We start from the raw sequence: 115,343 nt of genomic DNA, 5'->3' as shown, positions 1-115,343 counted from the left end.
TCAGATAGACCAGAATTTATGTCAACTTACAAAGATGTTTGATTAAAAGTTATTTGAGAAAAAGACACAAGAAGAATTATTGGAGCACAAGTTGCATCAGTAAATAACCATACTGAAGTAATGTATATGTTTGCTTTAGGTATTCAAAAAGGATTAACAATTGATGAATTACCATTAGTTGATATCTTCTTCTTGCCTCACTTTAACAAACCATACAACTTTATTACATTAGCTAGTTTAGAAGTATTAGGTTTAAATTACTTTAAAAAATAATAAAAAAATGGATTAAATCCATTTTTTTATTTTAATGTAACAATTTTTTGTTTGACTCCATCTCTGATAATATTTTCTCAACAGCCGAATCAATATCGTTATCATAAAAAATAACACTGTATTCATTTTGTGTAGTAGATTCTGTATATGTATACATATATTTTTCTATACTCATTTTATTCACATCACCATTTATTCTAGCGTTTGAAAGAGCTGCTTTTAAAGCCGCTTCTTGTGAACCGTAATAAATGTAATTATTTGATCCAGGACTTTTAACTTTATATACCATATATCTACCATCACTAATAATTGAATCATAAGATTTTTTCATTTCTCAATTTCATGTTTCAACTTCTTTTTTGTGTGTCATTTTAGACTCTACAATAATGTTATTTTGCAATAACCTTATAGCTTCTTCTTCTGAACTTCCACTCTCAATTGCTTTACCAAATACATCATATGCAATATATTTCTTTTTAAGACTTAGATTAGCATTTGAAAATTGTTTTTCTCTTGCCTCTTCATATGTATTTGCAAGTAATTTTCCATCTGGACTTGACACATCAGGATTTTCACTATATGAGTATTTCAAAACTGTATTAAACTTTCCTTGAAGAGCTAGAAAACTGTCCAACTGTTCTTTTGTAGCATAAAAATCTGGTCTTAGCTGGTACATTTCTTCTCCATTAATAATTGTAGGTTTGTTTAAAAGTTCTCTTTTTACAATTTGTCAATCATAGTAACTTTTAATTAATGAATATGATGTTCCTTTTGCATAATTAATATCATATAGCAAATCTTTGTAAACTGATTGATCAATATTTTTGATAAACTCTTCTTTTAGAATATCTTCATATTTAATAAGTTTATTTTGCTCATTGCCAAAATTAGTAATATTTTTTTGAAAGTATTCTTCAAATCAAGTATTATAAATAATTGACTTGTCTTCTCTTGTTGATTCTTCAATTGAGTATCTGTTTTTCAAACCCCCTATATATTCTACTAATTGATTTTTATCTTCATTATAATATGTATTTATTTTAGAAACAGTCTTGTCTGTATAAATATAATTATCAAAACTTGGATGATATTTCCCAAATCCACCACTTCATTTTGGTACAAGTTTTATTTCTGCTAGAACTATTTTTTTTGAAACAGGGTGAATTAATTGAAATTTTCTAGACCAATAATATCTTCCAATACCAGGTGAACCTTCACTTGATTCAGATCATTTACTTCTATTTTTAAAATCATCAACCATAGATTTTTCTGACTCATATTTATTTGCAAAAACAATTTGTGGTCTTGAAGATGAATTATAAATAATTTGTTTTTCTCCCGGATAAGTAATTCTTAATTCATTAGTTTTTTTTATTTCAAATAAAAGAGAGTTTTCATATTCCATATCAGAAATATTATAATAATATGAATCAAAGAAATTTGATTTTAATTCTCTTTGCATTTTTTTGTATAGAATGTCTTTATCTCCATATTCAACAATAGGTTCTAAAAGATTTTTTCCTTCTAAACTTTTTGTCTTATTCACAAAAAAACCTTCTTCAAATGTGCTTAATAGATTATTAATATCTTTTATATTAAATGCATTATAGTATTTGTTATTATGCACATAGTAAAGAGATTTGTTAATTTTCATTTTATCTTTTTGATTTATTTTTGCCTCTTCTGGACTATCATATCAAGTTTCTTCATCGTAGCTGTACTTTTGTTTTACCAGTCCAGCATGAGTATATGTATCCAAAGCATCTTTACTCGTTTTGGAAATATTTCCAAAAGCATCTCTATATACAGTTATAAATTTATCCATGTCAATATCATATATTTTAGATTCATCTAAAGTCATGTGCTCATAGTCTTTTATAATTTTGCTTGGATTAGAAGAAGTGAGTTCGCTTTGAACAATTGAATTGGAAAGTATATACTCGTTTAGAGATTCTTGACTTGTGAAAATTTTATCATCATATTCACTATAAACTTGATTGCCCAAGAATAATTTATTTTCTTCAATATCTTTTTTTAAAAATTCAATAAGTTCTTGTTTTTCATTTATGGAATTTAAATTTATAATTGGTGCTATAGATATACTAGAGAAACTAGTTATAGCTGACGCTATTAAAATATGTTTTAACATATCATTGCTCCCCTCCATTTTTTATGAATTCTTCTTCTGTTATTATCTCTATTTGTTTATCTACTCATTGTTCTAATTGTTTTTCATTTATAAATTCAATACCTTTATATGTATAAGTTTTTTCTTCTCTATTATATGAATAAACTTCATAATTAACTTTTTTATCAAGATAGTTCATTGCTTCTAAATGTGATCTAAAATATTTTACTTGACCATAGAAGTTCATTTCATATATTTCAAAATCATAACCATTATTTTCTTTTAAACTTTCATAGTGGCTTGTTTGAATTAAATCTGTATCTATGATTTTTTTAGATTCAATATATTGATTTGCTTTTATATATTCTTGAATTTCTTCTTTAGTATTTTTAACAATTTTGTTATTGTACATTGAGTAAGTATAAACTTCTTGATAATTTGATCAATGATCAACTTTATTTTTTAATTGTTGAATCGCCATTTCTTTATTATCATATGCTCCGCCAAAGCCATCAAGATAGTATTCTTTTCCGCTATCTTCATAGTATTGTTTAAATAGCCTTTGAACATATTGCTCTTTTTCTTTGGCAAGTTCTTGCTCATATTCATATGAGCTAATACATTTTTCATTATCTTTTTCTTGTTCTTCTTTTGTTCCACAAATTTTAGGTAAATTTAATATATAACTATTATCTTTACTTAAAACAGATGTAAATAATTCTTTTGTTTTTAAAAATTTTTCTGGTTTTTTGTAAATTTCATATTTTAAATCTTCAATTGCTAGATTTTTATCTTTATAAAATTTACCATTAAATTCATACAACTCTTTTAATTCTTTACCATCTTTTTTTGGAGAAAAGTAACTTAAAGGACTTTCATTTAAAGTGTAAATATTTTGATCTTGAACTTTTTTTCCAAAAGAAATATTTAATAATGGTACTTTAAAAGTTGGTTCAAAATAATATAATGATTGATTACTATCTAGTTTTGCTTCATAAGTTTTTAATGAAATAAAACTAAACATTTTTCCTATATTCCAAACAGAAGATATTAATTGTCCAATAACTAAAGGGCTAGCTTTAGCTTTTAATTCTTCTAAATTTAAACCCAACGCTTCAATGACCTCATCATTGTGTTGAACAAGAGTTTCTGAGACTATCCTATGATTTTCTTGTGAAACTGATGAAAAATGTTCATCAGTTTTGTTTGAACTTTTTTGCATAACATTAATATTGTTTTTAACTTTACTTATGTTTCCAGAAATTGACCCAATTACATCAACAACATTGTCTATCCCTTTTAATATTTTTTCACTAATATCTCGAAGAATTTTTTTACTTCCCCCATCATTGAAAAAAGCACTCGTGTTTAAAAATAAACTATATATATCATCAAAAGAAATACTTGGGTCTAATAAAATATCTGCTCCAGATCCATTTTCTTGAATATCTAACATATTATTCATGAAATCTTTTTGAGAGTTTAAGATTTCAACTATTATTTCTTTTAAAACATGTTCTAATTCAATTGAGTTTAATTCAAGAATATCGTAAATTTTAGATAAGTCTAAAAATCTTTTAAATGAAATTAGTAATCTATAAAAATCACTTAATTCAGAATCTTTAATATCACTTAAACCATATGATAAATCTTCTGCTAAATTATTAGATAATAGATCATAAAATTCATCTTTAAAGTCTTTAAGTAGGTTTTCATTTAAATTTAATTTTTCAAATATTTTTTTCAGATAGCTAATCATGTCGTAGTCAGTCATACTTGGTTCTTCAATTGATGAAATTAATGCATAATTAGTTATTCCAGCAAAAACCCAACCAGCTAAAGGTAACATAAATAAGTTTAAATCATATGACTTTATTGATTGAAATTTAGCTAATGAATTTATAGATTGATTACTTTCAAAATATTTGGGTCCTACAAAATATCCTAAATTAGTTTTAGTTTTTTGAGTTACTCAATATGAAGATCTATCTCCATTTAATACAGGCTCAATGTTTTTATCTATTATCTCTCGATCTAAATCATTCATTGATAATAAGAACTCTTCGTAGTTTAAATTAGAAAAGTCTTTCCCTTTATATTCAAACCCCTTAACAGTATTATCTCTTAGTCAAGAGGTTATTTGTTCTTTTGTTTGACACATTCCTCCTTGTTCATAACAAATAGTTTTTAATTCACTTTCTTCTAATTGTTTTAATTTTACATTTAAGTAATATTCTCTGGCGCTGTAAACATTGTCAAAAAGTTGACCATCAATTTTGTAATTTAGAGAATAATTATTTAAATAAGTACTTGCAGCTTCTTGTTTTGATAAAAAAGCTGATCCGTTAAATCCTTTATAGACATTTTTTATTTTTTCTTTATTATTTGTTTTTACTAGTGATGATAATTCTCCAGAAGTATTTATTAAATAATCTTTTGGATTTCGATTGGTATTAATATTTTTAATCTTAAACTTATTTTCAATATATACATCTAATTCATTTTTAGTGTTAAATACTTTATCATCAAATATATATTTATCACTTTCAAATGAATAGTTATTGTTAATTGATCTGGTATATGAATATTTATATACCTCATCTTTGGAGTTGAAATATTTATTATCAAATTTATAGTAAATATTTGGTTCCAAAGAAGAATCAATTAACAATGGTATAGATATTGATAAGGATAATGAAATTGCCAGACCAACAATAGAGGAAATTATTAAACATTTCTTTAGTTTTTTATTTTTCCTTTTTAACATTAATCTATCAACAAAATCTAATAAGTTGTTTTTGTTTCTTTTTTTCATTAATACACCTCCTAACTTAAAAATAACAAAGAAATAGAAGAATATCAGAAATTTTTCCAAAAAATATTATATTTTTTGGAAAAAAAATATTTTTTACACTATTGCAATATAAAATAAACTTGATATTAAAGGAGAATAATATATGAAAAAAATAATTTTTAGTTTATCAAGTATTGCTTTCACTATCTTACCAACAAGCCAAATAATAAGCTGTCAAAACAAACCAACTCCAGACGAAGATTACTTCATTCCAAAACTGAATGATCAGCCAAAATCAGTAGAAGAAATTGAAATACTTGCTTGTGAAGCCTATGACAAAAATAGAACATACTTAGAAATAAATTATGAAAAATGAGATGCATACATAAACTCAATACCCAACTGAAATCAACTTTCTCAAGAAGAAAAAAATCAACATAATGTTTCATTTAATTTAAACTCAATAGAGTCTCAAAAGCGAAACATATTTCAATTTTGAGTAAATACATACAAATATAAGATTTACCAATTTAACCCAGAATATGATAAGACATTAACAACACCTAATGGAAATAAACTAAATATAAAAGCTGAGAATAGGAATTTATATGACTATAGTTTAAAATTGGCATTAGAAAAAAAATATACAACAAAAGAGACAAAAGATCACATACAAAAAATATATAACTGAGGAATACAAGAAAACCCAAACACAACAAGCAAGAAAGAGAAATAAAGCTTACATGAAAAAAAATAATTTTTAGTTTATCAACTCTTGTATTTACTATCTTGCCCACAAGCCAAATAATAAGCTGTCAAAACAAACCAACTCCAGACGAAGATTACTTCATTCCAAAACTGAATGATCAGCCAAAATCAATAGAAGAAATAGAAATACTTGCTTGTGAAGCCTATGACAAAAATCAAAGATACTTAGAAATAAGCACAAATAAGTGAGATGAATACAAAAACTCAATACCCAACTGAAATCAGCTCCCACAAGAAGAGAGAGATAAACATAATGTATCTTTTAGTTTAAACTCAATAGAATCTCAAAAGCAGGACATATTTTATTTTTGATTAGATACATACAAATATAAGATTTATCAATTCAATCCAGAATATACTAAGACACTAACAACACCTAATGGATATAAATTAAATATAAAAGCGGGGAATAGGAATTTATATGACTATAGTTTAAAATTGGCATTAGAAAATCAATTTACAATAAAAGAGACAAAAGATCACATACAAAAAATATATAACTGAGGAATGCAAGAAAACCCAAACACAACAAGCAAGAAAGAGAAATAAAGCATATATGAAAAAAATAATTTTTAGTTTATCAACTCTTATATTTACTATCTTACCGGCAAGTCAAATAATAAGTTGTCAAAACAAGCCAGAACCTGACGAAGATTACTTCATTCCAAATTTGAAAGAGCAGCCAAAATCAATAGAAGAAATTGAAATACTTGCTTGTGAAGCCTATGACAAAAATAGGACTTACACAGAAATTAGTACAAACAAATGAGATGAATATAAAAACTCAATACCCAACTGAAACCAACTTTCTCAAAAAGAGAGAGATAAACATAATGTCTCATTTAATTTAAACTCAATGGAATCTCAAAAGCAGTACATATTTTATTTTTGAGTAAATACATATGAATATAAGATTTACCAATTTAACCCAGAATATGATAAGACATTAACAACACCTAATGGAAATAAACTAAATATAAGTGCTCAGAATAACCATTCATATGATAGGGTTTTAAAGTTGTACCTAGAAGATCAATTTATAACAAAAGAGACAAAAGATCATATACAAAAAATATATAACTGAGGAATGCAAGAAAACCCAAACACAACAAGCAAGAAAGAGAAATAAAGCATATATGAAAAAAATAATTTTTAGTTTATCAACTCTTATATTTACTATCTTACCGGCAAGTCAAATAATAAGTTGTCAAAACAAGCCAACTCCAGATAAAGATTACTTCATTCCAAATTTGAAAGAGCAGCCAAAATCAATAGAAGAAATTGAGGTACTTACTTGTGAAGCCTATGACAAAAATCAAAGATACTTAGAAATAAGCGATAAAGAATGAGAAGAATACAAAAACTCAATACCTAACTGAAATCAACTTTCTCAAGAAGAAAAAAATCAACATAATGTTTCCTTTAATTTAAAATCAATAGAATCTCAAAAGCAAGATATATTTCAATTTTGAGTAAATACATATAAATATAAGATTTACCAATTCAATACAGAATATGATAAGAGATTTATAACACCTAATGGTAATAAATTAAATATAAAAGCTGAGAATAGTAATTTATATGGATATAGTTTAAAATTGGCGTTAGAAAGCAAATATACAACAAAAAAGACAAAAGATCATATACAAAAAATATATAACTGAGGAATACAAGAAAACCCAAACACAAAAAATTAATAAATAAAAAGAACTTAAATTACTTTAAGTTCTTTTTATTTTAATCCTGTAACAATTCCATTTTCTAAATCAATATCTTTAGAGTTTGGTTCTTTATTTAATCCAGGCATACTCATAACATTGTTTGTATATGCAAGAATAAATTTTGCTCCAGAGTTTACATTTATGTCTTTTATTATCATTTCATAACCATCTTGTTTTAAGTCATTTCCATCTATTGAGTTTGAAGACTTAACCATGCAAATTGGTAAGTTTGAATATTTACTATTTTTTATTTGATCAATTTTAGTTTGTGCTTTTTCACTTATTTTAAAGTCATTTAAGTAATAGAAGTTTTTAACTACTTTTTCTATTTTGTTTTCAATTGTTTCGTTTGAATCAATTAGTTTTTTAAAGTCTTGTTTTTTGTCACATAACTCAGCTACTTTTGAAGCTAATTTGTCAGCTCCCTTTGCACCCTTTGTATATGCTTCATTCATTTCTCAAATATAGTTATTTTCATCTAATCAATTTTTCAATTTGTTTAATTGATCTTCATCATCACCTTCAATGAAGTTAATTGCAACAACTAAATTTAAATTATATTGAGTTACATGTTTTAAGTGTTTTTCTAAATGATCAAAATTATTATTAAAGTCTTTATGTAAATTTAAAGCCCTTAGAGTAACAACCATTACTGTACAATCTGGAATTAAATCGTTGTCTTGGTTAACTACGTTTATGTATTTTTCAAATCCTAAATCACTTCCAAAACCAGATTCAACTATACAATAATCTCCTAAGCTTAATCCTAAATTTGTTGAAATAATTGAATTTGTTCCTGTTGCTATGTTTGCAAAAGGACCACAGTGTACTAAAGTTGGTGTGTCATACTTTGTTACAACCAAGTTTGGTTTAATTGCATTTTTCAAAATAGCCATTAATGATCCTGTGATATTTAATTCTTTTAAATAAACTTCTTTTCCTTGAGTGTTGTATGCAACAAGTGATTCGTCTAATCTGTTTCTTAAATCATCTAAACTTTTTGAAAGACTTAAAATTGTCATCATATTACTTGCGGCTGTTATTGTAAATTCTTCTGTTCTTGATATTTTTGAACTTATTTTAATTTCTGCTTTTCTTAAAGCTCTATCATTTAAGTCCAAACATCTTTTTCAAACAACATTATTTGGAGCAATTTTTAAATCAGTATTTCAATAAATTTCTGAATCAATTTGAGCAGATATTAAGTTATTTGCCGTTGTTATTGCATGAATATCTCCTGTAAAGTGTAAGTTAATTTCATCCATAGGAATGACTTCACTTTCTCCACCACCAGTTGCAGTACCTTTTCTCCCAAAAACTGGTCCTAAACTTGGTTCTCTTAAAGCTAAAATAGCTTTTTTACCAATATAGTTCAAACCATCAGCAAGACCAATTGCAGTTGTTGTTTTTCCCTCTCCCGCTGGAGTTGGATTAATTGAAGTCATTAAAATTAATTTTCCCTTTTTATTATTAATATATTTTTCATAGTTTATTTTTGCTATGTTTTTTCCGTAAAACTCATAATCATTTTCATTAATTTTTAGCATATCTAATGCTTTTAATATTTTTTCCATTATAATCACCTTTAGAATATCTTTTCTAGGGAGAATTTAATCATGAACAAAATTATTGATGGAAAACAATATGCTCAAGAACTAAATACTAACCTCAAAAATAGTATAGAGCAATTAGAGGGAAAAAGAAAACCAAAGTTAGTTATTGTGCAAGTTGGGGATAATCTCGCAAGCAATAAGTATATTAAAAACAAACTAAATGCTTGTTCTAAAGTTGGAATAATTGGTGAGTTAAAGAAGTTTGACCAAGATATAAACAAAGAAGAATTAAAAAAAGAAATCTCAGCTTTAACAAATGACTCAAATATTGATGGGATAATTGTTCAATTACCATTACCAAATTCAATTAATGAAAAAGAAATAATAGATTTAATTCCAGCAAACAAAGATGCTGATGGGTTTAATCCACAAACAATTGGGAATGTGATGTTAAACAATTCTAATATATATCCTGCAACACCTTTTGGAATTGTAAAATTATTGGATTGAAAAGAAATTAATTTAGTTGGAGCAAATGTTGTAATAGTTGGAAGAAGCAATATTGTAGGAAAACCTTTGGCAAATATGCTAATAAATAGATCTGCAACAGTTACTGTATGTAATACTAAAACAAGAAATCTAAAAGATATCTGCAAAAACGCGGATATCTTAATAAGTGCAGCTGGTTCAGCAAATTTAATAACAAAAGAATTTGTAAATAAAGAAATGACAATAATAGATGTTGGTGCAAACTTTGTTGAAGGAAAATATTGTGGAGATGTTGACTTTGAAAATGTTAAAGATGAAGTTAAATATATTACCCCAGTTCCTGGAGGTGTTGGTCCAATGACAATAGCTTGTTTATTACAAAACACATTTACTTTATATAAAGAAAAAGAGAACATTTAGTTCTCTTTTTATTTTATTTTAAAATTGAAATTTCCATCTTTGTCATCAAAAATAACTCCATCGCCATTTATTGAAATTCTATTATTATAGATTTGAATTTCCGCTTCAGAGTGTGGTTGTTCAAAATAATCACAATCTTTGTAGCGATCAGTTATTTTTATAACCCTTTGATTTTTGCTTCCAATTAATCTTCTCTTTACATCCAAAAGTTTCATAATAAAAGGTCCATCAATTAATATATCAATGTTTTCTAAGATTTCTTTGTGTTCTTCTAACATTTGTTCATAAATATAACCAGTAAAACATATTACTGTTAAATTATTTTTTTGACATCAAATTACAAGTTCTTTTAATCCATCTGGTTGTAAAAATGGTTCTCCACCAATTAAAGTTACTCCTTCGATATCAAAAAGTTCTTTAGCTTCCAATATCTTTTCGTAAATATATTCATTTGGCATAAACATTTTCTTTTCTAAAGAAAGTAGTTCTTGATTAGAACAACCATTACATCCAATATTACATCCTTGAAATCAAATAACAAATCTTGTTCCAGGTCCTTCAATTTCACTGTTCATCAAGAACTTACCAATATTTAGGTTAGCCATTTATTGTAAAGTTTATTTTTCCTTCTCCAGATGAAGTTAATATTTTTGTACCTGGTTTTATATTTTGTAAGTTTTCAAAAATAAATTCTGAAAGTGGATCTACCAAGTTAGTTTCAAGTGAGTTAAGAACGTCACGTCCCCCTCGTCTTTCGTCTGCATTTTTTAACATTATTGAAATTAAGTTTTGATCATTTAAGTCAATATGTAATTCAGCTTTATATTTTTCATATATAGCAATTTGAATTGGTTTAACTTTTTGACGAATAATTTTTGATTTTAAACTTAAATCTTTAATAAAGTTAAATGGAACGATATTATTTCCAAATCTACCCAAAAGTTCTGGTCTGTTTAATTCATTTGTAAAGTGTTCTTGAACTTTTTTAATAAATTCTGCATGAACATCTTCTGTACTTTGATTTGGATTAACATCCGCTGCACCAATGTTTGAAGTGAAAATTATAAATGATTCACTGAAACTTACAGTTTGTCCTGTATTGTCTGTTAATCTACCATCTTCTAAAATTTGTAGGAATTTATCAAATATTTTTGGACTTGCTTTTTCAATTTCATCAAAAAGAATTACTGAAAATGGTTTTTCTTTTACTGAATTTGTAAGTTGTCCACCACCTTCAAATCCAACATAGCCTGGAGGAGCTCCAATTAATTTTTGATCAGCATTGTCTTGTCCATACTCAGACATATCAAATCTAATTAAATTTGCTTCATCATTAAATAAGAAAGTAGTAATTGCTTTTGCTAATTCTGTTTTACCAGTTCCTGTTGGCCCAACAAAGAATAAAGTACCCTTTGGTTTACTTCTTTTTGAAGAATAAGTTATTCCTGTCAATCCTGTATAAGCTTTATAAATAACTTTGGCAACTTTCTCAACAGCTTCATCTTGCCCTATTACTTTTGATGATAGTTCATCTTTTATTGTTAACATTTTTTCGTAGCTTAGCTCTTCTCATGGAGAAGTTTTCTCTCCATAGTTATATATGTTAAACATTTTAGAAAAAGTAATTGGTGTTTCAAAATTACAACTGAATTTTGCAAAGTGAGATAATTCTTTTAAAGTTCAACCTTCAGTTGCATCTACTATATTGTCAAATTCAGTTGCAATATCTGTAACTTGTATTCTTGATTTAATAGTTGATAAAAATTCTTTTCTTTCTTCTCTACTTGGTTTAGGTAAAGTAGAAATAATAATTTCAGGATTATCTAAGTATAAACTTGGAGGCAATTGATTTATTTTCTTTGTTAAGAAAATAATACAGCTTGTAAGTTCATCAATTTTTGCAATTGAAAAATCAGATTCTTTTAAAGTTTTAGAAAACTCAGTTAAAACAGATCTATCATCAACATCTAAACCTTGGTCGCCGAAAACAAAGTTTGTATAATCAGCTACGAAACCGATTTTTCTATCATCTTCTCTATTTATGTTTTTATTTAAAATAGCAAAAAAGTCTATTGGTTTTTTTAGTTTTAATTCATCTTTTTTTTCTGGTTTATCATTATTTGACCCACCAAAAAGTTCATCAAATTCACTTGCAGCTGATTCACCTTGTCCTTGATCTGCTGAAGTTAAAATTAAATTAGATATTTTTTTACCTTTAAGTCCTGAATTTTGGTCAAAAATAAATTTATCTGAGTATTTTTTTTGTTCAAAAATATTCATAATTATTTCATGAATATTTATGTACTTACCTTCAAATTCATAAATATCATCTATATTACCTTCAATAATGATTGCTTTTTTTATTCCAATTAAATTTTTTAACTGACTTAATTCTCTTTTTACACTCATATTTCCACCTACTTACTTGAGTTTGAATTGTTATTTTTATTTTTAAACACTTGTTTATTTTTTGCTATATATTTTGGTTCTCTGTATTGTTTATTGAACTCATCACTTGAATGAAGATTGAATTCTTTAAGTTTTTTAAGAAATGCTTGTGCATCTGCATCATGTTCATGTCCTTCAAAACCTTCTCAATTATAAATAAAACTTCCATCTAATCTTACAGCAAAGTCAGCTGTTTCACCAGTTGGCTTTTCTCCGTGAATTAGTATCATGTTTTTCTCTTCAAGCTTTCTTATATTGTCTTCATTTACAATATATCCAACTTCTCTTATAGAATTAACTATTTTTACAACATTGTCTTTTCTAACCGCTTCTTGTTCGGCGATTTTTGAAGATTTTGAAAAATAATTTTTAATATCTTCTTGAAAGTTTTTTGTTTCTTTGATTCCCATAAAGTTTTGAGCTTCTTGTCTTATTGACTCTACCAAATCTCTATCTTCTTTATAAAGATCAATTGAACTTGAAACAATTTCTTTAGCAATAATATCGTTTGAAGCTTTATAGTTTTTTAATTCTTCTAAAACAAAATCATATATTTCATTACTTTTTTTATTAATTAATATATGTTGTTTTTCTTCGAACATTTTTTTTATGTATAGTTTATCTTCTTCATTTTCATACTTTGTAATTAAAGAATCTTTTAAATTACTTAAGTCTTCAAATAAATTTTTGTCTAATGCTTTTAAAATATTTTCTTGCTCTTTTATAAGTACATCTTTTTTAAAACTAAATACTTGAGCTTTAAAATCTGCTATAACTTCTCTTTTTCTTTCAGCATATCTTTGTATTTCATGATATGTTTCAATAGCAACATGTGTATCAGAAGAAATTTCTCTTTCATATGTGTTTTGTGCAAGATCTTCTTGTTCTTTTGTTAATCTATTAAGTAATTCTTCAATTTGTTTTTTATAAAAACCAGAATTATCTATTTGCTCACAGTGACCAATTAGTTCTTTTATATACTTAATTAAAGCATCAATATCTTTTTTTATAAAACCAAATTGTTTCTCACAATTGACCAATATTTCTTCTGCTGTCATACTCATGATTATTTACCTCCAAAAATTGTGCTATATTTAGCAAGGTCACTTTGCGTGTACTCGCGTTTCTTACCAAAAATTATATTAAGAGCTTTTTTATAAGCTTTTTCATTATTTTTCAATATTCTATCAACTGCCTCTGAGTTTTTTTCCACATTTTTAACTCATATTAATTTTAACTCAATTGGCATATTATATATTTTTTTATCTACTAATTCGTTTAACATATCTTCTATTTTATTTATATATCCACCTGCAAGTATTTGAATTTTGTATTCAATCATATCATCGGTTATAGTAGAAAATTGTTCACTTTTATATTTATAATAAGTCTTATAAAAATCAATTAAAGAATCTGAAATATTCATTAAGTACTCATCAAAGTTATGAATGTCCAATGAGTTTGTAACTAATTCAATTATTGAGTTTAAAAGTTGGTCATAGTTTGACTCTACAAATTCATAGTTAGACATATATAACTCTTTTGTTATTTTTCCAATTATGTTTAGTGTATTTGCATTTTGTACCCAAACATCTGAAGAATATTTATTTTCATCAAACATTTCTGATCTATTATTGTTTTTAAAATAACTAGTTAATACATTTAAAGAATTTCTAACATTGAACTTTCACCCATCAATTGAGTTTTTTCTTAAGTAGTCATTGATTCTATAAATGTTTTCTATATTACTTTGAATATCAACTTGGTTAAATATACTTAATATATTTTTTGTATCTGTGAATTTATAGTTTTTAATTATTTCAAACAATTCATCATCAGTTCTCTCCTTAGAAATATTAATGATTAAATTTTTGGCAACTTTTTCTAAAATTAAGAAAAGTTTTCTATCTTCAACTTCTGATAGATATTTTTTCATTGACACATAATTGTCACCGCTATCTGTTGTTTTTGCTAAATAATTTTCAAGAGATTTTGAAACATTTTTTTCTAATCCTATTCTCTCTAAGATTAAGTATATGTTCATTGCTTTTTCATAATCTTCATTTAATAAAGATTCTTCAAAATGTGTCATTAAACCTTCAAGATTAGAACTAAATAGCTCCACTAAATTTAAAGATTGAGCTCTATTTTTATATGCATATAGAACAGGTATGTTTAAATTTATAGTTTCTATTAATTTATTTGCAACTAAAAACCCATTAGCTGTATTAGTTGAATCTAAATATATAAATGAATTTTCTTGAAGAACTTGACTTTCAACATAACCAACATAAAATATTAATTTCCCATCAACAACATCCATAATTTTGTTATTTCTTTTAGAGTTATAGAAAATTATCATTTCAATATTTTTTGTTAAGTCTTTACTTTTGATTATTTCATTATCTGATTCAACATGCTGATCATTTATTAAAATCAAATTATAGTTTGTTTTAACATTTAAGTTTGACATTAAATCAGGAGAAGAAATAAAGTTTTGAATATTTGCAACAGAGTTTTCTGGTCTAAATATTTTCTTCAACTTTTCTTCATATTTTAGTGAAACACTTTTCAATATTTCTGCACCAACATTTGGATTACTTCTTAAATAATCTTCAAAATATTTATTTTCAGTTTTTATTTTAAATGTACCGTTATCAAATACTTCGATTCATGACTCAATTGCTGCTGTATCATTTTTTGTATACTCCACAAACTTTGAAACTTCATTTATTGATTCATTACCTTCAACTAATATATCTTTTAAGAAAGAGTCATCTCCAAAAATATCTGCTTTACTTTTCATAAATTCATTTGCTTTTGAAAATAATAGATCTTTATTATCAAAATATAAGTTGTTATAAGGAACACTAAGTCTGTGACTAAATTTTAAATCACTTACCCTTTTAGATCAGTTTGATTCTTTTAGAATTTCACTAGTTTGAGTGATGGGATCTAAATAATATTTAACATCTTGAAATTTATTGTCATGAGATATTGTGTATGTTCCAGATTTAAATTCTTGTTTTATTTTAGAATCTATATAAAAATTATCGATTGATGTTTTCATATTTAAAGCACCAATACCGGCTCTTACTTTGTTTATTTCTATTACTTTAAAATTTATTAATTCTCTAAGAGCTCTTTCAAATAGTGCCTGATTATTTATTTCAAAATCTTCTCTTAAAATATCTTCAAGATTTTTTGTTTTATTTGGATGTTCAATGATTATTAATAAAATCAAAAATTCCATAAACGTAGGTTTCCTGATTTCTGAATATTTAATTTTTAAAGGTAAACATACTTTGTCATATAAAATTTCAATTTTATTAAATATCATTTCCTAATCCTCCAATACTTCATTTGGTTGTAATAGACAACCTTCAAAATCAAGTTTTGCAATTATATCAGCATAAACTTGATGACTATTAGAAACACTTGGATCTTCAACTGTAGGAATTTTTACAGTTATATCATTAACAGCTCTTTGTGCTCCAATGATAACCAATAATTCTCTTGCTCTTGAAAATGCCACATTTATTCTTTCATATTTTTTCAAAAAATCTCTTCCTGATTTTGTAGATAATTTTTCTGGGTTTCTAACCATATTTACAATTACATAATCAGCTTCTTTTCCTTGGAAGTCATCTACTGTATTTATAACAATATCTATATTTTTATATTTATTAGTTTTGATTTCTCTTTTTAATTTATTAACATGTAGTCCGTAAAAACTAATTACTGCAACAGAGGGTTTCATTTTAGTTTTCTTTTCTTCGACTGCTTTATTAATTTTTTCTAACATGTTTTTTGTAAGATCAATTTCTAAATCATTAAATAAACTTGTTGAAAAATCTTCACTTTGTTCATAATTAATTTCATTTTTTAAATTGTTTGTTGAGTCAATTCAATACACAGAACTTCTTGAATCAACGATATCTTTGCCAAAATGATTTGTTATCTTTAAATCATGTCTTTTTTGTTCACTCACTTGTGGTTCTACTTTTAAATTACCATCATAGAATTTATTTACAACATCCATTATTTGTTCGTGACTTCTGTATTGTGTTTTTAATATTGTAGTTATTGATTTGTTTCTTGCACTTATTAATTTTTTAAATGCAGAGTCATCCAATAGTTCGTACATTAAATTGTAATCATAATCTTTGTTGAAATATTTATTAACATCTTCAACATCATTTGGTTGTAGTTTCAAAATTGGAGGTAACTGTCTGTAATCACCCACCAATATTAATGCTTTACCATAAATTAATGGCATAAGTATTTCCAAAATAGTTGCTTTTGAAGCTTCATCAATTATAACAACATCAACATCCATGTTTCTTAAATTTAATTCTTCTAATCCTAACTTTGTTGCAAAGTTATCTTTATTAAATCTAAATAAGTTAGTTGAAGTTAAAGTCATTGAATAAACATTAACTAAGTTATCTAATATAGATTGAATATATCTTTGACTGTCTTTGAACATTTGTCCTGAAAAATCTTTTGAAGCAAGTTCTTCATCAAAATTATCTGTTATTTTATAATTCTCATTTAAGTATTTAATTATTTCTTTATATATTTCAGAAAAGTTTTCTTTTCTCTCTTTGCTCTCTTTTAATTTATTTTCCAATTTTAAAAGTTCTTGCTTAATTTGTTCCTCTAAGTCAACATCGGTTAGTCCTAAATTTAAACTGAACTTTTGATTTACAGTTTTTATTAAGTCTCTTAATTCTTTTGTGCTTGATCCAGCGTTTTCGCTTAAGTTATTTTTAGTAACTGTAAGTTCATTTTTTTCAATTTCTAATTTATTTAAATCTAATTCAGAAGAAGAATATAAAGAATCATTCTGAAGTTTTAATTCAATTTCTACTTTTAAACTTTTCAAGTTCAATTCAAAGACTTCAAATATTTTATTAAGTTCATTTACTTTTGCGTCTGTTCTTAGCAACTGCTCTAAACCAGAAATTCTACTTTCTTCTTTTTCAGCTAAATCAAAGTCTGCATTTTTTCTAAACTTGATAACATTTAATCTTGAATTTTTTATTTCTATAAATGTTTCATTTTTAAAATAAACTTCATTGGCAACTTCTTTTATCAAAGAGTAAATGTTTGAAAAATCTTTTGGATCAAAATTTAAATTCATATATATAAAATTATTTAATTCATACTCTGTAGAGTTTTTATATGATTCTAAAATATTTTCACCAACACTAATTGTTGCATCAAAATCTTTTTCCACTAATGCATTGATAAGGTTATCAATATTTATCAACTCTTCTTTTAATTGGTTTTTGTTTTTAATTTTTTCTAAACTGTTTTCTTTAATAGATGTAATTTGTTCATTTAATTCATTTATTTTTTCTTGAATAGTTCTTATTTGAGTATTGCTTTGATGAAAACTTTTGTTAGCATTAATTAATTTTTCAAGATCATTTTTATAAGAAAAGAATTCTTTTATTGAGTTCTCATCACTGTTCATATCATCAAAAGCTTTCTTACCAATTGCTTTGTAATAATTGTAAAGAACTCTATCAGGAGAATAATTATTTGCTGATTGGTTTTTAATATTTAAATGATTTGTTAGTCTTACTTTGTTTAAGTTTGGATCAATAGGTAATCTATCCACTACGTTTTTTATAGCTTCATGGTTTTGACTTGAAAGCAGTACTTTTCTATTTAACTTAGAAAGTTGATTTATTATTTCCGATATAACTTGTGTCTTTCCAGTTCCTGGAGGACCTTGTAAAATAAAAATATCTTTTGTATTAACAGCTTTTCTAACTGCATCTTTTTGTTCTTCATTTAAATTAAATTTGAAATCATTATCATCTATTTCAATATCATTTGAAACTTCAGAAAGTTCAACAAGTCTTGTGTTAAATAAATAATTTACAAGATATGGATTTTTAGTATTTCCATCTGAAATTTTTTTAATAACTTGTTTTGAACGTTCAATAAGAACATCTTCACCAATTCCTGTATATGCAATATATCCCGAACTTAAATAATCTAAATTATTTTTGACAGCAAAAAGATCTTTGTCAAAATCTTGTTCTATTTCAAAACTCATTTTAATTATTTGTCACTCTTCCATTTCTCTAGGATTATTTTTTATTAAAGTTTCGAATTCATTTCTTTCTCCTAAAAAAATAGTTTTTGGATTTTTAAGTCAGTAATTTGAGAAACTTATTGATTCGGTTGATGTCCCCAACATTGTTGAAACTGGTAAAATATTTTGTGCTTCATTTGTTTTTTCGAAGTCAAAGTCAAAAATTTCATGAATGTTTTTAATTAGTTCATGAGTTGTTGTAATGTTTTTGTTTTTCTTAATAGGTACTAAAGAAAGATCTTTTGATTTTTTTATTTTATTAGCTTTTTCAATATCGTCAACTAACAAGTCAAGAATAACTACATTAGTAATTTCATATGGTATATCTTTTCCTCTTAATATTGTTTCTGCATTTAGAAGTAAATATTTAAAACTTTTTGATTTAAGATCTTTTATCTCATATTCAAAATATTCATTTTTAAAATAAATTTTATCTAACTTTATAACTTTTTCAACTTCTGCTCCTAAATATGGCAGAGATTTTTTTCTTTCAAGTTTAAGTAAGTCTTCACTAAATTCTAAATAATTTAGTCATTTCTCTTTCTCTTCTTCAAAAGTAGAAAGTAACTTACCTATTTCAGAAATATTTGATGAGTTTAAAATGTTTCTTCTAATTAATTCATCATCTTTTATTTGACCTTGATTTCTTATTATTAAAATTTGAGACTCTTGTATAATAGTTTCGAATTCTTGTGCGACAGGTTTTAATCTTGTCATAAAAATAGAGCTAATTGTTAAAGCTGCGTTTTTAGTATCAATATTTACATAAAATCCCAAGTAAGTTCCTTCTGGTAATAATGACTGGTTTTTAGAATCTAATTCAATTCTTATTATTCCATTATAGGCAGTTTTTGTTTTATCCTTTTTAGATAATTGTCTTGTTTTGTCATCTAAAAGACAAATGAAAGACTTTTTAGCCATAGAGTTTCTTAAAAAATTTTGAAAGTCTAGACAAGAAGTAACTCCCTTAATATCTAACTGTTCTATTATTTGATCTAAAGTTGAGGGGTTTTCCTTAAATTGTACATTTTGTAGAAATGAAAAGTCTAAAACTATCTCTTTAACACCATTATTTTCAATAATATTTGACATAATTTTTACCCCTATCTACTTACACTCTTATTATTATAGCATTTTTAGTAAATTAAAAAATATCAACCATTTGGTTGATATTTCAAAGTATTATTTAACAACGATATTGACAATTTTATCTGGAACAGCTATTTCTTTAACTATATCTTTTCCATTTATTTGTTCTTTCACATTGTCCAATTCTTTTGCTAACTTGATCAATTCTTCTTTATCAGTTCCTTTATCAACTTCAAAAGTTCCTCTTAATTTTCCATTAATTTGAACCGCTATTGTAACTGTTGATAAAGATAATTTAGATTCATCATGAGTTGGTCACACTTGTAAGCAAACACTTCCGTTGTTTCCTGTTTTTACCCACAACTCTTCAGCTAAGTGAGGCGCATATATAGATAACATTTTTATAAAGTTTAATATATATTCTTTATAAACTGGCTTTTCTTCTTTGTAAACCGCATTAACAAACATCATTAATTGAGAAACTGCTGTGTTAAATTTGCAATCTTCAATCATTTGAGTAACTTTTTTAACTACATCATTATAAACAAAGTCTAAGTTACCATTATTTTCATCTGTTAATTGAGTATTTTCAATCATTCTATAAACTCTATCAAGTCATTTTCTAGCCCCATCAAGTCCTTTATAACTTCAAGGAAGAGATGCTTCTAGTGGACCCATAAATACTTCATATAATCTTAAAGTATCTGCTCCATGTGATTCAATGATTTCATCAGGATTAATTACATTACCTTTTGACTTACTCATTTTTTCACCGTTATCAGCTAAAATCATACCTTGGTTGATTAGTTTTTTAAACGGTTCTTTAGTTGGAACTACACCCAAGTCAAATAATACTTGATGTCAGAATCTTGCATATAATAAGTGAAGAACAGCATGTTCTTGTCCACCAATATAAAGATCAACTGGTAATCATTTTTTAAATAATTCCATAGCTTCATCTGATTGAATGTCTACAAGTTCATTTGGACTTGTTGTTAAAATGTATGCTAAGTAATATCAACAACTTCCTGCTCATTGTGGCATTGTGTTTGTTTCTCTTTTTGCTTTTTGACCATTGTATTCAACATTAACTCATTCAGTTAAATTTGCTAAAGGTGATTCACCAGTACCTGAAGGTTTAATGTAGTCAGTTTTTGGCAATTCTAAAGGTAAATCTTTTTCATCTACCAAAGCAATCTGTCCGTCTTCTAAGAATAGAACCGGGAAAGGTTCTCCATAAAATCTTTGTCTAGAAAATAGTCAATCTCTTAGTTTGTAGTTAATTTGTCTTTTTGCTTTATTTTCTTTTTCTAATTTTTCTACAACAAGTTTAATTGCTTCAACTCTATTAAGACCATTTAAAAAGTCCGAATTAATTAAAGGAGACTCTCCTACAAATGCTTTTGTTTGATCGTTTGTTTCTAAAACATACTTAAGTTTTAAATTATATTTTGTTGCAAATTTTCAATCACGCTCATCGTGAGCAGGAACAGCCATTACAGCTCCTGTTGCATAATCATTTAAAACATAGTCAGCAACTCAAACAGGTATTTCCTCTTTTGTAATTGGATTTATTACATAACTCCCTGTAAAGATTCCTGTTTTTTCTTTTGAATCATCTTGTCTTTCAACATCTGTTTTTGTTTTTGTTATAGATATATATTCTTCAACTTGTTTTTTATTTTCTTGAGTTGTTAACTTTAAAACTAAGTCATTTTCTGGTGCTAAAACAATATAAGAAACTCCAAATATAGTATCTGCTCTTGTAGTAAATACATCAATTTTTTCTTCACTATCTTTTACATCAAAATTTATTATTACTCCTTCAGATTTACCAATTCAGTTTTTTTGTAATTCTTTAACTGAACTTGGTCAGTCCAAATCATCAAGACCTTCAAGTAATCTATCAGCATATTTAGTAATTTTTAAAACTCATTGTTTCATTGGTTTTTTAACAACTTCAAAACCACCAACTTCAGAAACCATTTTTCCATTTTCTAGAATAACTTCTTCGTTTGCAAGAACAGTTCCTAAACCTTCACATCAATTAACGTTAGCTTCTCTAATTTCTGCCAATCCTTTTTTGTAAAGTTGTTGGAATATTCATTGTGTAATTTTATAGTAATTTGGATCGCTTGTATTAACTTCTTTATTATAGTCATAACTAAATCCTAATTTTTTTAATTGATTTCTAAAAGTAATAATATTTTTAGCTGTAAATTCTCTTGGATCATTTCCAGTTTTCAAAGCGTATTGCTCTGCAGGAAGTCCAAAAGCATCTCATCCAATTGGGTGTAGTACATCATATTGTTGCATTCTTCTCATTCTTGCAAAAACATCAGTCGCAGTATACCCTTTAGGGTGTCCTACGTGAAGTCCAGCACCACTTGGATAAGGAAACATATCTAAAATATATGCTTTCTTTTCTTTGTCGCTTGTAGTTTTATATGTATTATTTTCTTCTCAAAATTTTTGTCATTTTTTCTCAATTGCTTTATGTGAAAATTCCATGTTATTACCTCTTTTATCAACCTTATTATTTTACATTAATTATTAATTTGTGTTAATCATTTAATGTTAGATTAAAAAAGTTTAAACCTAGGTTTAAACTTTCTATAATCATTCTTTAAATATTTTAATGTACAACATTTTTACAGCTTGAGCCAAGCACATGTAAGCTACAACAAATCCTAAAGCAATTGGTAGGAATATTCAATCTGGTCTACCCATTTTCATTCCACCACTTATTGCAGGAATACTCATAAATCCATATGGCACAATTATAGCCATTGAACAAACGAAGATTGTTGAAACAGTTACTTGTCATGAACCATTAGATTGTATAAATGGTATTTTTTCAGTTCTATACATTTGCATAACAGCAGTTTGTGTCATTAAACCAACAACAAATCAACTACCATTAAATTGTGCTAAACTTGTAGGATCTTGAGCACCTGCCCCTGATCCAATTCCAGGATTTACAACATGATATCCATATATCAGCACCAAGAAAGTTGCAATATCGAATATTGAACTTATAGGACCATTAATAACTGTAAACCAGACTATATTTTTAGTTCTAAGTGGTCTTGGTTTATCTGTAAACTTGCTGTCAACTTTATCAAAAATAAATGCAAACATCACTATATCATAAAGTAAATTTTGAGTAAGTAAATGTAATGGTTGCATTGGTTCTGCTGTTGTTAAGAACAATGCAACAAGAACACTTAATACATTTCCAAAGTTAGAAGCAATTGTAACTTTAATATATTTTAAAATATTTGCTAAAGAAACTCTTCCTTCATGAACTGCATTACTTATTGGTAACAATGATTCTTCCATTAAAATAATATCTGCTGCTTCTTTTGCAATATTTGAAGCTTCATCAAATGAAATAGCTACATCAGATTCTCTTAAAACTGGAGCATCATTTATTCCATCACCCATAAATCCAACAACATGTCCTTGTTCTTTTAAAGTTCTAATTATTGTTGATTTGTGGATTGGACTTAATTTAACAAAAACATTTCCTCTTCTTACAGCTTTGTGTAATTGTTCTTCACTCATAGATTCAATCTCTTTACCTGTGTAAAGTTTTTCAATTTTAAAATCAACTTTAGAACAAATAGCTCTTGTTATAACTTCGTTATCTCCTGTTAAAACTTTAGTTGCTATTCCTTTTTGAGCTAATTCTTTAATAATTTTTTTTGAAGTTTTTTTTGGTTCATCAAAGAATGTTGCAAATCCATAGAATACTAAATCTTCTTCAATATCTTCGTCTTCTAATTGGTTGTGAGCTATACCAATAACTCTAAAACCATCATTATTATATTCATCTGATTTTTTAATAATTTTATCAATGTGTTCTTGAGTAAGTTTTACAATGTCACCATTTATATAAATACGGTTACATACTTTTAAAACTTCTTCAATAGCACCTTTTGTAAAAATTTCTTTTTCTCCGTTTTTAGATAAAATAACTGACAATATTTTTCTTTGGAAATCAAAAGGAACTTCTCACTCTTTTGTATATTCATCAATTTTTGGTGAATTAATAGTTTTACTTAACAAAACAGCTTGATCAATTGGATTTTGGAAACCAGATTGAAAGTAACTGTTTAGATATAAAATGTGTTCTATCATTTCGGTTTTTTGACTTTTGATATCAAAAACATGATCTAATTTTATTTCACCACTTGTTATTGTTCCTGTTTTATCAGTACATAAAATATCGATTGCTCCCATATTCTGTACGGCATTTAAATTTTTAACAATAACATTTTCTTTTTTAATTTTTGAATATCCTCTTGAAAGGTTTGCAGTAACTATTACTGGTAGCATTTCTGGAGTTAATCCAACTGCTATTGATATTGAAAACATAGCAGCTGAGAATCATCTTTCATCAATCTCTGCTGGTCTTAGACCGAATACTAAAAATACTATTGGTGTTACTGCTAACATAAATGAAATTAGCAACATTGTAATTTTTCAAACACCTTTTTCAAAAGAATTTTTTGTTCTTCTTTCTGTAACTTTGTCGTTAATTGCAGAAAAGTAAGTTTTTTGACCAGTTTGGATTACAACACAAAGAGCTGAACCAGAAACCACTTCTGTACCCATATAACAGATATTTTCATACTCTAAGTAACTTTCTCTAGAGTTTGTAATTTTCTTTTGAACAGGAAATGATTCTCCTGTTAAAGAAGATTGATTTAAATATAAGTTATTTGATCAAATAACTTTAACATCAGCTGGTATTAAATCTCCATTAGAAACATAAATTAAATCTCCAGGAACTAATTCTGAATTTTCAATTTGTTCATGTTCTTTAATCAATTTAATTGAATTTGCATTATCGATGTCTTTAATTTTAAAGTCTACATCTCTAATTGCTTTTGTCATATGTTTATTTTCATATGTCATTTTTTTAATAACATTAAATGATCTAATTTCTTGAACAAAGTATATTGTTCCACTAATTAAGATCATTGCTAAAACAAGTAAAGCACCAACTAAATCAGACGCACTACCTTCTTCTTCCCTACCAACTGCGTATTGATAAAAACTGAATGTATCTATTACTATCAGTATTAAGTTAAATGGAGAGAAAAATGACTTAACAAAAGATAAAAAGTAATTAAACTTTTTCTCTTTAAGTGAGTTATCTCCATATTTTTCTTTTTGATTTTCTACATCTTGCTCTGTTAGACCAAAATTTGAAACACCTAGTTTTTTAAGTGTTTGTGCTTGATCTAATTTAACAAATTCTGCTATTTGATTATTATAATTATTATTTAACTTTTTTTTATTAGTTTTCATAACATCGTTCTCCTTATTTATGAAAGCTAATCTAAAACCTATTTTGACAATACAAAAATAAGTGGTAAATTAGCAATACTTCTTACCGTATTATTTATTAATATTTCTAACTGCTCGACGGAAGGAATACTCATATTTACCACCTCTTTCTAAACCTTTTTAATTATACCTACAAAACATAAAAAAAACACCCCTTGAGGTGCCTTAATTTTCTTTAATGGTCGGAATAAGTGGACTTGAACCACCGACCTCACCCTTATCAGGGGTGCGCTCTAACCAGCTGAGCTATACTCCGTAAAACAATATTAATTATAAGATATTAACTTTTAAAATTCAATAAAAATTAACTTTTTTTCTACATTTTCAATAAAAAAACGTCAATCAATGACGCCTCATTTTCCTAATGGTGGTTTTGGACGGAGTTGAACCGCCGACACATTGAGCTTCAATCAATTGCTCTACCAACTGAGCTACAAAACCGATAATGGCGACCCCAACGGGACTCGAACCCGTGATCTCCTCCGTGACAGGGAGGCGCGATAACCAACTTCGCTATGGGGCCAAATGGTTGCGGGGGCAGGACTTGAACCTACGGCCTTCGGGTTATGAGCCCGACGAGCTACCAACTGCTCCACCCCGCGATAAAAATGGCGGAAGATGAGGGATTCGAACCCCCGCTCGGGTTTCCCCGACTCTCGGTTTTCAAGACCGACCCCTTCAGCCAGGCTTGGGTAATCTTCCGTATTTTGTTTGTGCCCCCTCATGATCATAATAGAGTCATCATGATGGTGGACCTTATTGGACTCGAACCAATGACCATCCGGTTATGAGCCGGATGCTCTAACCAACTGAGCTAAAGGTCCAAAATATAAAACAATAAAATATATGGTAGCGGGGAAGAGACTTGAACTCTTGACCTCCCGGGTATGAGCCGAGCGCTCTAACCAGCTGAGCTACCCCGCCATATATGGTGGACCCGAACGGGATCGAACCGTCGACCCCCTGCGTGCAAGGCAGGTGCTCTCCCAGCTGAGCTACGGGCCCATATATAAAAAAATATTAAATTAATGGTCGGGAAGACAGGATTCGAACCTGCGACCCTTCGGTCCCAAACCGAATGCTCTACCAAGCTGAGCCACTTCCCGAAGTATATGAATATTTAATAATATTCATGATTGCTCTCAATAATGGCGCGCCCTAAGGGACTCGAACCCCTAACCTTTTGATCCGTAGTCAAACGATCTATCCAATTGATCTAAGGGCGCATTTTTGTGTGAAAACAACCAAAAATATTATATTACATTTTGTTCTTTTTTTATCAACTTTATACAAAATTGACAATATTTATTATAGCAAATTAAAAATCAATATGTGTCTTTTTTAGAAAATAAATAAAAAAAGAGTAAATATTACTCTTTTTTGGCTTCATTTTGGAGGTACCAGTCGGAGTCGAACCGACGATCAGGGAGTTGCAGTCCCATGCCTTAGCCTCTTGGCTATGGTACCATTACCTAAATGATTATACTAAAAAAATATAAAAACTAATAGTTTAATACTAAATATGTAAGTAAAAAATAAAAAAACCCTTTGTGGGTTTTTTAAAATTCTCCTGGGTATAATTTTTTATTTTCCAAGATTCTCTCTAAACTTTTCATTTTAGTTTCACTTGTAGCTGCAATCCCATAAATCACTTGCACTTTACAACCATCTTCTAGAAGATAATCTGAAGTACTTGTTAGTTTTAGGTCATATAACTCATTTGTATTTTTAAGTGTTCCACAAAGAGCAAAAAAAGCTTCACCTCTTAATTTTAATACAGGATAAGAGATATATTTCTTTTCTACCATTTCAATCAATTTATCCAAATTACCTTTAACTTTAATTTTTTTATATTGTGTAACAAATATTTCTTTGCTACTTAAATATTTACCTATAGGATAAGAACTGTCAATTATTTCTTTGGCTCTTTTTTCTATTGCAGGAAAATCTTCAACAGTAATATATTTATTAGATTTAAAGTACAGATTAAACTCACTTTTTGAGTTATCTCCATCTTGAACAATTTGATCTAAATCAGGATATAGATCCACCATTGCCAATATTGTCACCAACTTTGCAGTATAGTTAACAATTTGATAATACATATCATGTCTTTCTGTAACAAACTCGATTTTGCAATCTTTATTTATTATAGTAAAACAAGAAACCATATAGTTTGAGTTAATATATGCACCCACACACCTATTGTTTAGAGAAGGAGATATATCCATAGCTATATCTAGTACTGTTTTTGGTTCATCATAAACCAGTACACTTCCATCCAATAATGTGAGTTTCACATTCCATTCTCCTTTTAATTTAACAAGTAAATTCTAATATATTACTTTATAAAAGGATTTTTAAGTTTTAGTGTTTTGTTGAAATTATTTTATTAAATTTATCAACTAAGTAGTTGTCAATTTTTTCATCAAAGTTGAATGCAAAACCATTTTTAGAAGGTTCAAATCATTCTTTTCATTCATCACCTTTTTTTTGCGCATAGTCAATTACTTCTTTAAACCCTGTTGGCATACCAGTTTCATCAACTAAAGCTTTTTGTGATTCTATTTCGTAAATGAAATTTATAAAGTCATAAGTTGCATTCATATGTCTATTGGTACTTGAGATAACTAAATTATCACTTCAAAGGTTTGTAGATTCATTTGTGTTTTCTTTATCACCAATAATTACTTTTTGACTCATTTTTGCTCCAGGAACACCTGAAATAACATCGAATTTGAAGTTATTGATATTTTGATTTTGTTCGTCTCTTTTTAGAGAATCTTCCTCTACTTCGCTTTCGTAGTCATCTTGCATTGCATAAATTAAGTCACCATTATACATTACAGCGATATCAAAATCTCTATCGTGCACTTTGTCTATTAATTGGTCTCCATATAAACCTACATTTCTTCCACTTACAAGTTTTTCTATTTCTTTTGAAACTTCATCGACTTGCTTTTGTTTTGAAACTTCTTTGCCATCTATTTTCAACTCATCTTTAGCTTCAACAGTTCCATAAAGTTTCTGGAATCCATACATAAATACATTTTTGGGATCCTCATTCAACGCCAAATTAAATCCTTCATTTGCAGCTTCTCACAAAATATTTCAAGAAAGATTTTCATTATTAACTTTATAAGGCATGTTTAGGTTATCTTTATTTTCTTCTTTTGAAATAATTTTTTTGTCTTGTAAGAATTTTTTTAACTTTTCGTTATATTCAAACTTGCCAGTATTTTCATTAAATTTAGCAAGATTGAAAACAATTCTTACATCTCCTCAGAATCAAGGAATTGAATAATCTAATAAGTTAGAATCTTTTTGTTCTGCATCTTTGAACTTGTAATCTCCGTGAAGTTTTTCTAGACTCTCGTTATAATTTAATAGTTCCTTAGCTTCTAAAGTGCTTTCCGGAAGTTCATCGCATTTTTGATCCATATGTACACCTTTAGGTGTATTTATATTTTCAACTCTACATCAGTCAATTCTTTGTAGAGCTCCTTCGGTTGCAAGTTTTTGAACCATATAGTCACTTGGAACCATCAAATCATAATTAAAAGTATATGTTTTATTGTAAAGTGATTCATTTGAGTCATATTGTTGATAATTAACTTTGTATCCAGTTTCTTTTTCAAATTCAGTAATTAATTCTGGATCAATATAACTTCCTCAATTCCCAATAACTAAATCATAAATATTGTTCATTACATAAGCAGTAGTTAGCAATGAAAATGAACCTAAAAGAGCAGTTCCCATTGTTAATTGTTTTCAGTTTCTTTTAATTCATCTATTTGATTTTGGAACATAATCTTCTGTTAAAACATCAGGGAAGTACTTATCTTTTTTCTTTTTAACTTCATCATTTATTTTTTGTAATTGATTTTCTTTTGTAGTTAGTTTTTTTTCTAAATTATTTTTAGCTTCTTGTAATTTACTTTCTCTTAAAGAAGTTAGTTCTTTAATTTTTTGAGCATCTTCAGCTGAGTTTTTATCTAAATTTTTAATTTGTAAATCAATTGATTCTACTAAAGAAATTTTTCTAAATACTTTTTGTTCAATATCTTTTAATTGTTGATATTTTGCTTCACTTTTTTCTAAATTTTCTTTTCTCATTTCAGCTAGTTTTTCAATAGTAATTCTTAATTTATATTGATTTCTACCCTCTAAAAGACAATCTCTTTTGAAAGAAAGTGTTTTAATTTTTTTGTTATATCAAGAAATAATTTTTGAACTTGGGTTTTCTAAACTTTCTAGTTCAGATTTTAAATCTAAAACTTGTTGACCAATTTCCATTGATCTTTCTTTGTCAATTTCATTTCTTTCATTAATTCATTCAATTTCTTTTTCGTATTTATTTATTTTTCTTTCTAACTTTAATAAAACTTGTTCAAATTTTCTTGCTTTTTTCTCACTACTCATAGTTTTCATTTTGTTTTCAATTTGAGTTTTCTTAAGGTTTAATTTTTGAAAAATAGTAAAATATCTTTTTTCCAGTTTAATTTCAGAAGAGATTAATTCTTTTTTTCATTCTAGCTTACTAATTTTTTTATTATTGTTTTTATTATTTAAAATTTTTATTTGGAATTTTAAAAGTTTATATTGAGCTAAAAGTTTTAAGTTTTTAGTTCTATCTACTTTTGTTCCTGTAGATAAACATTTTTCTAAATACTTAATTTCATTTTCTAGTTTACTGATAACTTTTATTTTATAAGTACCTTTTTTGATTTGTACTTTTATATCTTTTGATCTTTGAATTGAAAATTGCACAATATTTCAAATCAAAATAACAAATACAATAAAGGCAACCAAAAGAGTTCCAAAAGCATTAATATATGGTTGCATTCTTTTTGCAGTATATATGAAAGTAGAAACGTTAGTTTGCCCCCCACCTGTAAAGTAAGAGATAATAAAGTCATCAAAACTCATTGCAAAACATATTGCAGCTGCAGTTACTATACAAGGAGTTAGTATTGGTAGAATAACTTTATAAAAAGTTTGTCTTTGATTTCCACCAAGATCTTTAGATGCTTCAAGAACATTTTTATCTATTCTGTTCATGAAAGGTAAAACAGTAATTATTACATATGGCACGTTAAATGAAACGTGAGCAGCAATTAAAGTTACTATTCCAAATTTAACTCCAGCTAAAACAAACAATAACATAAGTCCTACTGCTGTAATTACATCAGCATTAACTAAAGGAATGTTTGCAATTCTGACTCAGTTCCTTGCAGCTTTTGGTCTAATTTTTGTTAAACCCACAACTGCCATCATACCTATGATTAAAGAAAGTATTGTTGAAACCATAGCAACAAATAAAGAAACAGTTATTGACTTCATAAATGGTGAGTTATTAATTAGTTTTGAATATCATTCAAAACTAAATCCACTTCATGAACTTGTACTATTTCCAGCATTGAATGAAAAAGCTATCATCACCGCTACTGGAACATAGATAAAGAGCATCATTATTAAGAAGTAACTTGATTTGAAGAATTTTTTCATTTTTTTGACGCTCCTTTCACTTCGAATTTATTTGAAATTCATTTCATAATTCCCATTATTGCAAATAAAATTAAAGCTAAAACAATAGCAATAGTTGCACCAAAAGTAAAGTCAGTACCTCTAAAGAAGTAATTTTCAATAATGGTTGTTATTAAGTTAATTTTTCCATCACCCATATATCTAACAATCAACAATGAAGTTGCTGCTTGTATTAAAACTAAAGTAAATCCAGCAAAAACACCTGGAAGTGATTGTCTAAATGTAGTGTGTCAAAATGCTTTTGATTTACTTGCTTTTAAATCTAAAGCTGCTAAATAATAATTTTTATCTTGATTTTCAATTGCATTATATATTGGTGAAATTGCAAATGGTAAAAACATATATACCATACCTATAATAACTGCAATTGGTGTTCCAAGAGCTGTTGGTGAAACCAACAAGAATAAACTTCTTAATCCTAAAATTTTTAAGATCATACTTATTCAAATTGGAAGAGTAACTAAAACTCAAACATTTTTAGCTAACATTTTATTTTTTAATTGTGCCATTATTAAAGCTATTGGGTATGCAAAAACCACACAAATAATACTTGCAACAAAAGCATACAAAATAGACAGCATTAACACAAAAAGTATTGATCCTGATGTTAGTAATTTTATAAAGTTAGAAAAGTCTAATTTGAATTTAATACTATTTCCAGTTGCTTCAATAATAGAAAATATTATGATTCCTAACAGTGGAAGCACAACTAAAAATCCCATCACAACCATAAATGGTAATAAAATAGGTCAAACTTTTCCTTTAAGTCCTTTTACAATTTTAAATTCAGCAACTTTATCTTTAAATTTGATCTTTGGTATTTCTATTTCTATTTCTGATCCTTCAGATTCAATGTTTTCTATATCATCTAATTCTTTTTCTACTTCAACATTATTTTGTTGTTCAATAATGTCTTTTTCGTTATTTAGATTATTCATCGATCTCTTTTCACATTACATGTAAATCTTCTGGATTTCATTTAATAGAAACTTCTTTGTCAAAGTCATGATATTCAGTTGTGTGAACTGTATAAGTTCTGTTTTCTGTTTTAATTGTAATTTCATAGTGTACCCCTTTGAAAATTATATTTTCAACAACACCGTTAAAGAACCCTTTGTTAGGTCCTGAAATTTGTAAATCTTCTGGTCTTAAAACAATATCAATGTTTGTTTCATTTTCACCAAAACCTTTATCTGTACAGTCGAATTCTTTCCCATCAAATTTAACTTTAAGATCTTTTACAAATTCACCATCACCAATAACATTTGAAACTCCAATGAAGTTTGCAACTCATCTATTTTCTGGTTCATTGTAAATTTCTTCTGGTGAACCAATTTGTTGAATTTGTCCATCATTCATTACAACTATTCTGTCACTTAAAGTTAAAGCTTCTTCTTGATCGTGAGTCACTAAAATAAAAGTAATTCCAATTTCTTCTTGAAGTTCTTTTAGTTCGTCTTGCATTCTTTTTCTTAGTTGAACGTCAAGAGCTGACATTGGTTCATCTAAAAGTAAAATTTTTGGTTTCAAAATAAGAGCTCTTGCAATAGCCACACGTTGTTTTTGACCACCACTAAGTTCGTGAACTCTTTTATTTTCCATTCCTTCTAGTGAAAATTTCTTAATATATTGCATTACTTCTTTTGTGATTAAGTCTTCTTTCATTTTTTTAATTCTTAATCCATAAGCAATGTTGTCGTAAACATCGTAATGAGGGAAAAGTGCATAGTTTTGAAAAATAGTGTTTATTTGTCTTTTATTACTTGGAATTGGAGTTAAATCTTTTCCTTCAAATAGTAAATCACCAGAGTCTTGTTTTTCTCTTCCTCCAACGATATTTAAAGTAGTGGTTTTTCCGCAACCTGAAGGCCCTAATAGAGTTATAAACTCACCTTCTTTAATATTAAAACTAACACCTTTTAAAACAACTTTTCCATCATAACTTTTAGTAAGATTTCTAATCTCTAAAATATTATTGTTGTTCATAATATGTTCTCCTTTAAAAAATATTAAATTTTTAACGCGTAATTTTATTAAAATTGATTACGCAATCAGGAGGAGCATTTCGGTCTCTAAAACTTTTTCAAATCATTCAACACGAGTAATTACTACGTTAAATCATTCTGAAATTAAATACTGATTTATATTTATTACGTTTTGTAATTTCATAGTAATTCTCCTTTTGTTTTTTCATAAAATAATTATATATTTTTTTATTTTGTTTTATCAAAAATATAAAATAAAAAAAAGCACTACTTAGTGCTTTTCAATAATTCTTTTCTTATATAGTAACCAACTCCGTGTTGCTTATTACTTTTAGTTGAAGAGTTAGCTATTTCTTTTAATTCTCTTTTAGAATTTCCCATAGCAATTCCGTGTCCAACTCACTTAATAGCTCTCATGTCATTGTCTCCATCTCCAAAGAACATTATATCTTTAGGGTCAATTCCATAATCTTTTGCTACATTTTGAAGAGCAAATAACTTATCAACACCTTTTGGATTAACTTCGATATTTGATGAATGAGGAACATAACTTCATGAAAACATTTCATATTGTTTTGGTTTTAAGTCCTCTTTAATTTTAGCAATACCTTTTTTGTTACCATAAATTATTATTTTGTATGAAGTATCTTTTACTTCATCTCTGTTATATTTAATTAATTTTCTTCCAGAAACTTTTTTAAGAACATATGTGAATAAGTTTTTTTTAACAACATAAGATACATTTGGATCTTTTGCATAACTAAATGTACTTAATTTATATTCTTTTGCTTTATCATAAATTGTTTTAAAGTCTTCTAATTCAAATAAATGTTCTTCAATTAACTTAGGTGTTGCAGTTCCTTCATATTTATAAGTAGCTCCACCATTAAGGGTAATAACATATTCGTGAGCCAAATCAATTCCAATTGCTTTTGCAACTTTCATAGCTCTTGTTATGTTTCTTCCAGTTGCAATACAAATTTTAACACCGCGTTCACGAGCTTCATTAATTGCTTTTATATTTGTTTTTGATACTAAATTCTTCTTTTTAACTAATGTCCCGTCAACATCAAGTGCTATTAATTTAACCAATTTTTTATACCCCCTATTTTACAAATTGTTTTAAAATGTCTTTTGACATGAACCCACTGTTTTGTTTAACAACTTCTCCATTTTTAAACATTATTAAAGTTGGAATAGACATAACATTATATCTTTGTGCTATTTCTGTTAATTTATCTGTATCAACTTTAATAAAGTTAACATCTTTTTCTTCGTTTGAAGTTAGGTCGAAGATAGGTGCTAACATTTTACAAGGACCACATCATTCTGCAAAGAAATCAACAACTGTTGCTTCTTTTGCAATTTCTTGATCAAATTCTTCTACTGTATTAATTACTTTTACTGCCATTTTTTTGTTCTCCTTTAAAGTATATTTTTTTCTATGAAATCAGCAACACCATTTTCATCATTACTTTTAGTAACAAATGTTGCTTTTTCCTTTAGTTCTTTCAAACCATTTTCAACTGCCACAAAGTTTTCAACTTGTGCAGCTAACTCGAAATCGTTAAAACTGTCTCCAAATCCAAAAGTTGTTGTATTTGATTCATCTAATCCTAGATAATTTAAGACCTCTTTAACTACAGACCCTTTATGAATCCCTTTGATGGCCAATTCATAAACCCTATCTGTATATTTAATTATATCAAGTTCATTGCTTATACCTGAAAAATCTTTGTAAAATTCTTCAACACTTTCTTGACTTGGATTTTTTTCAAGAATTATAGTTATATGATTAATTTTTTTAGTTATTTCTTCAAAATTTTCAATAACTTTATAATCAGTTCCCATTATATCGCTTCAATATCTTGAGTTTTCACCTTCACCATAAACATAATATATGTCATCTCCAATAAAGTGGACTTTGTATTTCCCAATTTTACCAAAAGTTGTTTCAAATACTTCTCTCAACTTTTCTTCACTAATGTATTCTTTTTTAATTCATTTATTTTCTTTAAAGTCATATATGTGAGTTCCATTGTTAGCAGCAGCAAGCCCATTTAATTTATCTAAACCAAGATAAATTGATTGTTGTTCAAATGTATCCATTGTACATCTTGCTGTAACTGGTATGAAATAATAATTTTTTTCATACACTTTTTTAACTATGTCTTTTGTATACTCACTAAATTTATGATCACTAGCTAATGCAGTTCCATCTAAATCTGAAAAAATAAGAACATTTTCTTTTAATTTCATATTTTCACCTCATTTTACTAATAATGATTATAAAGTAAATAGCTATTTTTATGAAATCTATTAAAAAAATGATTCTAATTTACAGAATCATTTTGGTTTTCTTTTTGTTTTTTTGCAAGAACCGCTGCTAGTTTACAAATAGAATTGTAATTGAAAGCTGTTGCAGTTATGGTTATGTATACTGCTATTGTAAATAAAATTGAAACAACACCTCTAGCATCAATTGATAATTTTACTTTGTTATTATTAATAATTTTTGCAGCTTGTCCAATTTCAACAAAGTAGTCAATGAATATAACCGATACAAAAGTTAGTATCATTATTGTAAATAAACCTTTTAAAGCAGAAAGTAAACTTACATAATTGTAGCTTATTTTTAAGTTCACAGAAATTAGATCAATAACAAGAATTAAAGACATAAACACTAAAGATACAACAGCAAATCCATATCAATAATTTGCTCTAAAACCAGATTGTGACATAGTTCAAATTTTCATTAACGGTAGAACATGAGATGAAATATCACCAAATTTTACTCCTAAACCAATAACGCTAAACACCAACACTAATAAAAGAAAAGCAATCACATCTAATACAAATATTTTTTTCATTATTTTAACCCCTTAACATATATATTTTAGAGTTATTTTTTTAAAAAATAAATATTACTTTTTCTTTTTTTTATTACCTCTAAATATAGTAGCTATTCCTAAGTTGTCATGATTAGGTAGAAGTAGGTTAAGAGAAACTCCTAAAAAGGTTGCCAGGAATAATCCTGTTATATGAAATGAACCCATTATAATATCACTTTTCATAATTGACATACCCACACCCACACCAAGAATTACAGAAATAACTATTAAGTTTTTTGCATTAGTTAAATCTATTTTTGAATCAATCATAATTTTAATCCCATTGGAAGCTATCATACCAAACAACATTAAACTTATTCCTCCCATTACTGGAGAAGGAATCATTCTTATTATTTGATTTATTGGCGCAATGAAACTCATTGCGATAGCAAATATAGCAGCAAGTCCAGTCACTCAAACACTAGCAACTTTAGTTAAACCAACAACACTTGTATTTTCTGCATATGTTGCATTTGCAGGACCCCCTATAAGACCTGCCAAACTCATGGCAACTCCATCAGCAATTAAAGTTCTACTAATTCCAGGATTTTTAATAAAATCTCTTCCTGTCATATTTCCAATATTTATATGATCACCAAGGTGTTCAACCATTGTTACCATAGATATTGGAACAATGGCTACAAGTGCAGGTCCAATAGTTTTTGGATCAACATTTCAAACTTTTTTAAAGCTTGGGTGTCACTCTCATTGGTTTGTATTTGTTATATATTCTGTGTGAATTATTTGATAACCAGTTTTTGTTAAACTAAAGTGTAATATCAAAGATATTACATAACCTACAGTCAAAGCCATAAGAATTGGTATGACCTTTAAAAAACTTTTAGCCTTAAGCATGCAAATGGCTGCAACAAGAAATGTGATAACACCAATTATTATTGCCAGTCATTGTGGATAATTACCTCAAGCATTATCTTGGGGATTTTGAGCTGCTGCAAAACCTATGTTTTGTAAAGCACTTGGTACAGCACTTAAACCAATAGTTATTATTATTGGTCCAACAACTATTGGTGAAAATGCTTTTTTAATTCATTTAACACCTGTTCAATGAATAATAAAACCCATTAAAATATAAACTAACCCCACGGCAAATACTGCTATAAAAATTGAATTACCTCAATCTTTTCAACCCGTTCCCAAAACAGTCATATAAGCAAAGCTGCTACCTAAATAAATAGGAACTTTTGCCATAGTTAAGGCTATGTAGATTAATGTTCCAAAACCAGAACAAAACAATGCCATTGAGATATTTATAACCTCATCATTTGCAGTTTGATTTATAACCATCGGAACCAAAACGGTTGCCCCAAACATCGCAAAGACATGTTGGATAGACAATATAGTTCACTGTCCAAAATTTTTAGGTCTTTGATTTGGTTGTAAAATCAAATCTATTTTTTTATTTTCTTCCATAATACTCTCCTTTTCTTATAATGAATTTTTACAAAAAAAATCAACCAATAAAATGGTTGATTAATTAAATATAAAATAATTCAGAAAAATGAAAAGATAGAGAAGTTAAAGACTCTTGTACTTTTAATTTGTGCTTTGTAATAACCAAAATAAGAGTTCTCATAATTTCTCCAACTTTCCTTAAAAAAGAATATATAGAGTTTAAGTTTTAATTGCAATTGAAATATTCAATAAAAAAAAAAAAAAAAAAAAAAATCACTTTCGTGATTAAGCTTCTTTATGGTCCGGAATAAGGGACTTGAACCCCCACGTGTTACCACGCCAGATCCTAAGTCTGGTGCGTCTGCCAATTCCGCCAATTCCGGATGAATGGTGTCCCGTATAAGACTTGAACTTATGACCCACTGGTTAAAAGCCAGTTGCTCTACCGACTGAGCTAACGAGACGTTAAAATTAACAAATTTATAATAACATTTTTTTGATTTTATTAAAATACTTATCTTTAAAAAATTATAAGTATTCTCTTGTAGTTTTTAAATGAATTGACCCAACAGTTATCAATAATATACCAAGTATTATGTTTATACTTCCAAAAATTCATGTGAATGAAATTAAAGTACACATTAAAAGAACTCCTAAAGTTATCAAAATAATTGATCCAACAAAAGCTGATTTAACAGTATTTTTAATTATAAATATTAGCCCAACAAGACCAATACAAATTAAAAATACTACACATATAGTTATTATTATGTAAGCCAATTCATCTAATGTATTTTCAGGATGAATTTTGCTATATATTGGTTTTACAAAAGCAATTACAAAAACTTGATTTAGTAAAGCAATCGCTAATGAAATATAAGCAATTAAAGATAGATTTTTTTTCATCTTATTTCTCCTTAATTATATAATACATAGATTTAGCAATAAAAAAACAACCATTTATGGTTGGTAATTTCTTGCGTGGTGCTGATGATAGGACTTGAACCTACAACCTACTGATTACAAGTCAGTTGCTCTGCCAATTGAGCCACATCAGCAAAAAAAATGGTGGAGTGTGACGGGCTCGAACCGCCGACCGCCTGCTTGTAAGGCAGGAGCTCTCCCAACTGAGCTAACACTCCAAAAATAAAAATAAAAATAATGGTAGCCTGTACGGGGTTCGAACCCGTGTGTGCACGGATGAAAACCGTGTGTGTTGACCGCTTCACCAACAGGCCATTAAAATGGCGGCTTTTGCAGGACTCGAACCTGCGACAAACCGGTTAACAGCCGGTTGCTCTACCAACTGAGCTAAAAAGCCATAGATAGATTTCTACCTATTCATAATAGCATATTAACAATATCAAAATCAATATTTTTTTATAAAAAAAATAAAAAAACTTACTAAAAGTAAGTTTTTTTTGACTATTCAATAAGTCCTGCTTGGTATAGTTTTTTGAAATGTCCTTCTTGAGTTTTTAGTTCATTGAATTTACCTCTTTGAACTATTCCTTTACCATTTCCACCTAAAACTATTATTTCATCAGCATTTTTAATTGTACTTAATCTATGAGCAATAGTAACTGTTGTTCTACCTTTCATAAGTATGTCTAATTTTGCTTGAATTTCTTTTTCAACAATATTGTCTAAAGCACTTGTTGCTTCATCTAATATTAAAACTTTTGGGTTTTTTAAGAACATTCTGGCAATAATCAATCTTTGCTTTTGACCACCACTTAATAGGAATCCACGTTCTCCTAGTATAGTTTCGTATTGGTCTGGTCAAGTCATTACAAGTTCATGAAGTTCTGCTTTTTTACATGCTTCAATAACTTCTTCGTTTGTAGCTTCAAACGATCCATATCTAACATTTTCAAAAACATCTCCATAAAGAATTTGTGGATCTTGTTCAACATAACCAACATGACTTAAATAACTTGATAATTTAACATCTTTTAAATTTGTATTTCCATTTATTATTATTTGTCCTTTTGAAGGGTCATAGAATCTTAAAAGTAGTTTTGCTATAGTTGATTTACCACTTCCAGTTTCTCCAACAAAGGCATATGATTTTCCTTCTTCAAATTTAAAGTCAAATTTTGGAAGAATTACTTTTCCTGGTTTTTCTGGATATGAGAATTCTACTCCTTTGAATAAAATATCTCCTTTAATTTCTTTTACAATCTCTCCATCTCAATAGTGAGAATTCATAATTGATTCTGCTTTAATAGTGTCATCCACTCTTTGTGCAGCGACAGAAGCTTGTGCTAAACCAAATAATGCAGCCATAACATTAAATAAAGGTCCTATCATAAGTCCTTGAGCTAAGTTATATGCTGTAAATCTTTGAGTAATAAACTCACCTTCTGGTCCTTGTTCTCCATATATAAGCATTGTTGCAATAACAGTTGCAAATTGAAGAACAAACATTCCACCTCACATTGTAGTTAACATTATAGCTTGTCTTGTACCTACTTTTTTTGATTTATTGTAAAAGTCTTTGTGAACTTCTTTAAATCTTTCTGTTTCGTAATTTTCAGTTCCAGAAGATTTAATTAATCTAACTGTAGCAATCCTATCAGTTACATTACCATTTATCTCTGTTATACTTTCTCTTACTTTAATAACTTTGTTTCTAGTTGCATAGAAACTAACCATCATTAAAGACATTATTATTACAAAAGTTATTACAGTTACTGTTGCAAGTTCTCAACTTAATATATACATAAGAATTGCAGCTCCAATTATTTCGAAAAATGATAATCCAAATTGTAGAGGAACTTGCACAGCTTGATCTCCTACAATTTGTGTATCAGAAACAATTTTAGTTAAAATTTCTCCAATTTTTTTATCTGAGTAATAAGAAATATCTTGTCTAACTAGATTTTCAAGAGCTCTATTTCTTAAACTTATTTCTATTTTACGACCCATTATGTATGCAAGGTAATCATAAATAAATGATAGTATGCAATATAAAATAACAATTCCTATTGCTACGTAAATTAGCAATATATAATCATCTGTTCAAATATCTGTTATTATATTTTTTACATTTCCAACAGGTTTATCTTTATTTGTTATAATAGCTGTCATTTGGAATGTTAAAATCGGTAAAGATAAATGAAGAACAACAAATAATAAACATAAAACTAACATAGTTAAAGAAAGTTTTCATTCTTTAACAAAATAATAAACAAGAGTTTTAAAAAACTTACCCTTGCCTACTTCAAAATCAATATTTTCCATTTTTTGATCCTTTCATTTTTGTCCCAATGAAATTATATCTACTTAAAAGAAAAAGTACTAAAATAGTGCTTTTTCTTTTTATATTAATTTCAATAAGAGTTTATAAGTACCATAAATACAAACTGTTGGCAATAATGAGTTAACAAAGAATATAAGTGCAAGTCACCATTGCATTCCAACTGTTGTAAAGTCGAAAAACTTATTAATTTCCTTAACTGGTATTAAAGTTAATGTTGTTATAACAAATGCTACCAACATTAAAATTAATAATCATTTATTTGGTCTATACTTATCTGTTTCTTTATTATTTCTTGTTGTTTTTATAGGCAAGAAGAAATTATTATAAAGAATTGAATAGAATATTGGAGAAAACATTATAGCCATATAGACTCCTGTTTTTCCAAATTTATCTGCCATTTCTGAACCAGATCCAAATATTCAAACAGCAATTTCATAATTTAAAACTGCAAATAGAGTGTTAAATAATGTTGTAATAATTATTTGACATCTAATACCCTTTAGTAAACTCTCTTTTTTATGTGTAGGTGGAGGGTTTTTCATCACTCCACGTCTTTCTTTTTGCATTCCGATAGGAACAGCTACGATAGTTTCAATAATAAAGATGTGGAATAAAATGTTAACTGAGTTCAATGCAATATCTTGATTTATTGCCAATATTAATAATAATGTTAATATTTGACTCAAGTTTGCCGCTATCAAGAATGATATTGAATATTTAATTTTTTCATAAACATTTCTTCCAGAGTTAACCCCAGAGATGATACTTTTAAAATTATCATCTGCTAAAATAACGTCACTCACACCTTTTGCAACTTCAGTACCTGTTATACCCATAGAAATACCAACATCAGCTTTAACTAAACTTGGAGAATCGTTTACACCATCTCCTGTCATAGCAACAATGTTGCTATCTTCTTGGAGTAAATCAACAATTAAAGCTTTGTGTTCTGGATTAACCCTTGCAAAAACATTAGTTCTTTGTAATCTTTCTTTCAATTGCTCTCTAGAAAGTTCATTGATATCTTGACCTGTAAGAACACCATCAAAGTTTTCATCTGCAATACCTAATCTTGTTGCGATTTCAAATGCAGTTATTTTATGATCTCCTGTAATCATGATTACACGTATTCCACCAGATTTAGCTTCTTCAATAGAGGCCTTAACTTCTTCTCTTGGTGGGTCAATTATTGCCACACAACCTAAGAAAGTTAAACCACTTTCATATTTTTGTTTCTCATCTGTAATATCTTTTTGAGAGAAACCAAGTACTCTTAAACCTCTTTTTGCAAAAGAATAAAGTTGATCATTTATGATTTTTTTATCTTCATCAGTTAATTTAGTTACTTTACCATTAACTAATTTGTTTGTACAAATATCTAATAAATAATCTACAGCACCTTTTACATAAACCATTTTTCTTCCATTAACATCGTTTACACTTGTCATAAGTTTTCTCTTTGAATCAAATGGAATTTCGTCAATTCTTTCATGAGTTCTTCTCATTAATTTGTAATCTATATCAAATTTCTTTACAAATTCAATTGTAGCTATTTCTGTTGCACTTCCAATTTTTTCTTTTTCTACCATTGCATCACTACATAAAGTTATACAATTTATTAAATCTAAGTGTTTTTCTTTTTCGAAATTATTGAAGTCATCTTCTTTAAAATCTAAAAAGATTTTGTCTACAGTCATTTTGTTTTGTGTTAAAGTTCCTGTTTTATCAGAACAAATAACATTTACATTACCTAAAGTTTCAATTGATTTTGGGTTTTTAATTATTACATTTTTTCTTGCCATTTTTTTTGTAGCAACCATTAAACAAATTTTTACAATAATTGTTAAAGATTCAGGTATTAATGATATTGCAGATGATACAGCTATTAATAATAAATTTTTTAGATCTGCTTTACCGGCTTGAATTTCATTTAACTGGTCTCTTAACAATCATGAAGTCAAGAATAATATTGCACCTAATATTATTGAAGTAAGACCAATAATTGTTGTCAATTTTGTAACTTTTCTCTCTAAAGGAGTTTTTTCTGGTTTATGTCCAGTAATTTTTGTAGCTATTTTTCCTATTTCTGAATCTTTACCAGTTCCAAAAATAACACCCATCATTTTTCCTTCAAGAACCAAAGTTGACATAAATGCTATATTTTTTTGATCACCTAGCATTAAATTTTTTTCTTTTATACTCTCAGATATTTTTTTAACTGGTTCGTTTTCACCAGTTAAAGCTGATTCATCAATTTTCAGTAATTGATTATCAATTATTCTTGTATCTGCTGGTACAAATCCTCCAGAGTTTACAAATATTATGTCTCCAGGTACCAACTCTTCAATATCAATTTCTATTTTTTTAGAATCTCTTAAAACTATAGCTGTTTGCTTTGTTTCATTTAAGTGAGCAACTTGATTTAAAGATTTAACTTCCTGAATTGTAGCTATTATAGAGTTCGTAAGAACTATAACAACTATTATTACCAAACCTGTTATATCAACTGTTTCTATTTTTCCAGAAATACCTGAAACTAAACCAGAAACTAAACCAGATAGAATCATTATTAAACTTAAAGGGTCTAAAAAACTCTTTAAAAATATTTTAAATCAATTTGGTTTTTTACTTTTTGGTAAGTTATTTCTTCCATATTTTTCAAGTCTTAATTTAGCTTCTTTACTAGTAAGACCTTTTTCTGGATTTACTTCTAATATATTACATATTTTTTTATTTGAAAGTTTATACCATTCTTCGTTCAAAGACGGAGTTTGGGAGTCTGTTAGTTCTTTCTTGTTGTCATTTACGATCATATTTTAACACCTCAAAAGATTTGAAAATCTTAACCAATTTATCTTACTACTTTAAATATATAAGTCAAACTACATTAAATTTAAGGCGCACCAAAATCCCTTATCCACTGGTTATAAATAAAAATAGAAGAATTTTAAAATTCTTCTATCCTATTGTGATTTCTTCTTCTAAATAACTGTAGTTTTGTTTGTTTTTAGGTTTAACAAATGCTAATAAAGTATTTGAAATTCCCAATTGTCCAATAAACATTGTTATAACAAGCATTATTTTACTTAAAACCCCTAATTGCATTATTTGCTCATTTGGGAATGGTTGGAAACCAACCGTACCAAAAGCAGAACAAACATACATAATTAGTTTTATTATGGTTGCATCAGTGTGATCAGTGTTATCTGTTCCAAACAACATTTTATTACTATCCAAATAGACAACAAATATACTTGAAACAACAATAAAGAACGAGATAAATACTACTGCAAAAGCTCTTTTTACGGTTTCGTCTGGTATTTTTCTTTTAAATGCTTCAACTGATTTTTTATTTCTCATAATAGAAAATACAGCCAAAATACATATTGCAAATGTTGTGGTTCTTATACCTCCAGCAGTTGAAGATGGGGCAGCCCCAATAAACATTCAGATAGATAGAATAAACTTACTTCCCGCAGTAAAGTTATTAACATCAACTGTTGCAAAACCAGCATTTCTAGTTGAAGAAACGTTAAATATTAAATCCATCATTCAAACATGTGTTGGTTTTCAACCATCACTTACTCATTCTTGATTTGTAGACAGCATTCCACCTTCACATATTTTATTGGTTCCTAAATAATGACCATTTAAAAGTATTTTACTGTTTTCAACTGTTAATCACTCTGTTAAGAAAACAAGTATTGGTCCTAGAGCAAATAAAGTTACATATGTAATAAAGTTGATTTTTGTGAAAAGTGAAAATTTAACTGTCTTCCCTTGTCTTCTTGCTTTAATTTTCTTTTTAATATCATGGTATGTTGGATATCCAAGACCTCCAATTACTCACTGACATAAAAATGTTATTTGAATTAAATAACCTGTTGAACCCGGTTTATTATATGGTACTAGTGAATTTCCACTGATTATGTCAAAACCAGCATTATTTGTAGCACTTATTGAGTGAAAAATAGATGCTCAAAGTGATTTTCCAAAGTCATTGTAAGGACTTGAAACAGAACCTTCTGCAAAAGAAGGATCTAAAGAAATTGGGGTAAAATAGAATCCGAAGAATAAAACAATTGATCCTACAATTTCCAATACAATTAAAAATACAAAGGCGTCTTTAATCATTTCAACTGTGTTTGATAAACTGTTATTACCTCTTTCTGATGAAGCAATATTTTGATCATCTAAAGATACTTTTCTTCCTATCATAACTAGCAATGATATTTTTATTGTAAGTATTCCAATACCACCAATTTGACACATTATTATTATGAAAAGTTGACCCATGAATGAATAACCCGTGTTTGTTTGAATCATAGTTATTCCAGTATCTGAAATAGCACTTGAAGCTGTAAACATTCCAGTTATAAAATTTCAGTGGTTTTTTGGATCCAATACAACACCAGGTATGGAAAGTAAAAATCCACCTATTATTATTGCAAGTAAGTAAGCAAAAATTATTCTTCCGCTAACCCTTGAAAAAGGTCATCAATTTTTTAATTTATAAAAGAACTTCTCATTTTCTTTTTTAGGTTCTTTCTTTTTAGATTTATTATTAAGTTCTTTATCTTCATTTAAAGAATTTTTCATGAAAAATTACCTCTTTCAAATCTACATTAAATTATACATTAAACCTTAAAAGAGTTGTATAATTTAAAGAGTTAGAAAGTTGGTGCTTTTATGGCTAGAAAGAAAAGTTTTGCTATATTTGGTGCAAATTACTTTGGATTATCAGTTGCACAAACACTAGATGAAAAGAAACAATTAATTAAAATTTTTGACTATGATGAAGAAAAGTTAAACTTACACATTAACCAATTTGAGACAGTTGAGGGTGTTGTTTTAGATGCAACAAATAAAAATGCTCTAGAAAAAAACGGAATAAACCAATATGATGGTGTTATTGTTTGTTTTGGTGGAAATATGGAATCAAGTATTTTGACTGTATTAAATCTTCTTGATTTAGGGGTTGAAAATATAATTGTTAAAGCAAGAGACGAAAGACACAAAAGAATATTATTAGCTCTTGGTTTAGAAGAAGATAAAGTAATAATTCCTGACGTAATAACAGGAAAAATGGTTGCTACAAAATCATTATTTGATATTGAAAGTGAAGTTCAGTCAATCGATAACGAGTATGTATTTACAAGCATTACAGTTAACGAAGAAGAAATAATTGATAAATCAATTTTTGATGCTGGATTAAGCTCAAATAAAGACTTTAATATAATTCAAATAAAAAGAAGTGGTAAGACAATACTTCCAGACGAATATACTGTTTTAAAAGAAGGAGATATTCTTGGAGTATATGCAAAAAACAATATTGTAAATGATCTAGTTTTAAAAATTAGAGGTGAACAAGAAATTGAAGAATAAAAAATAACCTTAATTTAAGGTTATTTTTTATATATTTTCTTTAATCATTTCAATTATAACTTTTGTACCAACTGAAGGATTTACATTACCTCCAGTATCTTTCATAAGTTGTCCCATTAAAGTTTTTTCAACTCTTTCAGGTCTTTGTTCATATTGATCTTTTATCAGATTAATATTTTGCTCTATTATTGGAACTAATATTTCTCTAATTTCGCTTTCATCTGAAATTAGTTTCAGATTATTTTCATCAGCAATTGTTTTGACATCCTTATCACTTTCAAATGCTATTGGTAAAATTGTCTTAACATGTTTTGATGATATTACCCCTTGGTCTAAAAGATTCAAAATTTCATTTATATCTTTTGGAGTTAATTTTGATTGAGATAATTCTATTCCATCTTTATTTAAAAGAGCTTTAATGTCTGTGATTAAATAGTTTGCTACTTTTTTTGGATCAGAACCTAAATCTATACACTCTTCAAAAAACTTTACTAAAGATAAATCTGAAAGAATGTAGTTTGTATCATCTAAAGATAGTTGAAAATTATCAACATACTTAGTTCTTTTTTCAGTAGCTAATTCAGGAGAAGTTTTTAAAACCTCTTCTATTCATTTTTCATCTAACTTAATTGGAAAAATATTAGGTTCTCTGAAGTATTTGTAATCAATTGCATTATCTTTTTTTCTCATCAATACTGTTTCTTGAATTGATTCATCAAATCTTCTAGTTTCTTGATCAACTTTATTTCCAGACAATAATATTTTTGATTGTCTTTTTATTTCAAACTCTATTGCTTTTTTAACATTGTTTAAAGAGTTTAAATTTTTAACTTCAACTTTTGATCCAAATTCTGGATAACCATAGGGTCTTAAAGAAATATTTACATCACATCTTAATGATCCTTCATTCATTTTGACATCACTAACTCCAAGAAATAATAATATTTCTCTAAGTTTATTTACATACTCAACAGCTTCTGTTGCACTTCTTATTAATGGTTTTGAAACTATTTCTATTAGACCAACACCACTTCTGTTAAAGTCAATATAGGTCAATTCACCTTTGTGCGTTTGTTTTGCAGTATCTTCTTCAATATGAAGTCTTTCAATTTCAATAACTTTTTTTTCTCCATCTTCTAGAGTTACTTCAATTTTACCTTCTTTACCTATTGGGAAAAATTGTTGAGTTATTTGAAACCCTTTTACTAAATCGGGATAGAAGTAATTCTTTCTATCAAATCTTAATAATGGATCTATTTGCATTCCTAAAGCATTACAAGCAAGTAGAGCCAACCTAACCCCTTCTTTATTAACAGAAGGAATTGTTCCAGGATATCCCATATCTATTTCAGAAACTTTTGAGTTTGGGATTTCTCCATAAGTTACAGGACCTCTAGCAAACATTTTTGATTTAGTTTTTAATTCAACGTGGTTTTCAATTCCGATAATTACTTCAAAATTATTCATCTAAATCACCTACTTGTCTAAAGTTTTTTGTAACTAACTCTTCTACAAACTTAGCTGCTTGTAAAACTTTTAAGTCCTCTTTTGGTTTTGCATTTAAATTAATTCCAATAGGCATTTTGTCTTGAGTTACGAAAGGAATTGTAATTGAAGGCATACCGTTAAAGTTTGCAAGAATTAAAATATCTTCTACAAATGCATTTTCGGCATCACCTTTTTGTTCAACATCAACTCCATAAACATGATCTACAGTTTGTGCTGGTGCTAAAGTTGGAGGAATAATTAAAATATCTACTTGTTCATAAAGTCTATCAAGTTCTTCAACTATCATTCTTCTAACTTTTTTAGATTTTGCCAAAAGAATTTCTTGGTTTTCTGATTTTAACTGGTAACTACCAATTATAAATCTTCTCTTAACAGTTTCTCCAAAACCTTGAGTTCTAGAATTTCTTATTATTTCTTTGTAGTCTTTTCCTTCAGCTCTCATACCGAATCTAATTCCATCCAGGTTAGAGTGTGTTGAAGCTCCTTCAGCAAATGAAATCATCATGTAGGTTGCAGGGATAGCTTGCAATAACTTTATATTAAAGTCTAATTCAATAACTTCATGCCCTTCTTGTCTTAAGAGTTCATAAAGTTTTTTATAATCTTCTTTTAATTGCCCTTCAAGACAATTATCTACATGTTTGATATAACCAAACTTTATTTTTTTATCTAAATTATTTATATTTTTGACAAAATCCTGTTTGTTTTCAATTGAAGTAAAGTCTTTTTCATCATATCCAAAAGTTGCTTCACATAAATATGCTTGATCTTCAACGTTATTAGTAAAAAAACCTAAATGATCTAAGCTTGGTGCATATGGTATTGCTCCATATCTTGAAATAGAACCGTAAGTTGGTTTAAATCCAACAGTACCAGTTAAACTCGCAGGTTTTCTAATTGAGTCACCTGTATCTCCACCTGTTGCAAATGGAACAATTCCTTTAGCTACAGCATAAGCACTACCACTTGAACTTCCTCCAGCTATTCTGTTAAAGTCATGAGGGTTTCTTACTTCTCCATTAAATGAAAACAATCCTGTTCCACCCATAGATAATTCATCAAGTGCAGCTTTACCTATTAATATTGAATTAGATTCTTTGAATTTTGTTTCTATCGTTGCATCAAATGCTGGAATATAGTTTGAAAGTATTTTTGAACCAGCTGTTGTTAATATATTTTTTGTAGAAATATTATCTTTGTGAATAAATGGAATGCCGTTTAATACGTTTCCTTCTGTGATTTTATTTTCTAAAAGTTCTGCTCTTTTTATAGCCTCATCTTCACATAAAGTTATTAAAAAATTACTCTCCATTTCTTTTTTAGCATTTTCTAAAACAGATTTTACTAAATCAGTAACTTTGATTTCATTTTTTATTAACTTTTCATGAACCTCTTTTAAAGTTATATTTTTAAAATTCATTATTTAACCACCTTTGTGATTGTTATAAAATCACCATCGACACTTGGAGCGTTTTTCAATACATCCTCTTTCTCTAAAAGACTAATTTCTTCATCTTCTCTCAAGTATGTTTTGTTTAAATCAAAAGGATAATGTAACTCCTCTACACCTTCAGTGTCTATTGATAAAACTTTTTCAAACTTTTGTAAAATATCATTCTCATATTTAAGAATGTTTTTTAATTCTTCTTCACTAAGATCCAACATCACATCATCTTGAAGTTCTTTTAATAATTCCAAATTTATTTTCATATTCTATTCACCTATCATTTCTAAAAACTCTTCTTCTGTAAGAATTTTTACACCAAGTTTTTCAGCCTTTTCTAATTTACTTCCAGCTTCTTTTCCGGCTAGTAAAAAATCCGTTTTTTTACTTACAGTATCTATTACTTTTGCGCCATACTCTTCTAATAAATCTCTGAAGTGATTTCTAGGTTTGCTTAGTGTACCTGTTATGACAAAGCTTTTCAAAGTAATTTTATCATTATTTTTAGTACCTTCATTACCCAAATAAGTCATATTAACTTTTTCTTGTTTTAGAGCTTCTATCAAATCATTGTTTTGCTTTATTGCAAATCAGTCACAAACTGATTTTGCAACAATTGGGCCAACATCATTTACTTGTTCCAAATCTTCAAAAGTTAGTGCAGAAATTTTGTCAATTGTTTTAAAATTAATTGCTAATGTTTTAGCTGTTTTCTTTCCTACATGTCTAATACCTAAACCAAAAAATAATTTATCAAAAGAGTTATTTTTTGATTTTTCAATTGAGTCTAATAAATTATTTACTGACTTTTCACCCATTTTATCAAGTTTAATTAAGTCGTTTTTGTATTTATTTAATTTATAAATATCTCCAACATTTTTTATAAAATTATTTTCAAAAAGCTTTTCAATAATTTTTATACTTAGCCCTTCAATATTCATAGCATCTCTAGAAACAAAATGTTCTAATCCTCTAACTATTTTTCTTGGACATTGAGAGTTGATGCAATATTGATCAACTTCTCCTTCCACTCTTTCTAAATCAGAATTACATTCCGGACAAACTTTATCTTCAATTCATTTTTCTAATTTTAAATAATTGTCATCTTCGATTGGTGAAATAACTTCAGGTATTATGTCACCTGCTTTTTTTATTTTCACTTTACCACCAATTCTTATATCTCTTTGAATTATAAAGTCAGCATTGTGTAGAGTAGCTGCTTGAACTGTTGTTCCTGCAATTTGAACCGGTTCCAATGAAGCGTTATATGTTATTCTCCCTGTTCTACCAACTGTTGCAAAAATATTTTTTAGTTTAGTTTCTTTAACTTCTGCTGGAAATTTAAAAGCGATTGCTCACTTAGGAGACTTTGCGGTGTAACCAACTTTTTCATAAAGATCAAAGTCATTTATTTTTATAACAACACCATCAATTTCATAATCAAGTTTTTCTCTTTGTTCTTGTATGAATTGTATGTGGTTATAAACTTCTTCAATATTATTACAAATTTTACCAAGTTTATTAACTTTGAAATCCATTTCTTCTAAGTATTTTAATGAGTCACTGTGTGTGTGAAACTTTTCTCTGTCCATAAAGTAATATAAAAATGCATCTAACTTTCTTGAAGCCGCAATCGAAGAGTCTAATTGTCTTAGAGTTCCAGCAGCTGCATTTCTTGGGTTAGCAAAAATTTCTTCATCATTATTTTGTCTTTGTTTATTTATTTTTTCAAATTCGTTTTTAGATAAAAAAACTTCTCCTCTTATTTCGACATAATCACTTTTATCAGAAATTGAAAGAGGAATACTTTTAATTGTTTTAACATTAGAAGTAACGTCTTCTCCATAAACACCATCACCTCTAGTAACTCCTTTAAAAAGATTTCCATTTTTATAAATTAAAGATATTGATAGCCCATCTATTTTAGGCTCAACAAAAAAATTATAATTTTTATTTTCAATTTCTTTTAGAATTTGATCATCGAAGTTTAAAAGATCTTCTTTATTGAAAGCGTTTGATAAACTTAACATTGGAAGTTTGTGTTTATACTTTTCAAATTTTTCCATAACAACTCCACCAACTTTTTGTGTTGGTGAATCGGAAGTTAAAAATTCTGGATATTCTTTTTCCAGTTTTATTAATTCATTTAAAGATTTGTCATACTCAGCATCATCTACGATTGGGTTATCCAAAACATAATAAGCATGACCCCACTTATTTAAATCAATTTTAAGTTTATTTATTTTGTCCAGTATTTCTTTCATATAGACCCCTTATTAAAAAGTAATTCTTGAGTATTTTTTAATTACAATTACTTCATCGCTTTGTTGTTTTGCTTTTTTCATTTTTACAGAATAAGGCAGTGAATTTATAATTGCAAATAACAAAACCAATAAAACCATTCCGTTTGTTTCGAACATATTTGGATAAAATGTACTTATGAATCTGACAGAGATTGGGTTATAAAAAGTTAAGTAACTTATCAAAAATAAATCAAGTGTGTTTGTTAATAAACTTGTTTTTATTTTTTTTCTAAAGAAAACTCAAACCAAAGATCCTGCAAGCAGAGACATTGAAACAATAAATGTTAATAGTTGCTGTGCAATATTATTTTTAATAACTGACAATCAAATATACAAAATATTTAATGAATTATATTTTTCTGAAAGAATATTTTCATTAAAAGCTAAAATGATAGCTGTTGATAATGTCATGAAAAATATTGGAACGACCAGTACAGTTAATGTACTTTTTGTTTCTAAAAATAATTCAAACTGACTTACAAAACTATATTTTTTATTCATCAAGAATGATGTTATAAACATCACCAAAAGAATTGCTCCAAAGATAATCATTTGGACATAAAGTTGAAGAATAATATTATAGAAAATAAATCCAACCATTGGGAACAATGCTATTTTTAAAATATCTTTTGTGAAGTTTTGATTGAATCTTCTTTGTATTGTAAAAATAAAAGCATATAGAAGGAATAAAATTTGATACGAACTGTCCCAAGAAAAAGATATATAACCACCAAGTGCATACCCGATCAAAATAGGATTATATCTTTCCCTACTATTAAATGTTGTATATCTTAAAAGTAACGTTGTTGCAAAAAAGACTAAATACAATAGAATCATTTCACCACTAAATATTGAATATCCAAGTTTTCAAAAAATAATTCTTGTAATAATAAATACAGCTAAGCTTATACTGAAAACAACTATCCTGCTTTTTAATTTATCTTTTAAACCAAATGATTCATAAAATGTAAAAAATATAGAAGTAATTAAAAAAGCATCCAAGATAATTGTTAGCGGAACAATAATATCTTTATATTGGTATGGTTGTGCGTTTGTCATCATTATGATTGAAAGTTGAAAACTGTATCAACCTTGAAATGGTTTAAAACCAAGAAAGTTAAATAGTGTAGAGTTATTAAAAAATGAAACAGGGTTATCTTTTAGTCAGTATAAAATGGCTAATGTATTTTTATGTCTACTAAAGTTTTCTGTTGAAATAAATTTAACAGAAATATAATCTATTGCAATAAAGACTCCTACAACACCAATGAAAATTAATGAATCTAACTTAAAGAAATTTGTATTTAATCAAAATCTTGTAAATACAAAACAAAAGACAAGATATATTACTGATATTGCAAATATATAGTAAATAAAGAATACATAAGGCAATACAGATATAAGTTGTAAAGGAAATGTGAAAACAGAAAGGAATGTAAAGTAACTAAAAAATCCTGTAGCAATAGCTACAAAGTAGTTCTTTATTTTGAATTTGAAAAGCTCCATTGCTATTAATCCAGATGTATAAAACATGAATAAATATAAAAGAGATATTCCAAAAGCTATAAATATTCCATATACTGCCATAATCTCACCTTTATAAATTATAGCATCTCATAACAACTTAGCTATTCTTAAAAAACAAATAAAATAATCGACTTTAAGTCGATTATTTCCCTTTTAAAACATATATTTTTTCATTTTTTGGATTAACATTAATTTCTGCTGATTCATTTACTATTTCAGTAGTTAAGTCTAGTTCGTCAATACCATACATAACTTGTGATATTTGATCACTTTTATCTACAATTTCATCAACATCAATTCCATATTCTTCAAAACGTTTTTTTCTAGCTTCTGTTGATCTTTTAAGTATGATTTTTTGAACTAATGGTAAGTTTCTAATAATACCATTAAATGCTTTTGCATTAAGTATGTATGAAAACAAGACCAAAGCAGATATTGATAATAAGATTGTTCCAAAGAATAATAATACTAATGGACCAATTGTCGCACTTCCACTTGTTGATTCTTTAATATTAAGTCTATGACTTATTAATAAGGTATTTAACAATATTGACATAACAGTTGGAACAACAAGTATCAAGAAGTTGTTTAAAACGTGTTTTTTGTTTGAGTTATAAGTTACATATTTTCAAACATAAACTCATAGATATCCATACCTTATAACTAAACAAGCTAATTTTATTGAGTACATTGTAATAATACCAATAACAAGTCTGTTAATTCCCCCAACACCAGTTGTTACCAAAGCAAAAACAAGTAATGGCGCTGATATTATATAAACTATACCTACTATATTTTGGAATTTAGATACTTCTCCATATCTTCCTTTTGCCTGAATCAAAGTCATTTGACCATCACATAAAATAGCAAACGAAGTAACTGCTGCATATAAAATTGAGAAATATGGTGTATAGAACATATATTCAAAAGCTTTTTGACTGGCTTCATCTCCAATAATATTGATGTTTTTACCATATAAGGCACTTACGAAATATGGAGATAAAATTGACATATTTATAAATGTAAAAGCAGCTATTAGATATGTATAAAGTTCATATTTAGCATAACTATCTCAATTTATTCTTCCTCTTCTTGCAACCAAAGTTACAAAAAATTCTCTAAACGAAACTACAAAGTTTGTCATAATCAATCTAACATTTAAAGCAACAACAAGATATAAAGAAAGTGTTGAAGAAACATTCAATCCCAAAATAACAGAAACTATAGCTATATCTGAGTTTAAAAGTAAAGTTGAACTCAAAGTTGATCAAGTTATCTTAGTTTGAGTTGTATTTAATTTAAAACTATTAAAGTCTTTATAATATTTTAATCATAAGTATTTCTTTTTAACGTACATGTAAATTAATAACCCTTTGATTGGAGAGTAAAGAATTGTTGGTATAAATGGAACTATTGGGTTATTTACTTTTGCAAGTAAAAAGAAAGTTAACCCACTTACCAAAACATCTGTGAAAAGTATTGTCATTCTTCTAATAACATTTTTGTTATCTGCTATTATTATTGTTTCATAAACACTAAATCAGTAAGCAGAAACAAAGTTTTTTGTTCCAAAAATTAAAGCAACTAACATTAACATTCAATATTCTGCTCTACCTTCTGTTTTTCCAGAAAGATTTATAAATATATCATTTCATGAAGAAGGATTAAAAATACTTCCTCCCCCAGAACTTATTCCCGCATACAAAGGATAACCAATAGCTGTTAAACTAACTAAAACTAATCCCAGTAAAGCTGATTTTTTAAAACTTTTTTTAGTGGTTGAATAAATTTCATTAGCACTAATTCAATCATTATTAACAAGTGGTTTAACAAGTAAAATTGATGCTGCTATTCCTAAAGCTCCTTCAGCAGTTGCTATGATAGCAGAAAAAGATGTGACTAATCGCACATACCCGTTAAACTCTGTTCCAAATTTTTCCAAAACCCAGTACATTGTAAGGAATTGAATAATGGCATTTAGTGTTGAGATTGTTGTTCCAACTATTACACTAAAAATACCTTGTCTTGTTGATAACATAGCAACCTCCTAGAACATACATTATTTTTATTTTAACATTAAAAATTATATTTTGATTTGTATTCATTACCATTTAGATATGCTAAATGATCTTCAAATCCTTCAAAGATTAATTTATAAGCAATTAAGTCTATTTCTCTTAATTCACTTCTTTTTGCCCCATATCTGAAATCTTTGCAAATTGGAGATTTAAAAAAATCACAAACAGCTCTAATTTGATGTTTTCTTCCAGTTATTATTTGAATTTCATATATATTTTTTTCAGCATCGATTAAATTATTAATTTGCTCTACTTTTTTAGTATTATTGAATTTTTCAATTCTAAATCTAGCTTTTTGATTATCATTATCATATTTTATATAGCCTGTTACTTTTCCTGTTTGCAGTTGATTATTCTCTGTTTTAGCTAAATATAATTTTTGAATTTTACTTTTATTGTTAAGTTCTTTCAATAAAGAGTCCAATGTAATTTTGTTTTTAGCATATATCACTAAACCTTTTGTTAATTTATCAATTCTGTGAACATGACTTATTACAAAACTATTTTCACTTTCAGGGTTATATTCACCTTTATCCTTTAGATAACTTTTTACAATTTGATCTAAATTTATATTTACTGGAGAATGAACTTCTAAGTTTGGTTGTTTATCAACTATTAATATATTCTCATCTTCATAAATTATTTCTAAACTAGAAAAATCAACTTCCTCAAAGTCATCTCTCTTTTCTGCTTGGCTACTATCATACACTTTTATTTCGTCGTTTAATTTTATTTTAACTTTTGTATCTTTTATTCTAACATCATTAATTTTTACTTTACCTTTTCTAAATCATTTATAAATTATTGATAAATTAGTTGATTTAAAATTCTTTTTGATAAAGTTAAAGACAGTTTGATCAACATCATTTTGATTAACTTTTATTATTGTCATAATTGACCTCTTTTCTTTTTTTAAATTGCCAACATTAATATAAAAGCAATTAAATTATTTAATATATGAATTGTTCATGAATATGTCATGTTACCTTTTGTATATAGAAATACTCCAGAAAGCACAAAACCTGCTGCACTATAACTTAAAATATGTCCAAAATCAAAAGTTGTCCCGTAGTGAACAAATCCAAAAAACATAGCACTAGAAACAAAACCCAATAACTTGTTTGATGCATTTAAATTAAAACTATTTCTCATACAAATTTCTTCACACAAAGGTGCTGTTATTATTGAAAAAAGAAATAGCAATATAATGTATGCTATTTTTGCACCATTACCAAAATCACCATCTAGTATTCCAGAACCATTTAAACTCTCTTGATTATTACTTCCCTCAAATCCAAATAATTTTGTTTCAATAAGATTTGTAATTATTAAATTTACAAACACAAATAGTAAAACAACTCCAATTAAAGATATGAAAATTACTTCTTTTCAATTTTTTTTAAAGGTTTCTTTTATTCTTTTAGGTATTTTTCTATCATATTTTAAAACCAAAGCTATTATTGTAATCTCTGTTATAAACATAGTAATTATGGATGCAAACGAATTGATTGCTTCTTTATTTTCTTCAGTTATTTTTACAAAAATAGAAACAAAAATAGAAACAATAACGCTTGCTAATTGAGGTCCCAATATGAATAAATATATTCATAAATAACCCTCCTTAAAGATTCCGGCATTATTTCTTATACAACTAAATATTAGACCAATACAAACAGAAACAATATATAGTATTTGAAAACCTTCTTTATAATCAGGGTTAATTAATCAGATCATTAAAGCCAAAATGAAAGGAACTATCAAAACAGTTGTAACAAATATCATTCCATCTGTTTTGTAATTTAGTATATCAAATCTAAATTTTGCCTCTTCACTCAAATCAAAATGTTTTGATCTAAATCTATTATTTTTTTCTTTTAAATTATTTCAAAAACCTTTAGTGTTGTTTTCCATAAAATCACCTTATATTATTTTACTACTAATATATTGATAAAAATAAAAAAACCCAATGGGTTTTCAAATAGTAAAAATATTATTTTACTTGTGCTATTAAGTCACCTTTTTTAACTTTTCCTGTCTTAACAATTTCAAAACTTCTTCCATTCATTGAATCTGTTGTAAAAATTAAAGGTGTTTGCATTGATGGAACTTTTTTTGCTACGTTTTCAATATCAACTTCAACTAACAAGTCACCTTTTTTAACATTTTGTCCTTGTTTAACATTGATATCAAAACCTTCTCCGTTTAATGATACTGTATCTAAACCAATGTGTAATAAAATTTCTACTCCATTTGAATTAGCAATTCCATAAGCGTGACCACTTGGGAAAACAGTTACAAGTTTTCCATCAATTGGTGCTACAAATTCACCATTTTCAGGAACTAAAGCTAAACCATCTCCCAACATTTTTTCTGAAAACACTTCGTCTTCAACTTTTGAAAGATCTATTACTTCACCATCAACTGGTGCGAATACATCTAAATTTTTATTTTTTGTAAATAATCCCATAAATAATCTCCTCAACTCAATTTTACAATAAAATAGTGTGTTATGTGTTTTTTAATTTATAAAAATTTAGCAAAACAATCGTTTCAATGATCATTGTATATTCCAATTGCTTGCAAAAAAGAATATACAGTAACTGGTCCTGTAAATTTAAAACCTCTCTTTTTTAAATCTTTTGAAATTAAAATTGATAGATCATTTTTTGCATCTAAATCATTCATAGTTTTAACATCATTGACAATTTGTTTGTTATCAACAAATTGTCAGATATATTTATCAAAACTTCCAAATTCTTTTTGCACATTGATAAAGCAATTTGCATTTATAGGCAAAGAATATATTTTTAATTTATTTTTCACAATCCCATCATTTAATAATAATTCTTCAAGTTTCTCTTTTTTGTAATTTGCAATTTTATTGTAATCAAAGTTATCAAAAGCTTTTCTAAAATTATCTCTTTTTAAAAGTATTGTTAATCAACTTAAACCTGCTTGCATAGTTTCTAAAATTAAAGTTTCAAAAATAAGATTATCATCATGAGTTATTTTCGCCCACTCTTTATCATGATATTCCAACAATATTGGGTTGTTGCTTTTTCAATCACATCTTTTCATAATTCTAAGTTTCCCTTTTTGCAAATAAAAAGTCCATATCTTACGTTTTTAAAAACGCGATAAAGGACCCTTAATTATTTATCTTGCATTAATTCTTTTACTAATTTTAATACTTGATCTGATGTTTCACATTCAAGAGCTTTATTTGCTAACTCTTGAGTTTCTTTTAAAGTAAGTTTTGACATTATACTTCTTGCTTTTAAAATACTTGTAGCTGACATTGAGTAAGCATCAAGTCCTAACCCCATTAATAAAGGAATAGCATCTGGTTCTCCAGCCATTTCTCCACACATTCCAGCTCATTTACCGTGTTTGTGTGCTCCATCGATTGTCATTTTTAATAATCTTAAAATTGATGGGTTATATGGTTGGTATAGGTAAGTTACATTTTCGCTCATTCTATCTGCTGCCATTGTATATTGGATTAAGTCATTTGTTCCAACAGAGAAGAAATCTGCATGTTTTGCAAAGTTTTCAGCATTAACTGCTGCTGCAGGTATTTCTACCATCATTCCTATTTCTAAGTCGTCTCCAACTTTGTGGCCTTCTTTTTCTAATTCTGCTTTACAATCTAAAGTAAATTGTTTTGCAGCTAAGAATTCATCTACAGTTGCGATCATTGGGAACATAATTCCTACTGGTCCAAATGCACTTGCTCTTAGTAAAGCTCTAATTTGATCTTTGAAGATATCTTTTCTATCTAAAGTAAATCTAATAGCTCTATATCCTAAGAATGGGTTCATTTCATCTGGGAATGAGAAATATGATAATTTTTTATCCCCACCAATGTCTAAAGTTCTAATAACAGTTAGTTTACCATTCATTTCTTCAACAACTTTTTTGTATGAAACGAATTGTTCTTCTTCTGTTGGGAAGTGATCATTGTCCATGTATAAGAATTCACTTCTAAATAAACCAATAGCTTCTCCACCATTTTCTAAAACAGCTTCTACATCTTTTGGACTACCAATGTTTCCTTCTAATACAAATCCATCAAATCCATCTTTTGTTAAAGTTGGTTGATCTTTTAGTTTTTGTAATTCAGCTTTTTCTTTCGCAAAGTTTTCTGCTAATTTTTCTCACTCCGCTTTGTTTGCTGGATTAATTTCAACATCTCCTGTTTCACCATTTAATGCTAAAGTATCTCCTTCTTTTACATCATGTAAAATAGTTTTTAACCCTAAAACAGCAGGAATTTCTAAACTTCTTGCCATAATAGCAGCATGACTAGTTCTTCCTCCGATGTTACATGCAAAACCTTTTACAAATTTTGGATTTAATTGAGCAGTTTGAGAGGGTGTTAAATCTTCAGCTACAATGATAACTTCTTCGCTTATTGTTGCTAAATCAGCTACAGGCATATTTAGAACGTATCTGATTAATCTTTCAGTAACGTCTTTTACGTCTGCTGCTCTTTCTTTGAAGTAATCATCATCCATTGCTTCAAACATTGAAACATATTTGTCAGCAACTTCTTTAATTGCTTGTGCTGCATTGTAATTGTGTTCTTTAACTAAACCAGTAAACTCTTCTGCCATTGCGGGATCTTCTAAAATTGAAGCATGAGCTTCAAAGATAGCTGCTTTTTCTTCTCCAAGTTTTTCCTTGGCAATTTTTTGTAGACTTTCTAAATCTGACTTAGCTTTTTCAATTGATGAAGTTATTATTGATAACTCCCCTTCAATATTTTTTGTTGGTTCTTTTGATATTACGATTGGTTGTTCGTCAAGTATATAAACTTTTGCTATTGATATACCATTACTTGCACCAATTCCTGAAAATTTGTTAGACATTAGTATAACCTCCTATTAAACATATATATTATACACAATTATCAGTTTCAAGAGTTAAAAAGTGGGTATAAAAAAACAGCAATTATATTGCTGTTTCTCCTTTTCTTGAGATACTTACATATTTTGTTTTTGTTTCAACAAAAACATTATATGATGACATAGCTATTATTAATGCTACACCAATAATTAAAAGTGATTGTTGTAAGACAGTTCTTCAGTTATAACCTCAACTGTCACTTTCTAGATATTTATTTTTATTCATGATATCAATTCATTGGAAGTAACCAATTCAGTAGTTTATAACTCATATTAATAAAACTATTGATGATATTAATACGATAGTTGCATTTGCAGTTCTTCTTGTTTTACCTACTAAATGAATTAATCTGAAATGATTTAAGGTGAAGCCTATTGGAACTATAAATCAAAGCATATAAATTATTAGATTTCAATTTGATATTAATGCATATACATATGCAGGGTTATAAACTGGTGGTTTTTCTCCTGAAGGAACATTATGAAAAATTTCTCTTATGTAAGCTAGTGATTCATTTACTATAGGAAGTAATTTGAATTTTTTGCTCACTCCTTCTGCATTAGTGAATTCAAAACCCATAAAACCTGCCATAACAAGTGTTAAAAGTGCTACAAAAATTACCAAAAAGAAAGTAGTCTTTCAGTTATTTGATGGACTAAATATATTTTTTACTTTTTTCATATAACTATTCCTCCTTACCTACTTCATACAATTCTTTAAATAGACCTGGTTTTTTAATAAGTTCATTAAATGTTCCAACTTGAGCTATTTTTTTGTTTGTATCTAAAACAAATATTTGATCATAGTTTTTAATTGTACTTAATCTATGTGCAATTGCAATTGTTGTTTTTCCAACAATTAATTTATCTAATTCTGCAGAAATTTCTTTTTCAACAAGGTTATCTAAAGCACTTGTAGCTTCATCTAAAATAATTAAGCTTGGATTTTTTAAGAACATTCTTGCAATAACCATTCTTTGTTTTTGACCACCACTTAGTTGTTTTCCTCTTTCTTGTAAGAAAGTATCATAACCATTTGGTAAATCCATAATTAAATCATGAATTTTTGCTTTTTTACATGCCTCGATAATTTCATCATCAGTTGCATCATTTTTAATATATCTTAAGTTTTCTTTAACTGATGCAGAAAGTATTTGTGGTTCTTGATCAACATAACCAATACTGTCCATTCAGTTTTTTAAGTCAATATCTCTAATCTCTTTATTTCCATTGATGTTTATTTGTCCTTCAAATTCTTCATAGAATCTCATAATTAATCTAGTAACAGTAGATTTACCGCTTCCAGAAGGACCTACAAAGGCATAAGATTTTCCTTTTTCTAAAGTAATGTTTAAGTCTTTAATAACTGGAACATCAGGACTTGAAGGATATGCAAAAGTAACATTTTTAAATTCAATAGAATTGATTTGGTTGTTTTCAATTTCCACTGTATCTTCTTTTTCTACAACATCATTTGTGTCATTGATAATATCTCCGATATTTTGTGAAGATTTATTAGTTTCGTTAATACTTTGTAGAATCGTATTTAATTGGAATATTGGAGTAACCATAACAAATATACCAGCTGTAAATGATGAGAAAACTGTGATAAGTTTTTGAGTATTCGCACCATAAATAAATACCCCGAAAATCATTGAAGAAAGAGTTAAACAACCCATTGCCCCAATAATAATTCCTGGAATAACTGAAATTGCAAAGTTCAATCTTTTATTTTTCTTATTATTTTTTTCAGTTTCTATATTATTTGCTATAACTTCTTTTTCTCAACTACCACTTGATTTAACAAGTCTAATTGATGCAATTTTTTCGGTAATTTCAGCATCATGTTTTGATCTTTCTTCCATACTTTTTTTAACTGGTTTTGAAATAGCCAAAACAGCTACAAGAGCTAATAATAATACAAAGAAAATTAAAGCAAACATTAATAATGCAATAACTGGGTCAATATAAATCAACATAGCAACTGACCCAATTGTTGAAAATAGTATAAACACTATAATAATTGGAGCAACTTTAAGTTGGTTTGCTATATTTTTTGAATCTTTAACAATTGTTTCTGTAATTTTTCCTTGAGAATTTTGATTATAAAATTCTACATTTTTATTAAGAAGTGATTTAACAAGTTTATTTTTTAAATCTGTATTAGCATCTTCACTAATTTCTCCACATAAACAGTATGCTGTATACATTAATACAATAATTAATGAAATACATCCTAATAAGATTCAAACTCACTCTATTTTATCTATTTGTCAAAATAGAAAGTCAGCTCTAGCCACACCATCAGCAACAGATACATATGAAAAGTAATGTGCATGTATAACAGATGTTATTACTGGATCGCTTATTTGGTGATTTGGATTAGCTAAAAAATCTAATAGCGCTTTTATTTGATCATCACCTAAACCGTGATTGCTACTTTCCAAAATTTTATTAACTAAATCAACCATAAATTCTGGATTTTTGAAAGTGCTTAAAAGTGTTTCTGCAACAAGAAGTGCAGTTAATTGTCTTGCTATAAAAATATTAAATACTGATACAGCAGAAACTAAAAGTATTAAAAAGACTACAAAAAATGCTTTAACTTTATATTTTTTTCAGTAAAAAAATCAAAGACCAAAGAAACCTTTACTTTTCTTGAAGTCATTTGTTTCAGTTAAATTAACTAAATATTCGTCTTTTTCATATCTGACAAAAAAGTTATTTTCCATTGTTATTTTCTCCTAGTAATAATAATTATATATTAAATATATTAACTTTTAAATGTTGTAAGTTGAAAACAAAAAAACACCATTTGGTGTTTTAAATTTTAGCTTTTCTAGCTCATAGTAAGTAAATTAAATATGTAAATCCTAATCCAACTAGTAGGTAAATAGCAAATGCTAATGGAGCAATAAATCCTAATTTTTTAGATAACTGAACATTTTCAAAAATCGGTGTTAAAGGTTGCTCACCATCTATTGCATTTCTTATATCAACACTAGCTAAGTCTTCTAAGTTTTTGTAACCTGTTGTTAATCCACTATAACCAAGCATAGAATCTCTAAATAAAAGATCTTTTGTAAAGTTATTACCAAATAATTGAGAATTTAAAATAGAAAAATGACCAAAAATATTTAAATTATTTTTCAATATAGAAGAATTTGTTCAATCTTGATAATTTTCATATACTTCTCTAGGATTATCAAAAGGTCTTGAGTCATAACTATTATATCTATACTCAGCTCTTGAAATCATTGTTGATATCCATGACTCTGTAATAATGTCATTTATTATCATTAGCTCAGGATATCTTTTATAAACTTTATAAATGTCACTGTTTTCATCATTTGAAATAATGCTGTTTCCATAACCACCGTCAAAGGAACTAACAAACACAAATGGTTCATATACAGGGTCTTTACCCCCACTTGAATAATATCTTTCTCTTATTGAAGGTAATATAAATTTGTATTTTGAATATAATCTATCAACTCAATTTAATAAATTTTTATATTCTTTTGTTTTTTCTTGTTTATTAAGTCATTTAATTAATGGAGATATATCATGAAAATTACTATCATAACCGTTTTCATCCATAAATCCACCTTGATATCCAGGTAGAGAAAGTGGAGGCTTATTATTGTTAGTTTTCATTCCTTCTTCTACAGTTTTAAAAATATCATTTAATAGGTTAAAGATGCTTGTATCCAATAAAGGTTGATATAATTTGTTATCGTGAGCATCTGACTTCACTTTTATGTTAAATGTTCCTCCATATAAAGAAGAACTAAAAGCTTCTTTTGCTTCACTGTTATTTCTGAAATTTGGGTTTAAGTATAAATAAATAGAATAACTATTTATTATAGTTTCTTTTGTTTTACCATCTTGTGTGTATCATGTTAAACCAGAAGCGTTTTTTGTTAACTGATAAGAAAGAATTGACTTTCCACCTTTATTTTCGTCTTTGAAAAGTGCTTGTATTTTATTGCTTTCATCATCTTTCATAGTTTCATAAAATGAGTTTGCTATTGAAAGTTTTAAGTTTGTTTTCATTACGAGTTGATGATTCATTGATGTATCATATTCCATAATTGTATCCATTGAAGAAATCATTCCAGAAAACACCAATAACATAGCAATAAAAACATTAAGCATAACACTTCAAGCAAGTGAGCAAAGTATTGTTACTGCAAATACAACTGGTGTTCAAACTATTCCAATAAAGAAGTAAAAAACACAAGTGCTAAGTATCACTAGAGAAAAAGGACTAAATTTAAATATGATATCAGATCCAATAGCTATTTTTAATATTGAGTTTGCAAGTGCTAATCCTCCAACAAATGTCATAAACACATATCATCTTAATAAAAAAGACTTTTTATAACTAACTCCAGATCTTATTTCAATATTTTGAATACCTTCTAATAATTGTTTTTTGATTAATTCAGAAGACAATATTATCATAAAAATAATAAAGAAGAATATTTCACATATAAATTGAATAGAGACCATTATAGTACCAATTGATGCTGCATCATCAGGATTTTTCATAAAAGAAGTTACTAACGAAGACATTATAAGTGTAACCAATAACGATACAATAGCCATTGCTATAACTGCTTTGTTTCTTAATAGTCTTTTTATATTTATTAAATATAAAGTACTAAAACCACTAAAAGTATTTTCATCTTTTTTACTTTTAATTTTTTTGGGTTTGGGTGCTTTAACTAAGTTTAAATTTACTTGTGACATATTAAATTCCAATCCCTTCATTTGCGCTATAAATTTCTTTTAATAATTTTTCTTTATTATCTTTTTCTGCCATAACTAATTTATATAATTGAGCAATTGATTCCGTTTTGTTATCGAAATCTTTTTCCATAACAACTTCTCCGTCTCTAATAAATACAACATAGTTTGCAACTTCTTGTAGTTCTTCCAAAATATGACTTGTGATCAGTATTGTAACTCCTATTTTTGAAAGTTCATGCAAAATATTCATGAAAGATAATTTAGCTTCAACATCCACATTAGCTGTTGGTTCATCAAAAACTATATATTCCGGAGTTCTAACAAGAACACTTGCCATAATAGCTCTTTTTTTTCATCCAGCACTTAAACTTTTTATTTTTTTATTTATATATGGTTCTAAAGATAACATAGCAAATATTTTTTTAGCAGCATCTTGAGCTTCTAACTTGCTCATACCATTTACAGCACAAACGTAAGATACATAATCTTTAACTTTCATATTCAAAGGAACACTGTTTGAGTCAGGGAAAAAGGCTATTCTTTGAAGATTATCTTCATCAAAGATGCTTCGCCCATCCATTAAAATTTCACCTTGTTCTAATTTTAATTCTCCGAAAAGAGCTTTAATTGTTGTTGTTTTTCCAGCTCCATTGTCACCAACAAAAGCTACAACTGATCCTTTTTTGATTTTAAAACTTACTTGGTTTATAACAAAACCACCTAAGTCTCTTGTAATATTTTTAATTTCAATCATATTTAAGCTCCTTTCTATAATTTAGCTTTCTTATTAAATACAACATAACCAAGATATCCTAGTGGAGATATTAATACTATATATACAAAGTAAGCTAAAGGAATCAAGAATGCTTTTTTACTTTTAACACTAATAGTTTTGTATGGAGACTCCATAGCTTTGTTTGAATCCTTATTTGTATAACTAAAGTTTTCAAAGTCAAATATGTTTTTTATTGTATAAAACTGTCCTTGGTAAAATGCTTCATTAGAAACATTAAGTAAATCATTGTATAAAGGATCTGAGAATAATCCTGTAGACATTGCTGCAAAGTGTCTAAAAATATCTGTTTTTAGAGAGTTTGAAGCAACTGTTGTATTGTAATATTCATATAAAGATGAATCTAAAGCACCTTTTCTATAAACATCAAAGTCCATAGACATTCTTCATAAACTTACTAATAGTTGATTTATTATTGTTAGTTCAGGGAAGTCATTATATACTTTTGCCATTTCATTATTGTGATTAAAAGCTTCAGGGTTATTTTTATCTATACCTAAGTCTTTTCTTTTATTGCTAGATGTATTATCACCGTCTACTTGATCTAAGTTGAATGAATTTGGCATATATTGATCTTCATTTTCAATTGTATAAACTTCTTTTCAACTATAGTAGTTAAGTTTTCCGAAATAATAAGAATTTTTATCTCTAGTAGCAGGTATTAAAGCACTGTCAATAATATCATTATAAGCAGCCCTTCTTCCATCTGAACCTCCACTTCAATAGTTATTAGCTAAGTTTGATGGAGCAATTACAGAGTTATATTTATTATAGAAATTTAAAATAAAATTAAGTATATTTGAATATTCTGGCAAATCTTTTGAAAGTTGTTTTACAAAATCATTAAGATCAATATTTGAACCTTCATTCTTTATATTTCATCTGTATGTTGTTGGTTCAATAAACATAGTGGGTATTTCACCTTTATATTTAGAATTAAATTCATTTCTATTTTTATAAACATAATCATTGATAGGTTCTAAAATATTTCAAATTGGAGTTCCTTCTAGAAGATAACTTCTTTTGATATCGCCAAACTGAGTTTTTTGTTCAAAGACATTGTAGTTATAATAAACTTGACCTAAACCTAAATTTTTTGTAAGAATATGACTTGCCTTTGAGTTTTTTATTGCTTTACCATTATAAAGACCGTTTTCCTTAACGTTATGTCTTAAAGAAAAACCTTCAAGTTTATAGCTTTCATCATAAACATTATTTTTATTTTCTGTTTCTGTAGCAATTGGTGAAAGTACTTGATTTACATAATCATTTATCAATTTATTAGTTATTGAATTACCATTAGCATCTGTATCATTAAATAACTTTTCATCATATTTAAATTGATTGTAGAATTGGCTACCAGATAAAACCCTTATGTTTGTTTTATAGTTTGAATCATTATTTGGTTTAATCATAAATTTAATTGATGCTGTTATAGGAGCTAACACAATTGCTATCATATAAACCATTGCAAACATAGTTGCCATTGAAGTTTTTAAAAGAACCATAGCAACAGTCATAATTAAAGTAGTGAAAAATGCTAAAAACCCAAAAAAGAAAACTTGTGAGTAATGTAAATTAAAGAACAAAACTGTATCTTTAAGACTAGCAAAATTTAAAATTATAGTTACAAACAAAGTTACTCCAATATAAACTAGAGAAGTTGAATATATTATTAAAACTCTTATTAAATAAGATTTTCATGTCTTAAAACCAGCTCTTAATTCAATTGAAGCTATTCCGTCTTTAACTTGCTTTTTAAATAAGTATAGAGAGTTAAGTAAAATGTGAAATATTAAAGCAGCTGAACCTAAAGTATATACAAGTATTTTATATTTTCCATATTCAGCAGATGAACCACTAGTTATAACGCTAGAAAATTCAAGAATAAAAAATAAAGACATAAGAGAAGCAAAAGTAATCCCACTTAAAATAGAACCAACATCTTTAAGACTTAATTTTAAGTTTATTTTATAAAGAAGAGAAAAATTTTTAAATTCTTTATTAAAATTTACTTTTTTTTCTTCTTTACTTAATGTTTTTAAGACTTTTTCCATTATTTTGTTTCCTTTTTAAGATATAGTTCTCTTAATATATGTAGATCTTTAATTGGTTCATTCATGTGTTTTTTATAAACATCCATTATATGTTCTTTTGTTCTATCAAAATCATTTGCATAAACTATTTGTCCTTTTTTTATTAATACCAAATAGTTAGCTAATTCTTGTAATTCTTCAATTATATGACTTGTTATTAAAATAGTTATTCCTACTTTTGAAAGTAGTTTAAAAATATCCATAAAATACATTTTTGACTCAACATCAACATTGGCTGTTGGTTCATCAAATATTATGTATTCTGGAGATCTTACCAAAACACTTGCCATAATAGCTTTTTTCTTTCAACCAGAAGAAAGCTCTTTTATTTTTTTATCTTTATAAGGTCTAAGTTCTAATAATCTATAAACATTATCTATACTTAAATCAGTTTTTTCTTTTGTCATATTATTTGCTGCACAAATATAGTGTAAATATTCATGTATTTTAATATCCAAAGGTACGTTGTTTGAATCTGGAAAAAAAGCTACTTTTGAAAGATTGTTGTTTTTAAACAAATCTTGTCCGTCAATAAGTATTTCTCCACTATCCAATTTTAATTCTCCAAAAAGAGCTTTAATTGTTGTTGTTTTTCCAGCACCATTATCTCCAACAAAAGCTACTACAGATCCTTTTTTTATTGTAAAACTTACATTATCTAAACCGAAATTACCTAATTTCCTAGATATATTTTTTATCTCTATCATATTATTCCCTCTTACTAATAATTATAAACTAGAAAAAAATTTTAATTTTTAATTAAAAAAAAAAAAAAAAAACTTTTTTATAAAAAGTTTTTTAGATTACACAAGCATCACATTCATAGTTTTCACTATCTTCAAGAACTTCTTGACGAACTCTTACGTAGTATATTGAAGCACATCCTTTTTTGAATGCTCTAATATATGCTTTGTTTAAGTCTCTTGTTGTTGCTTGGTCTGTCATAAATAATGTTAATGAAATTGCTTGGTCAACGTGTTGTTGAGCAGCAGCAACTATATCAATAATTGGATCTGGTCCAACTTCATAAGCTCCAAGTGAGTAGTATCCCATATTGTCAAAGTCAATTTTGTAAGCAGGAACATAAACTCTTCCAAGTTTTCCTTCTTTTCTTACTTCAACTGGTGCAACTACTGGTTGTAAACTTGGTGTACATGATGATAAGTAACTAATTGATCCTGTAGGAGCAACTGCCATCAAGTGTGAGTTTGCAAGTCCTGTTTTTTTAATTTCTTCTGACAATTCAATTCAATCTTTTTGAGTTGGAATTGTTACATTGTTTTTATCAAATAAGTTTTTAACTGTGTCTGATTCTGGTGTTCATTTACTTTCTTCACATTTTGTATATTTATCAAAATATGAACCATCAGCAAATTTAGAAATTTTAAATCCTGCAAATGAACCATATTCTTTAGCTAACTTGTTTGAAGCTTTGAAAGCATGGTAGGCCATTGTGTAGAAGAACATGTTTGTAAAGTCTACGGCTTCAGGTGAATTATAGTAAATGTGGTTTGTTGCTAAGAATCCGTGTAGATTCATTGCCCCTAAACCAACAGCATGGTTATTTTTGTTTCCATTTTCAATTGATGGAGCACTTGATAAATCACTGTTTCTTGAAACGTGATCTAAAGCAAGAATTGAGTTATAAATTACTTCTGAGAACTCTTCTCCACTTTCCATAGTTTTTGCAATATTCATACTTCCTAGGTTACAACAAATGTCTTCCCCTGTTTTTGAGAATGATAAGTCTGCATTAAATTCACTTGGTGTTGAAACTTGAACAATTTCACTACACAAGTTACTCATAACAATTCTTCCAGCAACTGGGTGAGCGTTGTTATTGTTTACAGTATCATCAAATAATAAGTATGGATATCCACTTTCGAAATGCAGTTCAGCTATTGCTTGGAATAGTTTTCTAGCATTTATGTAAGTTTTTTTAATTTTTGGATTGTTAACCATGTTTTCATATTCTTCAGTAACTGAGATATCTGAGAATGGTTTTCCATAAACTTTAGCAACATCATAAGGACTAAATAGAGCCATTTCTTTATTTTCTTTTGCTAATTCAAAAGTAATATCTGGAACTACAACTCCTAATGATAATGATTTAATTCTGATTTTTTCATCAGCATTTTCACGTTTTGTATCTAAGAATGACATGATGTCTGGGTGGTGAACATTTAAGTAAACAGCTCCAGCACCTTGTCTTTGTCCTAATTGGTTTGCATATGAGAATGAATCCTCTAAGATTTTCATTACAGGAATAACTCCAGTAGCTTGGTTTTCAATGTTTTTAATTGGTGCACCAAATTCTCTTAGGTTTGTTAAACATAAAGCAACTCCTCCACCACGTTTTGATAATTGTAATGAAGTTGTAACAGCTCTAGCTATTGATTCCATGTTATCTTCAACCCTTAATAAGTAACAAGAAACATATTCCCCTCTTTGTTTTTTACCAGCATTTAAGAATGTTGGAGTTGCAGGTTGGAATCTTCCTAAAATTATTTGTCTTAAGATATTTTTAGCTTTTTCAAAGTTTCCTCCAGCTAAAAATAAAGCATTTGCAACAACTCTATCTTCATAGTTTTCAAGATATTGTTTACCATCGAATGTTTTTAATCCATAAGCATTAAAGAATTTTAATGCACCCATAAAACTTGGGAATTTAAATTCAAATGAGTAAGCATATTTTGTTATCTCATCAATTTGATCCATTGAGTATCTATTCATAACCTCTTCATCATAGTATTGATTAGTTATTAAATATTCAATTCTTTCTTTTGTACTTGAGAATTTAACCATATTTGGTTCAATGTGTTCTTTCATGTACAATTCTGCTGCTTGAATATCTAGTTTGAAGTTATCTTGTCCAGGCACAAATAATTTTGCTCTGGCATTTAATTTGATATATTCATCAGATTCATCTGTACCAGAAAGACTTTTAATATTATCTTTGTTCATAATTTTTATTCCTTTCAGAAATCTTCTAGGATTTCTCTAATTGTTTCCACGTCATGTTTTGTTCCTAATAATTCAAATTGGTAAAGTAATGGTACTTTTAATTTTTTGGAAATTATAGGTCCTGCAATTGCAAAGGTATCACCAAAGTTAGTGTTACCCGATGCAATTACCCCTCTACACAAGTTTCTGTTTTTTTCATTATTTAAGAATTTTACAACTTGAGCTGGAACAGCTCCTTTTGTATCTCCGCCCCCTCCAGCATAAGTTGGAGTTATTAAAACATATTCCTTATCTACAATTAATTGTTCGTCTAGTTCATAAGGAATTCTTGCTTCATTTACGTCTAATTTTTCCATAAATCTATGAGTGTTGTTTGAAATTGATGAAAAGTAAACAACAAATACTTTTCCTTTTGGTCTCTTAACATCTTTGTGAGATATCTTGATGACATCGTCGTGCATTTTAGAATTCTCAGTCTTCGTCTGAAGTTTCTTCAGTAACACCCATTACATATGATGAACCATTACCTGAGAAGAAGTCATGGTTTTCATCAGCTCTAGCTGATAATTGAGTAAATATTTCTGGCTCAATTCTTGTTTCTTCTTCTGTAAATGGTGATTCATACCCTAAGTTTTGTAAAAATTTACCTGCATTATATAAACTGAATCTTACTGCATCTTCTGCAATTCCAAATCCATCATATAATTCATATAAGAATTTGTTTTCTAAATCTATTAATTCATATAATAGATCGAATACAAATTTTTTCATTTCTGCTTGTTTTTCAGGAGAAAGTTTTTCAACTTTTCTTTGGTATTTATAACCACTGTAGTAGTTATGAATAACTTTGTCTCTTAAAATTAATCTAATTATGTCAGAAGTATTTGGCAATTTACCTCTAGCTGATAAGTAGAATGGTAAATAGAATCCTCCATATAGTAAGAATCCTGGCATAAGTGCTGCTGCAACTTTAGATTTTAATGGATCATTTCCTACATAATAAGGAATTAAAGCTTTCGCTCTTTCTTGTAAACTATCACAGTTAATTACTCATTCATGAGCTTCTTCAATTTGTTCACTTGAACAAAGTGTAGAAAATATTGTTCCATATGATCTTGCATGAACAGCTACCATAAATGCGAAGTTAGTATAAACAACTTGTTCGTGGTCTGTTAATGAGTTTGGAACTTGAGCTACGTCTCCAACAGTTGCTTGGATTGTATCTAAAAGCGTAAGTCCTGTGAAAGTTCTTGTGATTAGTTCTTGTCATTCAGGAGTTAGAGTTTTTCATGAAACTAAGTCATTTGAAACTGGTACCTTTTCTGGTAATCAAAAGTTTTGTGTTGCTCTATTTCAAACTTCTAAATCCTTTTCGTCATTCATAACATTTCAGTTAACTGATCTCATTCTTCCATTAAATTTGTTCATTGCAAATTCAATTGGAGAAAGAGAATCATAGTAATATTGATTTTTTTTCTTTGCCATATTGCATATCGCCTTTCTTAAAAAATTATTTATTCTATTTCTTACAGAATTTTTTTGCGCCTAAAAGGCGCCTTAAATTATAGTTAATGCCTAGATTTTGGGTTGTTAAAAATGAATATTAATTAAAATATATCATTTCACAAAACAAATAATGTATAAGTACATCTTTTTAGTGAAACAAAAACACGATGTTTGTATCGTGGCTAAAATATTATTCTGTAAATATCTCTTTTATAGCCAGTAAAAGATTTAATATAAAAAGATTGGTTTCTGACTCAAATTCTTATAAATCATTACTAATTTATTTCCTTATTACAGGTGCTGGTACAGTTTTGGAGTTTCACCAAATATCCAGTCTTTTTGTGAAATTGTGTTTTTTATTTCTATAATGTTATAACTAAAAAAAAGAAAAAAGTAACCTCTTTTTTAAAAAAAATGAAATATATTATTAATAAATTTTCTAAAAAAAATTCTAATTTTTGGAATAGGAATTGACATAAGACAAATAAAAAAAGGCCTTTTATAGCCTTATTAATATTAGATAATTGAGTTATCTTTCATTGCTTTTTCAATTGCTTCAATAGCTTCGTTTTCATCTTCGCCATTTGCTTCAATTGTAATTTCAGCACCTGTTTTAACAGCAAGTGCCATAACGTTCATAATTGATTTTAAGTTTCCTTCTTTATCTCCACATTTAATTTTAATTTCTGATGCAAATTTTGAAGCTTCTTTTGTTAAAACTGATGCAGGTCTAGCATGTAAACCAACTGGATCAATTACTGTTGCCTTGAATGAAGTCATATATTATCCTCCTTAACAATATTATTTTATAGAAAAAAGTGTCTTATACAAGAAAAAATTTCAAAAGATACTTATTTTATCTAAATTATTCCATTTTTTCTCACGCTGAAGTGGTTATTGGAATCATCTTAACTCCTTGTTTTGGGTCCGCAAAAGCAACCGATATATATTTATCTATTACCTTAACAACTGTTCCTTGACCGAACACCATGTGCTTAATTTTGTCACCTTTAACCACGCCAGCATCTAATTTGGTTGGTTTTGCCTCTAAGTTAGGCTTACCTTTATAACCGCTTGTAGTTTCGTTATTTGAGTGGAAGTAAATGTTTCTCTCAATTTCATATAAATCAGGATTTAATTCTTGAATAAATCTTGAAGCTCCCAATTCACCACTGGAAATATAAGAATATTCACCAGATACATAAGATATGAAAAGTAATTCTTGAGCTCTTGTGATTGCAACATAAAATGCTCTTCTTTCCTCTTCTAAACTCTCCATAGAATAAAAACTCATTTTAGATGGGAATACATCTTTGTTTAAACCAACTATAAATACAACTTTATTTTCTAGACCTTTTGCTGAGTGAATTGTCAATAAAGTTACTTTATTAATTTCTGCAATTCCTTCTTCATCACTTGATATAGCCTCTTCTTGTAAGAAACTAACTGCTCTATTTAGTTCATTTTCACTTTGATTATATTCAAGATCATATTTTTCCATTTGATCATAATAAGCCTCAAGGTTTTGTAGGGCCTCTACGTCTTCTTTGTCTTTTAAATCTAATCTATCTCTATAACCAGAAAGTTTCACTAAGAGTTCTGTAAGTTCAAGAAGACTTTTATTTTCTTCGAATACTTCTCTAGCTTTAATTAAACAGTTTATTAACTCATTCAAGTTTTTTGAAATTGAATTAACAGCTTGAGATTCTTTTGTTAAAAAATCAAAAAGATTTAAATCGTATTCATATGCCGCTTGTTTAATTTTTGTAGCAGTTACAGCTCCTACTTTTGGTGTGAATCCAAAAACTCTTTCCATAGCTAAGTCATCTTTAAAAACTACAGCTCTTAATAGAGAAGTTACATCTTTAATTACTTTTCTATCTCTAAATTTAAAACCACCAATTAAATGAAATGGTATTTTTTGGTTTTGAAACTCTTTTTCAAATTCTTGAGACCAAGCATTTGTTCTATACAAAACATAAATATCTGAATACTTATAATTTTTTTCTTCTACTAATTCTTTAATTTTTTTAGATACAAATTTAGCTTCAAAGTTTCTTGAAGCAACTTCTTTGACTTTTACAATTTCTCCCTCTTTTTTCTGAGTGAAGATATCTTTTTTTTCTCTGTTTTTATTGTTATCAATAAACTCATTTGCAATGTCTAAAATTGGTTTTGTAGATCTGTAATTTTCTGTAAGCATTACTGTTCTTGCATTTTTAAATTCATCTTTAAAATTTAAAATAATATTAACTTTAGCTCCTCTTCAAGAATATATTGTTTGATCAGGGTCACCAACAACTGTTAAGTTATTTCTTGAACCAGTTAATCATTTAACTAAATCAAATTGTGTATAGTTTGTATCTTGAAACTCATCAACCAAAATATAATCAAATCGGTTTTTTCATTTTTCTCTAACATCTAAATTTTCATTAAATAATTTATGTACCTTTAAAATTAAATCATCAAAGTCTAAACAATTTTTTTCGCTCAAATATTTTTCATAGTCTCTATAAGCTTTTGCTCATTTTTTTTCAGCGACATTAAAAGTTTCTTCATACGCTTCTTCTCAAGTTAACTGTTTTGATTTTCAATTACTAATTTTTGAAAGTATTTTTTTCTCTGGTTTTGTTTTGTCTGTTGATATATCTAAGTTTTTTATTATGTCTCTAATAATTTTATTTTGATCTGCATTATCAATTATAGTAAAGTCTTTAGACAAACCAATGTATTCACAATCTTCTCTTAAAACCCTTACACAAAAAGAGTGAAAAGTTGTTATCATTGGATTTCTATCCATATCAGGAATTATTTTATTTACTCTGTCTCTCATTTCTTGAGCGGCCTTGTTGGTAAAAGTAACTGCTAAAATTTTTGATGGGAAAATATTTTCTTTCTCAATTAAGTAAGCTATTTTTGTTGTAATAACTCTAGTCTTTCCACTACCCGCTCCAGCTATAATTCTTAAGGGTACATCTGTTGTAATAACAGAATCTAGTTGTTCATCATTAAGTTGTTTTAATAAATTTTCTATCATGTTAATAACTCCTATAACCTTTCTATAATATCAATTATTTATTTATTTTTTTAAAATATTTAAATCTTTATATAATGCATCAAAAAATTCTGATTCAATAAGTTTATTGTGACCTGGTTTTGAACTCAGCATTAAACACATTGTGATTTTGTTTTTTGGGTCCACAAGCCCAGTAGATCCTAAAAGTCCATCTCATCCAAACTCTCCAACTTCTGTTAATGGATATAAAGTGTTCTCCACTCTAACTCTCACACCATAGCCATAACTGTAGTCTTTGTTTGTTGTTCAAATAAAATTTTTTCTAAGTTCTTTGATTTGATCTTTTGTCATTTCTAATAAAACTTCTTTACTTAGTAATTGATTTCCTTTTCTATCTTTTCCATCTAAAAGAAAATCTAAAAAATTAGAGTAGTCTTTAACTGTAGTGAATAATCCTGCGCCACCCATTGGCATATTGGGTACCTTGTTTATTTCTTGAATTAAAAAATCAAAGTCTTCTACTTTTTTTAAATGATTTTTATCATCAACCAAAGTTCATTCATAGACTTTTGCTTCTCTACTTTTATCTTTTAAATAAAAATCACTGTCGTTCATTTCTAAAGGAACAAATATATTTTCATTTACAAAATCCCTAAAACTTTGGTTAGATATTTTTTCTATAACAGCTGCAATAACATCCAATGATAAACCATATCTTCAACTTGTGCCTGGTTCAAACTCCAATGGTATATTAGAAAGTTCTTTCATAAAATCTTCATAGTTCATAAATGTATTATTGTTTTTTATTTTAAATTTTTGAAGTAATTCTGTTACAAGTTTTTGTGTTAAAGATCTATTTCCGAAATATGTGAAACCAGATGTCATTGTAAGCAAATGTTCCATTAATATTTCTTTTTCACAATCAACAACTTTTGTGTTATCTTCTTTGCTTATTACTTTCATATTTTTAAATTCAGGAAAAAATTTATAAAGCGGATCTTTAAGAGAAACTTTTTTCTTGTCTACTAAAATCAAAAAAGCCACAGTTGTTATAACTTTTGTCATTGAATATGCTCTAAAAATTAAATCCTCATTCATTTCACTTTTTATTTCCACATCATTGATTCCATAATTGTAAGAAAAAATATTCTGCTTGTCTTTATTTATTTTTAAAGTTGCACCCATAAAGAATTTTTTATCTACAATCTCTTTTATTTTGTTTATTGTGTTTTCAAAATTATTCATCTTTTTCTCCAATTAGTTTTTCTATTTCTGCCAAGTTAATTTTTCCAGGCTTATCATCTTTTAGATGAACATGTACTTTTTCTTTTTCTTTTTTTTCAATAATCAATATTTTTTCTAAATAATAGACTCTTGTTTTTAATTTTAAATCAACAGCTGATATATTTTCTTTTTGTAAATAAATTGTTAAAGGTATATAAATAAATCACATAGCCAAAAAAACATATCCAATATTATTTATTATTTTCAAAGTAAAATTTAAATCTTCTGTCTGGCTATTTGTAAAAATTACTATACCCATAATAATTTGTATTGTTATTTGAAAAATTAAGGGAATGTATAAAAAATAAAACTCTCTTAAAAAAATTTCTTTCATTTTTATTTTTGTATCATCATCTTTTTTCAACCTTAAATTGAAAATTAATTTTCCTAAAGTGTTGCCTTTTAAAAAGTAAGGAATCAAAATAAAATATGCAAATAAAATAAGCTGACTTACCGGAATATTTATTAATAAAGTTTCCCAATTATGAATTGGATTTAACATAGATAAAACTAAAGTTGGTATTGAACAAATTATAATATCAAAAAGTCTAGCAAAAAAAATTCTTCCCAAATGTGGTTTAACCAAATTATGAGAAGATTTTTCTATAATGTTTTCTTTAGTGTTGTGGTGTGTCATTTAAAATCACCCTTTTTATCTTGCAAGTTTTAATATTTCTTTTATGTATGTTGCAAAATTATCAACTATCTCAATAAATCTAACATCTTTTGTTTCTTTAAAGGCTTTATTATTTTTCATAAAGTCTTCTCTTTTATCTTCAAATTTTCTATTTGCAAAAGTTGCAGCTTTTTTGATTAATAATTTATTATCGTATTTTCTAATATTTCATAATCAAATGTGAACTAGTGTTTTATAGTAAGCATAGTTTAAATAATCTTTAAGATCTCTAAACTTACCAATTCTTCTGTAGTAGTTTAAGATGTGAGTTCATTGGTTTACTAGGTCGAAAACTGAATATTGAACTTGTCCAAGATGCATTGTTTCAAGTGGTTCTTTTGTATTTAAAAATACATATGAATCAGTTTGTCCTAAAACTTTGTATGTAAATAACATATCAAATCTTACAAATCTTCTAAATTTAAATCCAAACTCTTTTAATAATTTAGTTCTAAATAATTTGTTTGCTAATGTAGCACTAACATGTGCATATGGAGAGTACTCTCTATTTAAGTTATATACTTTACCTTTTTCTAGGTAAGTGTCAATAATATCATCTGATAAACCGTGTAACTGAACATTGTATTCAATTAAATCAATTTCTTCACCATCATATTTTTTAAGTTCTGCTCTTATATTTTTTACAAAGTCAGGACTTATTGTATCACCTTGAGAGATAAATTTAATATAGTCACCATCAGCTAGGTCAATTGCAGTGTTTCAACAAACAGCTGCTCCTTGAATTGAACTGTTTACAACAGTTTTTATTTTTTTAATGTCTCAGAAGTAATTTCTTAAAATATCAAACTCTTCATTTTCTTGAATCATTTTATCTGAGATCAAGATGATTTCATAATCATCATCTGTTTGGTTAAGAACACTTTGTAATGTAGCATTAACGTTTTGTTCTATTTCTTGTCATGTAATAACAAATGAAACTAGCATGGAATATCCCCCTTATTTAACATATTAATTTTACACTAATTTATAACTACAAAATAGATTTTTCTAAAAATCCATAATAAAAAAGCAACGATGTTGCTTTTAAAATAATAAGTTTCTTGGAGTTCTTGGGAAAGATATAACATCTCTAATATTTGATGATCCTGTTATATACATTATCAATCTTTCAAAACCAAGACCAAAACCAGCTGATTTGTAGTATCCATAATTTCTTAAATCATTGTATCAACTCAACTCTTCTGGATCAATTCCCATTTCTTTACATCTAGATACAATTTTATCAAAGTCATCTTCTCTTTGACTTCCACCAACCAATTCTCCTATTCCAGGAACAAGAAGATCGGCTGCAGCAACAGTTTTGTTGTCATCATTTTGTTTCATATAGAATGCTTTGATTTCTTTTGGATAGTTTGTAACAAATGTAGGACATTTATTAACAACTTCACAAATATATCTTTCATGTTCAGTTCCTAAATCAAGACCGAATTCTATATTTGATTCTTCAAAAACATGTCCATCAGCAACTGCTTTTTTAAGAATTTCAATAACTTCTTTATATTCATTTACAACGAATTTTGAATTTCTAACAATGTTTAGTTTTTCAATTAAACCTTCTTCTAGGTTTGCATTACAAAATTCTAATTCATCTTTTGCATTTTCAAAAATATAATTGATTGTGTATCTTACTAAGTTTTCTATAATTTCTAAGTTATCTTTTAAATCACAAAAAGCCATCTCAGGTTCTATCATTCAAAATTCAGCTGCATGTTTTGATGTATTTGAATTTTCTGCTCTGAAAGTCGGTCCAAATGTATAGACATTTTTGAATGCTTGAGCATAAGCTTCCGCATTTAATTGTCCAGAAACAGTTAAATTGGCTTTTTTACCAAAAAAATCTTCATCGTATTTTGCATCTTCTCTTGTAGTAACAACAAAAGCCTCTCCTGCTCCTTCAGCATCATTTTCAGTAATTATTGGTGTATTTACATATACAAAGTTTTGTTCTTGGAAAAACTTGTGTATAGCAAATGCTGCAAGTGATCTTATTCTAAAAACAGATTGGAATGTTTTTGTTCTTGCTCTTAAGTGTGAGATTTCTCTCAAAAACTCTGGTGAGTGTTCTTTTTTTTGTAATGGATAATCTTCAACAGCTTGATCTAATAAAGATATTTCTGTTGCTTTGATTTCAAACTCTTGTTGTTTTCCAGGCGTTAAAACTATTTCACCTTTAACTTCAACAATTGAACTAACCCTTGCTTGAACTGCTTGTTCATATCCTTTTGTATCTTCTTTATAAACAACTTGTACATCATTTATTGTTGTTCCATCATTTAAAACTAGAAAACTGACAACTTTACCTTGTCTGTTATTTCTAACTCTTGCAATTAAATTTACTTCACTTAATTCTTTAAATTTTAAGTGTATTGTTTTAATGTCTTTCATTTTAGTACTTCCTTTTTGCAATAATATTATACAAAAATATGAGAGTTAATTAGCTCTCATATTTAAATTATTTTAGTAATAAAGATATTTGATCTTTCTTATCAAATTTCAATAACTGTCATTCTTTTACAAGGTTATCAAATTTCTCTTGATCGGGTTCATATTTATTTATAAACTCTGCTATTTTATAATTAAAAGTTTTGAAATGATATCTCATAGCTTGTGTATGCATTGAGAAGTTAAAAACTAAGTAATCATCTTTTTCAAAGTCTCTTTTAATTATAAGTTCATATGTATCAGCAGGACTTGTAACCTTGTCATCTGTTGAATGTAAAAATAAAGTCGGGAATAAATCTTTATTTCCGTTTTCTCTTAATAAGTGGAATATACTAATTTCATGTAAATTAATATTTCCCTCTTTTCTATTTTGTTTTTCAATAACTCTATTTATAGATTTTTTAGTTCTTCTCTTAGGAAGGAAACCTAAGTAAATATTTCTTACATGTAAGAATAAACTAAATACACTTCCATAAGTTACATCAGAAACTACAAATTTGAGGTTTAATTTTTTAAGTTCATCTTTATATTTCATTGCACAATAATTTGAAACAAAACCACCCATACTTGTTCCCATGAAGGCCAAACTGTCCACTTTTTTATTTTCTCTTAGTCAGTCTACGGCCCCCATTAAATCAAACTGTTCTTTACCACCCATTGTTGTTGAATCGTCCTCGGATTGACCATGACCTCTAAAATCATAAACAAATATGTTATATCCCATTTTAGCAAATGGCTTAGCATGGTGTAGTGATCAATTTTTGTGACCTGCAAATCAATGAGAAGCAATAACTCATTTATTAGAATCTTTGTTTGGCTCATAAACAAGTCCGAATAACCTTATTCCGTCTCTAGCTTTAAAGTTAACTGCTTCAATATTTTGAATATCTTGAACCGCTAGTTCAGGTCTTTTATAAAATTTTGTAACTACTTTATTTGTGGTTAATAAAGCCTTTAGTCATTTTTTATCTTGTTTTGTTTTATTAAATTTTTTTACTTTTGAAGAAACCAATAAAGATGGTTCTGAAAAAGGTTTTTCCAAACCACTATAGATTGTTCTAAAACCTTTTTTTACTCTATTTATTAATGTATTTTTTCTGATTCTTCTTATTTTTTTCATACTTTAATACTCTTTTCTAATGATTAATGTTCTGAATTTAAAAAATGATAAATTAATAGGTCATTAAAATAATTAAAAGGTACTGAATGCGAAATATGTCCTTTAAAAATGCTTGTGTCAGGATTATCCACAATTAGTGTGTGTATTGAAGATAGATATTTATTTATATCATATGATGCAACTTTACCTGAAATATAAACTACTTTTCTTTTCATTTCTCCAAGTTCTTTAATTGCATTATCAAGTCTGGTTGAATTACCATATCTTGTAAAGAAAACAAAAACATCATCTTCGTTTGAAGTTTTTATTCTATCTCTTATAGTTTCTTGATCACTATCCAATAAATAAACATTGTAACCATTTTTATAAAAGAAGTTTGATAGTTCTTGAGCTGGTCCTGAAAGTAAATTTTCTCAGTAACAGAAGAATACTTTTTTTGAAGATTTAATAATATTTAAAGTTTCAAAAATTGATTTTTTATCTATTAATGCATAGTTTTGCTTAATGATATTTATATATCCTGAAACAACATTTTCATCATTTTTAGCGACATTAATTTCTTGGTTTTCAGCATCATTTGCAAGTGAAATTGCAAAATCTCTAAAACCTTTAATGTTTAGTTTTTTTAATAAACCATAAATAGCACTATAACCAGTTCCTGCTTCTTGTGCCATTCTTTCTATTTTCATATTTGTATCTACAATTTCTTTTAGATGTGTTTTTATATATTCAACAATTTTTTTCTCTTTTATTGTTAAGTCTTTATCATCTATTGTTGTTAATTTACTTAAGAACGATCTCATCTTATAAGCTCCTTTTACTTTAGTTTCAAGTATTCATTAGTTAATTCAGCTATCATAGCTGCATTATCTGTACAATATTCCATATTTGGAACAATGATTTTGTTTATTTTGTATTTTTCCCCAATTTTAAATATGTTTTCTCTTACACTTGAGTTTGCACTAACTCCACCAACTACAGTAATTGTTTTTGGTTTATATTCGTTAACTGCTTTTTCAAACTTCAACATTAAAGTTTCAATTGCTGTTTTTTGAAAACTTGCACAAAAATCTTCAATATTTAAAGTTTCTTTATTTTGATTTAATTTGTTAATTAGATTTAAACTTGCTGTTTTTAATCCTGAAAACGAAAAATCATAAGTGTTGTCATTTTTACTTATAGGTAATTTATATTTAGAAGAATCTCCTTTTTTTGATAATTCATCAATTTTAGGACCACCTGGATATTTTAATCCCAAAACTCTAGCTACTTTGTCATAACATTCACCAACCGCATCATCTTGCGTTGATCCTATTATTTTAAAGTCTAAAGGTTTTTCTAATCATTGAATTTGAGTGTGTCCACCACTAACAACAAGTGCAAGTACTGGGTATTCAAATTTTTCTTCAATATTCGCACCATAAATATGACCTTGAATATGGTTCATTTCCATTAGCGGTTTATTTAAAAACATAGCTAGTGTTTGTGCCACTAATTTTCCTATAATTAAACTTCCAATAAGTCCTGGATTTGAGGTATAAGAAATATAATCTATTTCTTCTAAACTTACTTTGCTGTCATAAAGTGATTTGGTTAGAACTCAGTGGAAATTATCAACATGTAATCTAGATGCTAGTTCCGGAACAACTCCACCAAATTCTGAATGCTCTTTTATTTGGCTTGAAATAACATTTGATAAAACATTACCATCTTGCATTATTGAAATGCTGAACTCATCACAACTTGATTCAATGGCTAAAATTTTCATTAGAATACCTCATTTACAAAATCATTGTTATTTTACTATAAATTGAATAATAGTAGAATAGTTTAATAGAATTTTTTTCCAAAATAAAAAAACATCCTTTTTTTACTAAAGGCTGTTTTTTATTTTTATTATTTTAATTCTAGTGAAGTTTCTAAAGCCAACTCTATCATTTTCATGAAATTGTTTTGTCTTTCTTCAGCAGTAGTAATTTGATTTGTGATGAAACTATCTGAGATTGTTAATAAGCAAGCGGCTTGCTTTCCTGTAACAATTGCATTAGCAAAAAGTGCATATGATTCCATTTCAACAACATCTAAATTATTCTCTTTAGCAAAAGTCATTGAGTCTTCATATCTATAAAATACATCAGATGAATGACATCTTCCTGTGTGTGTTTCAATATTATTTTTTCTAGCAACTTCTTCAATTTTTTCAAAAAGATCTTTTCCAGACTCTATTATATTTGAATCAATGTTGGCAGCTATTTTTGCATAGTTACTTTCTCCAAACGCCTCTTTAACATTGAAAACATCGTAAACATTTATGTTTTCATTATATGATCCAGCACTACCAACTCTTATTATGTAATCAACATCATAAAATTTGAATAATTCATATGAATAGATTCCAATACTTGGACATCCCATTCCACTTCCAGCAACAGTTACTTTTATTCCTTTGTAAGTACCTGTATACATAAACATATTTCTAACTTCATTTACTAACTTGTAATCTTCTAGATATGTTTCTGCTATTTTTTTAGCTCTTAATGGATCTCCTGGCATTAATACGATTTTTGCAATATCTTCTTTTTTTGCATTAATATGTGGTGTAGGTATTTTCAAAATTCATTTCTCCTTTAAATACAACTTTATTTTAACCAAATTAAAAAAAGTTTCCATAGAAACTTCTTTTAACTTTTATTAATATTTTTATCTTTGTGCCTTGTCAAATGGAAGACCACTTGCTTTTGGAGGTTTTGATTTTTTTGCAAAAATCATCATAACGATAAGTGACATAACGAATGGTAAAACTCTAAATAGTGATCCATTAGCTTTCATTCACTCACCAGCATTTTCAATAACAGGTAATCTTGTACCTAAAGCAAACATGAATGAGAATACAAATGAGAATAATGTAATCATGCTTATTCTTCATTGCCCTAAAATCATAATTGCCAATGAAATATATCCATAACCTTGTGTTGATCCTGCAAAACTTCCTAGCAATCTTGATACTACAAATATTGCTCCAGAAAGCCCTGCAATAGCTCCAGAAAGTATTACACAAACAAGTCTATATTTATTTACAGATATACCTGCTGCATCAAGTGCATGAGGATTTTCTCCTGCAGAAATATGTCTTGTACCAGTTTTAGTAAAAGTAAAGTAGAAACCCATTACAAGTGAAATTATAATTGCAATCACTAAGTATACTGTAAGTATTTTACTTGTTCCTGATCCAACTCCAAGTGTTATAAATCCTGAGTTAATATAGTTTTCAGGTCCAGTTAAAGTTGATGTTGCTAAAACTAACGCTATTCCTTGTGCAAGAATATTGATAGCTGTACCAGATATTATCTGGTCACCTTTAAGTTTAATTGCTGTGAAAGCATGTAGTAATGAAACAAGTGCTCCAACTCCAGCTCCAACGAATAAACCAATTAATTGTAGTCATTGACTTGGGTTTGCACCACTTTGATGTAATGCATAACCAAAGATACTATATCCTAAAGCACCCATTGTCATGTAACCTTCAATTCCAAGGTTTACAACCCCTGATCTTTCAGAGAACATACCAGCAACAGCTGCCAACATAAATATTGCAAAGAATGTTGATGTGTCACTGAATAAAGCACTAATGAAGTCTGTCATATTTATCTTTTACCTCCATTATTTTCTCAAAATATTCTTTTTTAATATTTATCTTTTGTTCTTCGTCACTGTTTTTTAAATTAATTTTGTAATTTGCATTTAATTCTTTTAGGAATTCTTTTGCTTCTTTTTTAGATTCTAAGTATTGAGCTTTCAATTCTTTAACTTGAATTTCAGCTTCTGTAATTAAAATTTCACATTCTTGTTTTACAACAGCTTTATTTTCTTTGTCATAATCACTGATTTTTTCAATTACTTGATCTAATGCTGAAAACACTTTTCCAGCTTTGTGGTTACTAAAGTTTATTGATAAACCTTTAATAGTTTTTTGTTCAAATTCTTTATAACCATTGTTTATTGTATCGACTATATTTTGTTTTAAGTCTGCAATAACTTTTTGATATTTTCTTTCATGGAAAATCTTAACTTCACGATATTGATCAGATAAATCTTTTATTTTTTGTTTATCTTCTTTTGGTGTTGCTAGAATTTCTTCTTTAATTGAACTTAGTTCATTTAGGCTTGCAACATCTTTTAATAAAGCTTTTTGTGTTTTAATTTCCATTTTATATTCTTTAATTTTATTTTTTTTAAGAACATCTTTTTCCAAGTATATCATTTGTTTAATTTTTTCTATTAAGTGGAACTTAACGAAAAGCACATATAGAGTTGAACAATAAATGATAATACCAAATATCAAGTCTGCTATTTCTGGTTGTAAACTATTGTATTGAGGTGTTGTAATTGCAACTGAAGCACCTTCTTTTACTAATGCTCAGAATAATGCAACAGGTACAACCCCTAGAATATTGTTAAATGCAACCAATGCAATTGGAATACCGTCAAACCCTAATTGAGGAACTAAATCTTTATTGAAAGTTATACTTCCTTGAATTAAGAAATAATAGAAATAACCTGCCATACTTATAAATAAACCTTGTAAAGCCATAACTATAAGAATGTAGTATTGACTTTTGATCCCAGCATAAGTAGCAGCTGTTGATGATTTACCAACAATTCTAATTTTGTATCCTGTTGTTGTGAATGTGGCAATTATATAAGTTACAATAACTGCTAACAATGCTAACAAGACACAAAGTGATCACAAGGAATTACCCATCATTGCCATATGTTCATTTAACACAGGTGATGCTGTTGGTGTTCCTGTAACTGTCATATATCATTTTAGTAAATATCAGAAAGTTCAATTCAACAATATTGATGAAGCAACTTCATGAACATTTAAATAAACTTTCATAGCACCACAAGCTACAGAAATTAACATTCCCGAAATAATAAATACAAAGAATATTAATGGTGCATTTTTTGTTTCGTTTCCTATTGAGTTCATAATGACAAATGACATTAGAAGTCCTGACAATATTTGTCCAGAACCTCCCATATTAAATATTTTCAATTGGAATCCCAACGCTAATCCTAAACCAATTAGTGTGTATACCCCAAAGTAAACTAGTGTTCTTGAAATATTTGTAGTTAATGCTCTTGAAAGAGCAGTTCATAAGAAACCAAATCCATTTTCTCCATTACAGAAAATGAATAAAATTCCAACAAGAAGTCCAAGTGTTATTGATATGGCTGATGATTTTACAAATCCCAGCTTTTCTTTAAAAGTTGTCGAATTAACAAATGCTTCTGTTTTAACTTTTAAAGTTCATAACTTAATTTTAAACATTTGCTGATCCTCCTTCTAAGTTTGAAGTCATTAGTTGACCAATTTTTTCTCTTGTAGCTTCTTTTTTATCTACTTGTCCAACTATTTGACCAGAGTTAACAACTACAACTTTGTCTGCAAGTTGCATAACTTCTGAAAGTTCATAAGAAATTAGCAATATAGCTTTTCTTTCTTCTTTCGCTTTTAGAATTTGTTGATGAATAAATTCAATTGATCCTAAATCTAAACCTCTAGTTGGTTGGAAAATGATAATGAAATCATTTTCTCTTGTAAGTTCTCTACCGATGATAACTTTTTGTTGGTTACCTCCAGATAAATTTCTTGTTACTGTGAATCCTGCATCTGCATTTCTTACATCATAGTCTTTGATGATTCGTTGACTTTGATTTTGTACTTTTGCAAAATTAACAAACCACGCTTTACTATATTTGCTAGTTGAAATATCTTGGAGCGGAGTATTATTAATGATGTTTTCATCCAAAACAAGACCATGCTTATGTCTGTCTTCTGGAATAAAACTCATTTTATGCTCAAGGTATCTTTTTGAAATTGATGTTTTTGAAATTTCTTCACCTCTGTGATAGATTTTTCCACTTGCCGGTTTTACTAAACCACTAAGTACTTCAGCAATTTCGTTTTGTCCATTACCTTCAACTCCTGCTATAGCAATTATTTCTCCTTCTCTAATTTCTAGATTGAAGTCTTTTAATCCCATAACTTTGTTATTATTGTGTTTTTTAACATTTATATCTTCAAATTTAATTACAACATCTCCAGGTTTTGAAGTTGATGTATTTTTAACTTCCACTAATGTTCTTCCAACCATTGCTTTTGAAATTTCTTCCATACCTGATTTTTTAACATCGAAAGTCCCTACATACTTACCTTTTCTGATTACAGTTGCTTTATCTGCAACTTTTTCTATTTCAGCAAATTTGTGAGTAATGAAAATAATTGTTTTTCCTATTTTTTTGAATTCTAACATAACATCAAGTAATCCATCAATTTCTTGAGGAGTTAGAACAGCTGTTGGTTCATCAAACACTAAGATATCTACATCTTTATATAAGATTTTTAATATCTCAACTCTTTGTTTCATACCAACTGATATGTTTTGTACTTTTGCATCTAGATCAACTTCTAGATTATATTTTTTCATTAATTCAGTTGTTTTTTCTACAACTGCTTTTTTGTTCATGAATTCTCAACCAAGAACTTCTTCTGAACCTAAACAAATATTTTTTCATATTGGTAATATATCAATCAACTTAAAATGTTGATGAACCATTCCAATACCAAGCTTAGTTGCTTTGATTGGAGAAGTTATTATTTCTTCTCTCCCATTTACTTTAATTGTTCCTTTTGTTGGTTGATAAATTCCAAAAAGAATAGACATAAGTGTTGATTTACCAGCTCCATTTTCACCAACTAAACAGTGAATCTCACCTTTTTCAACTTTGAAATTTATGTCTTGATTTGCTATTATTTTTTGATTGAAAATCATTGAGATATCTTCCATTTCAATTGCATATTTAGCCATTGTTTGAGTTACCTCCTTGTTTGATTTCTTTTAAAATAATTTTTGCATATTCACTTACAAATGAATCATTGATCATTGTTTGACCTTTTTGAATACTATCAATTTTATCAAATAAATCTATTGAAGCTTTTGTTAGAACATCTACATTAAATATTTCCTTAATATTGTCTGCATAAGTTTTTTCTAGTTGATTTCTTCCGCCAGAAGACATATTTCCGGCAACTCAAAGTGTATTTCCTTGACCATCTTCTTCTTTAACTTGATTTTGATCTAAAGTAAGGTCTCGGTCTCAAGCTTTATTTCCACCAACATCTACTCCAACAAATTTTCCATCTTTATCTTTGATTGTAACTTGGAAATCAGTACCTAAAAGTTCTTCAGTCTTAGATCCAAGACTATTTTCTCCTTCACCAGTCACTCTATCAATTCAATACTGTGTATGTGCTAATCCCGCAATAACAGCTCCTCTTAAATCTTTTTCAGCACTTGTTATAAACATTCCTTCATTTTGTGGAAAAGCTTCAGCTTGGTTTGTATCTACACCAACTATTTTAACTTTATTTCCACCTTCAATTTGTTTTGAAAGTCCAACAGCATCTAAAGTTTGAGGTCCCGCAACAGGCATTATAACTGTTGAACCATTTTGTATAAGTGTTCCAGCAACTACTTGTCCGTCACCTTGTGCAAATGAATTTGAAAATCAAGATGGATCACTATTTGATGTTGGATATTGTTTTTGAGTCATTTCAACAGTTTTCTTTCTTACCGAATCATCAAACCCGAATTTATCTTTTAAAACGATTCAATTTGAATCATCTGCTTTAAATTCATTAAAAACTTCTATAGCAGCTAAGTAACCCACTATAAAGTTATCAACAGCAGCAGGGTTTGAAATACCACCAAAAGATCCTAAAGAAATTTTGTCGTATTTATCACCTTGTTGTAACTGTCAAATTATTGCTCCCATTCCTGCGTAAAACCCGGAAATATCACCCCTAAAGCTAAATCCGATTTCATTTTTAGCAGAGCTCGCTCCATCCAACATGATTGTTGAACCTTGTTCACCCATTACTATTGGAGCTAAATTTTCTCCTTCACCAGGCATAGAGTGGTGAAAACCAGGTAAAAGTATTGTTTTTGCCCCATTATTCTTAGCATTCATATATTGATTTTTCAATACTTTTGTACTTGAGTTTTCAGGTTCAATTCTTGCTATTTTTTTACTTTGATATTCTTCGTAACCAGGAATTTGTCCAACAACTTGTTGAAGGAACTCAGTTCCCGCCTTATAAGTAGACTCATTAAAAGATTTATCAGAGATTTTACCAGCATCAGTTACTAAATAAATTTCTGAAATTGCTTTTATGTTTGTACACGAAACAAGGCTTGAAGCAGAAGATAAAACAACTGCTCCAGCCATCAATCCTGAAAGTAATTTTTTCACTTTTTTTTCTCCTATATTAATTTGTGTAAATTATATCGTCGCTATTATATTTTGTTTTGAAAAAAAGGAACCTTTTTTTATCACTATTAAAAAGATCCCTTTCATGTTGCCTTTAGAAATGTATTGGTACATTGTAGAAACGCCAACCCTATATGTTGGCTTATAAAAGCTTTTTAATTTAATTTACAATTTAATTATAAAATGAGAATTCCAAAATATACAAAAAAATTTTTATTAATTTTAAAAAAAAAAAAAAAAAAAAAAAAGTTTAGTAATTTTTTTGCTCGTATTGATAACCTATTTTGGACTATAATAATAGAAGGTGAAAATATGGAATTCAAACTTATCAAATCAGATTTAAAAAAACCAATACTGTGATTTGGATCGATAACATTATCTTTAATAGTTATCAGTTCAATTGTTTTATTGAGCATACCACTAGAAACTAAAACAAAAATTACTTTGGTGTGTCAAATAAACCTTAATTTTGTTTTGTTTTACTTAGTTTGTCTAACAACAAATTTAAATAAAACTTCAGTATCACTTTTTTATAATATGGAAGTTATAACAAATACAGAAACAAATGAAAAACAATTAAATGTTATTAAGGGTAGATTCTTTTATTATTTCATTCTTATATTTTCAATTGGAGCTTTTTTTATAGAGTTAACAAGTGGTTCTCTAATAAGTAAAGTTAGTTGAGCGGAAAACGCTAAAAGCAATTGATGAGTATTTTTTATCTTAATGTTTATTAATTTGATATATCTTTATCTTTTTTTTGAAATATCAAGATATCTAATGAGTCAAAACGAAGAATTCAAAAAAAGTTATTTAAATTTTATTAATAATCCACCAAAAAAAGAGGTTAAGTCACAAGACTAAACCTCTTTTTTTATTACTATTTTATTTATATTTTTACCCATTGAATGAAATCTCTGTTCGTATTCAGTTGCTATATTATCTTTTAAAAGATCTTTTTGAGCATATAAATCATTTGTGTTGTATAGAATTTTGAATTTTGATTCTTGAATTTGTTCCAAACTAAATTCATAAAGATTATCGTTATCAGTTTTAATTTCTATAACACCATTATCTTTTAAAAGATTTCAATATATTTCTAAAAAACCAATATATGTTAATCTTTTTTTATAGTGTTTAGATTTAGGTCATGGGTCTGAAAAATTTAAGAAGATACCATCTAAAGAATTGGCCTCAAAAATATCTAATAAGTTTTCTGCAAACTTATTTAAGAATAATAAATTTTTAAATTCGAAGTTTTCTGTATTGATAGCTTTTTTTAAAGCCACTCCTATTACGGTTGTTTCTTTTTCCATGGCTATAAAGTTTTTGTTAGAACTCTTCATAGCTTGACCGATAATGAACTGACCTTTACCACAACCTATCTCTAAATAGGTTTCTTGGTTTTTTTTAAAAAGGTCTTTTGCGTTTATTTTTTCTTCAACATTAATCATATGTTTTTTATTTTCTTCAATATAGCCTTTTGTTCAATTTTTATTTCTTAATCTCATAAGTTATCTCCTTGAAAAACTATTATATATACTAAGCAAAGAAAATTAGACCAACAGAGAAGAAAATTGCTGTTGAAAGCGCATCAACCAATGTTGTTACAAGAGGAGCAGCTGTTACAGCTGGGTCAAATTTTAACTTTTTAGCAATTATAGGAAGTGTACCTCCAATAAGTTTTGCCATTATTAAAGATAGATACATCGCTATTGAAAGTGTTGCTATTGTATATCATAAATTTGGATCGCTCAAATCACCTTTTGTTTCAATTGAATAAATTATAATCATTCTTATAAAGTTTACTGAAACTAATATGAAACCAGTTATTATTGCTACTCTAAATTCTTTTCACATAACTCTTGCGAAATCTTTTGTTTCAACTTCTTTTAAAGACAATGCTCTAACCACCATTGTTGAAGACTGGCTCCCAGCATTACCTGTTGTTCCTGAAATTACAGTCAAAAGAGGTGTTAACAACATTGTAACAATATAAATTATAGAACCCTTATCTGAATTAAACCCGTATCTTTTCATAAATAAATATATTATGATTTGAGATAAAGTTGCAGATACCATTAGAAACATTAATCAAACACTTCTAGATTTAACCATTTTTCAAATACTTGTTTTAAAGTATTCGTCATCTGTTGGTGAGATACCAGCCATTTTGTGAATGTCTTCTGTAACTTCTTCTTCAATAACATCAAGAACATCATCTACAGTAACTATCCCAACTAATTTTTGTTGAATATTTATAACAGGAAGAGTTGTTATGTCATATTTTTGAAACTTTTCAACAACAGCTTCTTGATCATCTTTTGTATATGCAAACAATACTCTCTCATCCATTATTTCTGAAAGTTTTGTTTCACCTTTAGAGAAAACTAAATCTTTTAGTTCTATTGTACCTTTTAAATTATTTAAATCATCTACTACATAAAATGTATTGTGGTCTTCTGATTCTTGATCTCGCTCTCTTATTTTTTCAATAGCATCAGTTACAGTTCAATTTATTTTAAATCTAGTGTAATCAACACTCATTATACTTCCTGCAGTATCGTCATTGTATTTTAAAATATTATTTATTTGAGCTCTAGCTTCTGGTGTAGAAGATCTTAAAATTTTCTTTACAATATTTGAAGGCATTTCCTCTAAAATATCTACAATGTCATCTGTATAAAGTTCTGAAAAAAGTTCACTAACTTGTTTAGAAGACATTTTATTAATTATCTCCTCTTGTATATCTGTATCAAGGTATGGAAAAATTTCACTACTTGTATCATTAGTGAAAAGTCTTAAAGCTATTATAATTATTTTTTCATCCAACTGTTCTAAAGCCTCGGCTATATCTTGTGGGTAGTGAAGTTCTTCAAGCTCTCTAAGTTTTTTAATATCATTTTCTATTATTAGTTTTTCAATGTTTTCACTTAAAGCTTTTAAATTTTCTTCTTTTTCTAACATTTTTATTTTCCTCTCTATTTATTTAGTAAGTATCTCAATTCCTCTGAAATAACTTCTCTTGGATCAATTGAGCTTCCTATAAGTTCTCCAGTAAAAAATTCTATACCTAAAGATTTTAGATGTTTATAGATTATATAACTATTTACAGAAGTTGCAATAACTTTCGCTTCAATCTTCTCAGCTATTTTTAAACTTTCTAAAAGAATTTTTTCATTCTCTTTTATATAATTTATTTTTTTAGAAATTTCTCCTTCTAAAAAAATAAATTCTGGTTTGTAACAACTTAATAAAGCAAAATCTGTTTTTAAAGAACCAAAGTTAGATACTGAGATTCTTATAGATTCTTTTTTTAAAAGGTCAATATTTTTTTCAAGTTGCTTTTGATTATCAACTTCATTGTTTATATCAAAGTTTAAAATTAATTTTGATAAGTCTATTTTTAAGTTTTTAAGTTTCAAAATAAATTCATTAACTTCAAAATCTTCACTTGAGATATACTCGCTTGTATAATTTATAAACATGTCTTTTTCTCTAACAAAATTGTTTTGTTTTGATAATTTCTTTAATGATTGGAATGAAATATATCTTAAGAATAGAGATTCTAATCCCATATCAGAAATTAATTTTTTTTGTTCTTCGAATAAATCTGAATTTATTTCTATACCTTCTACCATTCCATTCAAAAAGTAAGATTCGAAGTCTTTTGTTTTTGAAGAATAAATAGGTTCAAACAATGTTGCAAATTGATTTAGATTTGTAACTTCGTTTAATGATAACATTTTTTTATTTTGGTTTTTTTCTTTTATTATTTCCATTGGATTTACAACAATGTTTTTCTCTTGGTAAGTTAATAAGAAATCGTTTTCTACGTGTCTATTGTATTCTAACAATTTGTCTAAGTTATTAGAATGTAAACCATAATAAGAACAAACAGATTTTAATTTAATAGAAATTTTATAATTTTCAATTTTGAATTCTGTATTCATCTGTAAGAATATATTTTTTATAACTTCTAAATATTTATTATTACTTTGACTAAATTCTTCATATAGATCAAATGGAATGAAAGCACCGAAAGTTTTGTAATTAGGTTTAAAGAAAATTGAATTTGGAAAGTTTTCTTTAATTAAGTTGTAACTTTGTTCTGATATTGAGTTAACAACTTCATCTTTAATTTGAAAATTAACTTTTGATTCGAACTTCTCAAAATTTGAAATGAAGTAAGTTAAATAAATACCGTGCTTAATTTTTTCTTCTTGAATCTTATTTAAGATTTGCTCGTGAGCAGAAGAAAAGTTTAAATAGTATGTGTTGTCATAAGTTACAATATTTTGTAACTTAAGAGCATGTAAATAGATTTGGTTTATAACCGCAATGTAAGCATAAGCTAAGTATCCACTTCCAAGCCAGAATAATAAATTTGTTATATTACCAAGAGCTGGAGAAGTTTTGATAAACGCTAAACCTCATATTAATCCTGTTAAAAGAAGAATTATTGTTGTGATTGATCAGTTTGATCAATTTGAAATATTCTTTCAAAAAGTTTTCACAAAATAATTTACAAGTGGAATAACGTAAGCCAAAACCAATAAAGTTATAGTTCATGAATCAGATGGTTTACCAAAAAAATCACTAAAAATAGATGAAAATAAAACTAAATTTAATATATTACAAGTTAGTATACCTATACTTGATAAAGGTGAAATAAAAATAATTGATACTCAATATAAAAATGTTGGCAAGAATATTGTCAATCCAAGATTACCAGTATCTCCACCAAGTAATGTTATTAAAATTAATGAGAATGTAGAAATGAAACCAAGTACAAATCCCAAAAATATTTCATAGTAAGTTTTTAGTTTGGTGAATAAATGTCTTGTTAACCCTCAAAAGATTGTGTAACAAAAGGCAATAATTGTTGTATAAGAAAGACATGCAATTAATAATGTTAATATATTATTCATAATAAAATTACATTCCTTTCTTATAAAACAATTAAGCATAAAAAAATGGTGGAGATGGCGGGAATCGAACCCGCGTCCAAAATACTCCAACCCATGACGTCTACAGTTTAGTCGTCTCTAACTTACACTATAAACCAACAGAGTCAACGAGATTTAAATTTATAGCGTTAGTGATTTAGTTTCGAACAAATTTATCACTAAAATCATTTGTTCTATTGCGCTAGGTAATACGTTATTCAATGAAGCACAAACACATATCATAACGTTGAACTGCTATAAACTTAGAAGTTTATTAAGCTGCTAAAGCAACTCCAGCTGATGCATTATTGATCATAAATGCTGGCATTTCAAATTCATTTTTTTCTTCGTTTGCATTTTATCAAACCTAGAAGTATTAAGGTCTACCAAACCACTGCAGTCATGGGCCAGTTGTATCCTGTCGAAACCAGGACACCCCCATATCTATATTATAAAACATTATTTGAATAAATAAAGTTTCTATTAGATTTTATAAACTATAATAATTTGTAAGGAGATGAAATAAATGAGCAAAGATTTAAATAATGTAGTTGAAGTTCTTGATATGACAAAAGTTGAAATTCAAGAGATTCAAAATATGTTAGAAGAAGGAAAGACATTATTAATAGCTTTAGAAAATGGAGAACATGTTGCAAACAGCCTTAAAGAAGGTTATTCTAATTTCTTAGGTGCAAATATTGAACTAAAAGAAGAAAAGGAAAATTGCGGAGTTTGTGGTTGTGGTAAACCAGCAAACATACTGGCATATGCTTGAAAATAAAAAAACCATTAAATGGTTTTTTTATTTTATTTTTTTAAGTCTTCTTTCAACATCTCTTTGTTTAATTGTTTCTCTTTTATCAATTAATTTCTTACCTTTTCCAAGTCCTATTTCCAATTTTGCATAATTGCCTTTTAAATATAACTTTAAAGGTACTATTGTAAGATTCTCTAACTGAACTCTTTTAAGCATTTTTTTTATTTCATCTTTGTGAAGTAATAAAACTCTATTTCTTGTAGGATCTTGTTTAACGTGGTTTGCAAATTCATAGTTCTTAATATTCATATTTAAGATTTCTACTTGACCTTTTCTTATTAAAATAAAAGATTCTTCTATAGAAACATCTTTGTTTCTTATAGATTTTATTTCTGGACCAGTCAAAACTATACCAGCTTCTCAAGTATCTAATATTTCATAATTAAAATAAGCTTTTTTATTTTTTAATAAAACATGCTCTCCCATATTTTTCACCTCAATTAAGCAAGCACAAAGTCTATAATTCTTTTTTTAACATCAGCATTTTTAACTTTAATCTTTACTTTTTGACCTAATCTGAAGACTTTATTTTGTTTATTAACCATGATGCTTGTTTTTTCATCAAATGTAAAGTCTGGTAATTCAGAAATATGAATCAACCCTTCAACACAATTATCTAATTGAACAAAAATACCGAACTTAAGAACTGCAGCAACTATACCTTCGAACTCTTGTCCAATTTTTGATTGCATAAATTCAGCCATGCACACTTTATTAACTTCTCTTTCAGCTGAAACAGCTTGCTTTTCTGTATCATTAATTATGCTACATGCTTTTAAAACAAATTTTTCATTTTGTTCTAATTTAAAATCTCTTAAATCTTTATCTACTAAATATTGTTTTAAATATCTATGAACAATTAAGTCACTATATCTTCTAATAGGACTTGTAAAGTGAGTATAACATTCACTTGCCAATCCAAAGTGTCCAATATTTTCTAACTCATATGCTGCTTTTTCCATAAATTTAAGAAGTGTTACATTTATAACATCTCTTTCTGTTGCATCTTTTATTTGATCTTCAATTTGAACCAAAGCATCTTTGATTGTTTTTGGATTTATTTTATCTAAATCATTTAATTTAACATTTATACCTAAAGCTCTTAAAATAGAGTGTCATTCTATTAAGTTTTCTTCTTTTGGAACATCGTGATTTCTGTAAATGAATGGTAATTCTTTTTCAAAAATAACAGTAGCTACACATTCATTTGCACTAACCATAAAGTTCTCAATTAGTTTCTCACTAATACCTCTATCTCTTTTTGCGATATCAACTACATTTGAATCTTTGTCCAAAATAATTTTTGGTTCTGCTACATCAAACTCAATTGAGCCCCTTGCAGATCTTGCAGCATCTATTATTTCATGCAATTCCTTTGAAACCATTAACATGTCAATAATTTCTTTTGGTCTTTCAGATTTACCAGTTGAATATAGATCGTTAACTTCTTTATAAGTTAATCTAGCTTTTGAAATCATTATTGACTCGTAAACTTTTTTATTAACTACGTCTCCTTTTAAATCAAAATCCATTTCAGCTACCATACAAAGTTTTTCTTCGTTTGGATTTAAACTACATACTCCATTTGATAATTTTTCAGGAAGCATTGGTATAACTTTATTTGCCAAATAAACTGAGTTACCTCTAAATAAAGCTGTATTGTCCAGTGGAGAAAAAGGAGTAACATAGTGACTAACATCTGCTATAGCTACTATTAATTTATAACCATTAGATGTTTTTTCAACATAAACAGCGTCATCTAAATCTTTTGAGTCTGCTCCATCGATTGTTACAAGGTTTTTTTCAACAAGTGAGTTTTCTAACCTTCTTTTTACTTTTGGATCATCATAGTCAATTGGTTTTGCAACTTCATTAGCATTATCTATAGTTAATTTATTAAATTCTGGTTTAATTTCATATTCATATGCAATAGATAAAATTCTATCAACAGCTTTATTTGCATCTCCAATAATTTTTTGGACTCTAACAAATAATTTTCTATCCCTTACATTTAGTATTTTTACTTTAAGAATCAAATCTTCTTTTAAGTTAAAATCTTTTCCATTAATCATAACTATTCTATAATTTTTGAAACCAGGTTCATTTGCGATGAAATCTAAAAATCTTCCGTCACTACTTTTTCTAATTTCTCCAACTAGAGATGTTTTTGTTCTTAAAACTATGTCTTCAACATTAGCTTTTAATCTGTCATCTTTTTCTTTTTGTACGGTGAAAATAACTTCATCAGAAGATATACAACCATTTAGTCCGTTTGGAGGAACAAAAAAATCATCGTCTTCAGAGTTAAACTCTTTTACGAAACCAAAACCCTTATCATTTATTTTGATTGAACCTATTTTATATTTATCTCCAACAAGATAAATTACATTTTCTTTTGTTCAACCTATCAGATGTTCTTCTTGAAGTTCTTTTAAGGTGTTTGTTACACTTTCATAATCGGCTTTAATATTTTTTATTAAGTCGTTTAAGTGTACCTTCTCTTTTCCTTCCATTCGAGATAGTATTATATTTTTCATAAAACATTCTTTCTACTAAAAAAAACACTATTAAGTTAAAACAGTGTTTGAAATAATTCCTATAACAATTGTTATTATAAATAATGCGATTCCTAAACTAAACATTCATATAGATGTTGTTTTATCAACACCTCTTTCTTTTGAGTTGGAGAAAAGTTCATCATTTCCTCCATTTAGTGCACTCAATCCAGTTTGTGAACTCTTATTTTGTATTAGACCAACAGCGATCATTAATACTGAAACAATTAGAGCTAGAATTTCAAAACCCAATATTATTTGATTTGCTAATAACTGTTGTGAGCTTGATGCAAGTAAAACCATAAAAGGCCTCCATTCAATATCTATATAATACTACATTTCGAATAAAAAAAGAATGCTTTATTACATTCCTTGATTTTGAATATTTTATTTTATAAATGAAATATACTCCAAAGATCTTTTAAATAAATCTTTTTCAAATTGTATTTTTCTTGTCATGTATTCATATAATTTATTTTTTGATGAAAGCTTCGTAAAATCAAATATCCCTATTGGATATATTGGATTTTTTATGAAGTATTTTTGAATATAAACATCTTCATTAACTCCTAGTGCAAAAAAATTATCATCATTTAGATTTGATAATCTATCTAATGCAATTGGATTTAAAAATTTGGCACCCGCTATATTTGTTGCGGCTATATTTGTTGAATACTTTTGATTAAAAGCAACAGATTCTGTTTGATAATCTCCCTTTAGAATACCCTTGCTTCGTATTCTTAATCCATTACACTCATTTTTAATCTTGTCATCCACTATAAATATAGAGTCCATCGAAACCAATGTTGTATTTGTCTTTCATCTAAAAGAACCATCTGAGCGTCTAGAGCGAGTTCTTTTTATACACTTTACAGGTTCCTGTATAATAAAACTTCCTTCTTTGCCGTTAAATTTAAAACTCAATAAGTTTAAATTATCTCTTTTTTTTGCAGGTCCAACTTGTGATAAATATTCATTGTGTGAGCCATAAAATTTATTTGTTGAAAAGTCTGGATTTAATGATTTGTACTCAACCTTCTCTATATTTTTTAAATCATTATTTTGATTAAAAAATGTTTCATAAATTTTCTTAAGATTTCCTTTTGTATGAATTATTAAATTTAATTTTTTTTGTAATTTTTTATTTAACAAGTATGAAATTATCATTTGAAACGGCAATAAAACCATTGCTCCCAAACCAATAAATAAAAACATTTTTCTTATATTAGTTTCTACTTTGCCTTCTAAAAGCATGAAAAGCAAAGCCCCAACTAAAAATAAAAGGGTTAATATTGTTGGTAATATAATTGATAAATTTCTATTTCAAATAAATTTTGATATTCCCGATTTCAAGTCGTTATCTTCATTTAAGTTATTTTTCAATTGTAAAAATAAAGTTTCATCAAGATTAATTTTTTTATTTTTTTTAAAATTCATAGTTTATCCTCTCTTAAAATTCGATTTTAACATCTTGCCTTTCAAAGTCTGTGATTTCAAATAAAGATTTGAAAACATAACCTAGTTGGGCTGCTGCTGCATTTTTTGGATATACATTTATTGCTTGATTGAATATACTTACATTTGAATTGTAAATTCTTCTTGAAGCAGAAATATCATCCTCAATATTTGCAGTTGATCTCATTAGTTCTTGAATAAGAGAAGTTGATTTAATTTCAGGATAATTTTCAAGTTGCATTGTAACTTGCTTAGAAATTTTATCTAGCATAGCTGCATTCTTTCCTTTGTCTTGAATACTCACTCCCGTTCTCATTGAAGTTAAAGTCATTAATATTTCTTTTTCAAATTTCATGCTACCTTGAACTGATTCAATTAATTTTATCAAAGTGTCTCTTCTTTTTTTAAGTTGCACATCTATTCCAGATTCTGCTTCTGAAACTTTAATGTTCAATTTCTTTAGTTTGTTCACATTTGATATATGAACAAATAAAGGAATTATTAAAAAGAAGCTTAAATACCAAAGAAAAGCCCCTAATAGATTTCTTCTTGGTTTTGTATTTGCTAGATTATTAATGTTGTTAAATTCTTGTTCTGGTGTTATTCTCATTCATTTTCTTCCTCCAAATAGATTTTAACACCATACTTTAAAACTAACTAATTTATAAAATTACATATATAATCATAAAGGTGATAAAAGATGCAATGACTAGAATACGTGTTTAAATTTTTAGATAAGCTATTTAAAACAAATTCTTTTAAAAGAAAGTATAAAACAAAGAATAGTAAAAAACTACCTCACATTCTAAAAAGCAAAAACTGACAAGTTGTTGATATAAGAAATTCTCTTTCTTACAAAGAAAATCACCTTCACGGAACAATAAATGTTCCTATAACAAACTTTAATTTTAAATATTTTAAAGTTTTGGATAAGAAAAATAAAATTTTAATCATTGATGAAGATTCAAGAAGTCACTTATCGGTTTATAAAAGTTTAAGAACAAAAGGTTTTAAAGCTTATGTGTTTTATGATGGATATAAAAACATAAGAAACAATGAAGACTTTGATAAATTAACAAAAGTGATAGTATATTAAAAAACAGAACCACCGGTTCTGTTTTTTAATTAATCTTCGTTTTCAATTTCCCTAAAAAATTCAATTGGTTCTACATTCAAAGCTTTTGCGATTTTTTCAACAGACTTAAGAGATATGTTTCTCTTACCCCTTTCTGAATCAGAAATGTAATTTCTGTGTAACTCAGATTTGAAACTTAACTCTTCTTGTGTAAGTTGTGCATTTACCCTTATTCTTTTCATGTTTTTACTAAATGTTTTTATAATATCTTTGTTCATTTTTTAGTCTCCAATTGTGTTTGCAAGTTTACTTATTATTTTAAATAAATTGCTTATTCCAGATTTTGTTATTGCAATATTTTTTTCATTCATTAAATATTCTAATTCAGAAAAAGAAGCATCTGGGTTTTCCAATCTTATTTGTGAAAGCACTTGTGCTTTAGGAGATAACTCCGAAATAAGATTATTTTTTTGAATCAACTCAATTTCTTGAATTTGTTTTGATCCAGTCTCTGATGATTTTTGTTGATTGTAAATGTCTATATTTATCATTCTATTTATATTGTTGCTGACATCTCTATTAATTCTTGTATTTTCAAATTTCATAACCGAAATTGAAGCATCCATAAATTTTAGAAAATCAGAAACTGCAATAGATTTTTTAATATAACAAATTGTTTTATTTCTTTTTGTAATTGTTTTAAAATCAAAAGAATGCTTTTTTAAAATTTTTGAAATATATATCGCTGAATTTTCTTCTTTGAATTGTAATTCTAAATGATAGTTTGTAGTTTCTGGTGAATTAACACTTCCTACCGCTATAAATATTCCAGATGTATATGCTCTAGTTAATTCTTGTTTTAACTTTTTATCATATCTCTCTAGGTTCATTTCAATTATTTTATTACTGGTCAATGAATCATAAATATGATGTTTAGTTAAAAATTCTATTACATTTTCAGTTAACATTAATTGATATATTTTATTTCTTCTTAATTTCTGAATTTGAATAATTGATATTTCAATATTTCCTTCATAAATAGTTTTCAGTATAGAAAATATATTTCTAATTACATTATTACTGTTACTTGTTAACTTTAAAGCTGCACCATTGTTTGTATAAATCAATTCTCCGTTGTATTTTATAAAACCTGATAAAAGCATAATCTTTTGCTCTTCTGTAAATGTATGATTTAAAATTTCTTCTTTAACTTCCATTGCAAAAGACATGCTATCACCCTATTTCTTACCTAATTTTTTATCAAGTTTTTCTTTAATTCTTTGCTCTTTAATTTTGTTCTTTTCAATTTTACTTATTTTTGTTTTAGATTCTTTTTTTGGTTTAATTTGTTTAACAATTCCTGCTCCTTTTTCAACATAGAAGTATTCTTGCTCATAAATTAAACCTGTTGTTCTAAATAAATAAGGGAAAACAAATTGAGATAGTAAAGCTATTGCTAAACCAACAAACATTGATAAACCAATTATTGTTAGTGATAAAGTTCTTTGATACATTAAAAATAAATGATCATCTGGTCTACCAAGTTCTAAAACGAATCTAACCAGGTTCCATGCAAAGAAATATGATCCAGCTTGCACCCCCGATCTTATAAGCATATATTTTTGAGGGTTATTGCAATCTGATAGTAGTTTTCCTTGTTTTCATTTTCTCACAAAATAGTTTTTATCGCTAATATTATTTACTTGTTCTTTATATAAGTCAATTTCTTTATATTTATGGTTTGCATAAACTTCATTTTTTCAAATTTTTCAATTTGCTGTTTTTATTAAATTTGAATTACTTTCTGTATTTCTTAAATTTTTATTAAATATTTTTTTGATATCAAATCAAAAATCAGCAAATTTAACTTTTAAACTAATATTTTTATTATTTACTTTTTTTTCAATTAAATAATCTGGTTTTTTTCCGAATCATTTACCAATATTTGCAATTACAAAAGTTATTAAAATTCATGCCAGTAATAATCCGAAAGCCTCATAAAGGAATATTGGAGACATTAAGTAATCGTGTCCTCTTTCAAGAGTTAGTCCGTTTAATTTTTCACCATCACCAGTATATGTCCAAACCATATTTGTTCTAATGAAATTTGGAAGTCAATTTAATGCACTTGTATTTCCATTATTTCATTCTGCAACTGGCATACCAAATATTTCATGATTGAAGAAGTTTCCTCATCTACCAACAGCTTGTCCTAATAAGATATTTGGAATAATAGCATCAGCATATACTCAAAGAGATACTTTTGTTCTTTTACTTAAAAAATAAAATATTATTACACCAAAGAAAGTACCTGTATATACTCCTCCATGAATTGCCATTCCACCTTCTCAAAAAGCAAACAATCCAAAGAAACTTGCTCCTCCAGCATTTTGACCTATTCCATTAGCATTTAATTTACCAAAGAAACTTGCTCCAAATAAACTTAAAGGAACTATAGCTGCTGCTCCAATTCACAATTCTGTTAACGGAACTCCTTTTCTGTACAACTTAATAGCAGAAACTCCAACTGCTAGAATAACACCCAAAGTCATTGTAAAAGCATAAACATGAAAAAATCCGTAATTATCTTGAACTGTTCATCAATTTTTGGCTTCAGATCAATTACCATTTTGTATTCATCCTAAAAACATTTAATTCAACACCTTTTAACTTTGATAATTTTAACATATCAATTAATAAAAAACCTTGATATTTTAATCAAGGCTTTCAATATAATTTACTGCATTTTGACCAGCCAATGCTCCATCAGCTGTTGCTGTTGCTATTTGTCTAAATGGTGTATTTCTAACATCTCCCGCTACAAATAAACCTTCTATTTTAGTTCTCATTCTTTCATCACCAACAACATGTTTTTCTTCATCAAGAATTTCTGTTTGTGATACAAAGTTTGTAACTGGATAGTGTCCAATAAATGGAAACACAGCATTTACTTCTATTTCACTTTGCTTATTATCAATTGTGTTTTTTATTTTTATTGAAGAGACTTTATCTGTACCTTCAATACTTTCTACAACTGTGTCTAAAATAAATTCAATCTTTTCATTTGTTCTAGCTTTTTCTAAAGTTTTTTGATCAACTCTAAATTTTTGACTTCTATGTATTAAATAAACTTTTGAAACAAATCTAGTTAAAAATATAGATTCTTCGATTGCACTATATCCTCCACCAACAACTGCAACTGGCATTTCTTTGTAGAAACTTCCATCACAAACAGCACAGTAAGATACACCTTTACCATAAAGATCAATTTCACCAGGTACTCCTAATAAATTTTCTTTTGTTCCTGTTGCGATTATTAATGCTTTTGAAGTTAAACTTTTGCCGTTTTCTAAATCAACATTAAATATCTCGTTCTTTTCAAAAGATTTTAAACCTGAAAACTCAAATTGAGCACCCATAGCTGTTGCTTGTTCGAAAAAATGCATTGCTAAATCTGGACCTTGAATATTTGTAAAACCAGGATAATTTTCAATTTCTCCAGTTTTAATAACTTTTCCACCAGGCGCTTCTTTTTCCAAAACAAGAACATTAAGCCCTGCTCTTCCAGCATAAATAGCCGCACTTAAACCTGCAGGACCCGCTCCAGCTATAATTAAATCAAAATCTGTATTAATATGATTTTTCATATAATCAACCCTCTTCTCTTCATTTTTTAGGGGCAATAAATTGAGCACAAACTAAAATAGCTAGTCCTAAAATTAAAAACCCTGTCAATAATAAATAATTAAGAACTTCGTTTTCTTTTACGGTCAATTCATAAGGGCTTCTCATAGGATCTAATATAAATCTTATGATTGTATATCCAATAATATATATTCCAGTTAATGTTCCTGAATGAACAACACTATAGTTGTTTGGATTATTTATTTGGTATAGTCCTTTTGAGTCTCTTTTGATAAATGACACAAAAGAGTTTTTCTCTCATCTTAGTTTTTTAAGTTCTTTTTTGTAATTATTTTTAACTTCTTTTTTAGCTAATTTAAAATAATCTTTTGTTATTTTAGATTTCTTTAAATTAACTTTTAATTTATCAATTTCTTGTTCAATTTTGTTTACTAAAGTATTATATTTTTCTCTTGCCTTTAAAGCAATAGCTTTTTGATTATTTATTTTTGTTTGCTCTGAGTTTGAAAGTGATTTATCTGGTTCATAAAGTGTATATGCTTTCTTTCAAGCTCAACTTTTTGATAAATAAACTTTTCCATCTTTATCCATTAAATATTTAACAGGTGTCTGAGTTTGATAATCTTTTATTTCTTTTTCAAAAACAGATTGAACTGTTTTGTTTGCTTTGCAAGGGAAGTTATAAGGATCTATTTTTCAAGGCTTCTTACTTACTCACTTCCCAATGTTTGCAAAGACAAAAATTATTAACAATCAAAGGACAAGTGTTGCCATTGATTCATATAAAAATAAAGGATGACGAAATTGAATTACATCTTCTCTTTGACCTAGACTTGGATTATAAATATAGAATAGTCTATGTCATATAAACTCAGGTAGTCATGTGATTTTTCCCATTTGAGAATCAGAAATTTCTCTACCCAATATTTCATGGTTAAACAAGTTTCCTCATCTACCAACAGCTTGACCCAATAATATGTTTGGAACTATACAATCTGCATAAACAAAAGTTGATACTCTAGTTACTTTGCTTTTGTTTCAAAATCAAATAAATGCAGCGGTTCCCCCGCATAACATAGAACCAAAGAAACTCATACCAGGTCTTCAAAAGAAAACAAGTTGATAGAAATTTTTTCACTCATTTTCCATACTACCTAATTTACCAAATATGCTTGCACCAATTACCCCGATCGGCAGAGCTATGTAAATTGCTGTAACAAATTCTTTTAAAGGTATTCCTCTTTTTCATATTTTGAATGCCGATACACCTAAAACAAGAAAAACTCCCAAACCGACAAAAACTGGATACAAAAATTTAAGAGGATCATTAAAATCATCTGGTAGTTTTGTTCCATTTTGCCATATCATGTCTGAATAAAAATTAATCATTGTTAAATTTCATCGCTCTTTCACTTAAAACTTGTGTTTCATCTTCATAAAGACCACTTTGTTTAATCTTTAGTTTAGCAACAGCTGCTTCAATGATGTTTGGAATGTTTCTTCCAGATGAAACTGGTATTTTGATGTAAGGTATATCAACACCCAATATTTCATAACCAGCAAATGTATTTCCAAGTCTTTCTGAGTCATCAATTCCATTTTTCTTAAATTGTGTTAACTCAATAACTAAGTCTATTTTTGTTTTTTCCAATATAACTTGATATCCATTTGTTTGAGAAACGTCAACTATCCCAATACCTCTTACTTCAACAAGGTTTTTCAAAATTTCATGACTCTTTCCGTATAGTTCATTTGATTTTTTTGTTATAACAATTCTGTCATCACCAACAAATAAGTGATTTGCTTTTACTAAGTCAAGAGTGATCTCTGATTTACCAATTCCTGATTCACCAATAAGTAAAACACCTTTACCAAAAATATTTATACATGAAGCATGAACTTCTGTAAGAGGTGCGAAATAATCATCCATAAACTCTAAAACGTTTTGTGTAAAGTCACTTGTAGAATCATTTTTTGTTCTAACTAATAAACAATCAAGTTTTTTAGCTGTTTCAATTACTACTTTATCTTCAAATTTATTTGTTATTATAATCATTGGAATTTTTCTAGAAAAAAGTTTTTCATATCTTTTCTTTCTTTCTTCTTCATCAAAATTCATAATATATGAATATTCTTTTGTGGACATAACTACAATTCTGTGTGATTTTGTTCCACCTTCAAAATAACCAGTCAACTCTAGTCCTGCTCTGTTTATTCCATAAGCTTCAATAACATTATTTATTTGTTCTTCTCCAGATACAACTTCCAAATCAAAGAAGTCAATTATTTTTTTTGCATATAGTTTGCTCATTTTTAACTACCTCATTAGTAATTATAACTAATAAATTTAATAAAAAATCTAGATTTAATAATCTAGATCATTTTCAATATATCTACTTCTAAAACATCATACGTACTCAGTGCTTCATCCTTCCAATAATTTTCTTATTGGAATATAAGATGCGTAAGTAAGTGTTATGTAAATAGGTAAAGATATAGGTAATTTAATAATTTTTTTAACCAAATCCAATCAAGCTGCAGCGCCAGCTCATGACATCATTCATATTTGATTTAATAATAAGCTCTGAATAATGTATCCAAAACTGTATAGTATTATAACTTTTAATAAAATTCTTTTCTCTGACTTTGTTAAAAACACAAGTGCCCCAAAGAAAGCCAAAACACATTTGTTAAACATGTAACCTGCATGGTAACCTCACTGGCTTGGCAAAGTTATAGACATTAAAGTGTCAGTACAAATAGCAGATATTACACCACAAAGTGGTCCAAACAATAATCCTAATAAAAATATAATTCAATCTCCTAAAGCGATACTTACGTTACCAAATACAGGAGGTATCTTATAAGAAAGTCCAGTCAAAATTGCGCTGCAAGCTGCAAATAAAGAAATTACAGTTAAGTGTTTTAGACTTATCTTTTTGAAAGTAAAGTTTTCTAAAGCCAATGCACAAACAAAAATACCAAGTATTAATATTGCCGCAACTATGTTTGTGTATAAATAGAAGTTCATTTTATTTTCCTTTAAATCATTCATAAACTTGTGGAATAAAATATAAACTCCCACAAACAAGAATGTTCCTTTCTTGGTTATCCTTTAAAAATTTTTCTCAGTCATTTATTATTTTATAATCAGCAAATTTAGAGTGATCTATTTTTCATGCTTTAGGATGATTAAACTCTGTTATAAATATTTCTTTTTTTAGTTTTTTGAAAACCTCTAAAATAGATTTTTGATCTTTTCCTTCACTTGAACCAAAAACTATAATCAGGTTTTTTATTTTTTTTATTTGTTTAGATAATTTTAAAGCTCCATCATAATTATGACATCCATCTAAAATTAGTAATGGTTCCTTTTTTAAAATACTAAATCTTCCTAAAGGAGTTGTATTAAATTCTTCATAAATTATTCCTAAATAATTTAAAACTTCTTTTGCAAGACCTTTGTTAAAAGACTGATAATAGACTTTATCAGGAATTTTTTTTGCAAAAACCTTATAGTTATTATTTACCTTATTAATAATTTTTTTATATTTTATATTATCTGCACTTATAAAAATCTTAACACCTTTTTTTGCTATTCCTAATTTTTGATAAGCTATCTGCTCAATAGTATTTCCTAAAACTTCTTGGTGATCTAAACCTAAAGATGTAACACAAACTGCTAATTGGTTTTCAAAAACATTTGTAGAATCTTTTACACCACCGATTCCAGCTTCAATAACGGCCACCTCAACTTTTTTTTCATTGAAATAAAGTATTGCCAATAAAGTTCATATTTCAAAAAATGTAAGTTCGTATTTTTTTATAACTTCATTATTTTCGTTTAACAGTCTTTTTAAATCTTCATCAGAAATCATTTCTGAATTCAATTGTATTCTTTCATTTTGATTTATAAATGCAGGAGAAATAAATAGACCAACATTTTTAAATTTTGTTTTTAATCCATTGAAGATAAAGTTAGAAGTTGAGCCTTTACCATTTGTCCCAACTGTATTAATAACTTTAAAATTATTTTGCGGATTACCAATGTCATTTAATAATTTTTGTAGATTATAATTTTTTTTAAAAATTATATCTGAGGGTATTAACTTTTCCTCTACACTAATCATTTAAATACTCCTTAAGATATTTTGCTGTAAAGCTTTCTTTGTTTTCAATAATTTGTTCAGGAGTACCTGTGGCAAGAATGGTTCCTCCGCCACTTCCACCTTCAGGTCCTAAGTCTATAACGTAATCTGAAACTTTTATAAAGTCTAAGTTATGCTCAATAGTAAGAACTGTGTTTCCTTGATCAACTAATATATTTAAAACATCAATCAATCTTCTAACATCATCAATGTGAAGACCTGTTGTTGGTTCATCTAATAGGAATATAGTTTTACCTGTTTGTTTTTTTAATAGATAAGTTGAAAGTTTAACTCTTTGTGCTTCTCCTCCAGAAAGAGTTGTAGCGTTTTGTCCTAGTTTAATATATCCAAGACCCACAGCTAAAATTGTTTCTAACTTCTCTCTTATCTTTGGAATGTTTTCAAAGAAGTCATAAGCTTCTTGAACAGTCATACTCAAGACATCTCAAATATTTTTTCCTCTGTATTTTATTTGTAAAGTTTCTTCGTTATATCTTTTACCATCACAAATTTCACAAACAACTTCTACATAACCAAGGAATTGCATGTCAACTCTAACAACACCGTCACCTCAACAAGCATCACATCTCCCACCAGGGACGTTGAAACTGAATCTTCCTTTTTTGTATCCTCTAATTTTAGATTCTGGTATTTCAGTATAAAGGTCTCTGATGTCATCAAACACAGAAGTATATGTTGCTGGATTTGATCTTGGAGTTTTTCCGATCGGATCTTGAGATACATAAATTATTTTATCTACGTTCTCAAAACCTTTCATTGATTTGTATTTACCAGGTCTTATTAATTCTTTATTTAATTCTTTTCTTAAACCTTTGTAGATAACTTCTTCAACCAAAGTAGACTTACCACTTCCACTAACTCCTGTAACAGAAATAAATTTACCTAAAGGAATTGTTACATCAATATTTTTTAAATTATTTTCTGTAGCTCCTTTGATTTCAATTTTTAATCCATTACCACCTCTACGTTTTTTTGGAGTTGGTATTGATAATTGTTTTGATAAATATTTTCCTGTAAGTGAATTTGGGTTTTTACAAATTTCTTCATAGGTTCCTTGTGCTGTTATGGTTCCACCATCTACTCCAGCACCAGGTCCGATATCTACAATTCAATCAGAAGCTTTCATTGTATCTTCATCATGTTCTACAACTATTAATGTATTTCCAAGGTCTCTTAATTTTTTTAAAGTGGAAATTAATTTATCATTGTCTCTTTGGTGAAGACCAATTGAAGGTTCATCCAGAACATAAAGGACACCAGATAATTTTGAACCCAGTTGTTTTGCCAATCTAATTCTTTGTGCTTCTCCTCCAGAAAGAGTTGTTGCACTTCTTGAAAGAGTTAAGTAATTTAATCCAACTTCATTTAAAAAACTAATTCTTGAAAGTAATTGATTTAAAACTAAACTTGCAATTTTTTCTTGTTGTTCAGTTAAATTTAAATTTAATAAGAATGCTAATTCTTCTTCAATTGTCATTTCTACAAAGTCAGCGATTGAAAGACCATTAATTTTTACACTTAATGCAATATCATTTAATCTTTTACCGTCACAAGTTTTGCAAACTTTTGACATCATGTATTTTCCATAATATTTTCTGTTCTCATCAGATTTAGTTTCAATATATTTTCTTTCAATAAGTGTAGCTACACCTTCAATGTAATCAAAAGATCTTAAAACATTTCCACTTACTGTTGTTATTTTTGTTTCTATAGGTTCTTCACTACCATATAGAATTACATTTAATTGTTTTTCACTTAGTTTGTTGATTTGAGAATCTAAATCAATTAAATAATAATCACACATTAATTTAAATTTTTGTCATTCGATGTTTGTAGTGTCAACTATATTTTTATAATAAAGGATTCCTCCACCTCTAATTGAAAGTGATGAATCAGGAATTATTAAAGAAGGGTCAGCTTCTAGATTAACACCAAGACCAGCACAAGTTTCACAAGCTCCGTTCTTTTTGTTAAATGAAAATAGGTTTGCTTCCAAATTAGGAATTGAAAAACCACACTCACTACATGAGTATTTAGTTGAAAATAATTTTGTTTCATTATTTCTTTTTGGATAATTTATTCTTATAAGTCCATTTGAGTATCCCAACCCAACTTCTATTGCAGAATAAATTCTTGATTGTAAATCTTCATCTTCACTTTTATAAATTAATCTGTCAACAACAATATCTATATTGTGTCTTTTGTTTTGTTCTAATTCAATTTCATCTTCTAAACTTTTTATCTCTCCATTTATTTGAACTCTTAAAAAGTTTTCTTTTTTAAGTTTTGATAAAAGTTCTTTGTGGGTTCCTTTTTTATCTCTAGCAACTGGTGCTAGAATAAAAATTTGATCATCTTCTTTTGTTTCTTTTTTAATTGTTTCAATTATTTCTTTTAAAGAAGAAGTTTTTATTGGTCCATGTCCATTTACACAGAATGGTGTTCCAATATTTGCAAACAACAATCTTAAATGATCATGTATTTCTGTTGTTGTTCCAACTGTAGATCTTGGGTTGTGACTTGTTGTTTTTTGATCAATAGAAATTGCAGGACTTAATCCTTCAATTTCATCAACATCAGGTTTTTCAACTGACTTTAAAAATTGTCTAGAAAAAGAAGAAAGTGATTCTATATATCTTCTTTCTCCTTCTGCATAAATAGTATTAAAGGCCAAGGATGATTTTCCACTTCCCGAAAGACCAGTGAAGACTACAAGTTTTTCTTTTGGAATTTCTATATCAACATTTTTTAAGTTATGTTCTCTTGCACCTTTTACAATTATTTTTTTATTCATAATTTTACCTCTAACTTTCGGCTTGTAATTCTAAAATAAGATCTCTAAGTTCAGCTGCCTTTTCGTAATTTTGTTCTTTGGCTGCACTCAACATTTGTTTTCTTAAATCAGAAATCAAATCTTCTTTTTTCTTTTCTTTTTCTTTTTTCTTTAATTTTTTTAGCTCATCAACTTTATTTCTAATGTTGGAATCTGAAATTACATCTGTAATTTTTTTAATAATTGTTTTTGGAGTAATTCCATGAACCTTATTATATTCTTCTTGAATTGATCTTCTTCTGTTTGTTTCTTCAATCGCTTCTTTCATTGCGGGAGAAGTTGAGTCAGCATAAAAAATTACTCTACCTTCAGAGTTTCTTGCAGCTCTACCAATAGTTTGAATTAAACTTCTTGTATTTCTCAAGAAACCTTGTTTGTCTGCATCTAAAATACAAACCAAACTTACTTCCGGTATATCAAGACCCTCTCTTAACAAGTTAACACCAACAATAACATCATAAACCCCTCTTCTTAAATCAGTAAGAACTTGGTTTCTTTCTAAAGTTTTTAACTCTGAATGTAGGTATGCAACTTTTATATTTCTAGATTGCAAGTATGTTGTTATATCTTCAGAAATTCTTATTGTTATTGCAGTTATGAAAACTTTTTGTCCTTTAGCAACGACTCTATTTATTTCATCAACAATATCATTCATTTGATTTACTGTTGAACGAATTTCGATTTGTGGGTCAACTAAACCTGTTGGTCTAATTATTTGTTCTACAACTTTATTTTCTGTTAACTCTAATTCATAAGGACCTGGAGTTGCAGAAGTATAAATAATATTTTTTAGTTTTCCTGCAAACTCTTCAAACTTAAGTGGTCTGTTATCGATTGCACTTGGTAATCTAAAACCATGCTCTATTAAAGTTTCTTTTCTACTTCTGTCTGTGTTGTACATAGCATTTAATTGTGGAATCATCATATGAGACTCATCGATTATTGTTAAAAAATCATCTCCAAAATAATCAATTAAAGTAAATGGTGGAACACCTGGTGCTCTAAAATCTAAATGTGGTGAGTAGTTTTCTATACCACTACATATTCCAAACTCACTCATAGTTTCCATGTCGTACTTTGTTCTTTTCATTAATCTATCTGCTTCAATAAATTTCTTTTGATCTTGGAATCATCTAACTCTTTCTTCCAATTCTTTTCCAATATTTTCTACAACCAACTTCATTTTGTCAAAATTTGTAACGTAAGCTGCTGCTGGATAAACTGTAAACATTCTTAGTTTTTCAATAACCGTATTATTTAAAATATCTATCATTTCTATAGCTTCGATTTCATCTCCGAACATAGAAATTCTAATGTGGTACTTGTCAGTTCAACTTGGCGCTATTCTTATTACATCGCCTTTTGCACTAAAGTACCCCATTGCTAAATCATTTTCATCTCTTGTATATCCTGTGTGCACTAAAAAAGTAAGTAAATCTTTTTTAGATAAAATTTGACCTACTTGCAATTCAAAAAATACATCACCATACTCTTTTGGATCTTGAGTTGCATAAATACATGCAACAGAAGCGACTACTATCGTATCTTTTCTAATCATTAATGCATTCATAGAACTTAAACGCATCATTTCTAAATCATTGTTTCTTTTTGCATCTTTATCTATATATAAATCTCTAGAGGGTATGTAAGCTTCTGGTTGATAAAAGTCGAAATTTGAAACATAGTATTCAACTCTATTGTTAGGAAATAGTTCTTTTAACTCTATATACAATTGCATAGCAAGTGTTTTATTATGAGCTAAAACCAATGTTGGTTTATTAAATTCTTTAATAACATTGGCCATTGTGAAAGTCTTACCTGTACCAGTTGCCCCCATAAGAACTTGGTGCTTTTCATTATTTTTCAGCCCCTCAATTAATTCTTTTATAGCATTTGGTTGATCTCCTGCCGGTTTATATTGAGTTACTAATTCAAAACTTTGATTTTTATTTTCCATATTATCACCTCTAACATAGGACTTAAAAAATCTAGGACTTTGCCCCTAGAGATATTATGACCTAGCAATATTTTACATAGTTAAATAAAAAAAACAAGAAATTTTAAAATTTCTTGTTTAATCTTTTTTATTAGAAAAATTATTTTATTAACCTAATTTTGTTTTAGTTTGTATTTGTTCTGTGTCTTCTATATCATCTTCTGATATAGAACCATCTTCATTTGTTTTAAATACTTTTTTAACATTACCTTCTTCATCGGTAACAACAAACTCTTTTGATTTTTCTTCAAATTGCGTTGCAAGAGCCATAAGTATTTGAGTTTCTATAAGAAGAGTTGTTTTATCTTCCTCATTTGAAGCTTTCTTCATAAGTTTGTCAAAACTTTTTTTAACTTGTTCTCTTGTAAATATTTTTTCTAATTTAAATTTATTAACTATTTTTTCAATTGCTTCAAAAGATAAATTTTGAGCTTGTTTTGATTGTTGAGCAAACATCTCATCTAGTTTTTTCATAAGTCCATCTAAGACTGCAAACTGGAATTCTAATTTTTCAATTTTACTTTGATCTTCTAAGAATTCTTCTTTTAATTCTTCAAGTCTTTGTTCTACAACAACTCTTGAGAATTTTTCTTTTGGAATTTCTCATTCTGCTAAAATTTCATCGATATCTTTATCTGAAATGTTAACTGTCTTTGGTTGTTGTTCTGTGAAAACTATATTTTCTTGATCTGGTTTCATTTCTCTTACAAAAGAACCATTTAGTTTTGTTATTGTTTCTTCTGCAATCATAACTTTCATTTTATTGAAAAGTCTTGCTGATTCTTCAACATACTCATGAAGTGGATTGTTTTGAGCATATTGTTGCAAGTAAATACCACTTCTTAGTTTTTGTGTTAAGTTAATATGTTTTTGTCAGTGGTGATCTAGTGTTTGAAGAATTGTTCTTCTTTCCATTTCTGTAATAACTTCTGCAGGAACAGAACTTGATTTTGCTAAATATAATTCCATCATTTTTTCTGATATTTTTTTAGCAATTTCTATTTTTTCTAAACCAACAAAATCTGATTCAGTTAAAGCCCCTTCAAAAACATACTTCCCATCAATTTCTTGAATTAGTAAAGGAATATTTATAGTTCTTTCTCCTCTTACCAACTCTGAATTTCTATCCACAATTTCGTAAGCCATTGTGTATTGAAATCTTGAAAGAACAACTTTTAGAGATTCTTGTTCTAAAATAGAATCTCTTTGAGCATATATTGCTTCACGTTGTTGAGAAAGGATGTTATCGTAATCTAAAACATTCTTACGTTGATCAAAGTTTAAACCTTCAAGTTTTTTTTGAGCATTTGTAATAGCTTTAGTAAACATTTTAGATTTGATGTGATCATCTCCAAGTTTTAAAAACATTTGTCTTAGTTTTGGAGATGAAAATCTAACCATAAGTTCATCTTCCATAGATATATAGAATCGTGAACTACCTGGGTCTCCCTGTCTTCCTGCTCTACCACGTAATTGGTTATCAATACGTCTAGCTTCGTTTCTTTCGATACCCATAACAAATAGTCCACCATTATCTTTAGCTTCTTGTGAAAGTTTAATATCTGTTCCACGTCCAGCCATGTTAGTCGCTAAAGTTATTGATCCAACTTGTCCAGCTTTTTCAACAATTTCTGCTTCTCTATGGTGATTTTTTGCATTAATCATTTCAAATTTTAAATCTGCTTTTTCTAAATATCTTGCAACTTGTTCTGATGATTCAACTGAAGTTGTACCAATAAGTACAGGTCTTCCTGCATCCATTAACTCTCTCAAGTCTCTAACTAAATGTTTTAGTTTGGCATTTATTGTTCCAAATGTTAAATCCGGTTCGTCAAATCTTATTATTGGTTTGTTTGTAGGACAAACTATAACTCTTGTGTTATAAATTTTTAAGAATTCTTCTTCTTCTGTTTTTGCAGTTCCTGTCATACCTGAAAGTTTATTGTAAAGTCTGTAAAAGTTTTGGTATGTAATTGTTGCAAGAGTTGTAGTTTCTTCTTCAATTTCTACACCCTCTTTTGCTTGTAGTGCTTGTTGTAAACCGTCACTGTAAGCTCTACCCGGCATAGTTCTACCTGTAAATTGATCAATTAAAATTATTTCATTATCTTGAACTGTATATTCAACTTCAAGTTTAAATGTAAATAGCGCTTTAAGAGCGTTCATAATTAAGTGAAATAGTTCTGTATTTCTAAAGTCGAATAAGTTTTCTATACTAAAGTAACTATGTGCTTTTTTGATTCCAATATCAGTTAAGTAAACTTGTTTTGATTCTAAATCCATTTCAATATCACTATTTTCATCAAGTGTTTTTGCAAAACCATCTGCTGCTTTATATAAATTAATTCTATTTTGACTTCCCCCAGAGATAATTAATGGCGTTCTTGCTTCATCGATTAAGATAGAGTCAGCCTCATCAATAATTGCAAAATTCAATTTTCTTTGAACTTTTTGTTCCAATCTGAATACCATATTATCTCTTAGGTAATCAAATCCTAACTCCGCATTTGTTGTATAAGTTATATCTTGTGCGTAAGCTTCTCTTTTTTGGTCTTTTGATAAATCTCTTCCATTTAAACCAACAGTTAAACCAAGCATATTATAAACTTGTCCATTAATTTCACTGTCCCTTTGTGATAGATATTCGTTAACTGTAACTACGTGTACACCTAATCCTGAAAGTGCATTTAAATAAGCAGGGAAAAGACCTGTTAAAGTTTTACCTTCACCAGTTCTCATTTCTGCAATATCTCCTTCATGTAAAATGATTGCCCCTATAAGTTGAACTCTATATGCTCTCATTTTTAAAACTCTAAAAGCAGCTTCCCTAACAACTGCAAAGGCTTCAACTAAAAGATCATCTAAAGTTTCTCCGTTTTCCAATCTTTCTTTAAATTCTTGTGTTTTATTTGTTAATTCAGAATCTGTTAATTTTTCATATACTGATTCAAGTGAGATAATTTCGTCAGCTGTTTTACCATGCTTTTTAATTATCGCTTTATCTCTTGCCATTAAAACTACTCCTTTTTTTATTAAGTCAAAAATCTTAATGATTATACAATGATTAACTCTAAATATAAAGGCATATAGCAATATTTGAGAAATAAAAAAACCTTTATGTAAGGTTTTGTTTATACTGCTTTGGTTTGTTCCATATAAGCAAATAGTTTTTCTCTCGCTCCAGATTTAACTTTATTTTGGAATCATTTTGCATTACCAAATAAAGCACCAGCAAATCCAACAGCTTGTTTAGCTCATCTTTTGAAATTAAAGCTGTCAACATGTTTAATAATCAAACCGTTCTCAGTTTCCATTTTTGATGTAACTATGTTTACAACCCTTCTTTTATTAGGACTAAATAAGTATGTCGCTTTTCAAATAACAACTATTCTTTCGTTTTTTTCTTCTACTGTGAAATTAACTTCAAATTTT

General features: G+C 27.7%; 88 protein-coding genes, 17 tRNA genes, 1 other RNA gene and 1 riboswitch (2 of these 107 cut by a window edge). Of the genes, 10 read left to right on the top strand and 96 right to left on the bottom strand.

Annotated elements, in window-relative coordinates; translation table 4 throughout:
• Window positions 1-273: the final stretch of an FAD-dependent oxidoreductase gene (locus SBIUS_RS00820; protein WP_162684610.1), read on the top strand. It extends 1,086 nt beyond the left edge of the window; the window shows 273 of its 1,359 coding nt (coding positions 1,087-1,359); the start codon falls outside the window, past its left edge; it ends in the stop codon at window positions 271-273.
• Between the two features lie 31 nt (window positions 274-304).
• Here the strand turns inward: SBIUS_RS00820 and SBIUS_RS00815 are convergent, their stop codons facing one another.
• Together SBIUS_RS00815 and SBIUS_RS00810 are read right to left on the bottom strand one after the other, a co-directional pair.
• Window positions 305-2,422, bottom strand: a complete 2,118-nt coding sequence (locus SBIUS_RS00815) for a hypothetical protein (protein WP_162684609.1) — start codon at window positions 2,420-2,422, stop codon at window positions 305-307.
• Window positions 2,385-5,216, bottom strand: coding sequence for a hypothetical protein (locus SBIUS_RS00810; RefSeq protein WP_162684608.1), 2,832 nt, complete (start codon window positions 5,214-5,216; stop codon window positions 2,385-2,387). The genes SBIUS_RS00815 and SBIUS_RS00810 overlap by 38 nt, the downstream gene beginning before the upstream one ends.
• 142 nt (window positions 5,217-5,358) lie before the next feature.
• On the opposite strand from SBIUS_RS00810, the gene SBIUS_RS00805 reads away from it, so the two are divergent.
• From SBIUS_RS00805 to SBIUS_RS00790, 4 genes are read left to right on the top strand one after another with little or no spacing between them, the layout of a single operon-like run.
• Entirely contained in the window at window positions 5,359-5,931 is a 573-nt protein-coding gene (locus tag SBIUS_RS00805; protein ID WP_162684607.1) for a hypothetical protein, read from the top strand.
• A 53-nt stretch (window positions 5,932-5,984) separates the two neighbouring features.
• Window positions 5,985-6,512, top strand: a complete 528-nt coding sequence (locus SBIUS_RS00800) for a hypothetical protein (protein ID WP_162684606.1) — start codon at window positions 5,985-5,987, stop codon at window positions 6,510-6,512.
• Window positions 6,513-6,519: 7 nt separating this feature from the next.
• The gene (locus tag SBIUS_RS00795) at window positions 6,520-7,092 is read left to right on the top strand and encodes a hypothetical protein (RefSeq protein ID WP_162684605.1); all 573 of its coding nucleotides are present in this window, start codon (window positions 6,520-6,522) and stop codon (window positions 7,090-7,092) included.
• A gap of 7 nt (window positions 7,093-7,099) precedes the next feature.
• A complete protein-coding gene (locus SBIUS_RS00790; protein ID WP_162684604.1) occupies window positions 7,100-7,660 on the top strand; it encodes a hypothetical protein in 561 nt (186 codons plus the stop codon).
• Between the two features lie 35 nt (window positions 7,661-7,695).
• On the opposite strand, the gene SBIUS_RS00785 is transcribed toward SBIUS_RS00790, so the two are convergent.
• The gene (locus SBIUS_RS00785) at window positions 7,696-9,258 is read right to left on the bottom strand and encodes a formate--tetrahydrofolate ligase (RefSeq protein ID WP_162684603.1); all 1,563 of its coding nucleotides are present in this window, start codon (window positions 9,256-9,258) and stop codon (window positions 7,696-7,698) included.
• Window positions 9,259-9,300: 42 nt separating this feature from the next.
• Here SBIUS_RS00785 and SBIUS_RS00780 point away from each other — a divergent pair, with 42 nt between their 5' ends.
• Window positions 9,301-10,146, top strand: coding sequence for a bifunctional 5,10-methylenetetrahydrofolate dehydrogenase/5,10-methenyltetrahydrofolate cyclohydrolase (locus SBIUS_RS00780; protein WP_238988300.1), 846 nt, complete (start codon window positions 9,301-9,303; stop codon window positions 10,144-10,146).
• 8 nt (window positions 10,147-10,154) lie between these two features.
• Here SBIUS_RS00780 and SBIUS_RS00775 read toward each other — a convergent pair whose 3' ends face one another.
• The 38 genes from SBIUS_RS00775 to SBIUS_RS00595 form a co-directional block, all read right to left on the bottom strand.
• Window positions 10,155-10,751 carry a 4Fe-4S single cluster domain-containing protein gene (locus SBIUS_RS00775; RefSeq protein WP_162684602.1) on the bottom strand — a complete coding sequence of 199 codons (597 nt, stop codon included), beginning with the start codon at window positions 10,749-10,751 and terminating at the stop codon, window positions 10,155-10,157.
• A complete protein-coding gene (locus tag SBIUS_RS00770; RefSeq protein ID WP_162684601.1) occupies window positions 10,744-12,555 on the bottom strand; it encodes an AAA family ATPase in 1,812 nt (603 codons plus the stop codon). Before SBIUS_RS00770 ends, SBIUS_RS00775 begins: the two co-directional genes overlap by 8 nt.
• Window positions 12,556-12,563: 8 nt before the next feature.
• Window positions 12,564-13,658, bottom strand: coding sequence for a hypothetical protein (locus SBIUS_RS00765; RefSeq protein WP_162684600.1), 1,095 nt, complete (start codon window positions 13,656-13,658; stop codon window positions 12,564-12,566).
• 2 nt (window positions 13,659-13,660) lie between these two features.
• Window positions 13,661-15,934, bottom strand: coding sequence for a hypothetical protein (locus SBIUS_RS00760; protein WP_162684599.1), 2,274 nt, complete (start codon window positions 15,932-15,934; stop codon window positions 13,661-13,663).
• Between the two features lie 3 nt (window positions 15,935-15,937).
• A complete protein-coding gene (locus tag SBIUS_RS00755) occupies window positions 15,938-19,798 on the bottom strand; it encodes an AAA domain-containing protein (RefSeq protein ID WP_162684598.1) in 3,861 nt (1,286 codons plus the stop codon).
• Window positions 19,799-19,888: 90 nt separating this feature from the next.
• Complete coding sequence (gene leuS, locus SBIUS_RS00750) at window positions 19,889-22,306, bottom strand: leucine--tRNA ligase (protein WP_162684597.1); 2,418 nt, start codon at window positions 22,304-22,306, stop codon at window positions 19,889-19,891.
• 102 nt (window positions 22,307-22,408) lie between these two features.
• Window positions 22,409-25,114, bottom strand: coding sequence for a magnesium-translocating P-type ATPase (gene mgtA / locus SBIUS_RS00745; protein WP_162684596.1), 2,706 nt, complete (start codon window positions 25,112-25,114; stop codon window positions 22,409-22,411).
• Window positions 25,115-25,332: 218 nt separating this feature from the next.
• Window positions 25,333-25,409 (bottom strand) — tRNA-Ile (locus SBIUS_RS00740).
• Between the two features lie 109 nt (window positions 25,410-25,518).
• Window positions 25,519-25,594 (bottom strand) — tRNA-Phe (locus SBIUS_RS00735).
• A gap of 5 nt (window positions 25,595-25,599) precedes the next feature.
• Window positions 25,600-25,676 (bottom strand) — tRNA-Asp (locus SBIUS_RS00730).
• A gap of 3 nt (window positions 25,677-25,679) precedes the next feature.
• Window positions 25,680-25,755, bottom strand: a tRNA-Met gene (locus SBIUS_RS00725).
• 7 nt (window positions 25,756-25,762) lie between these two features.
• Window positions 25,763-25,855, bottom strand: a tRNA-Ser gene (locus SBIUS_RS00720).
• 45 nt (window positions 25,856-25,900) lie between these two features.
• Window positions 25,901-25,977, bottom strand: a tRNA-Ile gene (locus SBIUS_RS00715).
• A 23-nt stretch (window positions 25,978-26,000) separates the two neighbouring features.
• Window positions 26,001-26,077, bottom strand: a tRNA-Met gene (locus SBIUS_RS00710).
• A 5-nt stretch (window positions 26,078-26,082) separates the two neighbouring features.
• Window positions 26,083-26,158: transfer RNA gene (locus SBIUS_RS00705), tRNA-Ala, on the bottom strand.
• A 24-nt stretch (window positions 26,159-26,182) separates the two neighbouring features.
• Window positions 26,183-26,259 (bottom strand) — tRNA-Pro (locus SBIUS_RS00700).
• Window positions 26,260-26,302: 43 nt separating this feature from the next.
• Window positions 26,303-26,379, bottom strand: a tRNA-Arg gene (locus SBIUS_RS00695).
• 166 nt (window positions 26,380-26,545) lie between these two features.
• Window positions 26,546-26,620: transfer RNA gene (locus tag SBIUS_RS00690), tRNA-Cys, on the bottom strand.
• A 92-nt stretch (window positions 26,621-26,712) separates the two neighbouring features.
• On the bottom strand, window positions 26,713-27,453 hold the full coding sequence (locus tag SBIUS_RS00685) for a threonine--tRNA ligase (protein WP_162684595.1): 741 nt from the start codon (window positions 27,451-27,453) through the stop codon (window positions 26,713-26,715).
• A gap of 67 nt (window positions 27,454-27,520) precedes the next feature.
• Window positions 27,521-30,661, bottom strand: a complete 3,141-nt coding sequence (potCD, locus tag SBIUS_RS00680) for a spermidine/putrescine ABC transporter permease/substrate-binding protein (RefSeq protein WP_162684594.1) — start codon at window positions 30,659-30,661, stop codon at window positions 27,521-27,523.
• The gene (gene potB / locus SBIUS_RS00675; protein WP_162684593.1) at window positions 30,628-31,638 is read right to left on the bottom strand and encodes a spermidine/putrescine ABC transporter permease; all 1,011 of its coding nucleotides are present in this window, start codon (window positions 31,636-31,638) and stop codon (window positions 30,628-30,630) included. Before potB ends, potCD begins: the two co-directional genes overlap by 34 nt.
• Window positions 31,631-32,686: a spermidine/putrescine ABC transporter ATP-binding protein gene (gene potA / locus SBIUS_RS00670; protein ID WP_162684592.1), complete on the bottom strand. Its 1,056-nt coding sequence runs from the start codon at window positions 32,684-32,686 to the stop codon at window positions 31,631-31,633. The genes potB and potA overlap by 8 nt, the downstream gene beginning before the upstream one ends.
• Window positions 32,687-32,743: 57 nt before the next feature.
• Window positions 32,744-32,869 carry a hypothetical protein gene (locus tag SBIUS_RS04480; protein WP_255491187.1) on the bottom strand — a complete coding sequence of 42 codons (126 nt, stop codon included), beginning with the start codon at window positions 32,867-32,869 and terminating at the stop codon, window positions 32,744-32,746.
• An 83-nt stretch (window positions 32,870-32,952) separates the two neighbouring features.
• Complete coding sequence (locus SBIUS_RS00665; RefSeq protein ID WP_162684591.1) at window positions 32,953-33,777, bottom strand: Cof-type HAD-IIB family hydrolase; 825 nt, start codon at window positions 33,775-33,777, stop codon at window positions 32,953-32,955.
• A 13-nt stretch (window positions 33,778-33,790) separates the two neighbouring features.
• Window positions 33,791-34,096: a thioredoxin gene (gene trxA / locus SBIUS_RS00660; RefSeq protein ID WP_162684590.1), complete on the bottom strand. Its 306-nt coding sequence runs from the start codon at window positions 34,094-34,096 to the stop codon at window positions 33,791-33,793.
• Window positions 34,097-34,110: 14 nt separating this feature from the next.
• A complete protein-coding gene (locus tag SBIUS_RS00655; RefSeq protein ID WP_162684589.1) occupies window positions 34,111-34,944 on the bottom strand; it encodes an HAD-IIB family hydrolase in 834 nt (277 codons plus the stop codon).
• A gap of 74 nt (window positions 34,945-35,018) precedes the next feature.
• Window positions 35,019-35,555, bottom strand: coding sequence for a hypothetical protein (locus SBIUS_RS00650; RefSeq protein ID WP_162684588.1), 537 nt, complete (start codon window positions 35,553-35,555; stop codon window positions 35,019-35,021).
• Window positions 35,556-35,609: 54 nt separating this feature from the next.
• Window positions 35,610-37,007 (bottom strand): uracil-xanthine permease family protein, encoded by a 1,398-nt coding sequence (locus SBIUS_RS00645; RefSeq protein ID WP_162684587.1) that lies wholly within the window; start codon window positions 37,005-37,007, stop codon window positions 35,610-35,612.
• A gap of 280 nt (window positions 37,008-37,287) precedes the next feature.
• Window positions 37,288-37,372: transfer RNA gene (locus tag SBIUS_RS00640), tRNA-Leu, on the bottom strand.
• Between the two features lie 5 nt (window positions 37,373-37,377).
• A tRNA-Lys gene (locus SBIUS_RS00635) sits at window positions 37,378-37,453 on the bottom strand.
• 64 nt (window positions 37,454-37,517) lie between these two features.
• Window positions 37,518-37,895, bottom strand: a complete 378-nt coding sequence (locus SBIUS_RS00630; RefSeq protein WP_162684586.1) for a hypothetical protein — start codon at window positions 37,893-37,895, stop codon at window positions 37,518-37,520.
• A gap of 76 nt (window positions 37,896-37,971) precedes the next feature.
• Window positions 37,972-38,047: transfer RNA gene (locus SBIUS_RS00625), tRNA-Thr, on the bottom strand.
• A gap of 8 nt (window positions 38,048-38,055) precedes the next feature.
• Window positions 38,056-38,131: transfer RNA gene (locus SBIUS_RS00620), tRNA-Val, on the bottom strand.
• A 20-nt stretch (window positions 38,132-38,151) separates the two neighbouring features.
• A tRNA-Glu gene (locus SBIUS_RS00615) sits at window positions 38,152-38,227 on the bottom strand.
• A 7-nt stretch (window positions 38,228-38,234) separates the two neighbouring features.
• A tRNA-Asn gene (locus SBIUS_RS00610) sits at window positions 38,235-38,310 on the bottom strand.
• 104 nt (window positions 38,311-38,414) lie between these two features.
• On the bottom strand, window positions 38,415-40,235 hold the full coding sequence (locus SBIUS_RS00605) for an ABC transporter ATP-binding protein (protein WP_162684585.1): 1,821 nt from the start codon (window positions 40,233-40,235) through the stop codon (window positions 38,415-38,417).
• A gap of 78 nt (window positions 40,236-40,313) precedes the next feature.
• Window positions 40,314-43,067, bottom strand: coding sequence for a cation-translocating P-type ATPase (locus tag SBIUS_RS00600; RefSeq protein WP_162684584.1), 2,754 nt, complete (start codon window positions 43,065-43,067; stop codon window positions 40,314-40,316).
• 145 nt (window positions 43,068-43,212) lie between these two features.
• Window positions 43,213-44,853, bottom strand: coding sequence for a TrkH family potassium uptake protein (locus SBIUS_RS00595; protein WP_162684583.1), 1,641 nt, complete (start codon window positions 44,851-44,853; stop codon window positions 43,213-43,215).
• Between the two features lie 90 nt (window positions 44,854-44,943).
• Between SBIUS_RS00595 and SBIUS_RS00590 the strand changes: the two genes are divergently transcribed.
• Window positions 44,944-45,639 (top strand): TrkA family potassium uptake protein, encoded by a 696-nt coding sequence (locus SBIUS_RS00590; RefSeq protein WP_162684582.1) that lies wholly within the window; start codon window positions 44,944-44,946, stop codon window positions 45,637-45,639.
• Window positions 45,640-45,666: 27 nt separating this feature from the next.
• Here the strand turns inward: SBIUS_RS00590 and gatB are convergent, their stop codons facing one another.
• The 34 genes from gatB to SBIUS_RS00420 form a co-directional block, all read right to left on the bottom strand.
• Entirely contained in the window at window positions 45,667-47,106 is a 1,440-nt protein-coding gene (gene gatB, locus SBIUS_RS00585) for an Asp-tRNA(Asn)/Glu-tRNA(Gln) amidotransferase subunit GatB (RefSeq protein ID WP_162684581.1), read from the bottom strand.
• On the bottom strand, window positions 47,099-48,568 hold the full coding sequence (locus SBIUS_RS00580; RefSeq protein WP_203352885.1) for an amidase family protein: 1,470 nt from the start codon (window positions 48,566-48,568) through the stop codon (window positions 47,099-47,101). The genes gatB and SBIUS_RS00580 overlap by 8 nt, the downstream gene beginning before the upstream one ends.
• Window positions 48,568-48,858: an Asp-tRNA(Asn)/Glu-tRNA(Gln) amidotransferase subunit GatC gene (gene gatC / locus SBIUS_RS00575; RefSeq protein ID WP_162684580.1), complete on the bottom strand. Its 291-nt coding sequence runs from the start codon at window positions 48,856-48,858 to the stop codon at window positions 48,568-48,570. Before gatC ends, SBIUS_RS00580 begins: the two co-directional genes overlap by 1 nt.
• A 3-nt stretch (window positions 48,859-48,861) precedes the next feature.
• Entirely contained in the window at window positions 48,862-50,856 is a 1,995-nt protein-coding gene (gene ligA, locus SBIUS_RS00570; RefSeq protein WP_162684579.1) for an NAD-dependent DNA ligase LigA, read from the bottom strand.
• A 12-nt stretch (window positions 50,857-50,868) separates the two neighbouring features.
• Window positions 50,869-52,482: a hypothetical protein gene (locus SBIUS_RS00565; protein WP_162684578.1), complete on the bottom strand. Its 1,614-nt coding sequence runs from the start codon at window positions 52,480-52,482 to the stop codon at window positions 50,869-50,871.
• An 82-nt stretch (window positions 52,483-52,564) separates the two neighbouring features.
• Window positions 52,565-54,460 carry a hypothetical protein gene (locus SBIUS_RS00560; RefSeq protein WP_162684577.1) on the bottom strand — a complete coding sequence of 632 codons (1,896 nt, stop codon included), beginning with the start codon at window positions 54,458-54,460 and terminating at the stop codon, window positions 52,565-52,567.
• Between the two features lie 38 nt (window positions 54,461-54,498).
• Window positions 54,499-55,392 carry an RluA family pseudouridine synthase gene (locus tag SBIUS_RS00555; RefSeq protein ID WP_162684576.1) on the bottom strand — a complete coding sequence of 298 codons (894 nt, stop codon included), beginning with the start codon at window positions 55,390-55,392 and terminating at the stop codon, window positions 54,499-54,501.
• Window positions 55,393-55,412: 20 nt separating this feature from the next.
• Window positions 55,413-56,411, bottom strand: coding sequence for a CPBP family intramembrane glutamic endopeptidase (locus tag SBIUS_RS00550; RefSeq protein ID WP_162684575.1), 999 nt, complete (start codon window positions 56,409-56,411; stop codon window positions 55,413-55,415).
• A gap of 79 nt (window positions 56,412-56,490) precedes the next feature.
• Window positions 56,491-56,967, bottom strand: a complete 477-nt coding sequence (locus tag SBIUS_RS00545; RefSeq protein ID WP_162684574.1) for a PTS glucose transporter subunit IIA — start codon at window positions 56,965-56,967, stop codon at window positions 56,491-56,493.
• Between the two features lie 56 nt (window positions 56,968-57,023).
• Window positions 57,024-57,578 carry a DNA-3-methyladenine glycosylase I gene (locus SBIUS_RS00540; RefSeq protein WP_203352884.1) on the bottom strand — a complete coding sequence of 185 codons (555 nt, stop codon included), beginning with the start codon at window positions 57,576-57,578 and terminating at the stop codon, window positions 57,024-57,026.
• Window positions 57,579-57,652: 74 nt separating this feature from the next.
• A complete protein-coding gene (gene ptsP / locus SBIUS_RS00535) occupies window positions 57,653-59,371 on the bottom strand; it encodes a phosphoenolpyruvate--protein phosphotransferase (protein WP_162684573.1) in 1,719 nt (572 codons plus the stop codon).
• A gap of 82 nt (window positions 59,372-59,453) precedes the next feature.
• On the bottom strand, window positions 59,454-60,089 hold the full coding sequence (locus SBIUS_RS00530; RefSeq protein WP_162684572.1) for a hypothetical protein: 636 nt from the start codon (window positions 60,087-60,089) through the stop codon (window positions 59,454-59,456).
• A gap of 4 nt (window positions 60,090-60,093) precedes the next feature.
• On the bottom strand, window positions 60,094-62,139 hold the full coding sequence (locus SBIUS_RS04445; RefSeq protein WP_238988299.1) for an ABC transporter ATP-binding protein: 2,046 nt from the start codon (window positions 62,137-62,139) through the stop codon (window positions 60,094-60,096).
• A gap of 91 nt (window positions 62,140-62,230) precedes the next feature.
• Entirely contained in the window at window positions 62,231-64,162 is a 1,932-nt protein-coding gene (locus SBIUS_RS00520; RefSeq protein ID WP_162684571.1) for a hypothetical protein, read from the bottom strand.
• 1 nt (window position 64,163) lies between these two features.
• On the bottom strand, window positions 64,164-64,916 hold the full coding sequence (locus SBIUS_RS00515; RefSeq protein WP_162684570.1) for an ABC transporter ATP-binding protein: 753 nt from the start codon (window positions 64,914-64,916) through the stop codon (window positions 64,164-64,166).
• 14 nt (window positions 64,917-64,930) lie between these two features.
• Entirely contained in the window at window positions 64,931-67,012 is a 2,082-nt protein-coding gene (locus SBIUS_RS00510) for a hypothetical protein (protein ID WP_162684569.1), read from the bottom strand.
• Window positions 67,012-67,758 carry an ABC transporter ATP-binding protein gene (locus SBIUS_RS00505; RefSeq protein WP_162684568.1) on the bottom strand — a complete coding sequence of 249 codons (747 nt, stop codon included), beginning with the start codon at window positions 67,756-67,758 and terminating at the stop codon, window positions 67,012-67,014. The genes SBIUS_RS00510 and SBIUS_RS00505 overlap by 1 nt, the downstream gene beginning before the upstream one ends.
• Window positions 67,759-67,849: 91 nt before the next feature.
• Window positions 67,850-70,015: a class 1b ribonucleoside-diphosphate reductase subunit alpha gene (nrdE, locus tag SBIUS_RS00500; protein WP_162684567.1), complete on the bottom strand. Its 2,166-nt coding sequence runs from the start codon at window positions 70,013-70,015 to the stop codon at window positions 67,850-67,852.
• 5 nt (window positions 70,016-70,020) lie between these two features.
• Window positions 70,021-70,476: a class Ib ribonucleoside-diphosphate reductase assembly flavoprotein NrdI gene (gene nrdI / locus SBIUS_RS00495; RefSeq protein ID WP_162684566.1), complete on the bottom strand. Its 456-nt coding sequence runs from the start codon at window positions 70,474-70,476 to the stop codon at window positions 70,021-70,023.
• Between the two features lies 1 nt (window position 70,477).
• Window positions 70,478-71,500 carry a class 1b ribonucleoside-diphosphate reductase subunit beta gene (gene nrdF, locus SBIUS_RS00490; protein WP_162684565.1) on the bottom strand — a complete coding sequence of 341 codons (1,023 nt, stop codon included), beginning with the start codon at window positions 71,498-71,500 and terminating at the stop codon, window positions 70,478-70,480.
• A 537-nt stretch (window positions 71,501-72,037) separates the two neighbouring features.
• Window positions 72,038-72,301 (bottom strand): HPr family phosphocarrier protein, encoded by a 264-nt coding sequence (locus SBIUS_RS00485; RefSeq protein ID WP_162684564.1) that lies wholly within the window; start codon window positions 72,299-72,301, stop codon window positions 72,038-72,040.
• Window positions 72,302-72,386: 85 nt separating this feature from the next.
• Window positions 72,387-74,558 (bottom strand): ATP-dependent helicase, encoded by a 2,172-nt coding sequence (locus SBIUS_RS00480; RefSeq protein WP_162684563.1) that lies wholly within the window; start codon window positions 74,556-74,558, stop codon window positions 72,387-72,389.
• A 42-nt stretch (window positions 74,559-74,600) separates the two neighbouring features.
• Window positions 74,601-75,782 carry a serine hydrolase gene (locus tag SBIUS_RS00475; RefSeq protein ID WP_162684562.1) on the bottom strand — a complete coding sequence of 394 codons (1,182 nt, stop codon included), beginning with the start codon at window positions 75,780-75,782 and terminating at the stop codon, window positions 74,601-74,603.
• Window positions 75,775-76,458 (bottom strand): RDD family protein, encoded by a 684-nt coding sequence (locus SBIUS_RS00470; RefSeq protein ID WP_162684561.1) that lies wholly within the window; start codon window positions 76,456-76,458, stop codon window positions 75,775-75,777. The genes SBIUS_RS00475 and SBIUS_RS00470 overlap by 8 nt, the downstream gene beginning before the upstream one ends.
• A 15-nt stretch (window positions 76,459-76,473) precedes the next feature.
• Window positions 76,474-77,442 (bottom strand): glycosyltransferase family 2 protein, encoded by a 969-nt coding sequence (locus SBIUS_RS00465; RefSeq protein WP_162684560.1) that lies wholly within the window; start codon window positions 77,440-77,442, stop codon window positions 76,474-76,476.
• Window positions 77,443-77,541: 99 nt separating this feature from the next.
• The gene (asnS, locus tag SBIUS_RS00460; RefSeq protein ID WP_162684559.1) at window positions 77,542-78,903 is read right to left on the bottom strand and encodes an asparagine--tRNA ligase; all 1,362 of its coding nucleotides are present in this window, start codon (window positions 78,901-78,903) and stop codon (window positions 77,542-77,544) included.
• A gap of 67 nt (window positions 78,904-78,970) precedes the next feature.
• Window positions 78,971-80,080 carry an alpha/beta hydrolase gene (locus SBIUS_RS00455; protein WP_162684558.1) on the bottom strand — a complete coding sequence of 370 codons (1,110 nt, stop codon included), beginning with the start codon at window positions 80,078-80,080 and terminating at the stop codon, window positions 78,971-78,973.
• A gap of 23 nt (window positions 80,081-80,103) precedes the next feature.
• A complete protein-coding gene (locus SBIUS_RS00450) occupies window positions 80,104-80,883 on the bottom strand; it encodes a MurR/RpiR family transcriptional regulator (protein WP_162684557.1) in 780 nt (259 codons plus the stop codon).
• Window positions 80,884-80,897: 14 nt separating this feature from the next.
• Entirely contained in the window at window positions 80,898-81,848 is a 951-nt protein-coding gene (tsaD, locus tag SBIUS_RS00445) for a tRNA (adenosine(37)-N6)-threonylcarbamoyltransferase complex transferase subunit TsaD (RefSeq protein ID WP_162684556.1), read from the bottom strand.
• A gap of 128 nt (window positions 81,849-81,976) precedes the next feature.
• Window positions 81,977-82,687 (bottom strand): purine-nucleoside phosphorylase, encoded by a 711-nt coding sequence (gene deoD, locus SBIUS_RS00440; RefSeq protein WP_370456488.1) that lies wholly within the window; start codon window positions 82,685-82,687, stop codon window positions 81,977-81,979.
• 93 nt (window positions 82,688-82,780) lie between these two features.
• The gene (locus tag SBIUS_RS00435; protein ID WP_162684554.1) at window positions 82,781-83,722 is read right to left on the bottom strand and encodes an ABC transporter permease; all 942 of its coding nucleotides are present in this window, start codon (window positions 83,720-83,722) and stop codon (window positions 82,781-82,783) included.
• Complete coding sequence (locus SBIUS_RS00430; protein ID WP_162684553.1) at window positions 83,706-85,415, bottom strand: hypothetical protein; 1,710 nt, start codon at window positions 85,413-85,415, stop codon at window positions 83,706-83,708. The genes SBIUS_RS00435 and SBIUS_RS00430 overlap by 17 nt, the downstream gene beginning before the upstream one ends.
• Window positions 85,408-86,955: an ABC transporter ATP-binding protein gene (locus SBIUS_RS00425; RefSeq protein ID WP_162684552.1), complete on the bottom strand. Its 1,548-nt coding sequence runs from the start codon at window positions 86,953-86,955 to the stop codon at window positions 85,408-85,410. The genes SBIUS_RS00430 and SBIUS_RS00425 overlap by 8 nt, the downstream gene beginning before the upstream one ends.
• Window positions 86,948-88,399: a hypothetical protein gene (locus SBIUS_RS00420; RefSeq protein WP_162684551.1), complete on the bottom strand. Its 1,452-nt coding sequence runs from the start codon at window positions 88,397-88,399 to the stop codon at window positions 86,948-86,950. Before SBIUS_RS00420 ends, SBIUS_RS00425 begins: the two co-directional genes overlap by 8 nt.
• Before the next feature lie 93 nt (window positions 88,400-88,492).
• Window positions 88,493-88,587, bottom strand: a riboswitch (purine riboswitch).
• A 142-nt stretch (window positions 88,588-88,729) separates the two neighbouring features.
• On the opposite strand from SBIUS_RS00420, the gene SBIUS_RS00415 reads away from it, so the two are divergent.
• Window positions 88,730-89,281 (top strand): hypothetical protein, encoded by a 552-nt coding sequence (locus SBIUS_RS00415; RefSeq protein ID WP_162684550.1) that lies wholly within the window; start codon window positions 88,730-88,732, stop codon window positions 89,279-89,281.
• On the opposite strand, the gene trmB is transcribed toward SBIUS_RS00415, so the two are convergent.
• The 4 genes from trmB to ssrA all read right to left on the bottom strand — a co-directional run bounded on the left by trmB (window position 89,278) and on the right by ssrA (window position 93,806).
• The gene (gene trmB / locus SBIUS_RS00410) at window positions 89,278-89,928 is read right to left on the bottom strand and encodes a tRNA (guanosine(46)-N7)-methyltransferase TrmB (RefSeq protein ID WP_162684549.1); all 651 of its coding nucleotides are present in this window, start codon (window positions 89,926-89,928) and stop codon (window positions 89,278-89,280) included. The genes SBIUS_RS00415 and trmB overlap by 4 nt on opposite strands.
• Before the next feature lie 31 nt (window positions 89,929-89,959).
• Window positions 89,960-91,384, bottom strand: a complete 1,425-nt coding sequence (gene mgtE / locus SBIUS_RS00405) for a magnesium transporter (RefSeq protein ID WP_162684548.1) — start codon at window positions 91,382-91,384, stop codon at window positions 89,960-89,962.
• Between the two features lie 14 nt (window positions 91,385-91,398).
• Window positions 91,399-93,348 carry an EAL domain-containing protein gene (locus tag SBIUS_RS00400; protein ID WP_162684547.1) on the bottom strand — a complete coding sequence of 650 codons (1,950 nt, stop codon included), beginning with the start codon at window positions 93,346-93,348 and terminating at the stop codon, window positions 91,399-91,401.
• 46 nt (window positions 93,349-93,394) lie between these two features.
• Window positions 93,395-93,806: a transfer-messenger RNA gene (gene ssrA / locus SBIUS_RS00395) on the bottom strand.
• Between the two features lie 86 nt (window positions 93,807-93,892).
• Between ssrA and SBIUS_RS00390 the strand changes: the two genes are divergently transcribed.
• Window positions 93,893-94,147, top strand: a complete 255-nt coding sequence (locus SBIUS_RS00390; RefSeq protein WP_162684546.1) for a hypothetical protein — start codon at window positions 93,893-93,895, stop codon at window positions 94,145-94,147.
• A gap of 21 nt (window positions 94,148-94,168) precedes the next feature.
• On the opposite strand, the gene smpB is transcribed toward SBIUS_RS00390, so the two are convergent.
• The 5 genes from smpB to SBIUS_RS00365 all read right to left on the bottom strand — a co-directional run bounded on the left by smpB (window position 94,169) and on the right by SBIUS_RS00365 (window position 98,803).
• Window positions 94,169-94,609, bottom strand: a complete 441-nt coding sequence (gene smpB, locus SBIUS_RS00385) for an SsrA-binding protein SmpB (RefSeq protein ID WP_162684545.1) — start codon at window positions 94,607-94,609, stop codon at window positions 94,169-94,171.
• A gap of 14 nt (window positions 94,610-94,623) precedes the next feature.
• Window positions 94,624-96,720: a ribonuclease R gene (gene rnr, locus SBIUS_RS00380; protein ID WP_162684544.1), complete on the bottom strand. Its 2,097-nt coding sequence runs from the start codon at window positions 96,718-96,720 to the stop codon at window positions 94,624-94,626.
• Window positions 96,721-96,750: 30 nt separating this feature from the next.
• A complete protein-coding gene (secG, locus tag SBIUS_RS00375; RefSeq protein ID WP_162684543.1) occupies window positions 96,751-97,041 on the bottom strand; it encodes a preprotein translocase subunit SecG in 291 nt (96 codons plus the stop codon).
• An 84-nt stretch (window positions 97,042-97,125) separates the two neighbouring features.
• A complete protein-coding gene (locus SBIUS_RS00370; RefSeq protein ID WP_162684542.1) occupies window positions 97,126-98,175 on the bottom strand; it encodes a hypothetical protein in 1,050 nt (349 codons plus the stop codon).
• Between the two features lie 13 nt (window positions 98,176-98,188).
• Complete coding sequence (locus tag SBIUS_RS00365; RefSeq protein WP_162684541.1) at window positions 98,189-98,803, bottom strand: LemA family protein; 615 nt, start codon at window positions 98,801-98,803, stop codon at window positions 98,189-98,191.
• A 90-nt stretch (window positions 98,804-98,893) separates the two neighbouring features.
• Between SBIUS_RS00365 and SBIUS_RS00360 the strand changes: the two genes are divergently transcribed.
• On the top strand, window positions 98,894-99,289 hold the full coding sequence (locus SBIUS_RS00360) for a rhodanese-like domain-containing protein (protein WP_162684540.1): 396 nt from the start codon (window positions 98,894-98,896) through the stop codon (window positions 99,287-99,289).
• A 29-nt stretch (window positions 99,290-99,318) separates the two neighbouring features.
• On the opposite strand, the gene SBIUS_RS00355 is transcribed toward SBIUS_RS00360, so the two are convergent.
• The 12 genes from SBIUS_RS00355 to SBIUS_RS00300 all read right to left on the bottom strand — a co-directional run.
• Complete coding sequence (locus SBIUS_RS00355; RefSeq protein ID WP_162684539.1) at window positions 99,319-99,546, bottom strand: helix-turn-helix domain-containing protein; 228 nt, start codon at window positions 99,544-99,546, stop codon at window positions 99,319-99,321.
• 3 nt (window positions 99,547-99,549) lie between these two features.
• Window positions 99,550-100,497, bottom strand: coding sequence for a DNA-binding protein WhiA (gene whiA, locus SBIUS_RS00350; RefSeq protein ID WP_162684538.1), 948 nt, complete (start codon window positions 100,495-100,497; stop codon window positions 99,550-99,552).
• Between the two features lie 9 nt (window positions 100,498-100,506).
• Complete coding sequence (locus tag SBIUS_RS00345; protein WP_162684537.1) at window positions 100,507-101,919, bottom strand: prolipoprotein diacylglyceryl transferase; 1,413 nt, start codon at window positions 101,917-101,919, stop codon at window positions 100,507-100,509.
• Window positions 101,920-101,982: 63 nt separating this feature from the next.
• Window positions 101,983-102,915 (bottom strand): thioredoxin-disulfide reductase, encoded by a 933-nt coding sequence (trxB, locus tag SBIUS_RS00340; protein WP_162684536.1) that lies wholly within the window; start codon window positions 102,913-102,915, stop codon window positions 101,983-101,985.
• A complete protein-coding gene (locus SBIUS_RS00335) occupies window positions 102,899-104,281 on the bottom strand; it encodes a prolipoprotein diacylglyceryl transferase (protein ID WP_162684535.1) in 1,383 nt (460 codons plus the stop codon). The genes trxB and SBIUS_RS00335 overlap by 17 nt, the downstream gene beginning before the upstream one ends.
• Before the next feature lie 13 nt (window positions 104,282-104,294).
• Entirely contained in the window at window positions 104,295-105,224 is a 930-nt protein-coding gene (gene hprK, locus SBIUS_RS00330; RefSeq protein WP_162684534.1) for an HPr(Ser) kinase/phosphatase, read from the bottom strand.
• Between the two features lie 54 nt (window positions 105,225-105,278).
• Window positions 105,279-105,944: a folate family ECF transporter S component gene (locus SBIUS_RS00325; RefSeq protein WP_162684533.1), complete on the bottom strand. Its 666-nt coding sequence runs from the start codon at window positions 105,942-105,944 to the stop codon at window positions 105,279-105,281.
• A gap of 1 nt (window position 105,945) precedes the next feature.
• Window positions 105,946-107,043, bottom strand: a complete 1,098-nt coding sequence (locus tag SBIUS_RS00320) for a folylpolyglutamate synthase/dihydrofolate synthase family protein (protein WP_162684532.1) — start codon at window positions 107,041-107,043, stop codon at window positions 105,946-105,948.
• Window positions 107,036-109,879 (bottom strand): excinuclease ABC subunit UvrA, encoded by a 2,844-nt coding sequence (gene uvrA / locus SBIUS_RS00315; RefSeq protein ID WP_370456487.1) that lies wholly within the window; start codon window positions 109,877-109,879, stop codon window positions 107,036-107,038. Before uvrA ends, SBIUS_RS00320 begins: the two co-directional genes overlap by 8 nt.
• Before the next feature lie 7 nt (window positions 109,880-109,886).
• Window positions 109,887-111,872, bottom strand: a complete 1,986-nt coding sequence (gene uvrB, locus SBIUS_RS00310; protein ID WP_162684530.1) for an excinuclease ABC subunit UvrB — start codon at window positions 111,870-111,872, stop codon at window positions 109,887-109,889.
• A gap of 147 nt (window positions 111,873-112,019) precedes the next feature.
• The gene (gene secA, locus SBIUS_RS00305) at window positions 112,020-114,923 is read right to left on the bottom strand and encodes a preprotein translocase subunit SecA (RefSeq protein WP_162684529.1); all 2,904 of its coding nucleotides are present in this window, start codon (window positions 114,921-114,923) and stop codon (window positions 112,020-112,022) included.
• Window positions 114,924-115,042: 119 nt separating this feature from the next.
• Window positions 115,043-115,343: the 3' portion of a nuclear transport factor 2 family protein gene (locus SBIUS_RS00300; RefSeq protein ID WP_162684528.1), read on the bottom strand. Its footprint extends 176 nt past the window's final position; the window shows 301 of its 477 coding nt (coding positions 177-477); the start codon falls outside the window, past its right edge; its stop codon occupies window positions 115,043-115,045.

The organism is Spiroplasma sp. BIUS-1, from assembly GCF_010365805.1.
In the GTDB taxonomy this organism is placed as follows: Bacteria; Bacillota_I; Bacilli_A; order Mycoplasmatales; family Mycoplasmataceae; genus Spiroplasma_A.
This window is presented reverse-complemented; position numbering and strand designations above follow the sequence as displayed.